The following is a 115,343-nucleotide window of genomic DNA, read 5'->3' on the forward strand; positions in this document are numbered from 1 at the left end:
GGGACTTAAGTTAAGGGTTTCTTGTTTGGAAATCATGGTCGCACCACCTTTAATTAGTAACTACTATTATACGTGACCGGGCGAGACCACATTTTAACCCATGAATAGTACAAGTTGATGGAGTGCAAGCGGCGACTTCTGCGGGAACAGCACGAGCGGAAGCATCCGGATTGAGCGAAGCGAGGGAGAAGGCTGGAGCCGTGCCCGCGAAAAGCGCCCGCCGGAACGGAATCAACGGCTACGAGGAAAAGCGAGGACAGGAACGAAATTCGTTCCTGTCCTCGCTTATCTGTGCATAAGTGGACTTTTTCAGTGCCCTCGGTGATGCTAGACTCTTTTTAACTTAATGCTTGTCCGTTATGTGCACAGTAAATACCTAGCATCATTGTAATTCGAATTTTGCATAAAAATAAGAAGCGATAGTAGTCAAGCACCGTAACTGCTGACTCAATTGCTTCTGTAAAATGATTTAATTATGAATGATTTAAGTGAATAATGCGTTGTTTTTCATGGATGGCATATTTTGATAAGTCTGTATCATTGCGAATTAAATAATCTTCTAAATAAATCATCCATTCGTCCACAGAACTCGACGTAATTTGCTCTTTTATTTCTTCCATATTCCAAAAACCCATCAATAATTCCTCAATGAATTGCTGCATATCCTTTGATAAATCCTTTTGTGCAAGAACAACCGCTTCCTCACAATCAAAATACGCTCGCCCTGTTCCCAATTTATTGACCGCATTAGACGATAATCGATCAACATCTTTTACAACCATAAATGCAGTCTTAATACCATCGCGTGTACCAATTAAATTAATGCCAAAACTATCAAGCGGGACGGTTAGTTTTACATTCGTAAATTTAAGATGTTGTAGTAATTTTGCATAATATAGCGTTAGTTCATATTCAGTCATAACTTCAACTGGCGTAACTGTTGTTTTTTGTTCTGAATATTTCTTATGTATTTTTTGCAAATAACTTTTTGCAACAACTAATCTATTTGACGCTTGGAAGCGATCAAGGGCAAAAGAAACATCCTTTTTCGTTAAAGAATTGAGTATTTTTTCTTGTGGCAGCTTTTTAATTTTAGTCATAGCATCCTTTACATTGTATGCACCAATTAAGATGAGTATAAGGGACATCATTATTAATAAACCATTTGACCACATCCACATATACGCTGTGCTCACTGCGACAAAATAGCCACCTAGCGATTCAATCTGAATAAACAGCGGTGCAAAAAGCCATGGTGTTACTTGAAGATAGAACGCTACTATTAATCCTAAAAGAAATTGGCTATAAAGAGACCTTTTTCTTTTTTTTAACTTACTATGGTCTATTTTCGTATTATCATAGTTTATTTGTTCTTCAAGTTGAATGATTTTTACTATATTTAATTTTGCACATTCAGGACAATAAAGGACAAGTTTATCGTCTTGCAAAACTTGATTCTGCTCACAATTATGTCGTTCGCAAATATAAGTTGTCATACGACTACTCCTTTAAACTATCCTATAATATTCTGGAACTTCTATCATTATAGTCAAATATAACAATTATCGCATGAGTTATTAATATCACATTATTGTTTTTTTTTATGCATCTAAATGAATAAAAAGAACCATAAAAAAAGAAGGATTTCTCCTTCTTTTGGAATGTATCCAATTTTCATTAGCTGTCAATCAATTTATTCTAGTTCAAAACGAATGTTTTCAATCACTTCTTTATAGATGGATTGACGACTATCCGGGTTATTAGGCATGCTCAACGTATACATTTTTTTCTTATTATTGAAGTTTTCAATCAATTTAGAATGATTCATACGGATAGCCATCACTTCTTGAATTAAATTCACCTGTTGTTTTTCTTCTAAATAACGAATAATATGTTCTTGCGCATGTACGAGCGAATCGAAAGCATGTAAGCGATTTTCGGCACTTACAAGACGCGTTATTCGGTAATCAGATGTCATGTAAACATCTAGAATTTGTTGTTCAAGCGCGATGAAAATACTTTGAATTTCTTTAAAAATAGTCGTTTTAGCCACTTCAAAAGAAGTGATTAAATCCTTGTAGCAAATTGCAATTTGTTGTTGAGCTAATAAATCATTTTGCAATTTATTTTTGCGCATATTGCGTACAGCCTCACTATAATGTTTATTACAAGTAATAAACTGTCGCGTCTGAGCGTTTAATTGTAAATTGTTTTTTTCTAAAAATTCTTGTAGTTGATAACCTGTTTCTAGAGCATTGTATTTATTTCTATATTCTGTAAACTGATGTTCTAATTTTTGAAGTTGCTGTTCTGTTCTTTTAGTAAATTCAATAAGTTGTTTTTCATTTTTTAACGCCTCTGATAAAATTTGATATGCTTCTAAATAAGGATCCCGATTCATTAGGTTCTTCATCTCTTGCATAAAGCGTTTAATCCACTGAATGACACGCTTATCAATTAACTCATCGTAGTCTTCCACATTTAGTGCGCTGCTTTCAAAAAACTTCAATAGCTCTGTAAAACCACTTTTTTCAAGAAGTTGTGCATCATTTACTTTTTGTGCCGCTCTAAGTTCATCAACTGACATGGGTAGTTTTTTAATCGTTGCGTATACAGCAGATTGTGAAAATATGTCTGGTAATACTTGATCTTTTTCCACAACAAACAGTAGTTTTTTACTTGTCGATTGAATATGATTTACGAGTGTTTGTTCAGACGGAAGTCCTCTAAAACGACTATTTGTCAACCAGACCGTTGCTTGACTTCTCTTGATAAAATTTTCTCGTATATACAATGACTTACGATAGGATGATGTATCAAACAATGACATTGTTTTTAACAATGGATGATTGATTCGAATGTCTAGATAATCAAGACCATCTCTCATAATTTGAGAACTAAATGTGTCTGATATCGCAAATAATTCAATTTGATCTACTGAAAAATTCGCTATTTGTCCATCTAAAAAATAAGCGACTAACTCTTCTTTTTCACCATAGCGTATGACCGAATTCACATACGAAATACCATGATATTGTAACGGCATTAAGTCACGATTTAATAATGCATTAATAAAAAATGATTTATTCGTATAGAGATCACCAATCAATAACACATTTAAAATATAGTCCGAATCATTGATTATTTCCAGTAGTTTTTTTGCTGTTTCTTTAACATTCGTATTTTTTTGTAAATGGGAATAAATCTTTTGCAGTTCTTTATCTGCGACTGAAATATTTTTCATAGGTACTTGTCCCCCCATTTGAATAAGTTGATCATATTTCGTGCTTGCCATATGAGATTTATTTTCCATGTAAGCTACAAACCCCTCTTCTACTTACTTAGTATACATGAAATAGCTGATAATTATCGTTATTAGTTCATACATTTATTCAACTTTAGCGGATTTTCATCTATTTATTCAGTATTTCAATCCAGTTTAAAATACCTAGTGTTTATTATTTTGTGACTGTAATTCAGCATAAAAACCATTTTGCATCATCAATTCACTATGCGTGCCTCGCTCAATAATTTGTCCTGCATCTAAAACGAGAATTTGATCTGCTGCCTCAATTGTTTTTAAGCGATGGGCAATAACAAAAGATGTTCTACCTTTCATCAACGCCTTTAAACCTTCTTGAATATATACTTCTGTGCGTGTATCTACTGACGAAGTTGCTTCATCTAATATTAGTAAATCAGCATCTTCTAATACGGCTCGAGCAATTGCAATAAGCTGTCGTTGACCTTGGCTTAAATTGCTACCACTTGACACAATCGGTGTATCATATTTTTGTGGTAAATAGGTAATAAATTTATGTGCACATGCCAATTTTGCTGCCGCAACCACTTCTTCATCTGTAGCTTCTGGTCGACCAAAACGAATATTATCTGCAACCGTACCTGAAAATAAGTAGGAATCTTGTAAAACAACACTAATTCGCTTGCGTACATCGCCAATTTTAAATGTCGTAATAGGTTGTCCATTAATAAGAATTTCACCACTATTCGATGTGTAAAAACGACTTAATATATTAATAATCGTCGTTTTACCAGAACCAGTTGTACCAACAATCGCAATCATTTCGCCTGCTTTTGCTTGTAATGAAATATGGTTTAATATTTGTTTTTGTCCATCATAACTAAAACTCACATCATTAAATTGAATAAAACCATCTATTTTTTCGAGCGGTTTTTTTTCTTGATCATCTAGGAATTCACTTTTTTCATCTAAAACTTCAAAGACACGTTCTGCTCCGGCAATTGCCGATTGAAGTGTGTTGAGTAAATTAGAAATTTGGTTGATTGGCCTAAAAAACTGTCTCGTATAAGTTGTAAAGGATGCTATAATACCAACTGTTGCTCCGCCTGACAAAGTTAAAATGGCACCAGCACCAATGACGAGTGCCAGACCAATATTATTCAAAAAGTTATTCGATGGGCCTAGCAAACCAGAAGTTATTTCTGCTTTTAATGCTGATTGCTTATACGTCTTGTTTAACTGATTAAAAGCTTCGACTTTATTCTGTTCTTGACCAAAAAGAGTAACGATCTCTGCCCCCGTAATATTTTCTTGTATATGGCCATTCATTGCACCTAAATCTTTTTGCCTTGCTGCATAGTTTTTTCCAGAACGTTTTATGATGGCCTTCGAAAAATAAAACATTGCCGGAATAATGATAAAACTGACAAGCGCTAATTTCCAAGAAATATAAAACATTGCGGCTGCTGTACCAATAATCGTCAAGAGGGATGAAATCATTTGCACAATACTTTGACTAAGTGCTGTATTCAAATTATCGACATCATTTGTAACACGACTCATAAGATCCCCTGTTGAATGCCGATTATAAAAAGACATCGGTAACACTTGAAAATGTTCAAATAAATCTTGACGTACTTTTTGAATTGTACGCATCGAAATTCGAATCATTAACAAAATTTGAAGCCATGTAAAAATACTTATCGCAATGAAGATGGCGCCTAAATAGAGAAGTTGTGTTATCGTGCCATCAAGGTCTCTCGGTATAATATAGTTATCGACAATTTGCCCTAAATAATAAGGTGCATAGACCGTTAATGCTGAGGAAGCAATTACTAAAAACATCACAATCCAGAGCGCAAGCTTGTATTTGCTAATATAGTGCCAAATTCGCTTAATCGTTGCTTTTTTATTTTTCGGTTTTTCTTGAGAAGCAGATATGCCTCCTCGTCCTCCGGGATGTCCTCCCATAGGTCTAGGTGCATTAGTCATGTAAAAAGCCCCCCATTCTGCTGTTGTAGTTCGAATGTTTCACGATACGCTACGCTACTTAGCAATAATTGTTCATGTGTACCGATTGCTATAATTTTACCGTCCTCGAAAACAGCAATTTGATCGGCATTTTGGATAGATGAAACTTTTGAAGATACGATAATGACTGTTTTATCAATAAAATCTTCCGCAATTTGTTGCTGAATTATTTTTTCCGAAATGGTATCAACAGCAGAAGTTGTATCATCTAAAATCAAAATATTTGCGTTGCGGATAAATGCCCTTGCCATCGCAATGCGTTGCTTTTGACCACCAGATAAATTACCGCCATTTTGTGTCAGTTTAAATTGTAATTGTTGATCGTATTGTGATACAAAATTCCAAGCACTTGCTTGATTTAAGGCTTTCACCATTTGAGCCTCTTTTGCCTGTTCATTACCAAATTTTAAGTTGGAAGCAATGGTCCCTGTGAAGAGCGTTGCTTTTTGAGGTGCAATAGCAATTTGAGAGCGCAAATAATTGACATCATATCGTTCAATTTTTTCACCATCAATTAAGATTTCACCCTGCTGAGCATCATATAAGCGTGGAATCAAATTTAATAAAGTTGATTTACCAGAACCCGTCATACCAATAAAACCGATTGTCTGCCCCTTTTTTATATGCAATGTAATATTTTCTAAAACATTTTCACCATGATCATGATAAGCAAAATTGATGTTTTTAAATTCAATATCCCCTTCAATTGGTTTGATGAGTCCCCCATTTTCTTTTAAATCGTCTTCTGTCAAAAGAACATCTTTAATTCGTGTGGCTGAAGGTAGGGCACGTGCAATTTGCATCAATACCATCATACTCATCATCAGACCACCCATAATAATATTCAAATAGTTAATAAATGCTAAAATAACACCAATTTGCATAGTACCAGTGTCTATTTTTATAGCACCTAACCATAGTGCCGCAATAATCCCCATATTAATAATAAACATCGATAATGGGCCTAAAAATCCAATTAATATATTAGCATTTTGATTATGTTTTGTTAATGTAGCATTCAACCCTGTAAATTGAATAATTTGTTCTTTTAATCGATGGAATGCTTTTATTACTTGTATACCTGCTAAGTTTTCAGATAGCTTCGTATTTACTGCATCCAAAGCTCTTTGAACTTTACCAAATATTTTCCCAGAGTACATAGTAAATAGTGCAATAAGAATGATTAGAATAGGGACAATAATTAATAAAATAGGAAACAGTTCTCTAGCCGTCAACCATACAATAATAATCGCTCCAATAAACATTAATGGCCCTCGAACAAATATACGTAAAGTCATCATTAACGCTCGTTGTACCATTTCAATATCACTCGTTAAAATTGTTACTAACTTACCTGTGCCTACTTCATTTCTTCTACGTGCAGAAAAATAACTCGATACTTCATATAAATCAGCACGAACATCTGTCGCTAAATTCAAACCGACTTTCGAACTTAAATAAATACAGCCTAAACCACCAATTAAACCAATTACGGCAACGCCAAGCATAAGAAATGTATAATTTAACACAGTGTTAAAATCATCATTTGCAATGCCATCATCAATGATATATTGCATGATTGTTGGCTGTAATAAATCTGTTATCACTTCCACAACCATTAAGAGTGGCGCTAATATTGTAATTACGATATATGGTTTTAAATATGTTAATAAATAGCGTACACCTGCCATCTATAGGCTCACCCTTTCTAATCCATAGAAACGCACCTATAGCTCTAGGTGCGTTGTCTTTACTGAAATTGTATATTAGAAATAATCAATAAAACTAGGAACATTATTTGGAATTAGTTCTTCAAATAACTCCACAACCTGATCATTTGGGGCCATGATTCGTTCAATACTATATAAATATTGTGGACGAATATAACCCAATAACATCGTTGTTAACGTTTGAATCGTCAGTTGGGGTACATTTTCTAGTAGTTCATCACTCCATTTTGTCGCTGTGACAATGCCCGCTTTACTGCTAATTTCAAACGTCCCATTATTCCACAATGCAATCTTGTCTTCAACGGCAATTTGAAGTGAGAAATCATCTAATCTGAATGGGAATTGTTCTACAAATGGAATCATATCTACGATTCGCGCCATGAAATATGGCGATAAATTCTGTTTAATCTCACTATCTTGCATAAGGAATGCTACCGCTTCCGTACCGCCTGTTTTACCGAAGACATGATATACCATCGATTTATGGGCATTTATAAAGTTCCATAACCCTTTTCTTGCTTCATTATTTAAGTAGATTAACTCATCGACATAGAAATTTTCTTCCATAATGCGATAGAAAATATAGCCGATGGGTTCATTTGTTTCTGGCTCATAATAAACGGCAGCTTGAAGTTGTGTATCACTCCCTTCAAACTTTTCTTCCCAATAACTCTCTTGAAATTTTTCATTCCACGCAATCGCATTACGCACCATAGAGCCATGTTTTTCACGGGCATATTGATCGTAAATACTAATAACATCGGCATGATCTTCTAAAACGCGTCTTACTTGCCCTTCTATATTGTCGTAATAAGGCATTTGCGTATCCTTCATTTGATATTCGACAATATCACTCATAATTTCAAAACCCTTATTGCGATAATAAGGAATCGAATACGGATATAAGTAAGAAATTGTTTGCCCTTCTTGTTTCATATTTTCAAGGCTGTTATAAATTAGTTTATGCATTAAACCATGTTTAGAATACTCTGGATACGTACCAACTGCTGTAATTCCACCCATATCATAAATTTTACCATGAATATTCACTTGAAATGGCAAATTCAAAATTTGTGATATTAGGTGATCACCATCAAACCAACCGATCGCTTTCCCTTCACGAAATTGTTTTGATTTTGCATTAATGAAGAGTCGATCTTTATGCATCGAGACATTAATTTGAAATACATAATTCAGTAACTTAATAAATTGATTCATTTCTTCGATTTTAATTTCTCTCATTGACAAATGTTGCTTGGTCATGGTTCCACTCCTTAGTATTGTTGACGCCTTAAATATTTTGAAATTTCTCCTATTGTTTAGATACTTTTTCTAACCACTCATTTGCCTCTTTTGGTGATTTCATCGCTAGATAGCATGTTTGCTTACTACAGATTTGGACTGAAAACGGCGCACCATTTGTGTATGTCCAACTATCAAATGGTCGATATTGTTGTTGTACAGCGCGTAGAAAATCCATATCCTGTGCAATAATATGAATTTCAGCACCTTGTGCTTGTTCCAGTAGCTCTACTTGTAAGAGCGAAAGTGTGGAAGAAGGGTAATTCATAATATCTTTTGAAAAAACCGTCAGCTGTTGCAACGCTTTTTGTTCGAATTTTTGATTGCCTATTATTTTAGCTAATCGATACCCTTCTACCGCCATTATGGCGTTACCTGGTGGCAAGGCACCATCTAAAATTGAACGCTGATTCACAATCAATTGTTCATGATTGCTAGAAGATAAAAGGTAACCACCATTGTCTCGATCACCAAAGTTTGCATTAATGTAGTTGAAAAGTTTTTTTGCTTGTTTCACATAGTAATCATCCGTTGTTAAAAGCGCTAATTCATTATATGCCCATAACAAATAACTATAGTCATCTAAAAAAGCTTCCCTATTGGACTCATTCGTACTGTATAATTTGCCCTCATTCATATGTCTGGTCTCTAAAATCTGCATTAGTTGTATCGCTAAATCTTTATACTGATCATCTTGTGTTGCCTGTGCTGCTTTAGAAAAGGCTACAACAACTAAAGCATTCCACCCAGATAATTTTTTCTTATCTACATGTGGATAGTGACGTTTTTGACGAAGTGCCAGCAATTGCTTACGTTGCACCTCAAATTGTTTTGCCATCTGTGGGAAATTATCATTTTCAATTAAATTGAGTACATATTTTCCATCTAGATGAGGGGCATCTTGCGCACCAAAAGCCGCCGCAAAATCTGCCGGCAACTCATCTTGTCGCCAGGTGTAATATTCTCCTTCTTTGCCTTCACTATCTGCATCAATAGCCGCATAAAAACTACCATCCTCATCTTGCATTTCTGCAATAAGAAAATCGATTGTTTCAGCTATAATCATTTTGTATAACGGATTCTTTGTTAGTTGGTACACTTCTGAGTAGGCGATTATCATCAATGCTTGATCATAGAGCATTTTTTCAAAATGTGGGACCAACCATTGTTGGTCGACTGAATAGCGACTAAAACCGCCGCCAAGATGATCATAAATTCCACCACGGTAGAGATGCGTTAAGGTTTTTTCGACTAGAAATAAGGCCTGCTGATCATCATATAATTTACTATATTTCATCAAAAATAATAGTTGACTCACCGATGGGAATTTTGGCGCAGTACCAAAGCCGCCATATAGCCCATCAAAATGATTAAATAATGTCTTGTATGCATCCTCGGCAATTGTCGGCGATATCATAACAGGTATCGAGAAACTTTGTTTTACTAGACCCTTTTGTAGACTTTGTCCTATTTGTTGCACGCGTGAATTTTCTTCCTTATATACTTTCGCAATATAAGCAATTAAATCCAGCATGCCTGGCTGCTGGCCAACGCTATATTTTGGAAAGTATGTGCCTGCGTAAAATGGAAGCTGTTGAGGCGTTAAAAAAACATGCAGTGGCCAACCACCAGAACCCGTCAACATTTGACAAACATTCAAATACAATTGGTCAATATCGGGTCGTTCTTCACGATCTACTTTAATATTGATGAAGTTAGCATTTAATAATGCTGCAACTTCTTGATCTTCAAAGCAGTCGTGTGCCATCCTATGACACCAATGGCATGTTGAATAACCAATGCTGACAAATATTGCCTTATTTTCTTTTTCAGCTCGATCAAAGGCTTCCTGTCCCCACGGATACCAATCGACAGGATTAGACGCATGCTGTAATAAATACGGTGATGTTTCATATTGCAACCGATTTTTATTAATCACCATTCTTTCGTCTCCTCTATTACTATCTATTTTTATATGGTAAATCTCCTTCTTTATTATACTCGAATTAGCTTATAAAGAACGCTTGAAAAGCTTTTACTTCACATAAATATAATATAAAATTTCTTTTTTTATACTTCACACTCTACTTATTTGAATTATCTGGTAATCCGTTACTGCTAGCAGTCTATTTTTGCCATCTAATTCACCATTTTGATTCCAGTTGATGCTGTCCATTCATATTGTTAGCCGAGGCTATTTACTATTCCGCTCAAATACGACGAAAATAATTTTCTTGCACGAATAAAATTCTGATTCTTTGATTTCCCATCATGACTAGCAGTGCATATTTGATGTAAAAAGGATTTTCTCTCATAATTTGTTCCTTTTTTAGTATATGTGCTTAGCTATTTATGAAGAGTTTAATGCATGAAATACATCTGAACAATTACTAGGAGTGCTATGCTTTGTTGCTGCCACTAGCTTACAGGAGAAAGGCATCAAGCATTTGAGGTAATATAAAAACCACCTCAGAAATATAAGGTGGTTAACACTCTCATCTACTTGGCGTTATTTTTTATTGAAGCGTCGCTTTTTCCCCAGTTTGTTGGACCTTCATCACCTGCAATAAATTTAGTCCAATATCCCCCAGAAACCTTACCAAAAATGATTATATTATTTTCGCTTGCAGGCACTAATTCATATCTCTATTTGTTGTTTTCATTCATCCGATTTGATGATTCATGGTCTAGAGATGATGCTAAAAATAAACCTACTATTGAAACAATAACTTTTTCAGAAAATAGCCAAAATAAAAAAACGAACAGTTTCGTTCGATTTTTTGGGTTCACTGTATAAATAATTCTATTTGAAAAATGACTACCCTTATTTTTTAAAATCTTTAGGTAATGTAAAACCACGACCCATAATATCCGATGCATTTAAAAAGATAACAAAGGATTCTGACTCATGACTTTGTAAGAGTTCCTTTAGATAAACAGCTTCTGCCTGTTCTAAAACACTAAATAATAAAGCTTTTCGTTCTCTCGAATAGCCACCTTCAGACCAAATTTTTGTAAAGCCACGATTGATTTCCTCGTGAATTAGCGTACGGATATCTTCTTCATGATCAGTAACAATCAATACGAGCTTAGATGATGAGGTACGTAGTTGCACAAGGTCAATTACCTTGCTCGTAATAAAAATCGCAATCATGGCATATAGTGCCAATTCCAGATTAAAAACAAACATTGCGGCAAATACGACAACCGCATCAATGATCAATTGTGCATAGCCACTCGATAATCTAAAATATTTTTTTAGTAACTGACCGATAATTGTCGTACCACCTGTCGAGCCATTCGCTCTAAATACTAAGCCTAGTCCAATACCTGTTAAAATACCACCATATATGGATGCAAGCATTGGATCATGGACTTCAAAAGGAAGCTTAGACGTTGCCAATATAAAGAGGGGGAGCATTATTGTTCCGACCAATGTTTTTGAACTAAAACTTTTACCTAGTAATGTATAACCTACTATAAATAATGGAATATTAATGGTTAATTGTACGACTGTTGGATTCCAACCATATAATTCGAAAAGTATCGTGCTTACACCGACAATACCACCTGCAGCAAGCTTAGCTGGTAATAAAAATGCATTAAATGCAATTCCTAAAATCAATGTCCCTACTACCATTAATAGATACGAACGAAGCTCTTTTACCATATTTTAAAATCCTCTCTTCACATGTTCTACAATCGATTTTACAGAGTGATATCTTGCAATACAATAGCAGGCCGATAAGTAGAGCTATTCAGTTTTATTAGGTCTTTTTGAAATTTTTACTAGTTATTGTATACGGTAAAAAAGGTATAGTTTTAATGGAGGTGTTTTTATGATTAATTGGCAGCGATTGACTATTTCCCTCATCACGCTCTTATTTGTCAGTTCGTTCATTTTCACTACCGTACAAGCAAAAAAGAGTCCTACTGAACGTACAACATCCCTTGGTACTGGCCTGCCTATTAAGGGCACAGCAACAACTACTGAAAAAAAAGCTAAAGATGACGAAGCTTCTGTAAAGGAAACAGCACAACCATGGTCAATGGCAACAACTGCAAATTCTTCACCTGAATCTGCAAACGACAGCGTTTTTGTTCAACAAGAATTACCACAAACGAGTAGCGCTTATTCTTTCTCGTCTCTTATAGGTTTTCTACTCATTCTATGTTCTCTATTCCTAATGAACAGGCAACAAAAAACGCCGGCATAATGTATGCTGGCGTTTTTTCCATCTTATATCATGCTAATTGAGAAACTTTGCAACACAACCCGTTTTTGGATTTTTAAAGGCTTATTTAGGTTTTACTCGATTTTCAGTTTGTGGCAACCAAAGATTCGAAAAAAATTGACTTTGCGTTAATAGCCACAATTTTACGAAGATCGGCAGCTGAAATCTACAAGCAGTACTTCATGCAAACAGGGAAATTGCCGAAGCAATTTCCCTGTTTGCATGAACGGAGACCACCCTTTGTCATAGCCCCTTCATCTTCTAAATTTCATCGTTATTTCCCTTCGTTTTCTTCATGCTCTGCCGCATATTTCGGGAAAATTAACACGGGGATTTTCGCTTTAGATTGTACGGTACGACTAACACTCGACACATACTCACGCAAGCCGGTAAATCCTCTATTGCCAATAACAATTAAATCTGAATGATGTTCATCAGCATGGTCTAAGACAGCACTTGCTGCTCCTTCATTATAAATAAAACCTTCCACTTTATTCGGTAAATCTCCGAATTTAGTTTTTGCTTTTAAAATAATTTGATCTGCATAACGCAACATTTCTGGAGCACCTACATCAAAATTTTTCTGCATTGGTGACAAGGCTTCCGGTGGTCCTTCATATGAGTAAATAATGTCCAGATCAATTTCATTACTAAGTTTAAGTATTTCTTTAACGTATTCTAACACGTCATTTGATAAATCGGTGTCATTATAGGCAACAACTATTTTTTTTGCAAACATACATATACCTCTTTTCAAACTTAGATTTACATGCTTTCTGTATACGTTCATTTTGCTACTAATTATCAAGGAAGTCCACTCAAAACAGTATTAAATAACTATTATTTTGAATTTTTTGCAATTTCATGAAAGTTTCTACCATCCGTTGTTGCTGTTACATAACCTGCTCGAATTGTAAAATCACCAAAATGTTCATCTTGTAGTCGGGTTTGTGCATAGTGCTTTATAATGGGTGTTAGTTCCATAATTATTTCTTCTTCAGCAATATTTTCTCGATAGATTTTGTTCAGTCGACTACCATTAAAAGCTGCCCCCAAATACATATTGTATTTCCCAGGTCCTTTGCCGATAAAACCAATCTCACCGATTGCTGCACGAGAACAACCATTTGGACAACCCGACATACGGATAGTTATTTCTGTTTCTGATAGATTATTCTGTTGTAATAATCTATCAATCTTGCTGATTAGTGATGGTAAATAACGTTCTGCTTCCGCCATGGCCAGTCCGCATGTTGGCATGGATACACAGGCAATAGAATTTCTCCGCAACGCTGAGTAATGGGCTCCATCTGTTAAATGATAGCTCTTAATGAGTTCATCGATTTTTTCTTTCTGTGCTGTCGTAACATCTGCAATGACTAAATTTTGATTCGGCGTCATGAAAAAGCGGCCTTGATGAATCTTAGCAATTTCACGAATCCCTGTCATTAATGGATAATCTTCGAAATCTTTAACGCGACCATTTTGAATGAATAATGTCATATGCCATTTTTCGTCAGTACCTTGCATCCAACCATAGCGATCACCCGTACGTTCAAAGTGAAACTCTCTGGCTGGCTGCAATTCAAAAGTTGTACGCTTATCAAATTCTGTTAAAAACCAGTCAATTCCATAGCGATCAATCGTATATTTAAAACGAGCATTTTTGCGTTCAATGCGATTACCGTAGTCGCGTTGAATTGTGACGATTTTTTCTGCTGCTTCTACTAATTGCGATGGCAGGACAAAACCAATTAAATGACCGAGTTGTGGATAGGTACCCTCATCACCATGTGTCATGCCCATACCACCTCCTACAGTTAGATTAAAACCGATGAGTTTATTTTTTTCTATAATCGCAATGATCCCAATATCTTGCGAATAAATATCGGTATCATTACTTGGTGGAATCGCCATACCAATTTTAAATTTTCTTGGTAAGTATAATTCACCATAAATTGGTTCTACTTCTTCAGTTTGTGGCGTATCTATTACCTTTTCACCATCCAGCCAAATTTCATGATACGCGCGGGTATGAGGCAATAAATGCTCACTTACTGTAACAGCCCACTGATAAACCTCCTCATGCACCGCTGACATAGATGGAATAACATTACACATTACATTGCGATTGACATCACCACAAGCAGCTAATGAATCCAGTAGGGCATTGTTCATTTCCTGCATATAGGCTTTCACATTCCATTTTAAGATGCCATGTAATTGAAAAGCCTGACGTGTTGTAATTTTCAATGTACCATTCCCATATTGATGTGCCATTTTATCCATCATAAGCCATTGCGCTCCTGTCGCAGCTCCACCAGGTGTACGCACACGAATCATAAATTGATAAGAAGGCTCTAATTTTTTCTGTTGCCTTTCATCCCGTTCATCTCGATTATCCTGCATATAACTACCATGAAATTTAATCAAATTTTGATCATCTGTCGGAATCGAGGCACTGAGTGGCTCGGCCATAGACTGTTGTAGTGTCCCTCGTAAATAATTGCTCGCTTTTTTGATTCCTTCATTTGGGGCTGTCTGACCTTCTTGTGGTGGTAACACAATTTTCCCTGTCATATCATTGTCCTCCTCTAATATACATCACGTAAATAACGTTTTTCTGCTAGTAAAGTCACTAAATAATGTTGTGCTTGCTGCTCCGTCAACTGTCCATATGTTGCAATTACTTCTAGAATCGCTGTTTCCACATCTTTTGCCATCTTTTTTTCATCACCACAAATATAAATAACCGCACCTTTTTCCAACCAATTATAAAATTCGGCACCTTTTTCGATAATGCGCTGCTGCACATAGATTTTATGTTGTTGATCACGTGAAAAAGCAACATCCATAGAGGTCAATACACCATCATTCAAATAGCGTAACCACTCGGTTTGATAAAGAAAGTCTGTCATAAAATGTTGGTCGCCAAAAAATAACCAAGCGCTTCCTGTCGCCTGTTGCTCCTCCCGTTGTTCCATGAAAGCACGGTAGGGTGCAATACCTGTACCCGCTCCAATCATAATAATCGGCTGATTGCTTGCTGGCAGCTTAAAATCCTCATTTCGCTGCACGAATATTTTTAGTTCATCGCCAATTTGTACTTCATTGGCTATGAAACCACTGCACACGCCATCATAATAATGATCATCAATCGCATATCGTAATTGACCTACTGTAATATGTACTTCTTCTTCATGAACAGCTAAGCTACTGGCGATAGAATAAAGTCGGGCAGGTAACTTCCGTAACTTGGACAATAATTGTGCGGCTGTAAGAGATGTGATTTTCGCGTACCGTAATAAATCGACAATATTCCGACCTTCTCTCCAGTTTTCATGCGGTAAATTTTCTACTTCAAATTTAGCGATTAAAGGTTTTGTTAATACAGTTATTTCATAATGATAAAGCAACGCTTCTGTCAACGTGATTTCTATCTGGTCAATCGTTACTAACTGCTGACCGTCCAGTGATAACTGCATTAATAATGCGGCTACAAGTTCTTCATTATTTTTAGCGTAAACGCCTAAACTGTCACCAGGTTCATACTCTATACCTGCGTTTTCTAAAGACAATTCAAGATGATATGTCGCCTTATCAGAACCTGTCATATTTAAATTGATTTTTTCTAATACTTTCGCAGAATATGGCTTTTTCTTACTATAATTTTCTGTAGAAACTACTTTTTTTAGCGGTGCGTCTACTTGATTAAGTTGACCACTTTGTGCCATCAGTTGCTGTTGTACGGCCGTAAACCAACATTCTGCTTCCTCTTCGTAATCCAAATCACAATCGACTCTCGGCACAAGTGACTGTGCTCCAAGTTCGATGAGACGTTTGTCAAAATCAATACCGGTTTGGCAAAAAAGATCATAGGATGTATCACCTAAAGCCAATACTGCATAATGGCTGTTTGCAAGTTTTGGCGCGCGCTCAGAATGGATGAAATCATAGAAGGTTTTACTATTGTCAGGTGCTTCTCCCTCTCCTTGCGTGCTTGTGATGATGAGTAGGTTTTCTATTTTTTTTAATTTATTCACTGGAAAATCAGCCATTGACTTAACCGTTGTAACAACTTGATTTTGTGCCAATTCTTCACCAAAGCGCTGCGCTAACCTTTTGGCATTACCTGTTTGAGAACCATAGAGTATTGTCGCGGTAACTGTTTTTATCAGTGAAGTGGTTTCTTCTACCACCATTTTGGAAGTGTTGTTTAGCGTTGCTGTTAAATAGCCATTGAGCCATATCTTTTGTTGCTGTGTTAGATTTGCCATTACATCATTTAATAATGTCGCTTGTTTTTCATTGAACGGACTATTGACTACTTCCAATAACATTGTGTATGCACCTCGACTATTTTTTTAGTAGTATTTCTTCAGATTTTTCAATTTGTACGACACGAGAATCTTGCACGATTATACGAATAGAGCCACTTTTAATAGTAGGCATTAGTTCAATTAGTTTTAAAACGACCGCTGATTCCTTGTTAACATAACCCATCAAATAACCTCCTTTAAAGACCAGTTTGCAATATTTTGTAGCACGGACTCTATAAATGCTTCTTTTGTATATTTCATTTTACCAAGTGGCTGTGCAATGCGAATCCTTTGTTTATCTGCCATTTGTATCGCCTCTAAATTTTTCATTAACAACCCACTAAAAAGTAAATAAGGAACAAAAATCACGTGATCATATGGCGTTTTTTGTAAGAGATCTGTTACATGCGGGCCTCTACCATACAAAAAAGCAATATTGACTTGACGATACATGGAGTGTAGTTTAAAACGGCTAGCAATCTCCGAAAAATCACGTTCAATATTTGGGTGTGAACTTCCTCTACCTACTAGAATAATTTGCGCTTGTTCGCAATTTCCCATCGGTGCAAGTTGTTCTGCAATTGCTAGAATCATTTTTCTCTTCAAACCGATTGGTTCCCCTATATGCATAGCAATATGAGGAGTCTTTCGACGGCAATTATCGACTAATTGCGGAATATCTGATCGTATATGTTGTGCTGAAAGTAACAATAATGGCAACACTAATATTTCTGTTGCGCCTCTTGTTATACAAGTCTGCATTCCCTCTTCAAGCGTCGGTGTGGCCAACTCTAAAAATGCTATTTCTTGAATCGCCATTGGAATAGCTCGTTGTACACTTTGAATAAATGCTTGTGCCTCTGCAATACCTTCTTGAAGCCTTGTACCGTGTGCAATATATAATATGGCTTTCATTTTGATCCCCCCTATTGTAAAACCGCTTGTTGTTCTTTAAACCAATTAATTTTATTGTGCATTTTAACCACTTCACCAATGATAATAATACTTGGATTACTAATATTTTTTTCTGTCACAATATTAACAATCGTCTCAAGTGTCCCTGTCACTGTGCGTTGTTTATCATATGTTCCCCAATGAATAAGAGCGATTGCGGTCTCCTTATCTTTGCCGTAGTGTATCAGTTGTTTAACAATATAAGGTAATTTTTGCACACCCATATAAATCGCAAGTGTATCGACGCCCTGTGCTAAATTTCGCCATTTTATCGCATCCTCCTTGCCTTCTTGCATATGCCCCGTAACGATGGCAAAACTCGAGGCTAAATCACGATGTGTCACGGGTATACCAGCATAGGCAGCTGCTGCAATACCCGATGTGACGCCCGGTATAATCTCAAAATCAATTCCATGTTCTGCTAGTACTTCTGCTTCCTCAGCTCCACGACCAAAGACGAATGGATCTCCTCCTTTTAAACGGACGACCATCTTCCCCAATGAGGCATAATAAACTAATTGTTCGTTGATGGTTTGCTGAATCATCGCATGCTGTCCTGGGAGCTTTCCGCAAAAAATCACTAACGCCTCTGGACGAGCATTTTTTAATAATTCATCATTCAGTAATCGATCATATAAAATAACGTCTGCCTGCTCAATAACACGCAAGGCTTTAACTGTTATTAACTCTGCATCCCCTGGGCCAGCCCCAACAATATATACTTTTGACATCTATTTTCCTCCTCTTAATAGACAAAAAGAGGCTCTCATCATTGCGGCTTGAATCACCGATGATTGAGAGCCTCTAGTCGTCTAGTCAGCTTCAGTTATTTAATGATTATTTTATTCGTTACTGTTTCAGGTTTATGCGAAAAGCGATGTTTTTCTAAGCGGTTAATCTGAACAATTTTGCCGTTTTGGATTGCTATTTGTACTTCTCCAAATTGAATATCCGCAATTGCTTTTTCGATAATATGTAGGTGACTGTCATTTAATGGTGAAGACAAGTGAACCACTCCTCTTTTAATCCTAAGTAAATCAATAGGAATTGTTTGTTGAATTAATATTAGTATTACAAACACATATTGTCAACATTATTTCCCAATTAAGTATAAATTACTTACTTTTCGCATTATTTTTTTGCGAAGTAGAGAAAATTACGGTACGATATAATAAATTTAGTAAGGGGGCTAAAAGATGAATTTAGAGCAAACTGCAGTTGTCGTAATAGATGTCCAAGGGAAATTAGCCACTTTAATGAATAATGCCGATCATACCGTGCGAAAAATAACACAATTAATTCAAGGTGCCAACGTCTTAGAACTACCTGTTTTATGGTTGGAACAGTACCCAAAAGGACTCGGACCAACTGTCGATACAGTAGCAGCTGAAATGATTGGCACGCCTATTGAAAAAATTACATTTAGCGCTTGGCGTACAGATGAGTTTAAAAAAGCTTTGATTGCTAGCGGTAAAAAACAGGTATTACTCTGTGGAATCGAAGCACATATTTGCGTCTTCCAAACAGCTAGAGATTTAAAAAATGCCGGTTTTATCGTTGAGGTCTTAGCCGATGCTACTGATTCTAGAACAGCTATTGATTATCAAATCGCTTTGACACGTCTACAACAGGAGCATATTTTACTCACTTCTGTTGAAATGGCATTATTTGATTTAGTAGAGGTCGCTTCAGGCGAACAATTTAAGAAAATTAGTAAAATTGTTAAATGAACGAATGAGGTACATATTATTTGTACCTCCTACGCTCTAATACCTACTAAATGCATAGGTTTAATACTTTATGGTATACTCGTTGTATTACAATTGGAGGTGCTAAACGATGGAAGAAATATTTTTAACGCGCGCAGCAAAAAATTATATAGAAGCATACGGTAATGATAAAATCTTTTCAATTGATGATGGGCAAGTTAGCGTAGACCGCCGCTTGCCTCAACAAAAAATGATTAACCTCTCCTCTATAGAAAAAACGTTAAATACACATTTTTTGGCACGTGATGGGGAAACTATACGAAGTCGTATTTACATCCCCAAACATGACGGACAAGAATTGCCAGTAATCGTTTATTTTCACGGAGGCGGTTGGGTTCTTGGCGACATTGATTATATGGATGGCGGCTGTCAATATTTAAGTCACTTTAGCAAGGCCATCGTCATCAGCATCGAATACCGTCTCGCTCCTGAGTACGCTTACCCAACTCCATTATACGACGCATATGATGGGCTATTGTGGGCTGTGAAAAACGATTTGCATCTCCCGATTAACTTTGCTGCGATAAGCGTTGCTGGGGATAGCGCTGGAGGTAATTTAGCTGCTGCAGTTTCTGCCCTGACTATCGAATTAAACGGCCCTAAACTGCTGAGTCAATTATTAATTTACCCCGCATTGGATGCGACAACTAAGCGTGCTAGCTACGATCATTACGGAGAGGGTTTTGGTTTAAATAAATATGAGATGAATGATTACTATGAACATTATATTCAGCAAAGACAAGATTTTCATCATTTCACAGTATCTCCTCTTTTATTTACTAATAAGAAATTGTTACCGCCAACAATCATTATTTCTGCACAATACGATGTATTAAATGATGAAGCGGCGCAGTATATAGCAGACTTACAGGCATATGACATTGTAACTGAGCATCATATACTCCCAGGCCTTATTCATAGTTATTTTAGTAAAATGGACTATTTTGAAGTTGAAACAGCGGATACAACCAAGCGATTAGCACGTTTTATGCTCACCCAATTAAATACTAAATAACAGTGGAATTTGAAGCTAAACAGATCATATGAACTGTTTAGCTTTTTTAGTAATGTCATTTTAATAACATAAAAAAGTATCGAGAACTGACAGTCACTCTCGATACCTTTTACTTATCATTAACTTGTTTGTAGCCTCAATGCTGTCATTTTTTCCAATTGTCTAATAGTTGGCGTTAAATTCACATAAAAATAGCCTTCTCTCAACTTGCGCGAACTGACACTTCCTGCGATGTAACCAGCGGAACCATTATGCAACATACTCGCTTGCGTTGCCTCCAATGTTGCGTATGCACTCTCCAACCTAAGATCAATAATATCCGCTAGCACAGGCTTGTTAATAATATGTTGCAACCTTTGTTGAAATAAACGTTCTTTTTCAAGAATATCACTTGCTTGTAGCGGCAAATATTGATTGCTACCATTTTGTTTCCCCTTCACTTTTTCAATACACTGTACCGTAGCGTTCATCACGCCTAGGCCTAGTGGAATTTGATAGGCAATAAAGTATGGCCGAATAATCGTACAAAAATGACGGGCATCATGAGCAAGAATATCATCATTTGATACGATAACATTCGTAAATTTACATGCGTATGTTGCACTACCGTTTAAACCGATAAAATGTGCTTTTTCCTTTAAGACAATGCGTGGGTCAGTCGTGTTAATGATGAACATTACTTCTGTTCCATCATCGACTTGTGCCAAAGCCCCAAACCAATGGTCATGTCCTAAATTGGATACTGATGGCAATATACCGTTGATCACATAACCCGTCTCGGTTCTTTCTGCCGTTAAATATAGTTTCTCTAAATCCGCATAAAATTTCATTGGATTTGATAATCCTGTTGCTCCCATCGCTAAACCAGTTTCAAGCGGTTCTAAAAGTTTCGCTTGTAACTTATGATTTGCTGTATGACGGATATACGTCAGTGCAGCAAGATGACACCATAAACAAAATGCCGTCGTCATACAGATTTTTGAAGTTTCATAAACGAGGGTACATCCATCCTCAACTATTTCCTCAGGTGTTTTATGCGTTGATTTAAGAAAACCACGCTTACCTAGTTGCACTAAATATTCCTTGGCATAATAAGCTTCTTCATCGACGTTTTTCACATAAGGTACTAGTTCATTGACGAGTAACTGCTGCAATGCATTTTTATCTATCGTCATCTTACTCTCTCCTTTAGTCTGCTAGTTCTGTTAATGATGAGATTGGTGTTTGAACTGCTTCACGAGCACGTTTTACAGCTGCTTCATCTGGTGCTTCGTAAAAACATAAGCATTTTGACATATCTTCACAAACATAGGTACGTGAAAAATGAACTTCTGGAACCTCTTCATAATGCACAGAATTTTTCTTCTTGCGCGCTAAGTACTGATCCATCGTAATTTCTGCTGGTATTTCCCATTCGACTAAATAATTTACTTCTTCTGGTTTACTTGCTTTTAATGCCTCTAACGCTTGTCCAATCAAACGAACTTGTTTTGAAAGATCCGCCGATAAATTAGCTGCGTTAAATGCATCAATTGCCAGTTGTTCTTCTGGCGCTTCAACAATGACATAGGCACGTGAAAAATCTTTTGCTACTTGCACGTCTAATACTGTAATAGCTTCGTTGTTATTGATTGCTTTTACTGCTTCCTCAAATTCTTCCTTTGTACGAATACCTGCAATGACTGATTCAACTAAATATAAATTCATAGTATTTCCCTCCGATTAATATGTTTTATGGTTATGTGAGTTATTTTATTATACTCACTCCTAAAAAGCAACTGAATTTTCAAAAAATTATTTTTTATGGTAAACTATGCTCAAAAGGAGTGAAAAAATTGAAAACAAAATATGATCTACCGTGTAATATTGCTCAAACACTAAATATACTAGGCGATCGTTGGACGCTCTTAATCTTGCATGAACTACTAGTTGGCGAAACAAATTTTAATACGATCAAAGAAAAACTTCCTGGTCTTTCGGCTAATTTATTATCACAGCGCTTAAAATCATTAGAAGATGAACAGATTGTAAAATCTGAACTCTACTCGAGTCACCCCCCTCGTTATGCCTATACACTCACAGCTAGTGGACTGGCCCTAGAGGATATTTTTAATAGCTTTATTTTATGGGGGAACCATTATGTAACACCTTGTTATAAAGAACTCGTCAGCGTAGAAGATGATGTGGCTGTCGAAATAGGTTATTATCGCAAAGATAACGGTCAACGTGTTGAGGCTATTCATGCGAAACCAATATCAACTAAGGTTTAAGCGTAGTTGATATTGGTTTTTTTATGCCGAAAAATACTTATGCACGACCCACTTTTCAGCAAAATGTATTATACGATCCAATATAAAGCCGATGATACCAATTGTTAAAATTGCCATCATCACCACATCTAAACTCAACGAATTACGTGCATCCACAATCAAATAACCCAATCCCGACTGCGCTCCTACCATTTCTCCAGCTACGAGAAAAACCCATGCGCTTCCCAAAGCTAAATGTAATCCTCCAGCAATGGCTGGAAATGCTGCTGGAAAGATAATTTTGCCAATTAGCTGAACATTGGATAACTCTAAATTTGCCGCCACTTTCAAATATAATGGATCAACACGTTTTACAGCTGTAATCGTCGATAAAAGTACTGGGAAAAATGCTGCTATAAAAATAATTACAATAGCCGGCATATTCCCAATACCAAACCACAAAACAATGAATGGAGACCAGGCAATCGGTGATACAGGTCGCAATAATTGTACAATCGGATCTAAAATTCCCCACAATAACGTCAGTCTCCCTAGTGCTAAACCGAGTAAAATCGCGAGTATAGCCGCTGCGCTATATCCAAGTACAAAACGATACATACTAATTCCAATATGGGAAATTAATAGACCATCACTACTATATTTTTCAAAGGCATAAAAGACATTTTTAGGTGATGGTAGTAATGCCTCTGGATAGTTTCCCACTGAAATAATTAGCTGCCAAATTGTTAAAAATAGTAGCGCACTTATTACTAATAATCCGCTTTTCCTCATCATGCTCACTCCTTTTTGGTTAATAATGTCGCATCCACAAACTCATCATAGCTCGGCGGTTCTTTTGCGAGCTTCATTTCCTGTAACCCGATACCTAATTTTTCATATTCCTGGCGAGAAATAGTCAAATGATCATACGAAATCCATTGCAGTGATTGCTCAATAATTTCTGGTTTCACTGGTGAATAAATATGAATTTGTTGCTGTAAAAATGCATCTTTTTTCTCCGCCACTTCACCAGCTTCAGCGTAATCTCCGACAAAATGCTGCGTAATCTTTTTATTATTTTTAATAAAATCACCGCGTAATACTAATCCACAATCAATTGAATTTTTCCAAATCTCATCTGATTTCATTAACACACTGCCTTTTTTCAAGGCTAATGCAACAGTGCCAAAAGGCTCCGCTACAATATAACCAGCAATACGTCCTTCACTTAGTGCAGCTGGCATCTCCGCTGGCATTAATTCCACGACGTTAACATCGCTATCCTGTAAACCATGCTGCTTTAACATCGTATGTAATAATAAATTATGTGTCGAATATTTATTTGGAATGGCAAACGTTTGACCTTTGAGCTGTTCAACCTTTGTAATTGTCGGTGTCGTTACAACAATATTCCCCTCTCGATGTCCTAGGGCGACTGCTTTTAAATCGATTCCTAGCTCTTTCGCTTTCATTGCGAGTTGGATTAGTACAGATGCCCCATCTATACGCCCTGTATTAAGTGCATCCATTAAATCTGGCCATGAACTGAATTTTACGAGTTCTAATTTATAGTGGGCATTCTTTTGTTGCAGTTTTTCTTGTACAAAAAGAGGTGCAGCATGGGTAATCGGTAAATAACCTATTTTTATCGTTGGTTTTCCCTCCTTTTGCACCTCGCTTGTTGAACAGCCTGTTAATATAGCAATTGCTAGCATGATCACGATCGATAATAATTTACGCATGCCCTTCCTCCTTAAATATTAAATTCAATCGTCTGTTGTTCCTGTGTAAACTGAAATTCTTTAAAAATAGCTTCTCTATAATATTGAAAATCTGCAGATGCTCGTTCTCTTGGTATGGATAATTTCACTTGAAATTCCTTTTGAATTTCACCGGAATTTTGATTTAAGATGATAATACGATCCGCCAAATAAATGGCTTCATCAATATCATGTGTCACGAGTACCATTGTTGTTTGCTCCTCATTTTTAATTTTTACCAATTCATCTTGTAAATAATAGCGCGTAAAGGTATCTAATGCTGCAAATGGCTCATCAAATAGTAATACCTGTGGTTTCATCACAAGAGCCCTTGCTAAAGCGACACGTTGTTGCATTCCACCAGATAAAGCATTTGGCATTGTTTTTTCATTTTCCGTCAAATTAACTAACCCTAAATAATAGTCTGTTCTTTCTTGCTGTTCTTTTTGTGCTAACTTTATACCTTCAAAAGCAAATTCAATATTTTTCCGGACATTTTTCCAAGGTAATAAACCATAGTTTTGCATGAGCATGACACATTGACGTGTTGGTTTGATAATCTCTTGCCCGTTAAACAATGCCTGCCCTTTTGTAACACATTCAAATCCACCTAAAATATTTAATAATGTACTTTTTCCACAACCACTTTTACCCACTAATGCAATCGTTTCTCCCTTCTTTATTTGCAAAGAAATATTATTAATAACTTGTTTTTTACCATCATAATTTTTAACAATATTTTTTAATTCTAGTATAATCTCGTTTGTCAAATCGCCACTCCTTTAATTCCTATTTGTTTTGTATGTTTTAAACAATATAATATAACTTAGTATAAAAAAGCAACTCATTATTTTCTAACTATTCAATTTTCAACAAAAAAATGAACTTGTATGTGATGATCACACTACAAGTTCATGCATAAATTATCGTTTTTGGTCTTTTAATATTCGTCGTAGCACTTTACCAGAATTCGTTTTAGGTAACGTCATTATAAATTCTACTTCCCTCGGATATTTATAAGCAGCCATTTTCTTTTTTGCCCATGAAATAATCATTTCTTCCGTTGGGTTAGCCCCTTCTTTTAAAACGATAAAAGCTTTTGAAGACTCGCCCCTAACCTTGTCCGGAATTCCTACAACAGCTACTTCTTTAATAAATTCATGTTGCTCAAGCATCTTCTCCACTTCTTCAGGATAAACATTGTATCCTGAGGATTTTATTAATTCTGTTGCTCTTCCTAAAAACACTAAAAAACCATCTTCATCAAATAATCCCATATCTCCCGTTACGAAAAAATCACCATAAAAGGAATGCGCTGTTTCTTGTTCTCTTCCCTTATACCCTTTAAATACACTGGGCCCCTTTAATAAAATCATCCCTCGCTTATTTGACGTAAGTTCTTTTGAAAAATCAGTAGCATCAACAATTTTAATTGTGGTTCCTTTCGTCGGTCTTCCATTGACACCGTATTTAATTTGATCCTTAGGTGTCATTGAATTAAGCGTATGTGTTTCAGTCATACCATAACCGGACTCCAGTAAAGGAAAACCTGCAATTTCTTGCCAATCATTTGAAATTTGCTCAGTTAATTGAATACCAAAACTTATTGCAATATTTTCTTTAATTGTTGAAAAATCGGTACTATTCATCAAGGGGTGCTCGAGCATACTTATATTCATTGGGACCGTTGTTGTTAAGAAATTGGGCTTATATGCTTCAATTGTTTGCAAATATTCTTGCGGGCTAAAACGCATCAATAATAGAGAGGTCGCGCCAGCGATAAAGGGTGTCATCATGCCTATTAATTTACCTGCAATATGAAAAATCGGCATGACATTTAGTAACTTATCTCCCACTGAGAAATCATTATACTTCGCTGTTACATAGGCTTGATATTCAGAGTTTTTATATGTTAACATAGCTCCCTTTGGTACGCCTGTTGTACCAGAAGTATAAATAATCATGGCAACATCCTCTGTCATATTTACCGCGACTCGTTCACACTCTCTTTGAAAAACCTCCTTATTAAAGATTTGTTGCCATAATGTTGTTCCCTTGAATTCAACGCTTTGTATTTTTTCAGGGAATGGAGGATATGGATTTTTGGGCAGATAATCTACATAGTCTATTAAAATAATTTCTTGTAGCATTGTTTCATCCTTTATATTATGAAGGATTGGATATAGATCCACAGACGTTACAATTAACTTTGCCTCTAAATCCTGTAGCTGATAACTTAATTCCCACTCTTTAAACATCGGATTACATGGACCAACAATCGCACCCACTCTTTGTGCTCCATAAAACGCAATAATATATTGTGGACAATTTTGTAAGTACAGTGCGACAACATCACCTTTTTTTATGCCAATAGATTGTAAATAGTTTGAGAAAATAATAACTAATTTGTTTAATTCGTAATATGTAATTTCTTTGCCATAAAAGTTTAATGCAACAGCTGAAGGAATTTCTAATGCATAATCCTCAATATACTGGTCCAATGGTTGATTTTTCATACCTTTTAACATAATTTTTCCTCATTTCTTTGTAAATTCCATTGTCCTTCTTTGAAAATTTCCACAACTAATTTCTTTGACGTTACCAACTATTTAATATAATGTCAATTAATTATTTGATTATTCTGATAATTTATAATAAAAAAGAATAAGCCATCAATATGCTTATCCTAAAGAACTTATTGTTTTTTAAAATCTACATCTAACTCTTGGTACATTTGTTGGAATTTGCCGCCATCTTTAACTGCAGAATGGTAAAGTGCTTTCAAGGCAAAGTTATTTTCTAACTGCATAGAAGACTTAATATCATTTAATTCTTTTTTTAATTGTGGTTCTTGGTTTACGAGCGTTTGCATTTGTTGTTGATGATATCTCATCATGTCAATCCCCTTTATATTTCAAGTATCTCTATTATACCACTTTTTTAGTAAAAGAAAAATTTTCGCAATTTATAGTATTCGTCTATCAGATTTGATATAGTTTAACTATATTTTCTTTTTTAGTCATATTTTTTCTACTTAATGGAGGGATATTGTTGCGTAAAAATCATTTGGGTATCATAATCGGGGCGATTTTATTTTTAGCGGTAGCAATGGGTATTGGACGCTTTTCATTTACGCCCATTCTACCTTTTTTACGCGAAGCTGAGGGACTCTCCGTGCAAGATGGTGGTTGGATTGCCTCTGGTAATTATTTTGGTTATTTAATCGGGGCTTTAGCTGCAGGTAAGGTCGTTAAAAAACAAAAATTAGTATTAATGATCAATGTTTGGGTTTGCGTACTATCTGTCCTCTTAATGGGTTTTACTTCAACCATAACATTATGGTTTGTCCTACGTCTCGTCAGCGGCATTTCAGGTGGCTTTGTATTCGTCATGACATCAGCTTTACTCATGGATTATTTAGCTGACTTCCGTTTAGGTAAATGGTCTGGTTATATATTTAGCGGCATTGGTTTAGGCATCGCTATTTCAGGACTTACCGTACCGTTAGTCGTTAGACAAAGCAATTGGATGGCAGCCTATTTCATATTGACACTCATCGCTATTATCTTTATCTTGATTACCTGCTATTTATGGCGTAATTTACACGCACAACCACATAAAATTGCAGTGAAAAAAGAGTCTGTTATGACCGGCTTCATGAAATGGTTAGCGCTAGCATATGGTTTAGAGGGTCTCGGTTATATCATTACAGGCACATTCCTTGTTGATATCGTCTATAGCATCCCTGAACTGCGTCCATATGCTGGGTTCAGTTGGGTAGTTGTAGGCATCGGGGCGATTCCTTCCGCACCTCTTTGGATGTGGCTGATGACAACATTTAGTTCCATTAAAGTTTTGTCCATGGCGTATGCGTTACAAGTTTTCGGTATATTATTACCAATTTTCTATACAAATATTTTTACTGTCATGCTCTCTGCATTACTATTTGGCTCTACCTTTGTTGGTCTTGTATCAATGACAACTGGTTATGGTCGATTACTATTCCCGACAAAAAGCGCTAGCGTCGTATCTGTCCTAACATCCTATTATGCTGTAGGACAAATAATTGGCCCAATTATAGCCGGTATACTCGTTGGTTATTATAATAATTATAATGCTGCTTTACTATTTGCCGGTAGCATTGTCGCATTGGCTCTCTTACTCTTGATTGTTGGACATTATACCAGTACAAAAAAACAAGTAGCTTTCGTACAAACAAAATAAATGAGCATTACACTCAGATTTTTGAGTGTTTTTTTATTCCCTTCCTTATACTTTTTTGGTTCTACGTTACATCACGCCACTTGTTCTATTTGTTCGTTTCGGACGAATGCTTTCCAGCAAGAGTCCTCGTCCCTTACTACACAACTCATTCACCCTAAATGCAAAGCCATTTCTTAACCCTCCCTATTTAATCAACTCTTCACTCGAAAATGAGCAAAGCCTTTTAGAGGGCACTGAAAAACTTACGTTTTTTATGACGAGTTGATTTTTTAGATAAAAATAAGGCACTTTCTGTTCGATTTGAACAGAAAGTGCCTTATTTTATTGTCTATTTCTTACTCTTTTTCATTTAGCAGTTTTAATATCCGCTTAAGATTGACAGCGAATATCGTTGTGGCACCTTGTATTTCCATGCGTGTCTCTTTACTTTTCTCTACAAGCTCTTGAAGATATTGACCATCACTTTTTTCACCCGTTGTCACAATTGCAGCTGTAATAATACGTTCATCACTCATCGCAATATGTGTTTTAAATCCAAAGAAAGCTGAGTCCGCAGATTTATGTCCTACGCGTGCGTCTGGATCACTTGAGTAACTCAGTTGTACTTCATAATCATCAATCACTTCTTTTAAAACATTTAACTTTTCTTTTACAGCCGGGATATGCGCTATCTTTGATTGAGTTTCCACAACTTCTACAACTTGACGACAGTAGTCCAATTCTTCTCCAACTTCATTTATCAACGAGTTCATTGATCTGGCGAAGCATATTATCTTTTGGAATGATTAAATCATATAGTGCCATATAGGGACTTAAGTTAAGGGTTTCTTGTTTGGAAATCATGGTCGCACCACCTTTAATTAGTAACTACTATTATACAGGATGGTCCGTGACCGGGCGAGACCACATTTTAACCCATGAATAGTACAAGTTGATGGAGTGCAGGCGGCGACTTCTGCGGGAACAGCACGAGCGGAAGCACCCGGACTGAGCGAAGCGAGGGAGAAGGCTGGAGCCGTGCCCGCGAAAAGCGTCCGCCGGAACGGAATCAACGGCTACGAGAAAAAGCGAGGACAGGAACGAATTTCGTTCCTGTCCTCGCTTATCTGTGCATAAGTGGACTTTTTCAGTGCCCTCGCCTTTTAGATGCTTTATTTTTGGAACCCGATCATCAGGTATGTTAGTTGTTTGATTTAAACAGGATGGACAAATAGGCGTTTTCTTAGGTAGTGCTATATAAAATGTAATAACATCATGTATTCTCCATCTTTAAATCTGATGCATGCCCTATTAACATTCATACGCACAACTCACTTTTTACTCCTTTTTCTCAGTAATTCAAGCATAAATCACTCTGTGGCGTTGTACTTTTTCACGTTACATACCATAAGCTCGCGTCTCCTGCGGAATTAGTTGAAGCGAGGCCCGCGGAAAGCGTCAAACAGAGGTGGTATTGTTTGAAAATCCCAACAAATAGTATAGAACTCTTTTTTAAAATAATAAAAGAGCCATGATCCGCGGACAAATAATAGCTCTTGATTATTGGTTATTTAAAGTTCATCGTAACGGCCCATAATTCAGAACGTGTCCCTATTCTCATAGGTGGTCCCCAAAAACCATAACCCGATGTCACAATATAGTCTGTACCATTAACTGATTTATGCCCATAATCGAGCGGATAAATCATCTTTGTCATTAAATTACCAGGCCAAATTTGACCTTTATGCGTGTGGCCTGATACATATAAATCAACTTCCGGATCTTTTAATGTTTCACTTGGCTGATGATCAAAAACAAGCCAAGGTTTATCCGTAGCAACATCTTCTTGGAGCTGTGCTAATTGTTTTCTGTCCTTATTTGTTGCATCATCACGACCCGTAATCGTAATGGCATCATCAATTACCGTTGATTGATCTTTTAACACCTTAATATTAGCTTCTTTTAACACTTTTTCTACCTCTTTTAATTCATCACCAATATATTCATGATTGCCTAAAACTGCATAAACACCATCTTTAGCCTGTAATTGCTTCATTGTATCACCCATTTTTTGTTCGATGAACCATTTCGGAATATCATCGACAATATCACCAGCTAAAATAACGATGTCCGGTTTTTGTTCATTGCTCAGCTTCACAAAATTTTCAAGATGTTTCTTATTTGATAGGATTCCAAGATGTAAATCGGAAGCAATAACTAATTTCACTTGTTTTTTTGTACTTTTTTCATGACTATTAATCGTTTGGTGAATAACAACCGGTGAAAATGCATTGTAAGTTCCCCAAACAAATAGTAGCATGATGATGCTAATTGCACTTAAGCCGATTACTTTTGTATAGCGATAACGTACTATAAAAGATACTAGATTAGCTACAATTGACATGATTAAACCATAGATTAAAAAGAACATCCAATATTGTCCTATAACATGTAGGGCGTCAATATGTATAAAACGAGCAAGAATAAATGAAAATGAAATGACATACAACACTATCCAATAGAATAGTGCAAATCTTTTTAGTCCGAATTGTAACAATAACTTTCGCAGATTCCAACCAATATAAAATGTTATGGCAGAATAAAGACAGATTGCAACAATCACTAGTACGATTGCTTTTAGCGACATGATTTAACTCCTTTTGTATATTTCTTTCATCGTATCGAATTCCGCCCGTTTTTGCGAGTATTTGACACAGGTTTTGAGTAAATAATTTTTTAGCTCATACTTAGAGTGGTGTATAGCGATTTTTCAATAGTGTAAAAATGATATGTTCGTACAGCCAATAGTAATCTTGGTTCTGTTACACTATTTAAAAAAGTAAATAAACTTTCTATTATTTTGTATTTTACAATGAAATGCCGACTCATTGCATATAAAAAACGCCTTCCGATCACCACTTATAAGGTGGCTTCTTCGCAAGGCGTCTATTCATATTTTTCATGGTAGCTATTACATCGCCCTATATCGATTATTACAGTGAATGGCTAGGTCAAATCTAGTAGCAAGATTCCTTAGTTCTCAACATATAGTATATTGAATTATTTTTTTGTTTTATCATTCGTGCGCAAGAAAATATAGTACAGTATGCACAATGTCAAAATGAGAATGATGATTTCAGATAGTTGAAAAGCGAAAATAGACATAATGAAGTAGCACCTCCTAGGAGTTTGGCAAATGCCTTATACTACCCTTTACCCTATTAATTTACGATGAAGCGATACGTGTGACATATTGGTTTTTCCAATCAAAGGCATCTAAATCTTGCACGATGAAACTTTGAGGGAAGATACACTGTGCATCACTTTGCAATAGAGCTAAGTCCTTCAACATGAAGCGCGCACTTATGTGATTCATCAGCAATAGTTGAGCTTGCGCTTCCTTTGCTACCATAGCTGCTTCTCTATTTGTTGAATGACCATAGGATGCTGCTAATTGTGCTGTATTTTTATCGAATGTTGCTTCATGAATAACAACATCAGCATTTTTGGACAATGTAATAGCATTTGCACAATATTTTGTATCGCCTAAAATCGATAAAATGAAGCCTTGTTGTGGTTCTGATAAAACGGCTGTACTTTCAATAAGTGTTCCATCTTGTAAGAGAATATCTTGGCCGTTTTTCAACTGACCTAATTGTGGTCCATTTGGTACACCTAGAAGATGTGCTTTTTCAATATCAAGTTTCCCAGCTAATGCTTTTTGTTGTACTCGGAAACCATAACATTCCACGACATGTTGAAGTTTTAATGTTTCGACAATGAAAGAGTCATTTTCAAAAATAAGACCTTCTGATAATTCAACAAAATGAATCGTATAGGTCAAATAAGTACCCGTTACTTTCAGCGAAGCTTCCACCCATTGCTGTAGGCCTGTCGGACCATAGATTGTTAAATCTTCATCCCCTCCTAAAAAAGAACGTGAACCCAGAAACCCTGGCAGACCATAAATATGATCACCATGTAAATGCGTAATGAAAATTTTCGTTATTTTTCGCGGTTTAATCGATGTTTTAATAATTTGATGCTGCGTCGCTTCTCCACAATCAAAAAGCCAACATTCCCCTATTTCTTCCATTAATTTCACAACAAGTGAACTTGTATTACGGAACTTAGAGGGCATTCCAGCACCTGTACCTAAAAATTGAATTTGCATATTAGTTCTCCTTACGATGGTCATCCAAAAAATCTTTACTAAAGCTCGTCGTTGATTCGAAATTCGATTTACGCTGCGTAAAGACACCTTTTTGGATACTATTTTCCCCAAATTTAGCTTTTATTTTATCCAGTAATTTTATGATTGGCTCATCTTTCACGTGCTCCTCATAATCAAATAAGGAAAGTTGCTGTGCTTCTTGACGACGGTCGTATACATGGCTAACCGTGATGCCCATTAAGCGTAACGGTTCATAGTGCCAATGTTTTGATACAAGTTTGTATGATTCTCTCACTAGATCATCATAGTGATAAATACCATTTTTAAAAGAAACCGAACGTGTGATATTTTTCCAATCAGCTGTACGCATTTGTAATTGTAACGTCGTTCCGACTAAATGCTTTGAACGTAAGCGACTCGCAACTTTTCCACAGAGTGCTTCGACCATTTTGTGCACCTCTTTAATATCAACTAAATCATCTGGTGCGGTCATCGAATTCCCTACTGACTTCGTATCATAAATAGAATCCGGATCGACCTGACGATCATCAATTCCCTGTGATTTCTGCCATAGTCTAACACCACTTTTTCCGAGTGCCAACTTCAGCTCATATTCACTTTTTCGAGCGATATCACCGATGGTATTTATACCTAATGCTTGCAATTTTTTGGCTGTACTCTCGCCAACACCATGCATATTAATCGTCGGTAATGGCCATAATACTTTTGGCACTTCTCGCTTGCGTAAAATCGTAATGCCCATTGGTTTCTTCATGTCTGATGCCGTTTTTGCCAAAAACTTATTTGGTGCGATACCGATGGATGAGGGTAAATCAAGTTCAGATTGTAATCGTTGTTGAATCGCTTGTGCAAGTTCAATTGCTTCTGCTCCGTCAACGATTTCTGTCACATCTATATACCCCTCATCAATAGATACGGGTTCGACTAAATGCGTGTACGTACGCAATACATCAAACATCGCTTTTGATGCTTCTCTGTACTTCTCAAAATTCGGCGGCAAAAGAATGAGTTCGGGGCATTGACGTTTCGCTTCCCAAACCGACATCGTCGTGTAAACACCTTGGGCACGCGCTTCATAAGAACAGGTCACGAGTATACCACGTCTTTCCTTGGGATTACCGGCAACAGCTACCGGCTTGTTTTTTAACGTCACATCCAATGCTTGCTCGACGGATGCATAAAAACAGTTCATATCGATATGGAAAATTATTTTCGCCTTTGAAGTCATCCTCTCACCTCCATTACAAACAGAATCATATGTTCTCATTATATCATATCGATTGCGTATTGAGCGATTTCTCGCTAGCTATGCTAGTTAAAAACATGGATAATTCATTTTTTCATGCGTGTTATTTATTACAATCACTGTGTATACCATGAAAAAAACACATGCCATTAACCGAAGCTAATGCATGCGTTTTATTCATAGATATTATGATTTATTTTGTTCTTCTTCCAATTCCTGTTGTTTCACTTTAATCATATATTGTTTAATTTCTTTTATTCCCTCTAAAGAATCCACTAAGATCGATGGTGATATAAATGTAATCATCCGTTGTTCTAAATTTGCTACAGCAGTGAAATAACGTGTTGCCGCATAATTTACTAAACCGACTTCGTTCACAAGGTCTTGTGGGATATCCAAAATTTCTTTTGCCTCCAATACCTTTAAACCGAATGTAAAATCATCTACTTGCAGTATTAATACCTTACTTTGCTCACCATTTGCGGCTTGATTGTATAGGATCTTATTTAAATCCATAATTGGTAATAAATTGCCTCGATTTTTAGTAAGGCCATCGACATAGTCTGGTAAATGTGGAATGCGATTAGTGAACTCCACTTTCTCAATTGATATTACATACTCGACTGAAATTGCATATTCTTCATGATTACAGCGAAATACGACCACTTTTGAGTTTGTCATATAGTAGCCTCCATCTTTAGTTTAGTTATTAGTAGTTTATACATCCTACTTCTAGTAATTTTATCGTCCAAAACTACCAAATAATAAGGGGTATTACTGCAATAATTTTCACCATTTTCAAAAAGAAAAAACTCGAAATCATCAACTGATTTCGAGTTTCTCTAGTCATTACTAGTGTGTTATTTAATCGTAGATGATACTTTTACAACTTCTACTAACAAATCGGCTAATTTTTCTAATTCAATTACAGGAATGCACTCTTTTGTCGTGTGAATATTTTCATAACCTACTGCTAAATTGACCGTTGGAATACCAAAACCAGCGATAATATTTGCATCGCTACCCCCACCAGATTGCATGATTTTTGGTTCACGATCAATATTTTTAGCCGCCTGTTGAGCAACTTTAACAACTAAATCGTTCTCAGAAAAACGGAAACCTGGGTACATGCGTTTCACTTCAATTTCCGCATCTCCACCCATTTCTTTCGCTGCTTCTTCAAACGCTGCAACCATATGTTGCTCTTGTGCTTCTAACTTTTCTTCGACCAATGAACGACACTCTGCTAAAATATGCGCTTCATCACAAACAATATTTGTCGCTTTTCCGCCTTCAAAACGACCAATATTTGCTGTTGTATCTCGATCGATTCGTCCAAGTTTCATTTTTGCAATCGCTTTTGCTGCAATAGTAATAGCTGAAATACCCTTCTCAGGTTCTACACCTGCATGGGCTGTTTTCCCTCTTAATGTTGCTACAATTTTTGTTTGGAAAGGTGCTGCTGTAACAATACCGCCTACTTTGCCATCAGAATCGACTGCGAAACCATATTTGGCAGTTACTTTTGCTGGATCAAGTTCTTTTGCACCAGCAAGACCGGATTCTTCACCCGCTGTTATAATATATTCGATTGTGCCATGTGCAATATTTTGTTCTTTGATCCGTAATGCAAGCTCTAATAAAGCTGCTACTCCTGCTTTATCATCCGCTCCTAAAATTGTTGTACCATCAGAATAAATATAACCGTCTTCTTTGATAATTGGTTTTATACCAATACCCGGGACTACCGTATCCATATGTGTTGTAAAATAAATTGTTTGTGCCTCTGTATTACCTGGTAATGTTGCAATAATATTACCTGATGCATGACCGTTGCGAGTATGTGCATCATCAACGAAAACATCAAAACCAAGATTTTTTAACTTCTCTTGTAATACCGGAGAAATTTTTTCCTCATGGAATGTTTCTGAATCAATTTGAACTAGCTCTAAAAATTCTTCTACTACGCGACTATTTGTCATCATCATTAGCTCCCTTATTATATAAATATATTTATATTTTAGCACAATTCTATCTGCGCAACTAGTTTCCAGCCATTAACTGATGTTCATAGTATGCTTTTTTAATGAGCATCGCCAAATCAATAAGCGTTGTTGGGTTCTCCGCACACTCTCTTTTATATGCTTTTACTAGTTGTTGTAAGCAAGAGCGTACTTTAGGACTGTCTGCATCGCTTGTAATGCCATACTCAAAACAATAGCTATCAAAAAACAAGGTGATAAATTGATTGTTAGCATAATATTTTTCCTTTGTTTGAGAAAAATATTTACTATTTTCACTCAGTAAATACTGTTCGACAGCTTTCACTGTTTTCACGAGTGACAATTGAGTGGACAACTCATGATTTAAGCCTTGCACAAGTATATTCTGAAAACGATAAACACGCATTTGTGCCATTACATAAACGATACTTTCATCATGAATTGGCAAGTATTTTAAACCAATGATTGGAATATAGCGTTCCATAGTAAGCAGTTCATCATTCATACCAATCAACTTATATATACTATCGTAACCAACGAATTCTTCGTGTTCATATTTGTACAAAAATGAACGAATATCTTCGTATGTATCATTAGCAATATCAACAAATTGTCGTTCTTCTGCCATCAATTGTGACTGAATATCATATTGAGGGATAAGCACCGTCATATTACGCATAAATCGCGTGGCATGCATCTCACAGCGATCTTCATGAAAGTAGAATGATCGTGCATGAGCATCGCGTATCTGTGTAACGGCTAAGTTTTCTTCTTGCACGGCATAATCGACGGATTCCATCATATTTTTTGCTACCTTTTCAAACACAAATTCTAACTGACTTGATTGAAAGGGATAATCTTTGTCATGCCAATGTTTATAATAAAAAAAGACGACTGTCTGATAAAATTCAAAAGCATTCCCAACATATACGCTCGTAAATCGACGAAAATAGTCAATTGCCCTTTCATTTCGTTCAATTAAGTCCTGTGACCAACGCGATGGTAATTCGTTGAAAAAATGAAGCATTTCAATGACATCAATATATAAACTCGGCGATTCGATATCAATATATTCACGGTCTGCCTTATACGCTGGCTCTAGACCTTCCATGTTAACTTCTTCATAAAAATTTTCGGCAGCAACCGATTCTTTTTCTTCTGTTGTAATGGTTGATTTTTTGCGTTTAAAGAGCATACTATGCGCCTCCTTCAAAATACTGCTGCCATATACTTGCTGGCACCATGCCTCCACCCGTCGCCCATATAATATGTGTTTTCGCCTTAGAACCTGTCATTTGTGGACCATTCAAGGCTGCTGCTGCAGATGGCTCCAATTTTATATTTTCTTCCATATAAAGCGCACGGAGTTGTTTAAAGAGCATCGTATCTTCTACTGTATAAATCCCTTCAAGTAGTGGCGTCATAAGCTGACCAACAAATTTTGATGCGCGACCGACTGCTAGGCCATCTGCGGCTGTTTTGTTTGATAGTCCGATATCATTTACCGATATATCATGGTGTTGTCCAGTCGACATACCGAGCAGCATACAAGGAGATTGTACTGGCTCTACAAAATAACATTCTACAGCATCCCCGTAAATAGTTTTCAAACCAAATGCTACACCACCAGGACCACCCCCGACACCACATGGTAAGTAGACAGCTAATTTATTGTCGATTGACACATCGATTGATTGTTGCTGTAGTTGGTGCTGAAGTCTTCTAGCCGCAACTGCATAGCCTGAAAAGAGCGCAATCGAGTTTTCATCATCAATAAAGAGGGCTCGTTCTTGCTCTTCTACTTCTTTTCTACCTCGTTTTACAGCTTCTCCATAATCTCCTCGATGCTCGATGACTATGGCTCCTTTTTGACGTAATAAATCTTTTTTCCATTGTTTAGCATCATTCGACATATGAATCACTACTTTAAAGCCTAATTGAGCACTCATAATACCTATGCTAAGCCCCAGATTACCTGTTGAACCAACAACAATCGTGTAACTCGACAAAAGTTCTTTAAACTTCAACTCTGCAAATTGACGATAGTCCTTTGTATCATCAATTAATCCATGTTTTCCAGCAATTTCTTCTGCTAGTGTTAACACTTCATAAATACCGCCCCTTGCCTTAATAGAACCTGAAATCGGTAGGATGTCATCACGTTTTATCAACAGTTTTTGATCGTTAGCGAATGGCGCATGATTAAATCGGTTTAACTGCTGCAGGGGTGACTCAATCAACCCTTGATTATGTGCTGTTTCTGGTGCTGTATGTAGAAAATACGGTGCGAAGCGCTGCAGTCTTTTTTCTGCATCATCAATAATTGTGTCATCAATTGACAGTTGTTCTTTTGCTTCTAGCCACTTTATTTTTTGTGGATTTTTCCAATAGATTGGTTGAGCTAGTGTGAGCAGATCGATTAATGTCATTTAATACCCCCCTTATCTGTCTATTCTATCATTATTTTACTTTATTCACCTACTAAGGGCTTGTATGACAAACAGATTTTCAAATAAAAAACCTCTCAAATAGCTTAATAACTAGCTAATGAGAGGTTCTATTACTTATAGATTGAACAATTCTTTTTGAAGCTTATTTACCCGATCTGTTGATTTTTTCCGTTTACTTTTAACTTTTTCTACTGCATGTAAAAGGTCTTTATTTTTTTTGTCTTTCGACAATTTTAAGCTTAATTTATACTGTTTCGTTAAGAGCGCTAATTCTTTTTTCTTTTCATCTTTAAAAGAAGTGAATACTTTTTTGTTATCTTTTTTGGCCATCATTTGTCACCACCTTTATTCAAATTGTATACATAATTACCATATATTACAACGGTTAAGGCGGATAATTCAAAATACCTAATTAGATTTGCTACTCTTTGTTCACAATTAGTTTTTTAGTAAAAAAATTCTCACGAAGCTTGCTATAAATTATCGTCCTATAGCAAATATTGCAGTAGCATAATTTTTTTCTTTCCACATCATACCACTTTTTCTATTTGCTCGTTTCGAATGAAGTACGTCACCCTCCATGCAGCGCGATTCTTTACACCTCCTCTTCAATAAAATATTTGAATAGCTAAAACAAAAGCTAGTTAACGTCTCTCTCTACCCTTTTCAGCATATGACTTGCTGATGCTCACATCACCTGTGAAATTAGTTGAAGCCGAACCCCATCGGAAAGTGCCGAGCAGACAGGACTTGTTTGAAACCCCGATTATATACGATCAGCCAAAAAAAAAATTCTTGTAGCGTAGACGTGAAATTGTCTATTCTACAAGAACTTAGCGTATGACTTGGATATACTTTATTCTATTATAAAGGAATATTGCCGTGTTTTTTCTTCGGACGATCCTCTTGTTTATTACGCAACATTTCTAAAGATTGAATAAGTTTAATACGTGTCTCTCTTGGGTCGATAATATCATCGACTAAACCATGTGAAGCTGCTACATAAGGATTGGCGAATTTCTCTTTATATTCTTCAATTTTTTGTGCGCGTGTTGCTTCTGGATCTGTTGATTTTGCGATTTCACCTGCGTGAATAATATTCGCCGCACCCGCAGCCCCCATCACAGCAATCTCTGCATTTGGCCAAGCATATACCATATCCGCTCCAATTGCTTTAGAGTTCAATGCTACATAAGCCCCGCCGTATGCTTTACGAAGAATAACCGTTATTTTTGGTACTGTAGCTTCTGAATATGCATAAAGTATTTTTGCACCGTGGCGAATAATACCACCATGTTCTTGTTTAACACCCGGGAAGAAACCAGTTACATCCTCAAATGTAATAACTGGTACATTAAATGAATCACATGTACGAACAAAACGCGCTAATTTATCTGAAGAATCAATATCCAACCCACCAGCTAATACTTTTGGTTGATTGCATACTAGACCCACTGATTCACCTTTAATACGTGCAAAACCAACTACGATATTTTTAGCGAAATCTTTTTGTACTTCCATGAATGAATCGGTATCAACAATTTGATCGACAACTTTACGAATATCGTATGATTTTGTTTGATCAATCGGTACAATATCGACTAAATCATCACGGTAATCATCTGCTTCATCGACATTAATAATCGGTGCTTTTTCTGTATTATTCTGTGGTAGATAACTTAATAACTGTTTGATTTGATTGATGGCTTCTTCTTCACCTGGAGCACGGAAATGCGCATTACCTGCAATGGCATTATGTACTTTTGCACCGCCAAGATTTTCAGCAGAAATTTTTTCGCCTGTTACCGTTTCAATAACTTTTGGTCCAGTAATGAACATTTGTGATGTTTTCTCGACCATTAAGATGAAGTCAGTAATTGCTGGTGAATAAACAGCTCCACCTGCACATGGCCCCATAATGACAGAGATTTGTGGAATTACGCCTGAGTAAATAGAGTTGCGATAGAAAATTTCACCATAACCATCCAGTGATAATACACCTTCTTGAATACGTGCACCACCCGAATCGTTAATACCAATAAATGGTGCACCTGTTTTTGCTGCAAGATCCATAACATTGGCAATTTTCATCGCATGGCTTTCACCAAGTGCGCCACCAAATACCGTGAAATCCTGTGAAAACAAGTAGATTGGGCGACCATTAACTTTACCATAACCAGTTACAACACCATCACCAGGGCCTTCTTTTGTCGCCATACCAAAATCAGTTGTACGATGTTTGACAAAAGGATTTACTTCTACAAAAGTCCCTTCATCAACAAGTAACGCAATACGTTCACGCGCTGTCAACTTCCCTTTTTCATGTTGTTTATCAATACGTTCGTCTCCGCCACCCAGCTCGATTTCACGTTTTTTATCAAATAGCTCATTAATTTTATCGTACATATCCATTTTGTAACGACCCCTTTTATTAGCTTCTATCTACTAGTTCATAAAGAACCCCGTAAGATGATTTCGGATGAACAAATGCCACTTTAGCGCCCCCAGCACCAATTTTTGGTTGCTCGTTTAATAAGCGAGCTCCCTCATTTTTCATGCGTGTCATTTCTTCTTCAATCCCTACTACTTGCAATGCGATATGGTGTATACCTTCACCGCGCTTTTCAAGATGTTTAAAGATAGCGCTTTCTTCAGTCATTGGTTCTAATAATTCAATATGTGTATTACCAGCATCAATGAAAGCAACACGAACTTGCTCAGACTCCACTTCCTCAATACTTAGAAGTTTCATACCTAATACATCCGTATAATATGTAATACGCTCATCTAAATTTTTGACGGCGATTCCGATGTGATCAACATTTTCCACGAGTCCCCAACTCCTTTTTGTTGTATAACACAATTGTAACTGATTTATTCGTAAAACACTACACGAATAATGATTTTTCGGTCATAAAAGCGGTTACTTTTCTGAACAATCAGCCTAGTCTAATAATATACCAAAAACCATTTAAATCAATGAAATACGGAATTTCGAGAATATTATCGTTTAAACGAATAAATATAAGTATTTTGTCGTTTTGTTTTATCCTTTAAAGAAAGAGGAAGGTAGTTTATTTAAAAATTAAATTTATTTTATTTCTTCGTGAAATAACTGTGTTATATAGTACAGTTATTTCCTTATCATTGTTATGTAAAAATAGAATTCTAAATAACCTTTGCTCGATAACAGACAATTTGTTAAAATGAATGTACTACGGTTAAGGAGCGAATTTTATGGGTAATAAAAAAGTACAAAAAATCATCGTTACAGCAATGATCGTTATCATGGTCGTTTCCACACTGATGTTCGGATTATCAATGATTGTATAAGACAAAATAAGAAAAGGGAAATTGCTTTGGCAATTTCCCTTTTCCTATTTTTAAGCTGACATTTTAAAAAATAGAATGTATTTTCCCTATCTATCATTGCACTACTATATTTCTGAACATTATGCTTTTTTATGATACAACTTTCCCTTTTTTAATCGTCAACCCCTCAAATCCATCTTTCACGGCGAAATACTGATCCATTTCTTCAATGAATGTATAGAGTGCAGACATTGCTAAAAATTCATCATGGGATTGCGGTAAGGGCATCTCTTCAAAATCATTCCTTACTTTCGCAAGCTTCTGACGATTTTCTTTGACCGTATTACCAGAATGAACATTTTCTGATAGCTCACCTATAAAGTCAGCAACTATTGTAGAATGTTCAACGGACGCCGGAAGATTTGTTATTTTAGGTAATACTCTTTCAATAATTTCTAATTGTTTTTCTCTAATATCAAAATAACGGTAATATAAATCTTCTTTACGTGCTAAATGATTTTCGATATCCATATATGCGAGTGCTTTACCTTTTTCTACACATTCATTTGCAATAATCAATTCTTTACCGTCCCAATCTGTGTCTCCCGTACGTAAATATTTTTCAATTTCCTGAAAAATACTGCTGTAAGAGTCTTCAATTTTAATACGGTATTTATTCAATCGCTTGCTAATATCAGGCATATAGAAATTGATTAGAAAACCAACGCCAAAACCAACAGCCATAATTAGTAATTCATTGATCAATAAGTCCAGTGTAAAGTACTGGGAGTTAAAAATATGTAAAAGAATGACGATACTCGATACAAAGCCAGGCGTTATTTTAAACATGACGAGTAACGGTAAAAATAATAATACAAGTAAACCTAGAGTAATTGGATTATAACCACCAATGAAAAAAAATACGAACGCCATTAACATGACAAGTAGCGATGCAAATACACGTGTGTAAATTGCATGTACAGATTTTCGTTTTGTGGTCTGTATACATAAAATCGTAAGTATACCTGCTGATGTGTAATACTCTAAATCTAATAAGCCCGCTAATGCAATAGAAATCGCAATACCAAAAGCTGTCTTAATTGTTCGATAACCAATGGAAAATTTTTTTAAATTCATTTGCTCCTCCTCTACTATTCATTGCTATCTAGTAAACATAGTTAGTATAGCATTATTATTTATTTTATTAAAAAATCTCACTTACTTTAATGCTTATAAACTATAAGGAATACAAAAAGCAAGTGGTGATCGAGTTGTGATTACTATAAAATATAGTTAGAAAACGAACAGTGCAGTATACATCATCCCCAAACTCGCCCATAAAAAATACATCTCCAAAGAATAATAGGTGTCTATACCGAATTCTTCGAAGATGCTTTTTTATCCAACTCATAAGGTTCAGTGAATCAGTTCATGTTCACCACTTGTCTTTTTAGTAATTTCCATACATTACATCTTGTACTGATAACTTTTTTCAACATTATAAATTATCAAAAAATATCCCCTTTACCCATCCTCATTAAGGACATAATACTCTTTTAATTTCTTTTTATCCGCATACATTCGTTCATCACAAATTTGATAAAGTATTTCATAATTGGCACCCTCTTCTTCAATAAAGGATATCCCGATACTCGGGACAATTTCAATTGTGATAGTATCTTGTTTATACCATTCGTTTTTAAAAATCGTTCTTACCTCTTTTATTTGTTGTAAAAATTGTTCCTTTGAAACAATTTGCTCAAAAAACATGACAAATTCATCGCCACCTAATCGCGCGAGAATATGTGGTTTTGGTAAATTTTCATGCCAACAGTTGGCAGTGAAAATCAACACATTGTCACCTGTAAAGTGGCCATATGTATCGTTGATTTCTTTAAAAAAGTTTAAATCACATACTATTAATGCCCCCGTTTTTTGGTCGGATAACGCTAATCTACGCTTAACTTCTTGTTCGAAATAGGCACGATTAAATATACCTGTCAACATATCATGATGCGCTAAATATTCATATTGTTTTGACTGTTGGCGTAAACTTTCTTCATATTTCAAAGATTTTGTACTATTGTGTAATATCAACATTTTTCCTGCTTGTTTATGATTGCTACCCGTTATGAATGAAAATTGTACATGGTAATAATCATCCTTCAGTTTCATCGATTGCGTTGCAGTTTCATTTTGGGTAGTTTGATGTTTCAAAAATTGCGCCAATAAGGGCAGATGAGCTAATACTTGTGGTGCTGTTTCACCGATTAATTTGCGATGGTGTATTTCTTCAAATAAGATAGCCGCTGAATTATTATAGCTTTTTAGCGTATCATCTAAATCAAAAAGAATGACGGCATCATGTACTGATTCAAAAATCTGCTTCATTGTCACTGGAGACATTTTCAACAAATTAAATTGATAAATCCCCCAAAGATAAAATAGACTTGAAAAAACTAAGCCAAATGGTGAAACATCAATTGGTATTTTAATTAAATGAAGGGAATGGATTAATGGAAAGCTAAATACAAGTACCGAGCCAATGATCATCAAAACAATATGTTTTTTTCTCTCTTTATTCGATTTACAATACATATGAACTAATAAAGAAATACCAATAAAATAATAACTATAGGCATATACAATATGACCATAAAAGAGAGGGCCTCTATCCAATGCGATGAGCGGAAATCCTTGAGAAGAATCGACTGCTATACTTTTATAAAAAAGTTGGTGCAAACTGTTAGTGAAATGCGCACTTAATGTGTGCACTGGTCCTAGTAATAATAAAGCGATATTTTTTTTCGTCAAAAACTGCTCATTATGTGTAAAGCGCAAAATCATAATTACCCACAAAAACGGCCCAAATGGAATGCCTAAATATTGGAAATGAATCCAAGTAAGCATTTGTTCTGACGTTGTACTTACAAGTTGAAATGCATAACCGAACGTATAAAAAGAAGCGACTACTACTCCTAAACCATAACTAATTGATATGGGGGTATCACGATTTTTCCAAGCAAAATAGAGTAACACCATAAAAACAAATGTAAAAATGATTAATATTGCTGCGAGTACAAAATTATAAGTTAGAATATGGGGTTCCTCCATTATTACCCGTTGGTAAGTATGATTACTTTAAAATAGGGTAATAGTTCTACTACCCTATTTGGATTTTAGGTAGAACTATTCAATTAGTATTTTATCATATCGCTTTTTATTTACAACAATATTTCCTTATTTTCAGTCTTTTATTTAGACAGTCATAAAAAAACCTCGAATCGCTTCACTTTACTTAAAGTGTTGGCAATTTGAGGTTTTGTTCTTTATATTTTTTATTTATACTTCTTCACAATACGCTTCAAAGTGAGCTTGTAAATTCGTAATAACCGACATCGGTTCATGTCCTTCAATTTCATGGCGTGGAACTTCTGCCACTGGTTGACCATCTTTCATTAAGATGAATGACGGTGATGATGGAATATGATCTTCGCCGAAGAACATACGAGCCATCGCAGTTGCTTCTTTATCTTGACCCGCAAATACCGTCACGAAATGATCTGGACGTTTCGGATAATTGACAGAATGTACGGCAGCTGGACGAGCGATGCCGCCTGCACAACCACAAACTGAATTCACCATAAATAAAGTAGTCCCCTGACGTTTAACCGCTTCGTCAACTTCCTCTGCTGTCTTTAATTCTTCATAGCCATTCCCCGACAATTCGCCGCGTGCTTGGCTTAACATATCTTGATAAAATAAATCATAATCGTTCATAGTTAGTTGCCCCTTTCAAATTCACTACTAATCATACCTCACAATGTACTGTTTTCAAAGCATCCGAACTTGATTTCCTTAATTAATTTTTCAAAGGATAGGTCAATCCTTTATTTTTCGTAAAATAAAGGAAAATCACATTATATTTTATAAAATTGAATGGAAACGTTTTACGAAACGGTAAATGATGTATATAATGAGGACAAGCTAATGATTAGCTAATTGAATAAAGAAGGGGTGTCAACCTATGCAAACACGTGTACAAGAAGTGAAAGATTTTGTAATAGCAGGTCTAGCTATTCATGAAACAAGAACGGACGATATTTCAGAGCAGTGGGAAGAACTTGCAGAAGTTCTAGAGGATTACGACGTGAACCATGATGTGTTATATGGTGTTTGTGTGAATTTAACAGAGGATGGCATCAATTATTTAGCCGGCATTAAAGATAATTATATGCCTGAAGGCGTTGCGAATGAAACAGTCGAAATTGCTGCAGGAAAATATCTCATCGGTGAATTAGATTCAATTGATGATATTGAGGACGCATATCGCGAACTAAATGCCAATCAAAATTATGAGCATAGACCAGGCATTAGCTTTGAAAAGTATAAAGGTAGGAACTTAGAAAATATCGAAGTATGGATTCCAATCAAATAAAACTATACTACACACCCGCAGAAGCAATTTTGCGGGTTTTTATTATTAAAAGATTTTACTTCAACTAGTAGGGTGGCATGATTTGAATTTTTCAAATCACGCTACCTTTTCTATTTTCTCGTTTCGGGCAAATGCTTTTCGGCAGGGGTCACCGTCCTTTACTACACAAACAAGTCTCCCTAAATGCAAACCCACTTTCTTGATCCTTCCTATTCAATAAAATCTTCACTCGAAAAATAGGCGTTTTCTTAGGTAGTGCTCTATAAAATGTAATAGCATCATTTATTTTTTCCCTCTTTGTGATGTTTACATCTTTCAATCTGATGAATGCCCTATTAACATTCATAGCGCACAACTCATCTTTCATTCCTTTTTCTCAGCAATTCACGTATACATGACTCGGTGGCGTGGTGCTTTTTTGCGTTACATACCACAAGCTCGTATCTCCCGTAGAATTAGTTGAAGCAAGACGCGCGGAAAACGTCGAGCAGAGATGGCATTGTTTGAAAACCTCAACAAATAGTATAGAACCATTAAAAAAAGTTCGCTTACACTAAAAGTAAGCGAACTTGACGAGACGCATCCAGCAGGTATTGCAATAATGCTTCAATTGTAGGTGTCCATTGCTCGATCATTGGTTGGTTATGAGTCATTGGTCACAAAGTAAACGGTAAGAGGTCATCGGTTGCAGGTTTCAGGGTAACTTTCAAACGTCTCGCCCTCGCCAAAGGAGTCTCACCTTTGACAAGTTTTAACCAAAGTATAGAGCATTATCGAAATCAATTTGGATTGTATAATTTTTAGCATTGATCGTATTCGACAATGTATGTGCTTTTTTATCCAACTCTATTGCACGCATACGGTATTCCTCTGGATCAAAAAGAGCAATCCGAATAATCGCTTCTGACTCTGAAGTCATTCCATACATATATTCTTCTACCTCTGCTGCTGAAAAGTCTTTACATACCTGCGCTTCTGCTCTTAACTGAATCGCATGTTCAATTGCTTCTACAATCGTTAATGTCATTGCGTCAAATTGTACATGATGATCAATATTAGCACGATAAATCAATGCATCTAACTTTTCAAAATCTCGGCGCACTTGTATTAAATCTTGCTCAACATCTTGTAAGGTACGTTTCGGACTTGGAATCTCTTGCCCTTTTGCGATTGTCGCAAAAGCTACGCGATGTCGTTCACTATTTAATTCCTCTATTTTCTTACGAATTATACTTTTTAGTTTTACTGCTTCGGCTAAATAAAGCATGTCACTCCTCCTTAATCTGTTATTCTTTAAATCAATTATACATCGCCATTCACCCAGGAACAAATAGAGGCAAAAATAGGCTTTTTATTGCTATAAATATGTCATATTTTATAACATTTTCTTTATCACTTTTATTTTGATAGAAAATATTACACCTCGATGTGAAAAACTAATGTCAGCAACTTTTAGCAAATAAAAAAGAGCCTGAGACAAACCTATTTTCAACAGAGAAAATCCCATATGATTTTTCGAAATCATATGGGATTATTCATTTCAATCAAATTTCGCTTCGAAAAACACTTTCCGCAGACATACATGGCTTCAAATTCCTCGTTACCACGTTCCTATGGGGTTTTCTGCGCGTTCAATTAATATTGGAGATATACTATTTTTGTTCTGTCCCAGGCTCTTTCTACTATCTTTTTTGTATCGTAATCGTCCACGTTGCATCGCCAACTTGTTCATAATTCGTCACTTCATGTCCTGCTTCTGCAGCCCAACGTGGGATGGATTCAGTACCTTGTGTACAGTCAAACTGTACTTCTAATTCATCACCGCTTTGTAATAATGCCATCGCTTCTTTTGCTTCAATTAAGGGAAACGGACAGACAAGCCCTTCCACTGCTAATATTCTTTTTACCATTGTCACTACCTCCTATTTATTGTGTCAACTGAGCTGTTGCATGAGCCGCTCTTGCTTTTTTCTGTGGGCGTACAAAGACAAAATAAGTTGCTGTCCAAGTACCCAATATCATAAAGACTAACGCTGTCCAACCAGACCAAGTCATCATCGCTGTCATAACTAAGCCATTTCCAATCGAACAACCTCCTGCTAATGATGCACCAAAGCCCATCAATAGACCACCTGTCGCACTGTTTAAAGCTGTTTTAACATTTGGCATACGGAAGCGGAATTCTCCACTCATTTTCGCACCAAATAAAGCACCTAAAAATACGCCAAGGACAAGGAAAACACCCCAATTAATAAAATTCATATCACCAGTCACTAAAAATTGCAAAATATTTGCGGATGGTGATGTAATACCTAATCCGAAAATTCTTCCTGTCGCACTTGATAAGGGCCATGCTAGCGTGGCAATCATACCGATTAATATAGCGGTTACAAATGGATTCCAACGTTTTTCAAATAAAATATGCATTAAACCCGTTTTTTTGGGTTTTAGGCTTGGGATTTTCACTTGCGGTTTTCTTAATTGGTTATAGACTAAAATAAGGACGATTATAACAAATGGAATGATGAGAACCCATGGACTCACATTAAAACTACTAGCCATCGAGTTGTCTTCAAATTGAACACCATAAAATTTCTCCGTTACCATTGCTAAAGGACCTGTACGCATCATTGCCGCCATGAGCATATACATAACAAGTGCAATCCAACTACCAATCAATCCTTCTCCAGCGCGATACCATGTACCTGTCGCACATCCTCCAGAAAGGATAATGCCAATACCAAAGATAAATGCGCCAATTATGACTGCAATAATAGGGAATGAACCTGCACTGTATTCAAAGACCCCCAAAGCAATCATTATGTAGACACCTACCGCCTGAATAGCAATAGCAATTAATAGTGCATAAAACATTCTATTGTCCTTTGTCAAATACATATCGCGAAAGCCGCCTGTTAAGCAAAAACGTCCACGTTGCATAACAAAACCAAGTAAGCCTCCACAAATTATTCCCGTCATAATCATACCAACCATATAGATCCTCCTTTTAATACCTAGTAATTCTATATGCATTATATAATACTATATACAAATTTTTCAAGAGTAAATAAACTATATCTTGGTTATTTTCTGAATTTTAAGTATAAACAACTAATTCTAAGTCGTTTACTAGGTTATATCGTCATATTTAATATATCTATCTTATAAGAAATTCCTTCTAAAAAGTATTTGGATAGGTAAAATAGAAGCGATCCAAGCATGCTACTTGCCCTTTGTTAGCGTATGGATTATTATTGTTGTATTTTTTCATGCGTAAAATACTACGTGCTCGCGTCTCCTGCGGAATCAGCCGAAACTAAAAATCCATTCTTTACGTTTAAATGCAAAGAATCAGTAAAACGAGATTCGTGGAAAACATCGAGCTGTGTTATTATTAAAAAATCCAACACATCGTCTAGAACAAAAAAATCAATGCCATCGAGTTATTTACTCGAGACATTGATTTTTTGTTATTTAGTGTCAAAAAGTGTTTCGACACCTTGAGAAACAGTTACTTCACCAGATAGTATACTTTGCTCTAATTCATTTACTTGTTTTTTACGTTGTGGGTCGCCATAAAAAGAGTCGATTAAATGATCTGTAATCATTGAACGGAACCAATCGCTCGTCTGTTCTTTTCTACGATTTTCCCATACATGGTTTTCAAGACCTTGCGTACGGAATTGTTCAATCGTCGTCCATATTTTATCAAGGCCTTTGTTGTCATACGAAGAGGCCGCCATGGATTTGGATGTCCACTGGGGTGTTGATGGCTGAAGCAAATGTAAAAATTGTCGATACTCTGCTACTGTTTTTTTTGCATTGCGAATATTATCACCATCCGCTTTATGGACGACAATCATATCGGCAAGCTCCATAATGCCTTTTTTCATACCTTGTAGTTCATCGCCCGCCCCTGTCAAGACAAGGAGTAAGAAGAAGTCTACCATACCCCTTACGATGGTTTCGCTCTGCCCCACGCCAACGGTTTCCACTAAAATAATATCATAGCCGGCCGCTTCACAAAGTAACATTGTTTCACGTGTTTTTTTATGCACGCCTCCAAGTGTTCCAGCAGCTGGTGAAGGGCGTATGAAAGCCTGTGGTTCTCTCGACAATAATTCCATACGTGTTTTGTCACCTAAAATACTGCCACCTGTAATAGAGGAGCTTGGATCAATAGCAAGAACTGCTACTTTATGCCCTTCATCAATTAGTTTTTTACCAAAGGTTTCGATAAATGTACTCTTCCCTGCTCCCGGCACACCGGTAATGCCGATACGAATGGATTTACCGGTATAAGGTAACAACTCTTTTAAAAGTGCTTGACCTTCTTTTTTATCTGCAAGATTTGCACTTTCAAGCAAGGTAATTGCCTTCGCTAAAAAACGTTTAGAACCACTCTTCACTTCGTTGGACAACTCTTCAATATTAATAGGCTGCCTTTTTTTTGTGAACTTTCTACGTTTTGTAGGCTGCATGCCATCATGGATTGCTTTGACACCTGGTTGTACAAATAGCGCCGATTTTTTCTCAGGCATTATTGTTCTTCTTCATAGCCTAATTGTTGATAGATTACTTCAATAATTTTTTGAGAAGCGATTGGCAATACGGTACCAGGGCCGAATATTGCTGCTGCGCCTGCTTCATATAAGAAATCATAATCCTGTGCTGGAATAACACCGCCAATAATAACGGTAATATCTTCGCGTCCTAATTTTTTCAATTCGGCAATTAGTTCCGGTAATAATGTTTTATGTCCGGCAGCTAACGAAGACATCCCTACAACATGAACATCATTTTCAACAGCCATTATAGCTGTTTCTTCTGGCGTCATAAATAATGGTGAAATATCAACGTCAAAGCCAAAATCAGCGTATGCGGTTGCCACTACTTTTGCACCACGATCATGACCATCTTGTCCCATTTTAGCGACTAATATACGCGGACGACGGCCTTCATTTTCTAAAAATTCATCCGTCATTGCTTTTACTTCTTTGATTGCATCTTGATCTGAATAATTCGACGCATACACCCCACTAATCGATCGGATAATTGCTTTATGACGGCTCGAAGATTCTTCGATTGCATCAGAAATTTCACCTAATGTTGCACGTGCTCTTGCAGCATCCACAGCAACAGCTAATAAATTTTCTTTGCCATCTTTAGCTGCGGCAGTTAAGCGTGCTAAATGTCGTGCCACTTCTGTATCATCACGTTCTTCTTTCATTTTATGAATACGGTCAATTTGAGATTGGCGTACTAATGTATTGTCGATATCTAAAATTTCAATTGGTTCTTCTTCGGCTAAACGGTATTTATTGACACCGATAATCGTTTCCGATTTCGAATCAATTTTTGCTTGGCGTTTTGCTGCTGCTTCTTCTACTTTCATTTTCGGAAGACCGGTTTCAATCGCTTTTGCCATTCCGCCTAATTCTTCAATCTCATCGATTAGTTTCCATGCTGCTTGTGTTAGTTCATCTGTTAATTTCTCAACATAGTATGAACCTCCCCATGGATCAATCGTTTTCGTCATTGTTGTTTCTTCTTGTAAAAATAATTGTGTATTACGCGCAATACGTGCTGAGAAATCAGTTGGCAATGCGATTGCTTCATCAAGAGCATTCGTATGCAATGACTGTGTGTGTCCCATCGTCGCTGCATTCGCTTCTACTAAAGTACGTGTCACATTATTGAAAGGATCTTGCTCTGTTAAAGACCACCCCGATGTTTGTGAATGCGTACGTAGCGCTAATGTTTTGGGATTTTTGGGATTAAAAGTAGACATCATTTGAGCCCAAATACGGCGTGCAGCACGCATTTTAGCAACTTCCATATAGTAGTTCATACCGATTGCCCAGAAAAAAGAAAGGCGTGGTGCAAACTTATCAATATCAATACCTGCTTTTAAGCCTGTGCGTACATATTCTAATCCATCTGCTAGCGTATAGGCTAACTCAATATCATTTGTAGCACCTGCTTCTTGAATATGATAGCCAGAAATTGAGATGGAATTGAATTTCGGCATGAATTTTGATGTGTATTCAAAAATATCTGCTATAATTTTCATCGACATTTCTGGCGGATAAATATATGTATTACGTACCATATATTCTTTTAAAATATCATTTTGAATCGTGCCGGCTAATTGGTCTGGTGACACGCCCTGTTCTTCTGCTGCAACGATATAAAAAGCGAGAATTGGTAAAACTGCACCGTTCATCGTCATTGAAACAGACATTTGATCTAATGGAATACGATCAAATAGAATTTTAGCATCTTCTACTGAATCGATAGCTACACCTGCCTTGCCGACATCACCTGTAACGCGTGGATGATCCGAATCATAACCACGATGCGTTGGGAGGTCAAACGCTACCGATAATCCTTTTTGCCCCATCGCTAAGTTGCGACGATAAAAGGCATTTGATTCTTCTGCAGTTGAAAAACCAGCATACTGGCGAATCGTCCACGGACGCCCTACATACATCGTCGGGTATGGTCCACGTGTATTCGGTGCAATACCTGCTGTATCATCTAAATGAGTAATCCCTTTATTATCTTCTGCCGTATAAAATGGTTTTACTTCTATGTCTTCATTGGACATAAAAGGTTCTTCTATTGTCGTGTAAGTAGATGTCACTAAAATCTGTTCTAAATCAACTTGCTTAAATGATGGCTTAGTCATTTTAGTACCTCCTTCGTGCTTGCGTGGACGGCTGATAATTTTTCAAAAACATTTATGCCTGCATATACATAGCCGTTCAAGCCTTTTGCTGTCCAATCCGTGTTAAATTTACCAGCAACATCAACGATTGTTTGTGGCGATTTCACCGCTATTAATTGCTCGACAATCATCATCGCATCTTCATCAGTTGCTACGATCACTACATAGTCAGCTGTCGTATTTTTCAAATAGTCTTTTGCCACTTCAATATCTGCCGTCGGTTCTGTTATTTCTGGTACAAGACCGGCTGTCGCTAACACACCGTTGACAAAATCTGTACGGGGTTTCGTTGACTTCAGCGTTCCAAAAGTTAAAATAGCTGTTGTCATTGGCTGCTCTTTAAATGCCGTACGTAAATTTTCAAAGCTAGTCGCTAGGCGATTCACATCGACAAATGATTCAGTTGGAACCTGCTCAGTTGCATCAGCATAATTATTCGTTCCTACTAACACTGTTTTACGTGTTTGAACATTTGATAACCGCTCAGCCCATGAAGCATCTAAATCTTTTTCGATTTTTGCTTGAGCAGCAAGATAACCACCCGCTTCTTCAATTTCTAAGAAGTACGCCCAAGCATTTTCTACAAGCTCATGTGTCAATGTTTCGATGAAATACGAACCACCAGCTGGATCCATCACTTTGGTAACATGTGATTCTTCTTTAATAACTAATGCTGTATTTCTTGCAATACGCACAGATTGATTTGTTGGTGCAGTAATTATATTATGTGGATGAACGGTTAGTACATCTGCTCCGCCAATTACAGCAGAAAATGCTTCGTTGCCAGCACGTAATAGATTGACGTAAACATCTAGTTTTGAATAAGAACGTAAAGATGTCTCCGCTACTATTTTGACTGGTAGTGGTGACGTGACTCCATATGCAGATGCAAACGCTTTCCATAACAATCTAAAGGCACGAATTTTAGCAACGGCCATGAAGAAATGCGTATCGATAGCAAAAGATGCAAAAAATTTATGTTCAAGCTCTTCAAAGCTGCTATTTTTTAACAAATCAGCAGTTTGTGCAAGAGCGATTGCTAATTCTTGTGTAGAAGTTGCTCCGCTATAATGCGCATCTAGCGTGTAAGCGTTTACTGTGCGAACATTCGGAAATTCGGGTAGAGAGATCATGTCAGATGATTGAATATACCCAAACTGATCTTTGTTTTCTACATAATCAAAAACACCAAGTACTGCTCGATCTGCCACATTGATACGGAATGGATGATCTGACAATAAAGTAGCTAATTGTTGTAAAGCATCCTTATCCCAAGCAAAGTTAACCTTGCCAATCGTCACAAATTCATTCCCTCTTAAGATAGCGTCTTTTGACTGTGCAACTACGTCTTCAATCGTATCGCCAAATGCTTCTTGTGCAACCCCAAATGCACCATCAGCCTTCATCGAACGAATCGTAGAAATCTGTTGTTCCAATTTACCGTCAACTTCATCGAGTAAGCTTTCACTTGTATACAGTGGTTGTAGCGTAATACCCTCGATAGTTTTCGTGAAAAGTGATTCAAATGGCTTTCCTTTTAAAGCAACAATCGCTGCTTCTTTCCAATCTTCAAAAGACGGTTTTTCAAAATTTACTTCTCTCATGTTTGTCATACGGACGCGTTGACGCTTCCCCCCTTCAATGATTCTATTGTCTATTTTACACAATATTCTTTAAACGTAAAAGGGAAAAAAAATCAGAAAACCGTAAAATCACGATTTTCTGATTATTGTCAATATACAGAAGTGCTTGAAAGTGACATATTTTCGAGCAATTCTTTTACTCTAGCGAGAAATTTACCACAAACAAGACCATCTAAAATTCTATGATCTAAGGATAAACATAAGTTCACCATATCACGTGCAGCGAACATATTATCCCCATAAATAACGGGTTTCTTCACAATTGATTCTACTTGTAAAATCGCTGCTTGTGGTGCATTTATAATACCTGCAGATGATACCGAGCCAAATGACCCCGTATTATTAACGGTAAATGTACCACCTGTCATATCAGCCATCGTTAATCGTTTTTTACGTCCTTTTTCTGCCAAAGAAGCAATTTGTCCTGCGATACCTGCAATTGATAACTGATCACAATTTTGAATAACTGGCACAAAAAGTTCGTCGTCAGACGCCACAGCAATCGACATATTCACTGCTTTTTTCTGGATGATTGTATCACCCTTCCAAACGGAGTTCAGCATTGGGAATTCTTTTAATGCTTGCGCTACTGCTTTAACGAAAAATGCGAAGAATGTTAAATTATAACCTTCTTGTTTTTTGAACTGCTCTTTATTAGCATTACGCAATTTCACCAATTCCGTCACATCGACTTCCACAACCATCCATGCATGTGGAATTTGTGTTACACTATCGACCATTCGTTTGGCAATTGTTTTACGAATAGACGATACTGGGATGATAATGTCGCCATTTTCTTCAGGTTCTACTTCTTTAATCGCCGCCGCTCGCGTAGTTGGTTGCTCACTAGGTGACAGCTGAGAAGACATAATACCCGATTCGATGGCGTTCATCACATCTTTTCTCGTGACGCGTCCACCAGCACCTGTTCCTTCTATTAAATCGATATTTAAATGATAGTCGTCAATAAGACGCCCTACAACTGGTGACACACGTTTTTTAGAACCATCTTGTACAGCGGAGCGTTTCACGTCCGATTTTTTATTGTGGCTTTTATCTGGTATCACTGACTCTTTTTCTGTCGAATGAGTCGTTGCTTTTGATGTCATACTACTACCTTCCACAGCAATCGAACAGACGATTGTTCCAACATCGACGGTGTCGCCCTCTTGGCTTATAATTTCTTGAATAATACCAGTGAATTGTGAAGGGAGATCAGCTGTCACCTTATCGGTAGTCAGCTCCGCTAATGAATCATATTGCTCCACATGATCACCTGGTTTAACTAACCAGCGATCAATCGTTCCCTCCGTTACACTTTCACCTAACTGAGGCATTTTAATATGTTCTAACATTTGATTCCCTCCTAAAATTCAGCTAATTTAATAATAGCTTCTTCAATTTGATCGGCTGTTACCATAAAATCTTTTTCCAATGATTGCGCATAAGGCATAGAAGGTGCATCCGGCGCTGCTAATCTCGCAATAGGAGCATCTAAATCAAATAGGCAATGTTCGGCAATAATCGCTGCCACTTCCCCGATAATACTACCTTCTTTATTATCTTCCGTTAGTAGTAAAACCTTGCCCGTATGTTGTGCCGCTTCAATAATCGACTGTTGATCAAGTGGATAGATGGTACGCAAATCTAATACATGTGTCGAAATACCATTTTCTTCCTGTAACTGTTGTGCTACTTTTAATGTTTCTTCTACCATTAAACCATAGGTAATGACCGTTAAATCATCACCTTGACGTTTAATATCTGCTTTGCCAATCGGCACGATATAATCATCAACTGGTACCTCACCTTTTAATAAACGATAGGCTTTTTTATGCTCGAAATACAACACGGGGTCTGGATCGCGAATTGCTGCTTTTAATAATCCTTTTGCATCAGCAGGGTTAGAAGGTATGACAATTTTCAAACCCGGTTGATTGGCAAATAGTGCTTCGACTGATTGTGAATGATATAACCCACCATGCACACCTCCACCAAATGGGGCACGAATGACTAGCGGACAGCTCCAATCATTATTTGAACGATAGCGCATCTTAGCCGCTTCAGAAACAATTTGATTGACTGCTGGCATTATAAAATCCGCAAATTGCATTTCAGCTACTGGTTTCATGCCATACATCGCCGCACCCACAGCAACACCGGCAATTGCCGATTCAGACAAGGGTGTATCTAATACACGCTGTTCACCAAACTCAGCATACAGACCATCTGTAGCTCTAAAAACGCCACCTTTTTTACCAACATCTTCGCCAAGAACAAAAACATTGTCATCCCGGCGCATTTCTTCTGTCAAGGCTTCATTGATCGCTTCAATATATGAAATTATTCTCATGACGTTTCCTCCTCAGCGTAAACGTAGCGTAAGTTGTGTTCCAGCGATGCATACGGTGCTTGGTCAGCATAATTCGTTGCTTCATTTATCTCTACCTTTAACTGTGCTTCCATCTCTTCAATCCGAGCATCTGTTAGTAATCCTTCATTGCGTAAATACAATTCATAATGGTGTAATCCATCTTTATCTTTATCACTTTGAAGTTCTTCACTCGAGCGATATACGCGATGATCATCATCCGATGAATGAGGTGTCAATCGACTACAAAGTGCTTCAATAAGTGCTGGTTTATTAGACAAACGTGCTTTTTTCACTTCGATATAAACAGCAAGGGGATCTGTACCGTCTACAACCACTCCTGGCATATTATAGCTGCCCGCACGTTGCGCAACCGTTGGACTTGCCACTTGACGATCATATGGTGTAGAAATAGCATACTGATTGTTTTCAACCATAGTAATTACCGGTAGCTGATGAACACCAATAAAGTTCAGTCCTTCATGGAAATCGCCTTGATTCGAAGAACCTTCACCTAATGTGACAAATGTGTAGAAGTTCTTTTGTGTCATTTTACCAGCTAATGCAACACCTGCCGCATGGACTACTTGTGTCGTTACCGGGGAAGAGCCTGAAAGTATACGCAGTTGTTTATGACTCCAGTGAGCCTGCATTTGACGTCCACCTGAGTTTGGGTCTTCTCCTTTTGCAAAAGCATTTAACATAATATCTTTAACCGACATACCTGCTTGCAGTACAAGACCTAAATCACGATAATAGGGCGCTATATAATCTTGTGTTAAATCAAGAGCAAATGCTGCACCGACTTGCGCCGCTTCTTGTCCCTGGCACGAGATGACAAAGGGAATTTTACCTGAGCGATTTAATAACCATAAACGCTCATCCACTCTTCTCGCGCGTAACATACTATAGTACATATCCGTCGCTAACTCGTCTGATATATTATGTTCTTTATGTGAAATTGTCATTGAAATCATCCCCCTAGTAATGAATTGCTTCGTCATGGATTGCTAATGCAACCTCTTGCATCACTTCGCTAACGCTCGGATGCGGATGAATGGTATGCCCAATCTCCCAAGCTGATGCATCAACTGTGAACGCTAAGCTAGATTCAGCAATTAACTCCGTCACCTGATCACCGATTAAGTGAACACCTACCACGTCATCCGTATCTGCATCAACAATCATTTTTACAAAACCAAAGTCTTCGCCATTTATAAGTGCTTTTGCATTGCCTTTGAATGGGAATTTTTTCACTGTGATTGCTGAAAATTGTTCTTTTGCTTGCGCCTCGTTTAATCCGATATGGGCTACTTCCGGATAGCTGTATATACAACTTGGAATATGTGTATTCATAGCTCCAGGGTTAAGCCCTGCCATATGTTCAACTGCATGGATAGCTTCATTGGATGCAGCATGTGCTAACTGTACACCGCCAATGACATCACCTGCTGCATAAATATGTGCTTCTTTTGTTTGACCATTTTTATTTACTTTTATCATGTCATGAACAACTTGAATATTCGTATTTTCAATACCAATCCCCTTAATCTGAGCTTGTCTACCAATTGCAACGAATACCTTTTCAAAGCTCTGCACGCTATGCTCAACCGTTATATCTACTGAATGTTCGTGAATTGCTACCGTATCAATCGTTGTATTTATATGGATTTTAATACCACGAGCCGTTAGATGTTTTGCCAATGCCGTAGAAATCTCTACATCTTCGCTCGGTACAATATGTTTCCCTGCTTCAATAATTGTGACGTCTACACCCATATCATGCAACATTGTTGCCCATTCTATACCGATTACGCCGCCTCCAATAATGGCTATGTTTTTCGGTAATTCCTCCATACTTACAATATGATCCGAAGAAATTATCGTCGTACCATTAAAAGGTAACAAAGACAGTTCACGCGGTTTAGAACCTGTACTAATTAATAAATTTTTCGGTACCAGCAAATCATTTTCATTGCCTTCACTATATTCAACAGATACTGTGCCAGGAAGTGGTGAGAAAATGGAAGGTCCTAAAATTCGGCCGAACCCCTCATAAACATCTATTTTGCCTTTTTTCATTAAACTGTGAATACCGGCCTCTAATTGTTCAATGACTGCATTCTTTCGTTGCTGGGCTTTAGCGAAATTAAACGTAAAATTTGTCGCCTCAATTCCAAAATTATCTGCATGCTGTAAATTCCGTAACTGCTCTGCACTTTTGAGCAATGCTTTTGTTGGAATACAGCCTTTATGTAAACATGTTCCGCCTAGCTTTTCCGCTTCTACAATTGCCACTTTCAATTTCAATTGCGCTGCTCGAATTGCTGCAACATACCCTGCTGGTCCGCCACCTACTATTACTAAGTCATATTCATTTGCCAAACTAGTCACTCCCCCAAGTTTTATGATACTATCTTAGAAATTAAAACGCTTTCTCGAAATAGTTATTTTCCGTAGAAATAGGCTCTTACTCTTTATACCACATGCACAATAAAACTTAACTTAACAGTTGTCATAACTCTATATATGACATTTATAACATATTTTCCAGAAAAGAGTCAGGTAAAATAAATTATCAGAATATTGTGTTTAAATACATATTTTTCTACTTTAAGTGAATATTTTCTACCTATTTTCAATATTAACTAAAATAGCGTCACTTGACAATTATTAGCTTTAGGTTAAAAATGGATATACTGTAAAAGGAAGTGAAAATATGGCTCGTTTTTTTGCATTTATCGTTTTATTAGTACCTATATTAATGACGGCTGGTGGTATCAAATTAATTCGTGATACGATTTTTTCCAGGATCGTTGAACCCTTCCCGTTTTTATGGTTACAATTTATCGTCGGCGTATTGTTGTTCCTTATAGGTTTTTTATTCTTGGCAGGCTTCTTGTTAAATCGCGATCGCAAGCAGGGTAAAGTCGCTCCCCGATTTATGAATCCTAAAGTTAAAGAGTAATTATGCTACAATTTATACGGCAAAAATAGATAACAGCTTTTCCGCCTAACTACGTTAAATAGCTCTTCTTAAATCAAAAAATGTTAGACCGATTGTATCTTGGTCTAACATTTTTTCTTTTTGTCCCCGTCCCGCTCCTTTTTGTTTGTACATTTATTTCCGCTTTGTGTAACACAAAAATAAGATATACAATAAACGCTTTCAGGAGAAAAAACAGCCAATAGTGATCGTAAAAGAAAAATAGGTACTGAAGCATTCTCCAGATTCTTGAAGCCTTATTTAGTTTTCACTCGATTTTCAGTTCCTTGGAAACCAAAGATTCGCAACGAAATTGGCCTTGCGTTAATGACCACAAACTTAAGAAATAAGCGATTAACAGCTAAAGTCTATTCGGCACTTCAAAAAACAAACAAAAAGAGAAATTACCGAAGCAATTTCCTTTTTGCATGAATGAAGACCACTATATATTCCAACTTCTTTTTTATTATCCTACTGTTTAGTGACACATTTTTTTATGGACGGCATTTGGATAGTCCGTAATCCATCCAATAACACTAGCATGTGGATTTTTCAAAAATGGTTCTTTCCCTGTAATGCCGTAAAAACGAAGTCCTATATTAGCATTGGATGCGAGCTGTAAATAACGTTCCTTATAATAAAAACGTTTGTTGGCATGTATAAGGTCCAACCACGGCATATTTCCTAGAGCCGTCCAATCAAATTTCCGAGTAGGAATTAATGCAACAATTGCCTGCGCATTGATTTTTTTGATATTTTGTAACACTTCCGCATGAAATGATGAAAAATGGCAATTTTTTAATGATTGGGTTTTTCTGACGATAATTTCTAAATCACCTATATTATTTTCAAAAGATTCTTTTAATTCGATATTCATCGGTATATTACAAGGAATTGCCCAAGCTAATAATTCATCAAATGTCAGTATTTTTTCCTTTGTTCCAGCAATTTTTTTCTTTTTAATAGCCGCTAATGTCATTTCTGTTGTCAGGACGGCTTTGCCAATTGTTTTTTTCATATTATAATCATGGGTCACAATAGCCACACGGTCTAGCGTCATTTGAAGATCAAATTCGATACCAGTGGCACTTGTTGCCATAGCTGCTTTAAAAGCAGCCATAGTATTTTCATGGGCATGGGTCGTCACCCCACGATGAGCAAATATATCTCGCCTAGACATTGAGATCACCACCTACAATTTTAAAAATCCCCTTCGTTTTATCTTTAATCATGGAAGATAGTTTACCAATTTTTATAATCGTACCCGGATGTGCTTCTCGAGTAATATTGATAAATTCGTTCCCTGCCTCACCTATTTGTTTTAGCATCGTTTGAATTTCTATATTAAATTGTATGACGGCTGATTTCTTTACTTCCAACTGATACTGTGTATCTTCAAAAAATTCATATTGTTTTGGTGTCATTTTTGAAACGATAGGTGCTAATTGGGCAATTTTCGAAGTTAAATCTTTTATTTCTACTTCAATTTCTTGAATTTTACTTGCTTTATGACGTACTTCACCCATCTTTTCACGCTTATCCAACGCATCAATGACCAACTCGGTTCGTCGTTCATGTTGATTCCCTGACATACCCGTTTGTATCGACACTTTTGCCTCCACATAACCACCAATAATTTTTCCTTTATGCTCATCTAATTTCACTTTTCTCGCATACATCGTTGAACCAATTGCGTATGCATCAATACAAATTTCTTCGTCAGCATAAAGATTTGCCTCATTGGCATGTTTTAGATATATATTTCTACCGGCTTTAATCGTAGTTTTAGCATGGCCAAAAACACCACCGCGGATAAAAACATCCCCGTTAATCGATTCGATATTTTTTGCACCTGACACACCATCTTTTGCTTCTATCGAAACATCACCAGTTGCTTTAATAGAATAACCCGGCAATACGGTACCGCTTACAGTAATGGAACCATCAAATTCTAAATCGCCTGTTTCGACACCAATATCTGTAGTAACCGATAAATGTTTCAAAATACTCACCATACCATTTTGATCATCTAACACACCGGATGTTTTCGCACGAATAATCGTTTTGCCATTCTCTTCGTTTTCATACACCGATTCTTTATTGTATTTGAGTATCAGGTTTTTTCCGGCCTTAGCTGGAATTTCTTTTCCTAATACATTTTTTCCGATCTTGCCATCGGTTGCTGGTATTCGCTCACCTAACCAAGCATCCTTCTCTACTTCAAAAATAAAGCTCATATCTGAAAAGTCCGCTCTACCATCTTCCCCAATCTTCGGTTTTTTCACTTGATTTTCTATATAGGTAACCTCAGCATCTCGTCCATGCTCTGCCGCTAAACCTTCCGCAATAACAATCTGTCGTTGCTTTTCTAATTCCGTCCATAAAATACGCTTCAAACCATATTTTATCCCCATCTTAGTAGCGACTAAATTTATTTTTTCATTCAACTCATCTTCAGATGTTACAATATTTTTTGGATCTTCATTAAATAGTACATTTGCCGTCATATAGTCTTTTGAAATTTGAATATCGATTTCTGGTAGGAGAATACCCACTTCAACAAAATCGGAATTCGGATGGTCAAATACTTTTTTTAACTCTAAGAAGCTGCTAATTCTAACTCGAGGATAGTTTTTTAAAATTATTTCAAAATTTTTCATGGAATTATCTTCTGTGAAACTTTTTAAATATATTTTATTATCTTCAGAAATTAGCTCAAAATGCTCATTTTTAAATATTTCCATGCGTCCCATCCTTTCAACGTAAGTTCCGTCAGTACTAGTATTATCGTTTGAAAATGTCGCTTATAAAGTCTTTTTTTTATAATGCTCCGATTCACATACAAGGTCTTTATATTTATATATGACTTCTAGTTTTATTAGCCTATTAAATAGGATGATTAAACATCCTCATTACAATTTAGGGACTTTTGCACCTTACTATTATTGTTTATCCTATCCTATATTTATGAATAATCTTCCATTATTATACTTTACCATTAATCTACAGAGAATAAAATGAATGTGGACTATTTAGTATTACCTATATAATGTCAATCTGTATAATTAGTAAGATATGTAATATTATTCACTCTATTCTAGTTACTAAACATTTTACTACTTACAACCTATTTTTATTATTTTAACAGGATGAAAATGATTGGATGTGTACTGTAAAAAGGAATGAAGCAAAATAGCTTTCTAGTGCTAGTTGCACTCATTTCATTGTGTGTTTTTAAATATATTATTGGAAAATTACCCCTTTCATCTAATCAAAGAAAGTTCTTATATTTTTTGGCATACGCATTCCCCGCAGCTATTTATAATCGTATGAACCTCATTGAACAAAAAGCAAAAACACCTCTTCAATGGTATAATTCCATCAAAAAAGTGCTTTCACTTTACTATTTCTTAAACATTAACTTCGACGCGTAATTTTTCAGCGACCATTGCAATAAATTCTGAATTCGTTGGTTTTTGTTTCATATGATGTGAAGTGTACCCAAATAAATTGGATACAGCTTCATGATTCCCCCTCGCCCAAGCTGTTTCAATAGCGTGGCGAATCGCGCGTTCAACACGCGTTGGTTTCGTTTCAAATTTAGTTGCAATCGCAGGATATAATGCTTTCGTAATCGAACCAAGTAATTCGACATCATTATAGACCATTGAAATGGCTTCTCTCATATATCCATAACCTTTAATATGGGCAGGCACACCAATTTCTTTAATGATAGCTGTGATTTTCATATCAATTGTTTGTTTTTCACCATAATTCGAAGCCATTTCGGCATTTTCAGATACACTATAAGAACGTTCAGTACCATGATCCATTGCTCTTTTTTCGCGTCTACCAGCACATTCAATAATTTTCGCTTCCAAGCGTGAAAATTCAAATGGCTTTAACATGAAATAGGCTGCCCCTAAATCGCTCGCTTGCTTCATAACGTCTTCTTGACCAAAAGCAGTTAACATAATAACTTCGATTTGTTTTAATCGATCATCGCGATGTATTTCTTCTAATACTGCTAAGCCGTCTAGATGAGGCATAATAATATCTAATATTAAAACATCTGGTATGGACTCCTCAAGCATGCTTAAACACTGTTTACCGTTTGAAGCGGTATGTATTACTTCAATGTTATCATTACGCGTTAAAAATGTTTCTAACGTCGCAACGAGTTCACGATTATCATCTGCAATCGCTACTTTAACTTGTGTCATTTCATTACCTCCCTCAATACAACTATAATAAATATTGTAAATACATCTTTACTTTGTTCTATTGTAACAAATATTACGATAAAAAAACATGCTATTTGTCGCAATGAAGGCGAAACAATTGTTTGAAAAATTATTAAAAAATGAAATTTTTAACTTAAAACAGTTTTTTGGGCTTTAAAAACCCAAACTTTTGTTTGGAAATTATTTGGAAATACATAAAAAAAGACATAATGAACAGTTTGTCTAACAACTATTCATTATATCATATTATTATTTTATATTTTTGGAATATAATAATTTTTGTTTATTCGCTAATTCTACTAATTCTTTTGCATGCTGGAATGTTTTTTCGGTAACAATTTGCCCTGACATCATACGACTTATTTCATCAATTCGATCATTATTAAGTAATTCCATTAATGAAGTAAATGTTCGATTGTCTTCCTCTTGCTTTTTAATATAGTAATGATGATCTGCCATCGCTGCAACCTGTGGTAAATGAGAGATACATAAGACTTGTGAACTAACAGAAATCATGGAAATTTTATCCGCAATCGCTTGTGCAACACGACCACTCACGCCCGTATCCACCTCATCAAAAATGATTGATGTGATACCCATTGTACTTGAAAAAATGGTCTTTAATGCAATCATTACGCGGGACATCTCTCCACCAGAAGCTATTTTCGTCAATGGTTTTGGTGGTTCTCCGATATTTGTAGAAATGTAGAATACCACTGTATCTTGACCATTTTGGTCGAAATTATCATTTGCTAATGGTTCAATATGAATTGAAAATTGCGCTCTTTCCATATACAATTCCTTCAATTGTATCATTATCTTCTCGCTTAATTGCACAGCCTTTTCTTTACGGATCATCGTGAGTTTTTTCGCTGTAACCGCTAATGATTTTGCTAATTCTTGTAGTTTTCGTTCATTGCGTTGAATATTTTCATCGCTATTTTCTAACGTTTCTAGTTCGCTTCCTATCTTCTCGCGATATGCTAAAATTTCTTCCACCGTATTTCCATATTTACGTTTTAACGTTTGAATAACGGCGAGTCTTTGTTCCACTTCATTTAAGCGTTCTGCATCAAATTCTAGTTCATCTAATCTATTTTTGACAGAAAATGCTGCCTCTTGTAAAGCGTAAAAAGCGTCAGTAACGGTCGTAGCATACTCTTTAAAATTTTCATCAACTGTTGAAATGTCATCAAGATCTGCCATCGCTTGTCCAATATTATCCAAGCCCTTTGACTCACCTAAAATGGCTTCATGCGCTTGAGAACCACCTTCAAATATTTTGTGAAAATTATTGAGGCGTAAGCGTTCTTCAGCTAATGTCATTTCTTCGTTTGGTTGCAACTTGCATTCATCGATTTCTTTTATTTGAAAAGAAAACAAATCGATTTTTTGTGCGATTTGTTGCTCCCCCAATGATAGGGCAGCAAGTTCGCTTTTTAGCTGCTTATATGATTCATATTGGTTTATGTATGCTTCTTTTTCTACGAATAACTCATCCGATGCAAACTGATCCAATAAATGAATATGATGCTTATCATCCATTAACTCCTGTGACTCATGTTGACCATGAATATCGATTAATGTAGCCCCTACTTCACGCAGCATCGCAATTGGCATTAACTTGCCATTTACACGGCAAACACTTTTACCATTATCATTAATATCGCGACGTAAAATAATCATACCTTCATCTACTTCAATACCCAATTCAGCACATTTTTCGTACGCTGGATGCGGACCTTCAGACAAAGTAAATAGACCCTCAAGCTCCGCCTTTTTCGTGCCATGACGGATAAATTCTTGAGAGCCTCTACCTCCTGCTAAAAGTTGAACTGCATCAATAATAATCGACTTACCTGCACCTGTTTCTCCCGTTAGTACAGTTAATCCGTCCTGAAATTCCACCGTTAATTCATCGATAATAGCGAAATTTTTAATTGATAATTCTTTTAACAAGATCTTCACCCCTAGTTTAAAGCATTTCTAATAATCTATTTTTGACTACTTCGCGCATTGATTCTTCGCGACATAAAATCATAATCGTATCATCGCCACAAATAGTTCCTAGAATTTCTGTCCAATCAAGATGGTCAAGTAATGAGCCGATTGCATGCGCATTACCCGGTAATGTTTTCATTACTAAGAAATGACTTGCACCGTCAATGGACACAAAAGCATCTGCTAAAGCACGGTGTAACTTTTGTATCGGATTGAAGCGTTGATCAGCTGGAAGACTATACTTATAACGACCATCTTGCAATGGTACTTTTATTAAATGTAACTCTTTTATATCGCGTGAAATAGTAGCTTGAGTCACATTATAACCAGCCTCTTTTAATAAATCGACCAATTCATCCTGTGTTTCAATTTCACGGTTGGCTATCATATCTCGAATACGGATATGTCTTTGACTTTTATTCATTTTTTCACCTCTATGCATAAGTATGCTATATCTACTTTACGTTATCATCATTTGTTGTAATTGACAAGAAAAAAAGAAATTAACATGCGATATTATACTCTTGACATTCGTTACTATCATTATTTTACACCGTCATTTATTATTGATTGAAAAAAACACTACAATATTTACCTAGTAAAAAAACTTGAAAATGCCTTCTTTGTTGAATAATCACGTCAGCATCCTATCTTCTATAGGGTGTATGAGAACATAATAATAGATCCATTCTTGCTTCCTTAGTAAACAGTTTCTTGAAGATAAAGAAAATGACTCTGGTCAGGGCAGTATGAGCTGCCAACACAATTTAACAAAGAATTCTTGTCCTAGACTTGTTGATTTTTCACCACTATTATTTTAACGTAAAATCAAAAAACGCCCCTTTATAAGGGCGTTTGTTATTTATTTTAGTTGAGCATGGGCATCTTTTACAATGTCAGCTAAATGACCAATACTTTCTACTTGTTCATCAGGCTGCGGATTGTATAAATGGAATAAAAATTCAATATTCCCTTCGCCACCTGTGATTGGGGAATAGGATGCTGCTTTTAAAACAAAACCTATCTCAGTAGCGAATGAAGCTACTTTTTCCAATACTTCTACATGTACTTTCGCATCGCGAATAACACCTTTTTTGCCGACTTTCTCTTTACCAGCTTCAAACTGGGGTTTTACAAGAGCAATCACATCGCCACCTGGCATTAAAACTGTTTTTAATACCGGTAATATAAGCTCTAACGAAATGAACGATACATCAATAGTCGTGAACTCAGGTAGACCTTCAGCAAGATCTGGTGCCGTTACATAACGGAAATTAGTTTTTTCCATAACGGTTACACGCTCATCCGAACGGATTTTCCAAGCGAGTTGATTGGAGCCAACATCAAGTGCATAACAATGTTTTGCACCATTTTGTAAAGCACAATCGGTGAAGCCACCGGTAGAAGAGCCAATGTCTAACATCAGTTTACCATCTACTGATACATCAAAAATTTCTAATGCTTTCTCCAACTTCAAACCACCGCGGCTAACATATTTTAACTGCTGTCCTTTAATCGATAATTCTTGATCTTCAGGAATTTTTTCACCCGCTTTATCCACACGTACTTCCATTGAATACACTTGACCAGCCATTATTAATCGTTTTGCTTTTTCACGTGTTTCGACCATACCTCGTTGTACGAGCAATAAATCGACACGTTCTTTTTGTACTTTACTTGTCATTATGCTTTTAGACCCGCTTGCTTCGTTTTTTTCTCAACGACCGCTTCTATACGTTTAATCGTTTCTTCTGTCGTTAAGTTAATATCATTTAATAATAAATCAACATCACCATGCTCTATAAATTCATCCGGTATCCCCATGCGGTTGACAAGAGATGTATCATAGCCATGAATGTTTGCAAATTCTAGAACTGCACTACCAAAGCCACCTTGTAACATCGCTTCTTCAATCGTCACAATCGGTGTTTTAGCAACGAATAATGCATGAAGCATATCTTCATCTAGTGGTTTGATGAAACGCGCGTTTACCACTTCTACTTCAACGCCCTTCACAGCCAATGCTGCAGCGGCTTCTTGTGCCATTGGAATTGTCGTACCAAAAGTAAGAATGGTTGCGTCCTTACCTTGTGATAATACTTCCCAAGTACCGATTTTAATCGGTGTTAACACTGAATCCATCGTTACACCTAAGCCGTTACCACGAGGGTATCGTAAGGCGATTGGGCCGTCATCATAATCAAATGCGGTCTTCACCATATGCTGTCCTTCATTCTCATCTTTTGGCATCATAATGACAATATTCGGCATCGAGCGTAAAAATGAGATATCAAAAACGCCTTGATGTGTTTCACCATCAGCACCTACTAAACCAGAACGATCAATACCGATTACAACATTTAGGTTCATGCGACAAATATCATGTAATACTTGGTCATACGCACGTTGTAAAAACGTTGAATAGATTGATAGGAATGGTTTAATCCCTTGTGTTGCCATACCAGCAGCCATTGTTGTAGCATGTTGTTCAGCAATACCTACATCAAAGAAGCGTTTTGGAAATTCTTTCGCGAAACTTTCTAGTTTTGAGCCGACTGGCATAGCAGGTGTAATTGCAACAATGCGATCATCTTCACGAGCGATAGTAGAAACCGTATCTGCGATAAGTTTAGACCATCCAGGTGCTTGATTTGAAGATTTTACGAAATCCCCTGTTTCCATCTTATAAGGGCCTGTTCCATGCCAAGTACCAATTTTATCATTTTCAGCAGGTGAGTAACCCTTGCCTTTTTTCGTGATGACATGAATAATGACTGGACCTTCTGTACGCTTAGCAATTTGTAAAGTCGATTCTAGCGCATCAAAATCATGACCATTAATTGGTCCTAAATAAGTGAAGCCAAGTTCTTCAAAAAACATACCCGGTACGACTAAATATTTTAAGCCATCTTTAAAACGTTCTGCCGTAGATGCTAAGCGATCACCAAATGCCGGAATTCGTTTTAATAAGCCTTCCACATCATCTTTTACTTTTGTATACGGTGTCGCAGTACGCATGCGAGTCAACATATTATGCATAGCACCAACATTGGGCGCTATTGACATTTCATTGTCATTTAAAATAACTGTCATATTCGTTTTTTCATGACCAATATGATTTAATGCTTCAAGAGCCATACCACCTGTTAACGCTCCATCACCGATGATTGGTATGACAAAGTTTTTTTTGTTTTGCACATCGCGAGCTGCGGCCATCCCCATTGCGCCCGATAGTGATGTTGAACTATGACCTGTTTCCCATACATCATGTTCACTTTCATTGCGTTTTGGAAAACCACATAGTCCTTTATATTGGCGTAAAGTATCAAATTGATCCGCACGACCCGTTAAAATTTTATGGACATATGCTTGATGTCCAACATCAAATAAAAACTTATCTTCGGGGCTATTAAATACACGATGTAGTGCAATTGTTAGCTCCACCACTCCTAAATTCGGACCAATATGTCCACCAGTACCAGAGCACTTTTCAATTAAAAATTCACGTATATCGGCAGCAAGTTCCTGCAATTGTTTTTTTGTTAAATTTTTAAGAAAGGATGGACTAGATATCGTATTTAAATCCACACCATCACACACCTTTTCATATCATTGATTAATTAATCATACGATGTTTTTTTCACTATTATAACAGTCGTTTCCTCTAACATAAAGCGTTAAGGTTCATTACTTGTTACGATTTACAATATAATCGGTTAGATCTTCTAAATATTTTTTATCGGAAGGAATTTGAGCTAAACAATGCAATGCTTTTGAAGCATGTTGTGCTAGTTTTTCTTTTGCACCTGCTAAAGTTAATAGCGAAGGATATGTACTCTTGTCGCTCGCTTCATCTTTACCAGCGGTTTTACCTAATTCTTCAGTTGTGCCTTCTATATCTAAAATATCGTCTTTTATTTGGAAAGCTAAGCCGATATGGTAAGCGTATTCTACTAGTAATTGGCGTTGTTGTTCGGTAGCACCTGCAAGAAGTGCACCTGCCTCGATACTGAAGCGTATAATAGCACCCGTTTTATTTTCATGAACGCGTATTAATTCTTCTAAAGTCAGCTGACGTTGTTCACCCTCGATATCAAGGACCTGCCCACCAACCATTCCTTCTGCTCCTGCTGTCTCGCTTAACAGGTTGATTAGTGCGAGTTTCACTTCTGCTGACACATGATCAAGACGCGCAATAATACCAAAAGGTAACGTGTTCAAAGCATCTCCCGCTAACGTAGCATGAGCTTCTCCGAACATTTTATGATTTGTCGGTTTGCCACGTCTGAAATCATCATTATCCATACTCGGTAAATCATCGTGAATTAACGAATAGGTATGAATCATCTCCACTGCTGCTCCAACCGCGTACCCTGCTTTTGCTTCTACTTGTAGATGTTCTAAAACAGCTAATACGAAAAGGGGTCTGACGCGCTTACCACCTGCTTTTAATGAGTAGAGCATTGCTTCTTTTAATGATTCTGGCGCTGCAATACTTTCGACTAAATCATACATTGTATTTTCCATCAAGGGAATTTCTGTGGCCATAAATTGCTGTAGGTTATCCGTCATGTCCTTTTACTCCTTTTCCATATCTGTAAATGGGTGTTCTTCGCCATGGTCATCCATAATAGTAACGAGTTGTTTCTCGGCATGTTCCAATTGTTCATGGCAATATTGTGACAATTTCATACCATCTTGATAAAGTTCAATTGCTGCTTCAAGAGGTACTTCCCCTTTTTCAAGTTTCATGACAATCTCTTCAAGCTGTGAAATTGAATCTGCAAAATTTTGCTTTTTAGTAGCCATTTTTTATTCCTCCTGTGCTTTGTCAATTGATTGCACCGCGACATTGGCTTGCCCATCATGAAAATGTAATCGCAGTGTTTGTCCAACCATCATTGAATCGACAGTTTTTATCACTTCTTGATCATCATAGGCAATTGCATAACCCCGCGACATAATCGCCAATGGATTGAGCGCTTCCAGCGTACGTATTGTCGACACAAAGCGGTTTTTTTGTTGTTGCAACAATTGTTGCATCGCATGGTGCAAGGCGTTGTTATGACGCTCAACTATTTTTAGTTCATATTGGATTTCTTTTAATGGACATTGATTTTGCAACCTATTTGCAAGTTGCTGCAAATGGCTCCTATTTTTCTGTAGCACATCGTTTGTGGCGCGAATAAGTCGGTCATCTAAACGTAATAATTCGTCGATGAACGGACGATAGAGTCGTTCTGGATACACCATTGGATAAGCTTGACGAATACGATTCAAGCGCGCTCTCTCGTGTTTGACTAATGCCTGTGTATTTTGGTGAATTCGCGCTTGCATAGACAGTATTTTTTGCATCAAATCCGTTTGATCTGGTACAGCCATTTTTGCTGCTGCTGTTGGTGTTGGCGCTCTCATATCGGCGACAAAATCGGCAATTGTTGTATCTGTTTCGTGACCAACCCCACTGATGATTGGCACGCGACTTTCAAATATCGCTTCTGCTACAAGCTCTTCGTTGAAAGCCCAAAGATCTTCAATTGAACCGCCACCACGACCGACAATTAATGTGTCAACCTCTCCATGGTCATTCGCCTGATGAATTGCTTGAACGATACTTGCTGCTGCATTTTTACCTTGTACAAGCGCCGGGAAAATAATGACTTTCGCTAGTGGATAGTGACTTTGTAATGTCGCTAAAATGTCTCGGATTGCCGCACCGGTTTGAGCTGTAACAACCCCAATACAACGCGGGTATTTTATGATTGGTTGCTTAAATTCCTCTTTAAATAAACCACGTGTTTGCAACTCTTTTTTTAATTGTTCAAACGCTAAATGCAAACTGCCAAGACCATCTGGTTGCATATCTTTCACATATAATTGATAGCGTCCCGCTGACTCATAGACATTCGTATCACCGCGTAGCAACACCTTCATACCACTTTCTGGCTTAAAGGGTAATGTGCTGGCGCTTGAGGCATACATAATCGCCTGAATTTGTGCACGGTCATCTTTTAAAGTAAAGAAAATATGACCGGAATTATGCACTTTGACATTCGATAATTCACCTTTTACATAGACATCACGAAGATGTGGATCCGCTTCAAATTTACGCTTTATATACTTCGTTAATGCTTGGACCGTTAAATAATTCGTTGACATATTTTCGTCTCCTTCTACTAACGAGAAACTGTGTCATTTTCTGAAGTAATTATTTTTACAATATAAAAGCTGTCTTTCCGTAGAAAAACAGCTTTCTATATTACTATTTTACCTTAAAAGCAGCTATTTGTCTTACGCTAGCTTTACTTTTGCTTTAGCAGATTGGAGTGTATTAACAAGCAACATCGTGATGGTCATTGGACCAACACCACCTGGCACAGGAGTTATTGCAGCTACTTTTTCAAACACATCATCAAAATCAACATCCCCACAAAGCTTGCCATTTTCATCGCGATTCATACCGACATCAATAACGACAGCACCTTCTTTAATATGCTCTGCCTTGATCATCTTCGCGCGACCTACAGCTACGACTAGAATATCAGCCTGCGTTGTCATTGCGGCAAGATCTGGTGTTTTAGAATGACAGTATGTTACCGTTGCGTCTTGTTGTAATAACAATTGACCCATTGGTACGCCTACGATATGACTTCTGCCAACTACCACCGCATGTTTGCCCGCAATTTCGACATTGGAGTATTGTAGTAATTTCATAACACCATGTGGCGTACATGGTAAAAATGTCGGTTGCCCTAATAACATTTTACCAACACTTACGGGATGGAAACCGTCAACATCCTTATGTGGTGAGATTGATTCAATTACATGTTGTTCATCAATATGTTTTGGCAATGGTAATTGTACTAAAATACCATCTATTTTCGCATCAGTATTTAATTTAGCGATATGCGCGAGCAATTCTACCTCAGTTGTTTCTTTTGGTAAACGAATAAGTTCAGAATAAATCCCTAATTGTGCACATGCTTTTTCTTTATTTGCAACATATGTATGTGATGCAGCATCATCGCCTACTAAAATGACCGCTAGGCCTGGCGTAATACCTTGGTCCACTAATTCCTTGACCTCTTTTTGAATTGTTAATCGGATTTGAGCTCCAATTTCTTTACCATTAATAAGTTTGTTTGACATATTCTCCACTCCCACATTAGCGTTAACGAAAATGTCACTGTAGCGCATTTGACATGCCACTACAGCTACACTAATCGCTTAGAATTTTGATAGTACTCCATTGACGAACTTACTTGATTTTTCATCACCGAAGATTTTACTAATTTCGATTGCTTCGTTGATTACTACATTTTTTGGTGTTTCTGGTGTGAAAAGAAGCTCATATGCAGATAAACGTAAAATCGTACGTTCTATTTTTGCTAAACGATCAAATGACCAGTTTTCAAGTTTTTCAGATAATGCTTCATCGATGGCAGGAAGGTTTTCAACTGTACCTAATACAAGTCCTTCGAAAAATTCATTGACATCTTCTTCGCCAATAGTATGTGAGATTGCTTCCTCAACAGTTAATTCAGTGTTTTCTAGTTGAAAAAGTGTTTGTAAGGCTTTTTCACGCGCTTCGCGTCTTTTCATTTTTTACTGCTCCTTTATACGATTACAAATACTCGAAAAGTCGAATGCTGTAAGCTGTATCAATTATTTTCATATGAAATTTATTCTATCATATTTTTCCCCATCATAATATGCTTTACCAGAACTTTTAAAAAGTCTGACAATAACGAGCAACTTCTGTCATTTTCAAACTTCTACTAAATGACTTTATAGGCAATAAAAGGGAATTGATTAGACCATATGACCATTAAAAAGATTTTTTAATCAATAGTTGAGAATGAAGACCAAAAGGCGGCGTCATTTACGCACAAATTATGCGCTAGATGAATGGACAAAGAGCCATAAAAAAAAGCTATCAAACAATAAAACATGATCAATCATGTTTTATTGTGATAGCTTTAATTTTGGGCATTAATCAGCTTTTGAAGTTGTCGCTTGATCAAATTGAATTCCCGTAATATGAACATTAACCTCTTTTGTTGCTAATTCAGTCATATTTTCGATTGATTCACGAATTTGACGTTGAACCTCTCTCGCTACATGAGATACCGCTACTCCATATTGCACGGTGCAGTATACATCGATGATTAGGCCTTCATCCGTCCATTCTGTTTTGATCCCTTTACCATGAACTTTTTTACCGAATTTTTCTGCTACGCCTGTTGCAAATGTACCTCTAGTACCCGAGATTCCCTCTACTTCAGTTGTCGCAATTCCAGCAATCACTTCAATTACTTCAGGTGCTACTTCAATATCGCCTAAAGCAGTTTTCCCGTTAGGAGTGCTTTGTGGTAGCGATTGAATTTCTTTTTCAGCCATTAATTTTGCCCCTCTCATTTTAAGAATTGATCACGTCATTTTCTTCTAGGAATTTCGTATTGAATTCACCAGACTTGAAGACATCGTTGTTCATTAATTTCTCATGGAAAGGAATTGTTGTATGAATACCAGGCCCCTCAACAACAAACTCACCTAGTGCACGTTTCATTTTTGCAATTGCTTCATCACGTGTATCTGCATGCACGATCAATTTAGCAACCATCGAATCATAGTAAGGTGGAATTGTATAGCCAGCATACATTGCGGAATCGACACGAACACCGATACCACCTGGAGCTAGATAATTTTCAATCTTACCTGCTGAAGGCATGAAGTTTTTGTATGGGTTTTCAGCGTTAATACGGCATTCAATTGCCCAACCATTCACTTTCACATCTTCTTGTTTATACACCAATTTTTCACCAGATGCAATTTTTAGCTGTTGTGCAACTAAATCAACACCCGTAATTTCTTCGGTAATTGTATGCTCCACTTGGATACGTGTATTCATTTCCATGAAGTAGAATTTATCTTCTTTATAATCATAGATGAATTCACATGTACCTGCACCGCGATAATTACAAGCTAGTGCAGCTTTCACTGCAGCCTCACCCATCTCCAGGCGACGTTCTTCTGAAAGTGCTGGTGATGGTGCTTCTTCCACTAACTTTTGCATACGGCGTTGGACTGTACAGTCACGTTCACCTAAGTGAATTGTGTTGCCATAGTTATCAGCTAATACTTGGATTTCACAGTGACGGAAATCTTCTATGAATTTCTCCATATAAACACCAGGGTTTCCGAATGCTGCTGCTGCTTCTTTTTGCGTAACTTGGATACCTTTAATTAAATCTGCTTCGTCACGCGCTACACGGATACCTTTACCGCCGCCGCCTGCTGTCGCTTTAATAATGACAGGATACCCAAGCTCTTTTGCTACGATTATCGCTTCATGCTCATCTGCAACTAAACCTTTTGATCCGGGTACAGTAGGAACACCCGCTGCAATCATCGTATCTTTTGCTACGTCTTTGATACCCATAATTTTGATTGAATCTGAAGTGGGTCCAATAAATGTGATCCCCGCATCTTCACACGCTTCAGCGAATCCAGCATTCTCAGCTAAAAATCCGTAACCAGGGTGAATACCATCACAGCCTGTTTTTTCTGCAACTGCTAAAATACGATCTATTTTTAAGTAACTATCTGCTGAAAATTTAGGTCCGATGCAATAAGCTTCGTCCGCTAACTGCACATGAAGTGCTTCGGCATCTGCTTGTGAATAAACAGCGACAGATTGAATACCTAATTCTTTACATGCTCGAATTACACGAACTGCTATCTCACCACGATTTGCTATTAATACTTTTTTCATGATTATATCCCCCTTACGCTTCTCTTACTAAGAATAGAGGTTGACCGTATTCAACTAACTCGCCATTTTCAACAAGAATTTCTACGATTTCTCCCGTAACTTCAGCTTCGATCTCATTGAAAAGTTTCATAGCTTCAACGATACAAACGATTGATTCTTCGCCTACCTTATCGCCTACTTGAACGAATACAGGTGATTCAGGGTTTGGTGAAGAATAGTAAGTACCGACCATTGGTGATGTGATTTTATGTAAATTTTCATCAGCAACTACTTCCGCTTTTGGTGCTTCAGGAGCTTTTGGTGCCTCAGGAGCTTTTGCTGCTACTGGAGCTGCTACCGGTGTTTCAATAGTTGGCGTCACCGCTACAGTTGATTGCGTTACGACAGTTTGTCCACTATTTTTTTTAAGTTTTAGTTTTGTGTTATCTTGCTCGAATACTAATTCATCTACTGAAGACGCATCCACCAATTTAATAATCTCACGAATTTCTTGAATTTTTAACATTTCAAACTCCCCTTATTGTGTGTATTATAATACAACTCTTATTTTATCGCTTTTTTCTAACTTTTGAAACTATTTATTAAAAAACAGATTTTTTAATACTATAAACAGCAAATTTACGCTTGAAGTACAAGCAAAATTTTCTGAAAAAAGAAAATATACAATTCGTTAACCAATCAAAAAACAGTGTAAACGATTACAGTTCAAGTACATATTAGCAATACCCCTTCTGTACTACTACAGAAGTTAATTAGCTACTACTATTAATTAATTTTATTAGTAGGTACTAACTTATATTAAAAGAAAAAGCCTCTCTATTATGAGAGGCCTTTACATTAAGCGCGTGAAACGTATGAACCTTCTTCAGTGTTAATGATCAGCTTATCGCCTTCGTTAACAAAGAATGGTACGTTTACAACTAGGCCAGTTTCCATTTTAGCTGGTTTAGAACCACCTGAAGCAGTATCACCTTTAATGCCAGGCTCTGTTTCAGCAACTGTTAATTCAACTGTATTTGGAAGTGTTACGCCAAGAATTTCACCTTCGTAAGACATCACTTGTACTTCCATGTTTTCAAGCAAGTATTTTAACTCATACTCAAGTTGGTTTTCGTTTAATTCAATTTGTTCATATGTTTCAGTATCCATGAATACATGGTTATCACCTGAAGCATATAAATATTGCATTTTTTTATTGTCAATTTGTGCTTTTTCAACTTTTTCGCCTGCGCGGAAAGTTTTTTCAGTTACGTTACCATTACGGATATTACGCAATTTCGAACGAACAAAAGCTGCGCCTTTACCTGGTTTTACGTGTTGAAACTCGATTACGCGGAAAAGGTTACCATCGACACCGATTGTTAAGCCTGTTTTAAAATCATTTACTGAAATCATACTGAATTTCCTCCAAATATTAAATTATAAAATAATTAACTCTTTCGTAGCATGTGTAAGAACTTCATTGCCGGTAGTCGTAATAAGAATATCATCTTCAATACGCACACCACCAATGCCTGGTAAATAAATTCCCGGTTCGCATGTTACTGCCATTCCCGGTTCTAATACATAGTTAGAACGATGTGACAATCCAGGACCCTCGTGAACCTCTAAACCAATACCATGTCCGGTAGAGTGACCAAATGCTTCACCATAGCCTTTATCTTTAATATAATCACGTACGATTGCATCCGCTTCAACACCAGTCATCCCTGGTTTGAATTCTTTCACACCAATGAGTTGGGCTTGCAGTACAATGTCGTAGATTTCCTTTAGCTTAGCAGAAGGCTCTCCAACTGCGACTGTACGTGTTGTATCAGAAATATAACCTTGGTAAAGTGCACCATAGTCTAAAGTAACAAAGTCACCTTTTTCTATCATTTTATCAGTTGCAACGCCATGTGGCAATGCCGAGCGTAAACCCGATGCAACAATTGTATCAAATGACGATTGTGTTGCACCTTGTTTTCTCATGAAAAATTCTAATTCATTCGAGACATCTAACTCGGTAATACCCGGTTTAATATAGTTAATAATATGTTCAAATGCTGCATCAGCTATTTCGCATGCTACTTTAATTATTTTAATTTCTTCTGGTGTCTTAATCAAGCGAATCTTCTCAATAATATCCGCAACCCCAATAAGTTCCACTTTTATGAATTTTTCGTATAGTAAGAATTGTGCATAAGTAATATTTTCTTTTTCAAATGCTAGTTTTGAAATGCCCATTTCTTTCACTTGCGTGGCAATTTCTTCTACCATTGTCGCCTTATGCTGCGCAATTCTAAATTGTGTTATTTCCTTGGCAGCTTGTTCCATATAACGGAAATCCGTAATAAAGACCGCATCATTTTTGCTGATGATTGCGACACCCGCAGTACCAGTAAAGCCAGTCATATAACGCAAATTATATGGGTTTGTAATTAATAAACCATCGATGTTTTGAGCGGATAATAACGTTCTTAATTTCGTCAACTTTTCCATTAATATAAGTCCCCTTTATGTGTTTTTAATAATGAACGGATCGCTGCTTCATAGCCAAAAATGCCTAAACCACTTATTTGTCCTACACAAACTGGTGCCAAAAATGAGTGATGGCGAAACGCTTCTCGTTTATGTATATTCGAAATATGCACTTCAATAACTGGTACATCAATACCTGCAATCGCATCACGCAAAGCAATACTTGTATGCGTATAGGCACCAGGATTGAAAATGATACCATCTATATCCCCGTCTTCCGCTTCATATAACCAATCGATTAATTGACCTTCGTAATTCGATTGTTTTAATTCAATCTCTGAATCATATACACGTAAAATATTCTCAAGCATTTCAGCAACATCTTGTAAAGTTTCGCTGCCATAAATTGCTGGTTCACGTTTTCCTAGACGATGCAAATTAGGACCGTTCAAGCATAGATATTTCAACTGACTCGCCTCCTTATTCATATTATTCCATTATTTTAACATATACTTCGGAATTCGTAACGTTTTCCCCTTGCCCTAGTTTATCAGTAGAGTTTCATTTCTTTTTTTAGTACAATTAAAGAAGTTTTTACTATACATAAGAGAGCGGTGTAAATTTGAGTAAACAATCACCATCACCGATTTACGGTGGTCAGGCATTAGTTGAAGGTGTCATGATGGGTGGCGGCGAGCATACGGTATCTGCTGTCCGTCGAAATGATGGCACAATCGAATACTATTATGCCAAACGGACGAAAAAGCCACTATATCAAAAAATGAAAAAAATCCCTATTTTGCGTGGTGTGATCGCTTTAATAGAATCTGCAGCGAACGGTTCAAAACATCTTCAGTTTGCTAGCGACCGCTATGATGTTACACCTGGCGAGGAAGTAATCGAAGAGAAAAAACCTGAAGGAAGCGGTAAATTATCACTCTGGTTAGGCGTTGCAGCCATTGGTGTATTATCATTTTTATTCGGTAAATTCCTCTTTACGATGATTCCGGTTTTTATCGCTCAACTTTTCTCTGGTATTTTCGAATCTAAAACGGAGCAAATTATTTTAGAGAGCTTTTTCAAGCTACTTTTATTACTTACCTATATTTACCTTGTGTCGCTGACACCACTCATTAAACGCGTCTTCCAATATCATGGTTCTGAGCATAAGGTAATCAATTGTTACGAAAATGGTGAAGAATTAACAATCGCAAATGTTCAAAAACAATCACGCTTACACTATCGTTGCGGCTCAAGTTTTATGCTCTTTACAGTAATTGTAGGAATGATTGTCTACTTCTTCGTACCCATCGATCCATTTTGGTTGCGAATCGTCGATAGATTACTACTTATTCCCGTAGTTCTTGGTCTATCATTTGAAGTACTACAAGCGACAAATGCTTGCCGTAATATTCCCGTACTTCGTTTTTTAGGCTACCCTGGTCTTTGGTTGCAGCTTTTAACAACAAAGGAACCATCAGACGACCAAGTCGAAGTGGCAATCGCTTCTTTTAACAAACTAAAAGAAGTAGAAACAAACCCAGAAGTTATTAAAGAAATGCATATATAAAAAGAGCCTGAGACAACCGTATTTTCAACAGAGAAAATCCCGTATGATTTTTCGAAATCATACGGGATTATTCATTTCAATCAATTGAACGCTTTCTGCGCGTTCAATTGATTTGATGATTCGTATGGGAGACAGACTATTTTTGTTCTGTCCCAGACTCTTTTTCTTGCGCGACTAATCTTAGATTTTGCCAAACTCTATTTTTTAATACTGCCTATAGATTATGCAGGATCTACTCGATATTATAGCGTGTATACGATACAATTATACATAGATTATTTTTGTAATTTTCTGAAAGGGGACTTGAGAAATATGAGAAAACTTTTATTTAATATACTATTATTCTGTGCAATTGGCATCATTTTATTTGCTACTAATTTAGTCAGTGGCAAACTAATTGCTTGGATTTTAGTACCTATTGTTAGTATTTTTATTTTTTTAACATTTATGCAAGTCAAAAAAGAATATAACAAGCTTCGTAGGCAACAAGATGAAAAAAGCCCCTATTAGATGACTTTTTCAAGCGACATCTTATAGGGTGCAGTTTAAAAAATAGGCGAACTCGTTCATTTTTATTTTTTCATACGGCGAATCATATAAGTAATCGCGTAACCTGCTGCAAAAATAGCTAAATAATAAACACCATACACTAAATTATCGGTGGGTAGCACAATCATGAATACGACGATAAATGCTATGGTTGAAATACCAATGGCCGGTAAAATGTGATAATGGTGAATAGCACAGGCTATACCTTGTATTAAAAATGTAAGTGGGAACACAATAATTAAACATAATACAAAAATGGATAAACTGGCTTTCGTATCCCCAAATGCGCCGGTCATTGACAAAGCCGTACCAGCTAGCATTGTAAACGCCGGTAAAAAGTAGGCAGCTAATTTATTTAAATTCATCTGTACACTCCTCTATCGCTCTCTTGCTCATTATTTTATAATACCATATGGCAAATTGAAAAACAGTAACACATTCTAAAATTCGATAGAAAACAACGGGATCATTTAGAAAGCATTCAAAAAGAACTATGCTATTTTCTGAAAATTTCCACATGGAAATTTTCACCTTTCACCCGCCTCCAACACATACTATATATCCTTCCTACGAACAATTGAATTAAACTCAAAATAAAAAGGCTCTGTGTCAAATGTTAGGGTGAATGAAATTGGATTTTCAATTTCATTCACCTTTTTCATTTAGCCCAGATGTAAACCAACTTCTTTATACTTTAATGTTAGTAAGATTTTCGCTCTAAATCAATCAAATCGTTTATAACCCTATGCATGTCGTTTCATTGATTCCTATCCATTACAATGATTTCTACTTGATCACCGAACCTTTGTAAGTACTATTTTATCGTATCTTTTCGATGATTTGGCAAGATAGCAATCGGTTCATGTGTTTTTGCATTGGCAATGATTAGTTGGAATTTACCGGCATTTGTATCTCCTTTATATGCATCAATTGCGATTGCTTTTGGTAGCGTGACACCTGACACTAATTGTTGTTCTGCGACTTGATCAAAACGACGAATAACAGTTGAACTAGCTGTCCCCATTTTCTCAGCAACTGATTGGAATGTAGGTGATTTAACGCATAGCATTTGAATTGCTTGATGCCATTCTTTTGAAAAGCGTTGATCACGTTCAATAAAAGAAATTTTTTCTGAAAAATGTTTTCCACAAGAACAGACATAGCACCGACGCTTATAATACAAAACCATAAGTCGTTCAAACCATTTTATGTGCTTTTTTCTGTCTATTTTTAGGTATGTTCATCATGATTAAAAGAAATAGCGAGGACTCCTGCCGAAAAACAAGTACTAAGCAATCCTTTATTTTCACCGTAGGTGAAAATAAATAGTGCGTTACTTGTCAGCGGAAAACTCTCGCTATTTCTAATTGTCTAAAACATGAATCATTTTAATACCCCAACATATAGAATAGAACCAATAAAAAACCCTCAGCAAATGCACTTGCTGAGGGTTTTCCATCACAACTACCGTTTAACTCCATGTGACATAGATACACTTAACGATCAATATTTATAATTCCATTCATCAGTTTTGTACTTTGTTAACGCTAAATTTTGAACAAAATCCTCCTGTTGTGCGGTTAAGTTATATTCTACTAATTCAATAGCTAATGCTTCTTGAAAGCCCGTGTGAAATGCTTCTATACACATGGCAACATCAATCATTTTTGTTGTTAGTGAGTTGATTGCTACCGCTTTTTCAGGTAATTTTTTCGCCATTCTCACTTTAGCTTCAGGCGATGCAAATTTAAATAATGATAATAATTTTTCTTGATCCAAATCAATTAAAATTGCACCATGTTGTAAAATCACACCTTCTTGTCGGGTTTGTGCACTGCCTGCTACTTTTTTACCTTCTACGACAAGTTCATACCAACTCGATGCATCAAAACATACTGCGCTCTTAGGTTTTGTCAAATCTTCTAATTGCTCCGTTGATTTTGGTACAGAAAAATAGGCTTCTAAACCGAGATTTTCAAAGCCTTTTAATAAGCCCTCACTCAATACACGATAGGCTTCTGTAACCGTCTTCGGCATATTTGGATAATGTTCTGATACAATTATACTATAGGTGAGCTCATGTTCATGTAAAACTGCGCGCCCCCCAGTCGGGCGGCGTACAAATCCGATGTTTTGCTTATGTATTTCATCAAAATTGATATCTCTAGAGGCTTTTTGAAAATAGCCGATGGATAAAGTGGCTGGCTGCCATTCGTAAAAACGGATGACGGGTGGAATAAGTCCTTTACCGTGCCAATGAAGTAATGCCTCATCCAATGCCATATTATACGCAGCATCGCATTTACCTGAATTTATAAAATACCATTTACTCGTCATGTGCAAATCTCTCCCCCCAAATATCAACGCTTCTATTTTAACAAACAGTGTAGACTATATCCACTTCTTCTTTTATAATAGTAGTATAAGATAGAAGGGGGAATATGATTGTGAGTAGTTGGATATATAGTGTTATCATTATCCTCGTTGTAATTATCGCATATGCTTTATTTAATGCATGGCGTGCAAAAAGAGCTGTAACGACTCTTTCAGAGGAAGAATTTAAAGCGGGTTACCGCAAAGCCCAGCTGATTGATGTTCGTGAAAAGAAAGAATTTGATGCAAGCCATATTTTAGGTGCGCGTAATCTTCCTTCAACTCAAATTCGTACTCGTCAAAAAGAATTACGTAAAGATACACCTATTTACTTATATTGCGATACTGGCGGACGTAGCTCTCGTGCAGCTCTATTCTTAAAAGGCAAAGGCTTTACTGAACTTTATCAACTACAAGGCGGCTTCAAAAAGTGGTCAGGTAAAACTAAATCAAACTATTAATTCTAGCTACATACTAGAAATTAAAGATGCGACAATTTCATTCAGTTGATTTTGCCGCATCTTTTTTATATGATTCTAACCATGTTACAATATAGACATAATCCATTTTGAGGAGGAAAAATTATTTCTAATTATCTATTTGGTTTTAAAGATGATTTATCAGACAGCCTACCTATTTATTCTGAATACGCTACTTTATTTAAAGAAATAATCCGAAAATTAACAGTCCATCATCCAGCAGATTGGAAAATTATTAATCTTGTCTTAAACAATAATCAATTCGCAGAACATTTAAAAGAACTCATGGCAAAAAAACTCATTCATTTTGAACTGATTTCATATGTTTACGAAGCAGAAGCAACGCATCGCCTACAGCCAATCGCTTGGGATCAAAAAACAGATGAACTCATAGAAGCAGTCGATTTTTCAAATCGAATTATTTTCTTCCCAGAATATGAGGTCGCTATGTCGGAGTCAAAAATTTTCTATGCTAGTGATTGGAATAATAATGATGAACTCGTCTACTTTGCGCCATCTGTTGATAAAATCACTTTATTCATCGACAGTGTAAATGACAAACTACGTTCTGTACTGATGAAACAAGTTAGCTATATGGTCGATACAGATGATGGTGTTAAACGTAGCAATATTGGCGCTAGTGATTTAATTACGCGAGAGGATGTCTTTTTAGAACCAACATTAAAACGTGATATTTTCCGCTCTATTGATGAATTTTTTAAAAAGGATAGTAATTTTTTCGAGTTTTATGGATTACCTTATAAACGTGGTATTTTACTGTACGGTGCACCTGGGAACGGTAAAACTACTTTAGTCAAATCGATTACGGGTACAGTTGATGCACCCGTAGTTTATTGGCAAATTACCGAGCATACGGATAGTGATTCGATTCAAGAAGTTTTCCGTCTCGTCAATTCACTGGCGCCTGCAGTACTTGTCATCGAAGATCTTGATTCAATGCCTGAGTATGCACGTTCTATCTTTTTAAATACATTGGATGGTTCACAATCTCGAAACGGTATTTTCATCATTGGCACGACGAACTATCCTGAACGTATTGATAGTGCTTTGATTAATCGTGCAGGACGCTTTGATCGCGCTTATGAAGTGAAAGCGCCTAAAAAAGACATGCGTTATGATTATTTAGTCCGACTTGATCAACAAAAAATATTTAATGAAGATATACTAACTATAATCGCCAAAAAAACACGTAATCTTTCGGTCTCTCAATTGAATGAACTTTATATGTCTGTCGCATTAAATTGGCATTATGATGGCGAATTACGTTACGAAGAAGTGATCGAAGATTTACAAAAACAACGGAAACATGCAGAGAAAAAAGATTGGGAAGATGAAGACTCATCAATTGGATTCTAAAAAAGATAAAACGCTAATCAGCTTGATTAGCGTTTTTGTTATTATTTAAATCATCTATGATTAAAGATGCCAGCTGTATCCCATTTTGTATTGCTTCAGTTGTCCCCATTGTGTGGCTCGTATTGGCCATTGTGAAATACAAACCACTAATTTCTTCACAGCGTATAGGTGGTCTGAAAAACGCCTGTGAAAACGAGGCAGCTATAATACCATGAATTGTTCCCCGATAAATATTAAACTGTTCAGATAACTGTAACGGCGTCCAAATTTGTTCTTCAATGATATGAGGTTGAATATCGTGTCCAAAACGTTTTAATTTTTCGACAATTATTTGTTTCAAAGAAGCTAATTCTGCTCTATACGATACATTATCTTCCTCCGAATATGGAGCATTTGCCATAATAATCAATGAATCACCATAAGGAAAACGTTCCGGCTCAGTTGCGGCAGCATTAAATATATAGATGGTCGGATCAATGGCTAAATGATTATTAGACATCGCTTCAATTTCTTCTTCAATATCATTGGAAAATAATAATGAATGATGATTAAGTGATGTTGCATAGTTTAAACCCACTAAAAAAGTATACGATGCCGGCGTATTAATTCGCTCATCAAACCACTTATTTTTTGGTTTCTCTGCTGAATCTCCAGCCAAAAGGTTCGGAAAATCTTTCAAAATTAATTGACTCATCAAAATAGCATCTGCCTCTAGGCTTATATCATCGTTGATTTGTACACCTTCAATATGACCATCTTTGACATGGATTTGCGTAATCTTTTTTTCTGTATATATTCGAACGCCAAGTTCTGTGGCAACTTTAGCTAATGCCAATGGAATTTGCTGATTTCCCCCTTTTACTGAATAGACACCTTTTGATAAATTGGGGTATAAATAACCAGCCAAAAAAGCCGGCTTTGTTTTCGAACTAATATTTCCTTCATTTGCATAACGAGATAGAGCTTGAATAATATGTTCATTACTAAAATACTTGCGTAAAAACTGATCTAAATTTTCAAATGGTCTTAATTTAAGTAAGACATTACGAATAGGCATAGATACCAATTTAGTCCAAGAAGTAATTTGAAAAGCCGAATAAATTTGAGAAACATCCAAATACAAACGTTCAATTTCTTCCATGAAACGATCATAATTTTCACAACCAAAAGGATCTAATTCTGCTAGTTGTTCTTTCATAAATTCAACATCATTTGACACATAAAAATAGCTACCATCTTCAAATGAAATTTTTGTATGTTTTCTCAAATGATTGATTTGAAGATAATCTTCACTCTTTTTACCTGCTATTTTAAATAGACTTTGCAATACTTCCGGCATCGTAAAATAAGATGGCCCAAAATCAAATTGATGTTGACCAATACGAACAGGTAATATATTACCTCCGACATGTTTTTGTCTTTCATAAATGGCTACTTCAATACCTTCAGATGCTAACATGATGGCAGCGGATAAACCACCGATTCCTCCACCTATAATTGCTACTTTTGTCATTGACTATTCTCTCTCCTTTCCTTCGACTTGGCGACAACTAAGATGCTCGAAGAGACAATAATAATGAGTACACTTGATGGCCAATGACCAACTTTGATCCCGATTAAGATAGGCAGGCTCACGACAATTATAAATACACTATACATTCGTCCTTGCCATAGTGAATCTATACGCGTTAATTTCGTGGTCTCAAATAACATTAAAATATCATGGTAAAGCCCGTAATAACCAAATAACCACTCAATTGAATAGCATAGAATAAGTATTCCGTATGACCGCGTTTGTAGTGCTCAAATAACGCCATAACCGGCATCATACAGTATTCAATAAAAAGGATCATCAAAAAAGTGAACATCGTGCGAAAAGCTATGCTCATATTTTGCGTTAAAGCTTTGGATAAAGCCATAACAACTACCCATAAACAAGCAATTGTAAAATAATAATAGTGACTAAACAAATCGTTTTCTCTAACGAAGGGCAGCAATCGAGCTGAACTGCAAAAAACATAACCTAATACAGCAATTATGAGCGTTAGACTGAGACCAACCTTTACCCCAAAACTTTTTACAAAATAAACTGTACTGACACTAGCAGCAAGATTTATTGTTACTAATACTAGCCACCAATACTTCTTTGGAGCCAAATCAAAAATGATCACTGCAAAACTACTCAATACGGCAACAAGCAAAATTATATAAAGCCATCGATTGGCATTTTTCGCCATATGCACTGCCCCTAACTAAGTACTATGAAATCATTAATTTTTTATTATTTAGTGGATTCCATAGAGCTTGAATACGTTCATCATGCACTTTAGATAATAGTAGTAATTCAGATACTTTAACTCTTCTGCCCGAGTCATTGCTGCGTGTTTTAATATTTTCAATGGTCATGTCTTTTAACCCTTCATTTAATGATTTACCAGTTAAACGACTATAAGCATTAGCAATATGCTCTTTTTCCAATAGTTCACATGATAATTGATTATAGATATCTTCTTTTGAGATTGTGTGCATCAGCAACTGCTTTTCCGTGCTATACAATTTTATATTTTCAATTAAAAAGCTTGTATTCGGTTCGTAATAACAAACAAAATGACGTTGTAGTGACTGCTCTAAGGAAAAATGGTCTTGTGCACAAATTTTACCTGCTTCGGATAGTGACACAATATCTTGAGTAGCTAAAATGATGCCATTTTTTGAAAGTCCTTGCACAATTGTCTCTAATTGTGTTTGTGGTAGACCGATAATATCTGAAAGCTCCTCATACTCTATTTTACTTGGGGCAATCGCTGCTAATAAATCAACAATCGCAGCCTCAAAAATACTTAATTGTTGGCGCGCACGTAATTCCACCTCTACATGATGTTCAATGATTGGCAAACTATAATCTGTTACTGTAGCAATCTTGTATTGTGCATCCAATTCTAACTTTTCCAAGAGCATATCAAGTTCTTCGACAGTCATTGTCATATAATCTCTCCTCTAACTTGAAATTTTCGTATCATTCGAATGAACTAAAAATGGTTGACTCACTGGTTTTTCGAATTTTTCAGCAAAGCTTGCAAATGGATTTTCAGCAATAGCTGCAAGCATTTTACTGCGCTGTTTAGCTGGAATATTATGCTGTATTAAATAATTAGTAAAGCCTTCTTCTTCTACTACAACGCGATTTTGCAAACTATCCGTTACGAAAACAAAAGTTTGTTGGGGCGTGAAATTTTGGACAATCTCAACCCAACTATATTGTTGATCTTCTATTAATACAACATTTTGTGACACGGCTAATTGTGGATTAAATTCCTTAGCTATTGTTAATTTGCTTGCATCAATAATTTCCTGCTTCCACTGCAATTGGTTCGTTAGATCATGAAGTTGCTCTTGCCAATTAAGCAATTGTTGACGTTTAATGACTGCCATCTCATGTTGTTTTTCTTTGTTCTCAATATTTTCGGAAATAGAGGTAATATTGGATACATATTCATTACCTTCTTCTGTATTGATTAATGTTTGTTTTTCCAAGTAATTTAGCTGTTGAACAATTAACTGATTAGCGCTTAGTAGTAGATCAATATTCTTTTTAGAATGAACGATGTCATGCTGCAAAACATCCATTTGCATATTCATTTCTTCTTTATCACTTTGGACTTCTTGTCCTTTTTCCTGACATTTATCCGTTAAAACAACAATATGCTTTTGTATGCTATCTAATGCTAAATCTTGTGATTCTAGCGATTCATATTTCAACATTAATTCTTCTTTAAATGATTTTCTAGTTGCTTCAATATCCGCCAAAGTACCATAACTTTCACTACGACCACTCGACTGTTTTTTTCCTATTTGAAGAACTGATTGCATGGCTGCTTTATCCGATTTTGCAGCATCTATAATATCGCTATATTCTTTATGATTGGTCGTTAAATTGTTTTGATGATAATCCATTGTTTTATTAATTGTTTTAATATCTGCTTCAAAATACGTCATTAGTTGTTCTGCATATTTTAATTGTGACATAAGTTTGATCTCTAAAATCCCTTTTTCACTATGCATGCTCAATAACACCTCATACATATCTTCTGCTGAAAGCACCAACTCATCTTTCCATCGTTTTTTCGCTTTATAGTTTACCCCTAAAGATAGCGGTCGACTATTAATCGCCTCGCTTACATGACTTAGCACATCTTCCGCTGTATAACGATCATAGCTACGCACTGTAGCTAGTGGCTTCTCAACTAGTAAGTGATGCTTTTCTAGTTCCTGTTCGAGCGCTGATATATCGGCTGAAAATCGATTTTCAATCGCTTCAATTTCAGCATATTTTGTTAAGTAGATATTTGTAAGTTCTGAATACGACGTTGCAAACTGTAAATCAACAGGCATATTTAAGTATTCTGCTGCATCTTTAACATGTTTAATGAGTAATTCAATTCGCTCAATTTGCTGATTTTCTTTGAAATGATTAAACTCATCTACCATTTTTGTCGTGTAGCTATGCCCAATTTGTTGATCTTTTTCAATATCTTTTATCTTGCTTTGACAATCATCGATAATTTCCTGTGATTTTTCAATATTTTTCAAAGAAGCAATACGTGCAGAATAGAGATGGCTTTCCTTATTAAAGAGCAACCAGTTATTTTCTAACTCATTATAATAAAGTTGATCCTCTTTTTTTTGCTGTGTGATGTGATGCAGTTTTTGCTGTTGTTCTTCAATAGCTAATTCAATATCTTCCTTTGCTTTAATCAGTTGATCATTTTGAAAAGCAAGCTGTTCTTGTTCATTTTCGTAGCTTGTAATGGCCTGTTTAAAGTCTTCTACTAAGCGATTATTATTAGATGTCTCTCCATCCAAATAATTTTTCACGTCAACAATTGCTTCAATTCTACGTTCAGTTAGATCAAATTTCGCCGTATTTTCAGCAATTGCCTGTTGTTGAATTTTATATTCTTCAATGCTTAAAATATTATCCAATTCCATTCGTTTAACTGTACTATCAACTATTATTGGTTGTTTATAATAGACTAAGGCTTCATCAAAATTACCCGATGAATCGATTGGCAATTTTTCAAGATGGTCAACTAGTAATTGCTGTTCTAATACTTCATCTGCTGTTACAACAAAAAGTTTATCGAATTTAGTGAATAGTTCTGCTGTTAACATTTCAAGAGCAGCCGCCTTGTCTGCTGTTTTAGCAGCAACACCAAAAAATTGGCCATTTGTATTTTTGGGGTAAAAAGGGTTTAACAAAGGGTGCTCAATAGAAGGTTGTTCCCTTTCTTTAGCTCGCATCATTGTCAATTCATGATAGGCCATCGCCAACTCTTGACGTTGTTGCGTATTATACACATGTATAATTTGTCCAGTTATCAACTGTTGATTCGCATGCAATTGTACCGTATAATTTACCCTTTCTTCATCATATTCTGTGATATGACCTAACTCAATTGAGTGAGCTGATTCCGCAGTATAAACAGTTAAATTTGATTTATTTTGCCAATTAATAGGCTCCAATAATTGAACCGTAATTTTATCATGCTCTTCACTATTTACTTGTTCAATCGTATAGGGAAAGTCCATTTTCGCCGTCAAAAATTCAATATAGTGTAGCCAACTATCCATTTTCAATAATAAATCAAGCTGCTTTTGATGGGGATCTAATTGAAAAAAATGATGATCAAAGTTATCTGAAAAAGTAAAATCACCCTCAGTAGTAAGCGTTAAATGTATTTTCATTAGCTGTTCCTCATCATCAATGGCAGCATCATTAACCATTTCTAAAATTGTTTGACTCGAACCACTACGAATAACAAGTAATTGTATAAATTGATGCGTATACTTATTTTTTACAAATAGACCCATATACTGTGAATCATCTACTATTTGAGGGTATTTCAATACGAATGCTTCTTCATTTAACGATTCAAAAAACACATCAGCAATTCTCTCTGTTTGATGTTCATTTTTATCAAACAAATCGTGCAATTGACTTCTGACATCAGGTGCTATTTTTGTCGTGATTTTTTCGGTAATCATCAAAGCATCTCTCCCTTTTCAACTTATCTGTTGAACATATACCCTTTCAAATGGAAAATTAACTAAAAATTAAAGTTATTACTGCGAAAACCAAATCTAGACAGACTTTTCATTGCGCTATCATTTGGAATTAGTTTGAAAGTTTTTTAAAAGGAAATAAGTGTATGTAAATAAAAAAATTACTTTTTATTTATGTGTTTTGGCTCATCTATAAACCTATTGAACAAGGAGGAATTTTATTGACAAACTATTTAAAGTATTTAGCCATTCCAGCGGTAGCATTAACAATTTTTTCAGTTGCGCCTACACAATCGCATGCAACAAATTCCACAGTGATCATCCAGCATGACACCACTTTATATGCTAGCCCATCCGTAAAAAGTAAAAAAATCCAACAACTTAGTAAGAATCAGCGACTCCTATTAGTAACCTACGGTAAAAAATGGTCGACTGTTAAGATAGGTCAAAGACGTGGCTATGTAACAACTTCGCAACTAAATTTAACAAACTATAAGAAAAATCTTCAAAAAAAATTAACGCAAGAAGAAAATAAATTAACTAAACTATCACAAGAGATGAATACACTCTTAAATAAAGGTCTTTATAGCCAAGCTCAAAAAACAAAGAGCCAACTACAAAAATCTTTAAATAGCTATACAAAACATGTTAAAACAACAGCTATTTTAACAGAAAAAGAAAAAAAGAAACGATTAGCCAACTATCATACAAAATTTTTAGCTGATATGAAAAAAACTGCTGAAATTAATCTCTATTTTAAACATATGTCGACTGAAAAAAAGAATATTACAACTAAATCTGCAAACGATTTTGCGACTAAAGTTAGTCTATTAAAAAAAGAGCAACTAAAAATGATTGCTCGATTGAATAAAACGACGACGGTGTCTCTTTCTGAAACGTTAAAAAAGAAATTATCAGATGAAATAATGATGATTGAAAAGACATGGCATAATACGACAAAAACAAAAACGACACGATACAAAACACAAATTCAAGATAATATTAAACCACTCTATGCCAAGTATGTAATGGCTATAAATGAGGGAACGATTTCTACTATTTTGACTGCGAGAGCACATGTTGTTCAAGCATTGCCTACTGCATTAAAATTCCAATCAGATGAACAACTATCCAATGCACAAAAACAACAATTAAATGCACTCATCACCCCAGTAATAAACCAAGTGGAAGCTTTGGCTAAAGAAAGTGACTTAAACCAGCAAATCGCTATTTTCAAAAAATCACTCCAAAATATGGATTATGCTGTTGCCTCAAAAAATTTGACGGATATACGATTAGCCTTAGACCAAGGGATCATCTATCGTAAAAACAATACAAATTATGCACTCCCAACTACTGTCACAAATGCATTAGAGCAACTCTATACACACTATAATTTATACTACTATAAAGAAATACCTGTAGACCATTCAACTGTATTAGATTACTATTCTGCTTCGTTAACAGTATCACCACTTGGTTTTACCGCAAATAAAACGGAAGATAAATCAGGTTATATTGCATTCAAAGTAAAACATAATGATAAAAAATTACACTATTCATATTTGCGTTATACAGTAAACATAACGGAGCAAGCAGTTAAGGAATTCGCTGCTAATCCAACAATCAATCAAAAAGTTTACACGTATGGTGCCAACTCAAATAGTAGCGATTATGACCATTTCCCTGAAGCTTTGAAATATATTACAAAATATTCATCAGAAAAACTGCCATTAACTATTGCTAGCTCAATAAATGCCTCTACGAATATTATGAGAAAGTTTGATGATAATGAAAAATACGTTATTTTTAAATTACCGTTAATTAAAGGAGTATATTATTCGAATATTCGATTAACCGTGGAATGATTTTATGTGAAGGTCAATATAATTGAATGTATGGAGATTTTAATGCTTTTCAAATGACACCCTATAACTTATTTGAAAGAATCAGATATAGTTTTTTATTATTCCACATTTAATTATCGTAATTTTGATAAGCTTAAATTTCCGATTCTAGGGCAAGTGTTGAAATGATTTGGTTTGACTCTTTTACGTCACGTCACTTTTTCTATTCATTTATTTTAGTATGAATCGCTGATATTGTACTTTTTATATGTTCGCGTCTCTTACAAAATCAGGTGAAACCAGCATGGCCATGAAAATGTCGAGTAGGCATAGTATTGTTTGAAAGCTCCGACAAATAATAGAAAGCCTAAAACAGGAACGATTTCCATCACTCCATCTATACAATAGAACTAAAAAACCTAGAAAATAAACGCATCGCGTTATTTTCTAGGTTTTTATCATTAATTATGCTTTTGTATAACGTAGAATTGGTGTACGAGCTGCACGCGTTTCATCTAGACGATTAATCACTGTCGTATGAGGTGCTTCTTGTACGATTTCTGGATTTGTTTCTACTTCACCTGCAATTTGAATCATGGCATCACAAAATTCATCCAATGTTTCTTTTGATTCTGTTTCAGTTGGCTCAATCATCAACGCTTCTTCCACGTTTAGTGGGAAGTAAGTAGTTGGTGGGTGATAGCCAAAGTCTAACAGACGTTTTGCAATATCAAGCGTACGAACGCCTAATTTTTTCTGACGGCTTCCGCTTAATACAAATTCATGCTTACAATGTTGTTTGTATGGCAGTTCAAAATATGGTTCTAAACGACGCATCATATAGTTGGCATTTAATACGGCAAATTCCGTAACAGCTTTTAGACCGTCTGGACCCATCGTACGAATATATGTGTAGGCACGAACATTAATACCAAAGTTACCATAATAAGGTTTTACGCGACCAATTGATTGTGGTCGATTATAATCGAAGTGGAAACCTTCTGCTGTTTTCACTAATACTGGTTTTGGCAGATACGGGATCAAGTCCGCTTTAACGCCTACAGGACCAGAACCTGGACCACCACCACCATGAGGGCCAGTGAATGTTTTATGCAAGTTTAAGTGTACACAGTCAAAGCCCATATCACCTGGACGTACTTTAGACATAACCGCGTTTAAGTTTGCACCATCGTAATAAACTTTACCGCCAACTGAGTGAATAATATCTGTAATTTCAAGAATATCTTCCTCAAATAAACCTAGTGTGTTTGGGTTCGTCAGCATTAAAGCAGCGGTATCTTCACCAACTTTTGTACGTAAATCTGCTAGATCAACTAAACCATTTTCTGCTGTTTTAATCGTTACTGTATCAAAGCCAGCAACTGTAGCTGAAGCAGGGTTCGTACCATGCGCACTATCTGGTACTAAAACCTTCGTACGTTGTACATCGCCATTTGCTTCATGGAATGCACGAATCATCATAAGTGCAGTCCACTCACCATGTGCACCTGCTGCTGGTTGAAGCGTTACTTCGTCCATACCAGTAATTTCTACTAAATGCTCTTGTAGATCATACATTAATTCCATTGCCCCTTGCACTGTTGACTCATCTTGTAGTGGATGAATATGAGCAAAACCAGGGAAACGTGCAACAGATTCATTAATCTTTGGATTGTATTTCATCGTACATGAACCAAGTGGATAAAAACCAGAATCCACGCCATGGTTACGATTCGAAAGTGCAGTATAATGACGCATCAAATCAAGCTCCGACAGTTCAGGTAGTTCTGCCTCTTCTTGACGAATGAATGCTGTAGGTAAAATATCCGTCAATGCTACTTCTGGAACATCAAGTGGTGTCAGACTATAACCTGTTCGACCTTCTTTTGTTAGTTCAAATACAAGTGGTTGATTATCTTTATGCATGATGAGCCCCCATTTCTTCAACAATTGCGCTTGTTGCAGTAATTAAAGCATCGATTTCTTCTTTTGAACGTTGCTCTGTAACACAAATTAATGAATGGTTTGCAAGATCCGCATTATAAGCAGCTAAATCAAGCCCACCAATCATACCTTGCTTGAATAATTCCTTATTCAATAAAGTAACATCAATCGTTGTATCGACAACAATTTCATTGAAATGACTTCCCTGATAGGTTACAGTATACCCCGCTTTTTCAAATGCTTGCTTTGCATAATGTGTTTTCATAATATTCTGAGTAGCCATTTCTTGTACGCCTTTTTTACCAAGTGCCGTCATTGCAACAGAAGCTGCCAATGCATTTAATGCTTGGTTTGAACAAATATTTGATGTCGCTTTTTCACGACGAATATGCTGTTCACGCGCTTGTAATGTTAAAACATACCCACGACGACCTTCTTGGTCCACTGTTTCACCGACAATACGACCTGGAATTTTACGCATCAATTTAGTAGTTGTCGCAAAGTAACCACAGTGTGGTCCACCAAATGCTTCAGAAATACCGAATGGTTGTGCGTCACCAACCGTAATATCTGCTCCTTGCTTACCTGGTGGTGTTAAAATTGCTAATGCCAGTGGATTGGAAGAGACAATTGATAAACCTTTTACTGCATGGACCATATCAGATATTTTAGCAACATCCTCAATTTGACCGTAGAAATTTGGGTATTGTACCATCACTGCTGCAGTATCTTCATCGATTAATGCTTGTAATGCCTCTAAGTCTGTCACGCCGTCTTTCATTGGCACTGAAATAACTTCGATTGATTGTCCATAAGCATACGTTGTAACAACATCTTTTGAAATAGGATGAACTGCTTCGGAAACCAATATTTTTTTGCGACGAGTATGACCTGCTGCAAGCATACCAGCTTCTGCTAATGCCGTCCCACCATCATACATAGATGAATTCGCTAAATCCATACCTGTTAGCTCTGCAATCATCGTTTGGTATTCAAAAATCGCTTGTAGTTCACCTTGTGAGATTTCAGGTTGGTACGGTGTATATGCCGTATAAAATTCTGAACGAGAAATAACATGATCGACTACAATCGGCTTATAATGATCATAGACACCTGCCCCTAAAAATGATGTATATTCATCATGATTAGCATTTTTCTTCGCTAAGGTCGATAATTCTTTTAACAATGCGGACTCTGATTTAGCTGCTTTGATCTGGTATTCACCTTTAAAGCGAACTTTCTCTGGAATATCAGCAAATAAATCATCAATTGATGAGACGCCGATTACGTCTAACATATCTTTTTGGTCTTGCTCCGTCATAGGTAAGTAACGATGCTTCATGTCGTAAAACCTCTCTTTTTGTTTTATTTTTGGCGTTTATAAAACGGTGTTTCTACAATGACTACTTTACTTCTGCGATTGCGTACTTCGATTTCAAGTTCCTTGCCAATCTCTGCATAATTTGCATCGATGAGCGCAAGCCCAATATTACGTTTCGTTGAAGGAATTTGTGTACCTGTAGTGACTTCTCCAATTTCAATATCACCAGCAAACACTTTGTAACCGTGACGAGGAATACCTTTATCAATCATTTCTATCCCAACACTTTTACGTGGTATACCCTGTTCTTTTTGTTGCATCAGCGCAGTTTTACCGATAAAGTTTTCATCTTTATTTAATTTTACTACGAAATTAATGCCAGCTTCTAATGGTGTAATCGTATCAGAAAGTTCTTGGCCATATAAAGGTAAGCACGCTTCAAAGCGTAGTGTATCACGTGCTCCAAGACCACATGGTATGACGCCTTCCTCTTTACCTGCTTCTAAAATAGCTTGCCATTGTGCAACAACTGCTTCTGGAGATGCATAAATTTCAAAGCCATCTTCACCTGTATAACCAGTGCGAGAAACGATTGATTGGAAGCCCGCAATATCGACTGCTGTTTGTAGACGAAACGGTTTAATCGCACTCAGATCAGTCTCTGTTAGCTTTTGTAAAATTTGTTGCGCAAGAGGCCCTTGTAAAGCTAGTAGACCAAAGTCATCTGATGCGTTGATCAATTCAACACCGTCTATATGATGTTCGGTCATCCAAGCAAAATCCTTGTCAATATTTGCAGCGTTTACAACGAGTAAATACACTTCTTCTTCAATACGATAGATTAATAAATCATCTACAACGCCACCATTGTCATAACACATTGTCGTATATTGTGTTTGGTTAATCGCAATTTTAGACACATCATTCGTTACAAGCTGTTGTAAATACGCCAAACTTTCTGAACCTTTCACATAAATCTCGCCCATATGTGAGACATCAAAAAGCCCTGCTTTAGTTCTCACTGCAGCGTGTTCATCTTTGATAGAAGAAAACTGTACTGGTAGATCCCATCCACCGAAATCAATTGTTTTGCCGCCATATTGAGCATATGTATCAAATAATGGCGTTTTCATTAAGTCATTTGTCATAACATTACTTACCCCCTTATTATCGTAAAAAAAAAGACAGAGAAACCCTATGATGAGGATTTCTCTGTCCTTGCACCTGAAAGTTTGACCATCGAAATGGCTGTCCCCTTTGGTGGCTGCACGAAGCAGCGCTCTCCAGAGTTGCGTCATGTACGAGTCTTTTTGCCTGAGAGATTCATAGCATACACTATTTGCTCCTTCGGCGACGTTCTCACGTTCTCTCCCCGTACAATCACCCGCTCGAGACGAATCTCGATTTGTATAAGTGTTGCAATGTATTATAACAGGCTTTCTTGCTTATATCCTAACATTAAAACCGTAATACTGCAATAACTTTATTCAAAAACTGAGAATAACGAATATTAATCATATTAAACATATAAATCATTCGCCTTTTAGGCGCATAACTTGATAACCGGCATATTCAACAATCTGTCTCAGTGTTCTATTTTCTGTACGAATTGTAATATGTGCAGCTTTTTTATATGATTTTCTTCTTTCATTGTATAGCTGTTCTAGCTCTTCCTTCGTTGAACGTTGTACAATCGGACGATTTCTATCTCGATGAATTCGTTTCCAAATATCTGCAAAAGTAGCGTCCATAAACAATACGAGGCCGGTTTCTCTCATAATCCGTCTGTTTTCCTCGCTAATTGCTACGCCTCCGCCTGTTGCGATAATACAATACTCATCACGGAAATTTTCTAGAAATTCTGTTTCAATTTTGCGAAAATACGCCTCTCCATGCTGCTCAAAGATTTCTGGTATTTTCATTTTTTCTCTTCTAACAATTTCTGTATCCATATCATAGTAGGGAAGCTTTAAGTAAAAGCTTAATCTTCTACCAATTGCACTTTTTCCACTCCCCATATAGCCAACTAAATAGATTTTCCGCATTTTCTCACCTTCTTCAGCAACGACTAGAACAATTATTCTTTCTGAACTAACGATAACTCATTTTTTTAATAGTAGCATGAACGACAGCCGATTCCAATAATACTTGTACGAGAATTGAAAACTATTTTCTAAATCCAACTATTATTGCCCTTCAGCATTGCCAAAATCACTATTTTAAGTCATTAAACATAATAAAAAACCCCATCTAACAAAGACTAGGGCTTCTCATTCATATCATCACTATTTTTTTATGTCTTTTTATGAATTAACATGTTATACAATGATTGTATTTCTTTTTCCATATATATTTCCATTTCATCATATAATTTAATATTCGTCTCATAGATACCAATTAAAAATAAGGTGTACATGGCAACAAACGACAAAAGGATCAGAGCAAACGGTAACACAAGCGCTCGTTCATTTGTCAATAAACGGTATGACAAGTTCCGTCATCTCCTTTCGATTCGAAGAAAATTCAACATAAATTTTTAAGTATGGTGCCTCATAACGAAAGCTAAATTTTTTCACACCGACTACTTTAATATCGGTACCACCTACTGTCGTAGATGTACTAATTATTTTCTGGTTAAAATAACGGTACTCTGCTAGCAATACTTTATTTTGTTCATTGCCTTTTTTTACGATGACAAGTATCGGATTGTTCCCGATTGGCGGCTTAATGGCTACAGCATGTTTGAGTTCTTTTCTGATATCATGAATGAACATGTCATACTGTGTCGCCTCATGTGCAAAGATTAACGTCTGTGTTTTACTGTACCAAGGAAATAAAAAAGGTGTAATGGTTACTAATAATAATAGAATAGCAAGTTGCAATAACATCTCCAAAACAGTGAAGCCATGCCTATTTTTCATTTTTTGAAAATAACGCATTTTTTTTGAACACCTATTTTATTTTCATAACTTGTACATACTTGTTGTTGGTTAATCGCCCAATGGTAACGTTGCCCTGAAATTATGAACATACCTGCACGCTGCTCCGGAACCTGTATGGATAAAGCCAATGCTTCATAATTTGATGTCATGGCATGCATAGCTTGTTGTCGATTATTCACTCCATCAAAAAGTTGAAACGTAAGCGGTAATAAAACGGCGAATATCATAGTGATAATGACAATACCTACTATTGTTTCCAATAAAGTGAAACCCGCTTCAGTCGATGACGAGTATTCTACCTGACCCCAAATAGACGTATACCTCCTTTTTTATCGTTCCAAAGTCAAAAATTAATTTTCCTGCATAAGAGGCATTACCTTTCTCATTAAAAGAAATTGTCGTTAAGGTAGACTTCACATCAATAGCCAATGCAGTCGGCATACTCTTTGAGAACAGAATCTTTTTTGATTGGCGTAAGCGACCAATATATCGCTGCTCCCCTACTATAAAAAAAATATCTACTTTGGCATTTTTTGTTTTTGCATAATTTTGGATATAATGAGCATCAATGACTAGTTGATCTAAAAAGCGATGAATTTCTTGCGACCTAATACCACGCTCTCCAAGCGACAGCCCCACGACTGCAATGATAAATATCATGGTTAAAACAATGAGCATTTCTACGAAGGTATAGCCATTTTTAGCGCTCATCTTTCACTTCTCCTTCTACAATCAATAGCGTACGGCCAGGACAACTTTTTTCGGATATCCCTTCTTTTAAATATTTTTCTTCTACCAACTGAGCAATTGATGTTGGATAACGTCCATTATCTATCTTGTATGCTTCTGTCTGACCTTGAACCATTTTCATATAGGCTTCACACCCTTTGTTGCCGATCGTTGTAAAATGACGCGTGACATTGGGGATAATAATCATGAGTAAAATTGCAATAATTAACAGAACAATCAGCATTTCTATCAAAGTAAAACCTTTTTGTGACCTCATATTTTTTCCTCCTATAGTAAATCAAGCATATTGTACATCGGTAACATAATGGCCAAATAGGCAGCTATTATACAAATTGCAATTAAGCTAAATAATAACGGCTGTAGAAGTGCTAATACTTTTTCAATTGAGTGTCCCATTCGTTCGCCTAAAAAACGACTGAGTAATTGTAATTCCTGCCCCAGGTTTCCACTTTGTTCACCATGTTGAATATAGCGTTGAAATTCATGTAGAAAGTAGCCATTATTCAAAGTTGCACAAGATAAAGATTCTCCAGCAACGACCTCATCCATTATTTGTTGTGCAATATAAGCAAGCATTTTTTGGTGTTTTTGCTGTATCAAAATATTCAAACTCACCTGAATTGATAAACCACTTAACAAGAGTGCTCCTAACTCAAAAGAAAATTGTCTGGTCAGTTGCAGCTGTACTGCTCGTTTTATAATCGGTATTTTAAAATAAATAATCAGTTGCTCTCCCGCATTTTTCCTCCGAATAAATTGAAAAAGTATTCCACCAACGATAAAAAAAATCGCACCTAAAATAACGAAGTAGTCTGGTAAGTGAAGGAGTAATTTTGTGAGCATCAACTCTAAATCAGCATCACTTCTACTTTCGGCTAGCATACTTGTCATAGTCGGCAAAAAAAATACTCTAAAACCAATAAACAACAAAATCATAAAAATAATAAGAACAATTGGATAGGTTAATAGTTTATACATTTGTGCTTTTTGTTGCTGACGTTGCTGAAGTTGTTGAGCTGCAATTGTTAATGCTTCCGTCAAGCGACAATGCTGCTCTGCCACATAAATAGACATAATGGTATATTTAGGTAAACCTAAATATAGTAAAATATCACTTAAACTCTGACCCTCTTTAAACTTCCTATGAATCACCTCTTCAACATTTTCAATATGAGCTAAATGATGAGGTGCCAACATATCAATGACTTCGTTGACGGCATAACCTTCCTCTATCAGAATCGCTAACATCTTAATAAAATCACCCTGTACTTTTGACGGTAATCGTTTTTTGCGGTCACGTAACAAGCGCATTGGGGAGTATTTCATGATTGTAAATCCCCCTCTTAATTTGGTTATGAATCGTTTTTTCTTCAGATAATGTATAATCACTACCGCTATCTAAAGCTTCGAAAGCATCTAAAAGGTCATCTTCCATCAACAACTCGAATACCGCTGCTAGATCCTCTACGTCATTTTTTAATGTCACTAATTTTTGCGTGGCTACGCCTAATACAGATTGCTTAAGTTCCGTACTTGAAACACCTAAATCCAATAGACGATGAAGGCAACCAAAACTATTTTTAGCATGTACGGTTGTCATCACTAAGTGACCCGTCAATGCTGCTTCAATAGCTATTTTTGCTGTTTCTTGATCGCGGATCTCGCCAATCATAATAACATCTGGTGAATGCCTTAAAATGGCTTTTAAACCTGCTGCATACGTTACACCTGCACGCTCATTTACTTGAATTTGCAGCAGGTTTTCTTGGTTATTTTCTACTGGGTCTTCCAATGAAATCACATGCTTAGCCAAACTTTCTGAGCAGTGTTGTAGTAAGGAGTACATTGTTGTCGATTTGCCACAACCCGTAGGTCCGCTAAAGATAATGAGACCATGAGAGTAATGAGCAAGGTTTTTTAAGATGGTTGCGTCTTTTGAATTAAAACATAGCTTCTCCAAGGGACTTGAAACATTTTGCAACATGAGGCGAATCACAACACTCTCACGCAAAAAAATGGAAGGTAAGGTGGATATTCGACAAGATACTACATTATTTTTTTCAGTTATTTGAAAAGCACCACTTTGCGGTTTTCGTTTTTCAGCAATATCCAATGTTGATTGATATTTAAAATGTGACACCATTTTGTCACCAAGTATTAAAGGGATTTTCCCAATCTCAATTCGTCGGTTATATTTTCTAAAATAAACGCTATATTCTTCATTTGTTGGCACAATTAAGATATCTGAAGCTTCAAATGATAGTGCTCTTCTGAGTAACACCGTACATTTTTTTTCGATTATATTGATATCCATTCGCTCTCCATCCCTTCTAATTACACCATTGTTACTGATATCTTCATTTTTCACAAAATACGGTTTACCAATAATCAATGATAAAATAACGCAATTTTCAGAGTATAAGCATTTTTACCCTCTTGTTTCTCGAAAACGCACAAAAAAAATACTCTATTTTATATAAATGGCTATTATTGTATTATTTGTTTGGCAAAAGGTAGATTTTTTTACTGAATATTACTAGCAATTGTTCTATAATAGGTGAGAAGCAATATGAAAGTGAGGTTATACAATGATCCATCCACTTAAAATTACAAGTACTCTTGCAGATGATACTCGCTTTTCTATTTATCAGTATATGCTCCAAGAAAAAGAAACATTCACAGTCCAAAAAATCGCGGATCAATTTGGTATTCATCCAAATGTCGCACGATTACATTTAACAAAACTTACTGAAATTGATGTAATCTCTTCTGAGTTCGAAAAAACAGGTAAAGGTGGGCGCCCTGGACGAATTTATCGTGCATCAGAGAACGGTGTTTCATTATCATTTCCAAAACGCAACTATGAGGAGTTGCTTGGTTTAGTTCTTGAGATATTAGTTGAGCTAGGACCGGATTCGATTGCTATGGGTAAAAAGGTTTGCTATCGTCGCGGACAGAGTGACATTCTATCAATAGTTCGCGACCATGGAACATCCGTGAATTCATTATCCTATGATGATAAAATCGCCATAATCACTGAAGCTTCCACACTAATTGGCTATGTACCCGTCGTTACTGATTTAGAAAATGGGCAACGTTCTATACATTTTGCTGTCTATAATTGTCCCTACCACAATGAAATTGCAGAATATGCAAACCTTGTTTGTTCATTACATGAATCCTATTTAAAAGGGCAGTTTGATTGCTTATTTAATGTAGATGATTTCATGCAAATTGAAAGTATGACAGATGGTTGTAAATACTGTTCATATAATGTTTCAACAAAATAATTACATACTTTTTTTTACATTTATATATTTAATTACACTTTTTTGACACAATATAGGAGAACTCTTAGTTTACTTTTCATCACTCCATCTTATATAATGTAGTTGTATATATTGTGCAGAAAAGGAGGGATTATCAAATGGACAAAATGTATAAAGTTATGGCCTTTTGGACTGGTATATTCTCAGTCATGTTTTATTTAGGTGATATGAAACAAGTTTCGCTATTATTCGTTGCCAATACTGGCTTTTTCCTTCTTTTAGGTTTCTTAAATCTTACAGAACGCATGTATTTGTATATTTTTGGAGCCTATTTGATGGTTTTCTTTGCAGGATTCACGTATTATACAACTTTTATACAAGTTCCCGGTATGGGACACTAGAAAGCTCCTTTTAGGAGCTTTTTCTTCTTCTTTACATCCATACTATATGTAGTCCTGTCACTCTATTACTTTAAACACTATTGACACAATGTTTATGCTACGTTAAACTTTTATTGTAGCTTGAGCTTTATCATTACCATTTAATTGGTGAGAAACAAAACAACCCCTAATGAAGGTAATGCCTTCGACTATTGAATTATAATAATTCAATAAAAAAGACCAAGGACAGTAGTATGCTGTCCTTGGTCTTTTTCGTATGTCTAAATTCTTCAAACTTTTTTTAAAATGGTTCTATTATATACATTGGGGTATCAAAACAATCCATGTTTTAGATCTGTAGAAATAGGCAGAAAGGTGAGCTATGCTGTACGAAGTTGATTATGAATATTTCAGGATCAAAAGATATTTAGTCACAAAAACCGAAGAAATGGCAAACAAGTATGCTCTTTTTATAGAGAGGATCAAGCGTTCACCTATTTGTCCAGCTCGTCAGTCAATTACCCTGAAAGCACATGATGATCGCATACAAAAAATGAACCATCTAAAATGGTTTGAACGACTTACTGTTCTGTAGTATAAGCGTCGAAACTATGTTTGTTCTTATGGAAAACATTTTTCAGAAAAGACTTCTTTTATTGGACGTGATCAACGCTTTTCTAAAGAATGGAATCAAGCGATTCTACTCTTATGAATATGAAAGTAGAAAGAAGTTAGTTTACATCTGGGCCACATAGGAAAAGGGGTTCTGTTGCAAGGTTTCTCAATTAACCTGATATCAGGTAGAATTATTCGAAGTTTCTGCCTAAAGAGCGAAACCTAATGGCAAATCGTTTGTTTATTTTAAACTTTGCAACAGAACCTTATTGTGATTTTATTTATACAAAAAAGACAACAGGTTATAACCTGCTGTCTTTTTCTTGTGCTTTTGGTATCATTGCACTTTGAACAAAACAATTAAGATGGGCAACAGAGAGAGGTAGAAAAGATGGCGAAAATAGGATATGCAAGAGTATCTTCAGTAGGACAAAATTTAGATAGGCAATTAGAAAAACTGACACATGTAGAAAAACTATTCACTGATAAATTATCAGGGGCAGAAAAAAATAATAGAACAGGTTTAAATCAGTTAGTAGATTTTATTAGGGAAGGAGATATTGTTGTTGTTACCGAATTAGACCGTTTAGGAAGAAATAATTCAGAGTTGACCCAAATTATGAATGATATACAGACGAAGGGAGCTACTTTAGAAGTTTTAAATCTTCCAACACTTTCAGGCGTTGAAGATGATAATTTGAGAAAATTAATCAATAATTTGATGATAGAACTTTATAAATATCAAGCTGAAGCTGAAAGAAATTCCATCAAAGAACGACAACGTCAAGGTATTGAAATTGCTAAGAATAAAGGTAGATAAAAGGGAGGTCAAGCAAAGTACAAGGAAAACGATCCTAAGATGGAATACGCTTTCAAATTATTCAAAGAAGGTGAAACTGAAGCTAGGATTGAAGAAATAACAGGAATAAACAGAAGAACATTCAAAAGATACCGAGAAAAATATAATATTCATAGAGAGTAACACTATATCTTTTAAATAGAGAATGGTTGTTAATAGGGTTCTGTTGCAAAGTTCGATTTCTACTTGAAATTCAGAAGAAAAACCATTTTCTTAAAAATGAAAAGCCTGTTACATCAACGTTTTCATTTTTAAAAATTAGAAGAATTAGCTGAAATTTGATGAGTTTTTCAACTTCGCAACAGAACCCATCAATCTAATGCCTGTGTTTTGTAAATACGAATTATAGTCTTTTTCACTGTCGAAAAATATTACGGAGCCATCAGGTTGATTAATAGAGTAAGGAGAGTCTACAGATAAATTCACATTTGACTCACCTACTTCAATACCTGCGGCAGAAGCTTTAGACGTTTCGGTAAAATAAGAAAACGAAAAAGTTAAAGTCACTATAAATCCAACTAAATAAGAAAATTTAAACCTTGTATTGATAATAGCCATAAATATACCCCCTCTTGTTTATAACTATAAATTACCATATAATCAATTATTAGGTAACTGTTAGTTTGGACAATAAAATAATTTACTAGGAGGATTTAAATGAATACTATAGCGGGGACAATTTCTTTATCTGTTTCTTTTGTTTTATTTATATATTTAAGTGGATTAAAAGTCACTTATTCAACTAAATATATTTCTGAATTTTGGGTTTTCCCAATATTATTACTATTACTTTCTATCATTCTCTTTGGACTTGAATTTAAAAAAACAAGAAAGAGCCTTTAATGGCTCTTTTCTTTTTTTCTAACCGTGTCAAATTTGATACGGTACTACATCTCCAAAACTATTGATATAACAATCTTTATTAAACTTTTAATAGGTCTTATTGGATAGGCTACACTAAGTTAGACAGATAAAATAAAGGCTTGTAAACGTAGACTATTAACTTAAGGGAGTGTGCTATTATGACACATCAACGTGTTCATTTTTAAAAATTAGAAGAATTAGCTGAAATTTGATGAGTTTTTCAACTTTGCAATAGAACCGGAAAAGGTGTATGACATTGAATATACAATGTCATACACCCCCATATTTTACATAGAGTCACAATAGATTGGTTAGTCTTACCATTTACTATCGTTTACTTTATAATCTACGCCCTGTTAGACTTTTATAGACTGGCTTATCCATCAGCCGTTCATAGCAGATTCTAATAAACGTTAAAAACCGTTTAAATAGGGGTTGGAGTCAATTTCTTCACCAACAGTTGTCGCGGCATCATGTCCAGGGTAGATAATCGTATCAGCAGCAAGTATCAGCAAATGATCGTGGATACTTTTAAGTAATAGGTTTTGATTGCCGCCAACTAAATCCGTGCGACCAATGCTTCCTTTGAACAATGTATCTCCAACAAATGCTAATCGATCTTCTTGAAAAATAAAACTTATACTACCCGGTGAGTGACCTGGTGTATAGGCTACATCAAATAGGAAGTTTCCTACTTCTACATTTTTGGCTGCTTGTAAATAATGATCTGCTTCTCGCATCGTATAATTTGGTAGTTGTGCATACTTTCCAGAACCATTGAGATCTGGATTACTAAGCCATTCTTTTTCTTTAATATGCATATAGACTGGAATATCAAATGCGTCTCTCACTACGTCCAGTGCACCAATATGGTCGAAATGAGCATGTGTCAGTAAAATTGCTTGTGGTTTTAATGATGCCTTTTTAATTTCTTTAATAATATCATTGCCTTGTTCACCCGGATCAATGATTAAGCATTCCTTTTGTTTATTTGAAATAATATAACAATTTGTTTGCACAGGTCCTAGTGCATATTTTCTAATATTCAACATTTTATTACCTCACTTTATTCATTACAAACTGTTCTTTACTTGAATAATAGTTTAACATATTGGGAAGCCGAACTCTATCCACGTTTGCCTCTTAAACATTTTTACATATTTAGTAACTATTTTACTTTTATTCAAAGTTTAGACACGTATAATTATCGACAAACCTAGATTTTACCATTATAATTAGAGAAGTACTATTGCTTTAGGCATTCATTTCCAATTTTCGAGAGGGGTGTCACAATGAACTTATTAATGGTTATTCTTGGCTTAGTGTCTATTTTAGGTTTGATCGGTACAATCCAATCAATACGAGAAAAAGCAGTGCTTGGCATTGTTTTTAACTTTGCAGCCTTTGCCGTATTTGGCTGGTTTGTCTTTATGACAATTTTAGATTCTGGTTTCCCACCTAGCTTACACTAAGAAAAAGAAAGAATGTCGCAAAATGACATTCTTTTTTCTTTGTGTAAAATGCCCTGTATAGCCTTTTACACAGTAGTAATAATGGCTCTGTATCAACTAGTGGGGTGGCGTGATGTGAATTTTTCACACATGCCCTTTTTTCTATTTGTTCGTTTCGGACGAATGCTTTCCGGCAGATGTCCTCGTCCTTTACTACACAACTCATTCACCCTAAATGCAAACCAATTTCTTCATCCTTCATATTCAATAAAATCTTCGTTCGAAAATGAGCAAAGCGTCTACATCCAAATGCATGGCGTTTGAAAACTTTTTTTATTGTTAATACCTTCTAAAAGCTATTTAAATTCTCTACTTGCCCGTTTTTAAGCGTACGAATCGGTCGCGTTGTGCTCTTTTACGCTACATACCACAAGCTCGCTTCTCCTACCGAATTAGTTGAAGCGAGGGCCGCGGAAAGTGTCGAGCAGAGATGATATTGTTTGAAAACCACAACAAATAGTATAGAACCCTAATAATTAGGTTTATTAATTACTATTGAAAAACCTCTCACAACATTTGACTGATGTGAGAGGCTTTTTTACTATTCGTTTACTGCACCTGTCTTATTATCATAAAATCGTAATAAATCACCATTGATAATTTTATCAGATACATCTAATTTTTCATTTGCACGTTGAATTAATGGTTCACATGCCGTTTTATCTTCTAGTTTTTCACCTGTTTTAGCATCATAACATGCTTCACCAGCATATACTACTTTATCCGTAATAAAACGACCATCACGGAATGTTATAAAGTTTTCATGATCTTTAGAGAATAAATCTTGACCAAATTGTAAATCCTTTGAAGTATCTACACCTAATAAATGAAGTACTGTTGGACGAATATCCATTTCACCTGAAACTTCATGCATTACTTCCCCTTTACCAGAGTCAGGAATGTGGATGAAGAACGGTACGGATTGTAATTTAGCTGAATCATAAGGTGTGATGCTTTCTTTATCAAGGTATTTAGCCATTGCATCATTGTGATTTTCGGAAATACCATAGTGATCACCATACATAACAATTATAGAATCATCATATAATCCTTCTTTTTTCAACTTATCAAATAATACTTTAACAGCTTTATCTGTATAGTTAACTGTTTGGAAGTAGCGATCAACGGTTTTATCTCCTGAATCATACGGTTCGATGAATTGATCTTCATCATCCGAAGTGAATGGGAAATGATTTGATAATGTGAGCATTCTTGTATAAAACGGTTGTGGCATTGTTTTCATAATATCAACGGATTGTTCCATAAACGGAATATCTTTTAAACCCCAGTTTGCAGAATTGTCATCTGTTACATCATACGATTCAACATCATAAAACGTGTCAATATTCAATGCTTTGTACATAATATCACGGTTCCAAAAACTTTTGTTATTCGAGTGCATAACTGAAGTTGCATAACCTTGATCATTTAAACGGTCTGACATCGATTCGAATTTATTGCCCGAGTTCGTAAAGAATACCGCACCTCGACCAGTACCGTACATCGAATTTTCTACGATGAATTCAGCATCCGAAGTTTTACCTAGACCGGTTTGATGATAAAAATTATCAAAATAAAATGTATCATCATCTTTTGCAAGTTTATTTAGGAAAGGTGTAATTGTTTGACCATTTACTTTGTTGTTAATAACAAAGTTTTGCATGGATTCAAGTGAGATAATAATGACATTACGTTTTTTAGCTAAACCATAAAATTCTTTGTTTGGCTCTGTTTGATTAGATTTGACATAGTTTGTCACATCAGTCAGTTCACTGCCATCAGCCATTGCACGTTGAGCATGTGATTTCGACTGCACAAATATATCATAAAGATGATAATCATATGTGCCTAAGTTTTTCACTAATAATTCACGATCAAAACTACGCGTTAGTAGTTGAGGTCGTTCTGTTTCAGCTAATCCTAAGTTCAAGAATAAAATTGCAAATGACAGAACAAAGTACGTACGACGCATATTCGGTCTAACAACGACCATTTGTTTTGCATTCGGTACAAATTTAATCGCTAAAATAATAATTACTAATCCAGTGAAGTAAAAAATATCTGAGAAGTTAATTAACGTCGTTACCGAGTTACCTAAATCACCGAAATTACTTGTTTGGAATAGTACAGGTAATGTTATAAAATCACTATAGAAGCGATAGAATACTACGTTACCGTATAATAATATTGATAAAAAGACACTAATCGATATTATAAAACGATTTCGAACTTTATATGACTTGAAGAATAGTGAGATACCAAAAACAAAAAGTAAAAATGCAATTGGGTTAATTAACAAAATAAATTGTTGCATCATATTTTCAATGTCAAGATCGAAACTTGTTTTATAAGTAAAGTACGTTTGTAGCCACATGACTACAATTGCTATGATTAGTATCGAATGTTTAGGCCATTTAAAAGACTTCATATCCTAACATCCTCCTAATTTTTTCTTTTTTATAAAAGCATTTTTTATTTTAATATAAAATGAACATAGAGTATCATAAGCTATTTATTGCTTTTTCGCAACATTTTCCAGTAGCTCAAAACCTATACACCTTTATATCATTCGTCGTTTCAACATAAAGACGAGTAAGCAAATACAAAGTTCCCTATTTTTCTAAAATAATAATTACGCTTTATTCGCTTCCAATTTTAAGCGTAATTCCTCCGTACGTAAAATATGTTTAGCTACTTGAAAATCTCTTAAATCTAACATACCACCTTGATAGAGGTCATTTAATTCACTTTCCATTAAATGTAGATCACCGATGCGGTCCCTCGTGTAAATATAAGTGCCAAAGGTTTTTAAGTATTGGCGAATATCATATACATTATTCATTAGTGCTACTCTTCCTTTCAAACATTATTACATGTAATAATTCGTTCTTCAGTTACAATTTTGCATATAGCTAAATCATACCCATCTGTCGGTATTTTATCAACTATCTGCACTTCAAACGCCATAGAAATTGTCGGTTTATCGAAATCAACTAAAAACCGATCATAATATCCGCCACCAAATCCTACTCGATAGCCAGCTAAATCAAACGCTATTCCTGGTGCGATCAACACATCAATCATTTCTTTTTCTATTTTAGTTGTCTGTTCAACAATCGGTTCTTGTAATTGTTTAAAAACTACTTCAAGTTCATCAAAACTAGTGAAAATATAAAAATCCATTTGTTTTGTCTCATGTTTACATTTTGGAATAGCGACATTTTTGCCTAGTTTCCAAAGTTGTTCAATAAGGTCGATTGTATCGACTTCTGGGTAGTGCGAAATTGTGATTGCAATCGTTTTGGCCTGTTTTACTTCGCTCATATTAAGCAACTTATTATGTATCATTTGTGAATGAATTGTATAGAGCTTTTGTGGGATTTTTGAGAGTTCATTTCGAACAAATTTCCGTAAATTTTTTTTATCCATTGAAATCACCCTTCCTTTTGAAAATGGAAAAGCCAAAACCTATTAAAAGGTTTTGGCAATGAGCATTACTTCGTTTCGCGATGAAGTGTCATCTTTTGTTCACGAGAGCAATATTTTTTCAGTTCAAGACGTTCTGGATTGTTACGTTTGTTTTTCTTTGAGATGTAGTTACGTTCGCTACATTCAGTGCAAGCTAATGTAATATTAACGCGCATTGTTACCCCTCCCACTCTATATAAAGAATAATATGTCTTAGTGAGCATGACTTATACGACTAACCTATTATAACACAATCTCATGAAAAATCTACTATCATTTCGCAATAGTTTTGCGTATGATGAAATAGATAGAAAAAACTACATATTTGGGAGGAATTAAGATGGATTTATCATTAATACTTATGATTTCAGGCATCATTATTATTCTTATTTCCTTTTTTGTCGGCCGTTCTAAAAAACAAACCGATCGAGAAATTGAAGAATTATCCTTATCATTTTATCAAGAAAATGATCAATTGAAACGTCGCATTAAAGTGATAGAAGAAGAATTGATGCTCAGTACGAATAAAACGCCAAATAAGAAAAAAACTTCTCTGAACTCTGCCTCTACCATCAATCAAATTTTTATCAGCCAAGTACTTACTTTGCATGAACAAGGTTATACGTTGAACGAAATTGCACAACGTTCCACATTATCAGCTGATCAAATTGCGACAATTATTCGCACAAGTCAGGTTGCTCCACACTAATGAAAGCTATTATGCGCTCATTTGGAATTGCTCTTTTCATTGCCGGTGCAGCAATGAGTGTGATACAAATGAATGAAGTCGAACCAAAAGAACCGATAAAAGAAGCTTTTGTCACTGCTGATGAATTAGCTAAAGTACAACAACAATTACAAGTACAACAACAAGTCAATGATAAACTCACAGCGCAACTCAAAAAACAATCACAAAAAAAAGCGAATCAACCTAAAATCGTACAGTACACATTGAATGTAAAATCTGGTATGGGTACATCAGAAGTTAGTACAGCGCTACAACAAGCTAAAATGATTGAAGATGCCAATGATTTTGAAGAACTCTTGATTAACGAAGGGCTTAGTTCAAAAATCCAACTTGGTAAAAGTAAATTGGATTCTACAATGTCCCAGAAAGAAATTGTCGCCGTTATTACAGCTAGAAAATAGAAAAAAACCGTCAAATAATTCATTTGACGGTTTTTTTATGTACAGAACAAAATGCATTAATGATTCAGTTCATAATGTTTACCTTTTAATAGGAAGAATAACGCTTCAGCAAGATTTGTTGCATGGTCCGCTGCTCGTTCAATATATTTACAAATAAAACTTAACTGTGTTACCTGTTCAATATTCGCGCCGTGTTCTTTAGCCGATTCAATAATTTCAACAATTGTTTCGCCGTATAATTTATCAATTTCATCGTCCCGTAGAGATACTTCTTTAGCATAGTGCAAATCTTCTTCTTGGAAAGCTTTTAACATATCCCGTAACATTTCGATTGCTAAACTGCGGAGTTCCTTTATCTTTTCAACGGAGTATTGAATATCCGTTTGACCAAGACGAATCGTCTCCTTCGCAATATTGACTGCGTAATCGCCGACACGCTCCATATTGCTTGCAGCGCTAATAATCATAATAAGTCTTCTTAAATCGGTTGCTACAGGTTGTTGCTTGGCAATGATTAAAATAACTTCATCTTGGATATGTTCTTCTAGACGATTAATAAAGCGATCCTGGTCTAAAATCATCAGAGCTTGATCGATATTTTTACTTAAAAAAGTATCAACCGATTTATCAAATGCTGCAATGGACATTTCGCAAATATCGACTAATAATCGTTGAACTGCCGCCAAATCCTGTTCGTATTTTTCTCTGACTACCATCATTCTCTTTACTCCCCCTATCCAAATCTTCCCGATACATAATCTTCTGTACGTTTATCTGATGGATTTGAAAAGATTTTATCTGTCGCAGCATACTCAATCACTTCACCATTTAAGAAAAAGGCTGTTTTATCGGAAATACGTGCTGCTTGCTGCATATTATGCGTCACGATAATAATCGAATAATTTTTCTTCAATTCTTGTACTAATTCTTCTACCTTTAGAGTAGAAATTGGATCTAATGCCGAAGTTGGCTCATCCATTAAAATAACATCTGGTTCAATTGCCAAACAACGTGCGATACAAATCCTCTGTTGTTGCCCTCCTGAAAGTCCATAAGCATTCTCATGAAGACGATCTTTTACCTCATCCCAAATAGCGGCGCCTCGTAAACTCTTTTCGACAATTTCATCTAAAATTCTACGATTTTTAATACCATGAATTCTTGGACCATAGGCAATATTATCATAGATAGATTTTGGGAACGGATTTGGTTTTTGAAAAACCATTCCTACCTTTGTTCTCAATTCTTCAACGGCATATTCCTTATCTAAAATATTGCGTTCGCGATAGAGAATTTCACCTGTTGTACGTACAGATGGTACAAGTTCTACCATACGATTCAGCGTTTTTAAATAGGTTGATTTACCACAACCAGATGGTCCAATAATCGCTGTCACTTCATTTTCATTTATATCTAATTGAATCCCTTTTAACGCATGGGTGTCACCGTACCACAAATCTAGATTCTGTGTTTGATATACGGTTTTTTTAGCTTCATTTGATACGATTTTTAAATTTGGTTGTTCATCTTCTTGAGAAAATTTATTGTTTATCGGGTTGTTTACCATCATCTATTCCTCCAATTTAGTAGCGCTTAGAAAATTTATTACGAATAATAATTGCAACTGAGTTCATAATGACAAGTACGATCATCAAGACAAGTATGCCCGCTGCTGCGACATATTGAAATTCTTCTTGTGGTCGTTTTGCCCAATCGAATATTTGCATCGGTAAGGCTGTAAATTCACTGAGTAAACCTTCAGGTAAGAAATGAATGATTACCGGTATACCTAGTACGACTAACGGTGCTGTTTCACCAATTGCTCTAGATAATGCGAGAATACCACCAGTTAAAATACCAGGAATTGCGGAAGGAAGAACAATTTTTACAATCGTTTGCCACTTTGTTGCACCCATCCCGTAAGAGGCTTCTCTTAAATCTTTTGGCACGGCTCTTATCGCTTCTTGTGACGCGACAATGATAACTGGTAGTATGAGTAAACTCATCGTAAAACCGGCTGCTAATACACTTTTTCCAAGACTTAACATTCGTACGAATATCGTCAAGCCCAATAGACCAAAAACAATGGATGGTACACCTGCTAAATTTGAAATATTCATTTGAATAAAGGTCGTTAATTTACTTTTCTTTGCATATTCTTCTAAATAAACGGCTGCGCCAACCCCAAATAACAGAGATACAGGTGCTACGACTGCCAACAACCATAAAGAACCAATTAAAGCAGCTTTAATACCGGCATTTTGTGGAAAACGTGATGAAAAATTCGTTAGAAAATCCCAGTTCAAGTAGGCGTGACCTTGGGAAATCATACGATACATTAAGATAGCAAGCACTACTAATGATAATAATGTGGCGCCTAAGAAAAAACTTTTTAATAGTTTATTTTTAATAAGACGTGAAGCCATTCTTTTTTTGACGCGATCTTCATGTAAATAATTCATCAGTATTCCTCCCTAAAGCGTTTCGATATAAAACCAGCGATTAGGTTCATCAATAATGTAAAGATGAATAATGTGAAACCAACTGCGTAAATCGAATAATAAATTGTCGTGCCATATCCTGCATCCCCTGTAGATACTTGTACGATATAAGCGGTCATTGTTTGGATGGAATCCGTTACTTGCCCATCAAATTTTGGTGTCGCACCACCAGCAAGTGATACAATCATCGTCTCTCCAATCGCACGAGAAATACCGAGAACTGCGGATGCTAAAATACCAGATAATGCTGCTGGTACGACGATTTTCAACGCTACTTCTAACTTTGTTGATCCAAGAGCAAGTGCCCCTTCGCGCATGGATTTGGGCACACTGGACATCGCGTCCTCTGACAGAGAAGCAATTGTCGGTAAAATCATAATACCGACGACAATCCCAGGGCTTAACGCATTGAATATTTTCAGTCCAGGAATGATTTCCTGCAATAAAGGTGTGACGAATGTTAAAGCGAAGAAGCCATAGACGATTGTGGGAACTCCCGCCAATACTTCCAATATTGGTTTGATCACTTTACGCACGCTTTCGCTAGCATATTCACTCAAATAAATAGCCGCAGCTAAACCTAGAGGAACTGCAACAGCCATCGCGATTGCTGTAACTTTTAAAGTTCCTACTATAAGTGGCAATATGCCATAGGTCGGATTCGTTCCGGAAAACGGCATCCACTCGGTTCCAAAAATATAATCGATGAATGGTACTCTTCTAAAAAATTCCACCGTTTCAAAAATGAGTGTAAATACAATTCCGACTGTCGCTAAAACGGACACTAATGCCGTGATAAATAGTAGCTTTGGCATCAATTTCTCAATGA

110 protein-coding genes, 2 pseudogenes and 1 riboswitch are annotated in these 115,343 nt (G+C 36.2%); of the genes and pseudogenes, 21 read left to right on the forward strand and 91 right to left on the reverse strand.

All coding sequences use genetic code 11. The features are described from left to right. Positions 1–473 precede the first annotated feature (473 nt). From DEX24_RS07505 to DEX24_RS07535, 7 genes are all read right to left on the reverse strand, one after another. The gene (locus DEX24_RS07505; RefSeq protein WP_109305805.1) at positions 474–1,496 is read right to left on the reverse strand and encodes a hypothetical protein; all 1,023 of its coding nucleotides are present in this window, start codon (positions 1,494–1,496) and stop codon (positions 474–476) included. Positions 1,497–1,693: 197 nt separating this feature from the next. Then, positions 1,694–3,313: a hypothetical protein gene (locus tag DEX24_RS07510; RefSeq protein WP_109305806.1), complete on the reverse strand. Its 1,620-nt coding sequence runs from the start codon at positions 3,311–3,313 to the stop codon at positions 1,694–1,696. 135 nt (positions 3,314–3,448) lie between these two features. Beyond that, on the reverse strand, positions 3,449–5,254 hold the full coding sequence (locus DEX24_RS07515) for an ABC transporter ATP-binding protein (protein WP_246131511.1): 1,806 nt from the start codon (positions 5,252–5,254) through the stop codon (positions 3,449–3,451). Then, positions 5,251–6,984, reverse strand: coding sequence for an ABC transporter ATP-binding protein (locus tag DEX24_RS07520; RefSeq protein WP_109305807.1), 1,734 nt, complete (start codon positions 6,982–6,984; stop codon positions 5,251–5,253). The genes DEX24_RS07515 and DEX24_RS07520 overlap by 4 nt, the downstream gene beginning before the upstream one ends. A gap of 75 nt (positions 6,985–7,059) precedes the next feature. Further along, positions 7,060–8,286 (reverse strand): GNAT family N-acetyltransferase, encoded by a 1,227-nt coding sequence (locus DEX24_RS07525; RefSeq protein ID WP_109305808.1) that lies wholly within the window; start codon positions 8,284–8,286, stop codon positions 7,060–7,062. Between the two features lie 49 nt (positions 8,287–8,335). Beyond that, positions 8,336–10,267 carry a thioredoxin domain-containing protein gene (locus DEX24_RS07530; protein WP_109305809.1) on the reverse strand — a complete coding sequence of 644 codons (1,932 nt, stop codon included), beginning with the start codon at positions 10,265–10,267 and terminating at the stop codon, positions 8,336–8,338. Between the two features lie 882 nt (positions 10,268–11,149). Further along, complete coding sequence (locus DEX24_RS07535) at positions 11,150–11,995, reverse strand: YitT family protein (protein ID WP_109305810.1); 846 nt, start codon at positions 11,993–11,995, stop codon at positions 11,150–11,152. A 169-nt stretch (positions 11,996–12,164) separates the two neighbouring features. On the opposite strand from DEX24_RS07535, the gene DEX24_RS07540 reads away from it, so the two are divergent. Beyond that, positions 12,165–12,542 carry a hypothetical protein gene (locus DEX24_RS07540; protein ID WP_109305811.1) on the forward strand — a complete coding sequence of 126 codons (378 nt, stop codon included), beginning with the start codon at positions 12,165–12,167 and terminating at the stop codon, positions 12,540–12,542. A 292-nt stretch (positions 12,543–12,834) separates the two neighbouring features. Here the strand turns inward: DEX24_RS07540 and DEX24_RS07545 are convergent, their stop codons facing one another. The 7 genes from DEX24_RS07545 to DEX24_RS07575 form a co-directional block, all read right to left on the reverse strand. Continuing rightward, on the reverse strand, positions 12,835–13,299 hold the full coding sequence (locus tag DEX24_RS07545) for a universal stress protein (protein WP_170112880.1): 465 nt from the start codon (positions 13,297–13,299) through the stop codon (positions 12,835–12,837). A 101-nt stretch (positions 13,300–13,400) separates the two neighbouring features. Then, a complete protein-coding gene (gene cysI / locus DEX24_RS07550) occupies positions 13,401–15,140 on the reverse strand; it encodes an assimilatory sulfite reductase (NADPH) hemoprotein subunit (protein ID WP_109305813.1) in 1,740 nt (579 codons plus the stop codon). A 14-nt stretch (positions 15,141–15,154) separates the two neighbouring features. Then, on the reverse strand, positions 15,155–16,900 hold the full coding sequence (locus DEX24_RS07555; RefSeq protein WP_109305814.1) for an assimilatory sulfite reductase (NADPH) flavoprotein subunit: 1,746 nt from the start codon (positions 16,898–16,900) through the stop codon (positions 15,155–15,157). A gap of 16 nt (positions 16,901–16,916) precedes the next feature. Beyond that, complete coding sequence (locus tag DEX24_RS07560; protein WP_109305815.1) at positions 16,917–17,063, reverse strand: DUF2292 domain-containing protein; 147 nt, start codon at positions 17,061–17,063, stop codon at positions 16,917–16,919. Further along, positions 17,063–17,794, reverse strand: coding sequence for a sirohydrochlorin chelatase (locus DEX24_RS07565; protein ID WP_109305816.1), 732 nt, complete (start codon positions 17,792–17,794; stop codon positions 17,063–17,065). The genes DEX24_RS07560 and DEX24_RS07565 overlap by 1 nt, the downstream gene beginning before the upstream one ends. A gap of 11 nt (positions 17,795–17,805) precedes the next feature. Continuing rightward, positions 17,806–18,564 (reverse strand): uroporphyrinogen-III C-methyltransferase, encoded by a 759-nt coding sequence (gene cobA, locus DEX24_RS07570; RefSeq protein WP_109305817.1) that lies wholly within the window; start codon positions 18,562–18,564, stop codon positions 17,806–17,808. A gap of 95 nt (positions 18,565–18,659) precedes the next feature. Beyond that, a complete protein-coding gene (locus tag DEX24_RS07575; RefSeq protein WP_109305818.1) occupies positions 18,660–18,839 on the reverse strand; it encodes a YezD family protein in 180 nt (59 codons plus the stop codon). Positions 18,840–19,029: 190 nt separating this feature from the next. Here DEX24_RS07575 and DEX24_RS07580 point away from each other — a divergent pair, with 190 nt between their 5' ends. Both DEX24_RS07580 and DEX24_RS07585 read left to right on the forward strand, forming a co-directional pair. After that, the gene (locus DEX24_RS07580; RefSeq protein WP_109305819.1) at positions 19,030–19,563 is read left to right on the forward strand and encodes an isochorismatase family protein; all 534 of its coding nucleotides are present in this window, start codon (positions 19,030–19,032) and stop codon (positions 19,561–19,563) included. 109 nt (positions 19,564–19,672) lie between these two features. Then, on the forward strand, positions 19,673–20,617 hold the full coding sequence (locus DEX24_RS07585) for an alpha/beta hydrolase (protein ID WP_109305820.1): 945 nt from the start codon (positions 19,673–19,675) through the stop codon (positions 20,615–20,617). 119 nt (positions 20,618–20,736) lie between these two features. Here DEX24_RS07585 and DEX24_RS07590 read toward each other — a convergent pair whose 3' ends face one another. Next, the gene (locus DEX24_RS07590) at positions 20,737–21,792 is read right to left on the reverse strand and encodes an acyl-CoA dehydrogenase family protein (protein ID WP_109305821.1); all 1,056 of its coding nucleotides are present in this window, start codon (positions 21,790–21,792) and stop codon (positions 20,737–20,739) included. 13 nt (positions 21,793–21,805) lie between these two features. Continuing rightward, complete coding sequence (locus DEX24_RS07595; RefSeq protein WP_109305822.1) at positions 21,806–22,324, reverse strand: DUF4242 domain-containing protein; 519 nt, start codon at positions 22,322–22,324, stop codon at positions 21,806–21,808. A 119-nt stretch (positions 22,325–22,443) separates the two neighbouring features. Between DEX24_RS07595 and DEX24_RS07600 the strand changes: the two genes are divergently transcribed. After that, complete coding sequence (locus tag DEX24_RS07600) at positions 22,444–22,887, forward strand: winged helix-turn-helix transcriptional regulator (RefSeq protein WP_373863594.1); 444 nt, start codon at positions 22,444–22,446, stop codon at positions 22,885–22,887. A gap of 21 nt (positions 22,888–22,908) precedes the next feature. Here the strand turns inward: DEX24_RS07600 and DEX24_RS07605 are convergent, their stop codons facing one another. The 5 genes from DEX24_RS07605 to DEX24_RS07625 all read right to left on the reverse strand — a co-directional run bounded on the left by DEX24_RS07605 (position 22,909) and on the right by DEX24_RS07625 (position 27,519). After that, on the reverse strand, positions 22,909–23,667 hold the full coding sequence (locus tag DEX24_RS07605; protein WP_109305824.1) for an ABC transporter permease: 759 nt from the start codon (positions 23,665–23,667) through the stop codon (positions 22,909–22,911). After that, on the reverse strand, positions 23,664–24,608 hold the full coding sequence (locus tag DEX24_RS07610) for an ABC transporter substrate-binding protein (RefSeq protein ID WP_109305825.1): 945 nt from the start codon (positions 24,606–24,608) through the stop codon (positions 23,664–23,666). The genes DEX24_RS07605 and DEX24_RS07610 overlap by 4 nt, the downstream gene beginning before the upstream one ends. 11 nt (positions 24,609–24,619) lie before the next feature. Further along, on the reverse strand, positions 24,620–25,396 hold the full coding sequence (locus DEX24_RS07615) for an ABC transporter ATP-binding protein (RefSeq protein WP_109305826.1): 777 nt from the start codon (positions 25,394–25,396) through the stop codon (positions 24,620–24,622). Positions 25,397–25,549: 153 nt separating this feature from the next. After that, positions 25,550–27,154, reverse strand: coding sequence for a class I adenylate-forming enzyme family protein (locus DEX24_RS07620; RefSeq protein ID WP_109305827.1), 1,605 nt, complete (start codon positions 27,152–27,154; stop codon positions 25,550–25,552). 167 nt (positions 27,155–27,321) lie between these two features. Continuing rightward, complete coding sequence (locus tag DEX24_RS07625; protein ID WP_109305828.1) at positions 27,322–27,519, reverse strand: hypothetical protein; 198 nt, start codon at positions 27,517–27,519, stop codon at positions 27,322–27,324. A 158-nt stretch (positions 27,520–27,677) separates the two neighbouring features. On the opposite strand from DEX24_RS07625, the gene DEX24_RS07630 reads away from it, so the two are divergent. Continuing rightward, complete coding sequence (locus DEX24_RS07630; RefSeq protein ID WP_109305829.1) at positions 27,678–28,850, forward strand: YbfB/YjiJ family MFS transporter; 1,173 nt, start codon at positions 27,678–27,680, stop codon at positions 28,848–28,850. Between the two features lie 422 nt (positions 28,851–29,272). On the opposite strand, the pseudogene DEX24_RS17815 reads toward DEX24_RS07630, so the two are convergent. From DEX24_RS17815 to mce, 11 genes and pseudogenes are all read right to left on the reverse strand, one after another. Then, positions 29,273–29,440: pseudogene (locus DEX24_RS17815) on the reverse strand (transposase); the annotation flags it as partial. A 956-nt stretch (positions 29,441–30,396) separates the two neighbouring features. Continuing rightward, positions 30,397–31,476 carry a metallophosphoesterase gene (locus DEX24_RS07645; protein ID WP_109305830.1) on the reverse strand — a complete coding sequence of 360 codons (1,080 nt, stop codon included), beginning with the start codon at positions 31,474–31,476 and terminating at the stop codon, positions 30,397–30,399. A gap of 579 nt (positions 31,477–32,055) precedes the next feature. Beyond that, the gene (gene rnz, locus DEX24_RS07650) at positions 32,056–33,003 is read right to left on the reverse strand and encodes a ribonuclease Z (RefSeq protein ID WP_109305831.1); all 948 of its coding nucleotides are present in this window, start codon (positions 33,001–33,003) and stop codon (positions 32,056–32,058) included. A gap of 1 nt (position 33,004) precedes the next feature. Next, the gene (locus DEX24_RS07655) at positions 33,005–34,252 is read right to left on the reverse strand and encodes a DNA polymerase IV (protein ID WP_109305832.1); all 1,248 of its coding nucleotides are present in this window, start codon (positions 34,250–34,252) and stop codon (positions 33,005–33,007) included. Between the two features lie 204 nt (positions 34,253–34,456). Continuing rightward, a complete protein-coding gene (locus tag DEX24_RS07660; protein ID WP_109305833.1) occupies positions 34,457–34,951 on the reverse strand; it encodes a chemotaxis protein CheW in 495 nt (164 codons plus the stop codon). A gap of 179 nt (positions 34,952–35,130) precedes the next feature. Further along, a complete protein-coding gene (locus tag DEX24_RS07665; protein WP_109305834.1) occupies positions 35,131–36,252 on the reverse strand; it encodes a M20/M25/M40 family metallo-hydrolase in 1,122 nt (373 codons plus the stop codon). Between the two features lie 61 nt (positions 36,253–36,313). Then, positions 36,314–37,468, reverse strand: coding sequence for a hypothetical protein (locus DEX24_RS07670; RefSeq protein ID WP_109305835.1), 1,155 nt, complete (start codon positions 37,466–37,468; stop codon positions 36,314–36,316). A gap of 1 nt (position 37,469) precedes the next feature. Beyond that, complete coding sequence (gene dsdA / locus DEX24_RS07675) at positions 37,470–38,702, reverse strand: D-serine ammonia-lyase (RefSeq protein ID WP_109305836.1); 1,233 nt, start codon at positions 38,700–38,702, stop codon at positions 37,470–37,472. Between the two features lie 135 nt (positions 38,703–38,837). After that, positions 38,838–39,053 (reverse strand): hypothetical protein, encoded by a 216-nt coding sequence (locus tag DEX24_RS07680; protein ID WP_146192973.1) that lies wholly within the window; start codon positions 39,051–39,053, stop codon positions 38,838–38,840. Positions 39,054–39,587: 534 nt separating this feature from the next. After that, on the reverse strand, positions 39,588–41,135 hold the full coding sequence (locus DEX24_RS07685) for an acyl-CoA carboxylase subunit beta (RefSeq protein ID WP_109305838.1): 1,548 nt from the start codon (positions 41,133–41,135) through the stop codon (positions 39,588–39,590). Positions 41,136–41,154: 19 nt separating this feature from the next. Beyond that, the gene (gene mce, locus DEX24_RS07690; protein ID WP_109305839.1) at positions 41,155–41,553 is read right to left on the reverse strand and encodes a methylmalonyl-CoA epimerase; all 399 of its coding nucleotides are present in this window, start codon (positions 41,551–41,553) and stop codon (positions 41,155–41,157) included. A gap of 407 nt (positions 41,554–41,960) precedes the next feature. Here mce and prli42 point away from each other — a divergent pair, with 407 nt between their 5' ends. Next, complete coding sequence (prli42, locus tag DEX24_RS17165) at positions 41,961–42,056, forward strand: stressosome-associated protein Prli42 (RefSeq protein WP_170112881.1); 96 nt, start codon at positions 41,961–41,963, stop codon at positions 42,054–42,056. Positions 42,057–42,185: 129 nt separating this feature from the next. Here prli42 and DEX24_RS07695 read toward each other — a convergent pair whose 3' ends face one another. The 3 genes from DEX24_RS07695 to DEX24_RS07705 form a co-directional block, all read right to left on the reverse strand. Further along, on the reverse strand, positions 42,186–43,172 hold the full coding sequence (locus DEX24_RS07695; protein WP_109305840.1) for an aromatic acid exporter family protein: 987 nt from the start codon (positions 43,170–43,172) through the stop codon (positions 42,186–42,188). Positions 43,173–43,559: 387 nt separating this feature from the next. Continuing rightward, entirely contained in the window at positions 43,560–45,149 is a 1,590-nt protein-coding gene (locus DEX24_RS07700; RefSeq protein WP_109305841.1) for a histidine kinase N-terminal 7TM domain-containing diguanylate cyclase, read from the reverse strand. A 228-nt stretch (positions 45,150–45,377) separates the two neighbouring features. Next, the gene (locus DEX24_RS07705) at positions 45,378–45,815 is read right to left on the reverse strand and encodes a BrxA/BrxB family bacilliredoxin (protein WP_109305842.1); all 438 of its coding nucleotides are present in this window, start codon (positions 45,813–45,815) and stop codon (positions 45,378–45,380) included. A 247-nt stretch (positions 45,816–46,062) separates the two neighbouring features. Between DEX24_RS07705 and DEX24_RS07710 the strand changes: the two genes are divergently transcribed. Continuing rightward, positions 46,063–46,473 carry a GyrI-like domain-containing protein gene (locus DEX24_RS07710; protein ID WP_109305843.1) on the forward strand — a complete coding sequence of 137 codons (411 nt, stop codon included), beginning with the start codon at positions 46,063–46,065 and terminating at the stop codon, positions 46,471–46,473. A 751-nt stretch (positions 46,474–47,224) separates the two neighbouring features. Here DEX24_RS07710 and DEX24_RS07720 read toward each other — a convergent pair. The 10 genes from DEX24_RS07720 to lpdA form a co-directional block, all read right to left on the reverse strand. Next, positions 47,225–47,740, reverse strand: coding sequence for a hypothetical protein (locus DEX24_RS07720; RefSeq protein ID WP_109305845.1), 516 nt, complete (start codon positions 47,738–47,740; stop codon positions 47,225–47,227). 415 nt (positions 47,741–48,155) lie between these two features. Next, on the reverse strand, positions 48,156–48,383 hold the full coding sequence (locus DEX24_RS07725) for a sulfurtransferase TusA family protein (protein ID WP_109305846.1): 228 nt from the start codon (positions 48,381–48,383) through the stop codon (positions 48,156–48,158). Between the two features lie 16 nt (positions 48,384–48,399). Further along, a complete protein-coding gene (locus DEX24_RS07730; RefSeq protein ID WP_109305847.1) occupies positions 48,400–49,467 on the reverse strand; it encodes a YeeE/YedE family protein in 1,068 nt (355 codons plus the stop codon). A 476-nt stretch (positions 49,468–49,943) separates the two neighbouring features. Next, on the reverse strand, positions 49,944–51,014 hold the full coding sequence (gene meaB, locus DEX24_RS07735; protein WP_109305848.1) for a methylmalonyl Co-A mutase-associated GTPase MeaB: 1,071 nt from the start codon (positions 51,012–51,014) through the stop codon (positions 49,944–49,946). Next, positions 51,014–53,164, reverse strand: a complete 2,151-nt coding sequence (gene scpA, locus DEX24_RS07740; RefSeq protein ID WP_109305849.1) for a methylmalonyl-CoA mutase — start codon at positions 53,162–53,164, stop codon at positions 51,014–51,016. The genes meaB and scpA overlap by 1 nt, the downstream gene beginning before the upstream one ends. Continuing rightward, a complete protein-coding gene (locus DEX24_RS07745; RefSeq protein WP_109305850.1) occupies positions 53,161–54,816 on the reverse strand; it encodes a methylmalonyl-CoA mutase family protein in 1,656 nt (551 codons plus the stop codon). Before DEX24_RS07745 ends, scpA begins: the two co-directional genes overlap by 4 nt. A gap of 119 nt (positions 54,817–54,935) precedes the next feature. Further along, complete coding sequence (locus DEX24_RS07750; RefSeq protein ID WP_109305851.1) at positions 54,936–56,201, reverse strand: dihydrolipoamide acetyltransferase family protein; 1,266 nt, start codon at positions 56,199–56,201, stop codon at positions 54,936–54,938. 11 nt (positions 56,202–56,212) lie between these two features. Continuing rightward, a complete protein-coding gene (locus tag DEX24_RS07755; RefSeq protein ID WP_109305852.1) occupies positions 56,213–57,199 on the reverse strand; it encodes an alpha-ketoacid dehydrogenase subunit beta in 987 nt (328 codons plus the stop codon). Continuing rightward, the gene (locus DEX24_RS07760) at positions 57,196–58,185 is read right to left on the reverse strand and encodes a thiamine pyrophosphate-dependent dehydrogenase E1 component subunit alpha (RefSeq protein WP_246131405.1); all 990 of its coding nucleotides are present in this window, start codon (positions 58,183–58,185) and stop codon (positions 57,196–57,198) included. The genes DEX24_RS07755 and DEX24_RS07760 overlap by 4 nt, the downstream gene beginning before the upstream one ends. A 13-nt stretch (positions 58,186–58,198) precedes the next feature. Further along, positions 58,199–59,602: a dihydrolipoyl dehydrogenase gene (gene lpdA / locus DEX24_RS07765; RefSeq protein WP_109305854.1), complete on the reverse strand. Its 1,404-nt coding sequence runs from the start codon at positions 59,600–59,602 to the stop codon at positions 58,199–58,201. Positions 59,603–59,936: 334 nt separating this feature from the next. Between lpdA and DEX24_RS07770 the strand changes: the two genes are divergently transcribed. Then, positions 59,937–60,185: a DUF2627 domain-containing protein gene (locus DEX24_RS07770; protein ID WP_109305855.1), complete on the forward strand. Its 249-nt coding sequence runs from the start codon at positions 59,937–59,939 to the stop codon at positions 60,183–60,185. A gap of 496 nt (positions 60,186–60,681) precedes the next feature. Here the strand turns inward: DEX24_RS07770 and DEX24_RS07775 are convergent, their stop codons facing one another. From DEX24_RS07775 to aroQ, 18 genes are all read right to left on the reverse strand, one after another. Then, on the reverse strand, positions 60,682–61,383 hold the full coding sequence (locus DEX24_RS07775; protein ID WP_109305856.1) for a glycerophosphodiester phosphodiesterase: 702 nt from the start codon (positions 61,381–61,383) through the stop codon (positions 60,682–60,684). Continuing rightward, on the reverse strand, positions 61,376–62,947 hold the full coding sequence (locus DEX24_RS07780; protein WP_170112882.1) for a flagellar assembly protein A: 1,572 nt from the start codon (positions 62,945–62,947) through the stop codon (positions 61,376–61,378). The genes DEX24_RS07775 and DEX24_RS07780 overlap by 8 nt, the downstream gene beginning before the upstream one ends. 666 nt (positions 62,948–63,613) lie before the next feature. After that, entirely contained in the window at positions 63,614–64,426 is an 813-nt protein-coding gene (spo0A, locus tag DEX24_RS07785) for a sporulation transcription factor Spo0A (protein WP_109305858.1), read from the reverse strand. 270 nt (positions 64,427–64,696) lie between these two features. Continuing rightward, positions 64,697–66,406 carry a DNA repair protein RecN gene (gene recN / locus DEX24_RS07790; RefSeq protein WP_109305859.1) on the reverse strand — a complete coding sequence of 570 codons (1,710 nt, stop codon included), beginning with the start codon at positions 66,404–66,406 and terminating at the stop codon, positions 64,697–64,699. A 16-nt stretch (positions 66,407–66,422) separates the two neighbouring features. Then, positions 66,423–66,872: a transcriptional regulator AhrC/ArgR gene (ahrC, locus tag DEX24_RS07795; RefSeq protein WP_109305860.1), complete on the reverse strand. Its 450-nt coding sequence runs from the start codon at positions 66,870–66,872 to the stop codon at positions 66,423–66,425. 438 nt (positions 66,873–67,310) lie between these two features. Further along, on the reverse strand, positions 67,311–68,132 hold the full coding sequence (locus DEX24_RS07800) for a TlyA family RNA methyltransferase (RefSeq protein WP_109305861.1): 822 nt from the start codon (positions 68,130–68,132) through the stop codon (positions 67,311–67,313). Further along, the gene (gene dxs, locus DEX24_RS07805) at positions 68,132–70,036 is read right to left on the reverse strand and encodes a 1-deoxy-D-xylulose-5-phosphate synthase (RefSeq protein WP_109305862.1); all 1,905 of its coding nucleotides are present in this window, start codon (positions 70,034–70,036) and stop codon (positions 68,132–68,134) included. The genes DEX24_RS07800 and dxs overlap by 1 nt, the downstream gene beginning before the upstream one ends. Before the next feature lie 99 nt (positions 70,037–70,135). Beyond that, positions 70,136–71,020 carry a polyprenyl synthetase family protein gene (locus DEX24_RS07810; RefSeq protein WP_109305863.1) on the reverse strand — a complete coding sequence of 295 codons (885 nt, stop codon included), beginning with the start codon at positions 71,018–71,020 and terminating at the stop codon, positions 70,136–70,138. A 6-nt stretch (positions 71,021–71,026) separates the two neighbouring features. Further along, on the reverse strand, positions 71,027–71,257 hold the full coding sequence (locus DEX24_RS07815) for an exodeoxyribonuclease VII small subunit (protein ID WP_109305864.1): 231 nt from the start codon (positions 71,255–71,257) through the stop codon (positions 71,027–71,029). A 3-nt stretch (positions 71,258–71,260) separates the two neighbouring features. Then, complete coding sequence (gene xseA, locus DEX24_RS07820) at positions 71,261–72,607, reverse strand: exodeoxyribonuclease VII large subunit (RefSeq protein WP_109305865.1); 1,347 nt, start codon at positions 72,605–72,607, stop codon at positions 71,261–71,263. A gap of 132 nt (positions 72,608–72,739) precedes the next feature. Further along, positions 72,740–73,597 (reverse strand): bifunctional methylenetetrahydrofolate dehydrogenase/methenyltetrahydrofolate cyclohydrolase FolD, encoded by an 858-nt coding sequence (gene folD, locus DEX24_RS07825; RefSeq protein ID WP_109305866.1) that lies wholly within the window; start codon positions 73,595–73,597, stop codon positions 72,740–72,742. A 78-nt stretch (positions 73,598–73,675) separates the two neighbouring features. Then, positions 73,676–74,050: a transcription antitermination factor NusB gene (nusB, locus tag DEX24_RS07830; protein WP_109305867.1), complete on the reverse strand. Its 375-nt coding sequence runs from the start codon at positions 74,048–74,050 to the stop codon at positions 73,676–73,678. Between the two features lie 390 nt (positions 74,051–74,440). Next, positions 74,441–74,848, reverse strand: a complete 408-nt coding sequence (locus DEX24_RS07835) for an Asp23/Gls24 family envelope stress response protein (protein ID WP_109305868.1) — start codon at positions 74,846–74,848, stop codon at positions 74,441–74,443. A gap of 19 nt (positions 74,849–74,867) precedes the next feature. Then, positions 74,868–76,223, reverse strand: a complete 1,356-nt coding sequence (gene accC, locus DEX24_RS07840; protein WP_109305869.1) for an acetyl-CoA carboxylase biotin carboxylase subunit — start codon at positions 76,221–76,223, stop codon at positions 74,868–74,870. Between the two features lie 13 nt (positions 76,224–76,236). Beyond that, the gene (gene accB / locus DEX24_RS07845; RefSeq protein ID WP_109305870.1) at positions 76,237–76,728 is read right to left on the reverse strand and encodes an acetyl-CoA carboxylase biotin carboxyl carrier protein; all 492 of its coding nucleotides are present in this window, start codon (positions 76,726–76,728) and stop codon (positions 76,237–76,239) included. A 332-nt stretch (positions 76,729–77,060) separates the two neighbouring features. Next, positions 77,061–77,618, reverse strand: coding sequence for an elongation factor P (efp, locus tag DEX24_RS07850; RefSeq protein WP_109305871.1), 558 nt, complete (start codon positions 77,616–77,618; stop codon positions 77,061–77,063). 24 nt (positions 77,619–77,642) lie between these two features. Further along, positions 77,643–78,704, reverse strand: coding sequence for a M24 family metallopeptidase (locus DEX24_RS07855; protein ID WP_109305872.1), 1,062 nt, complete (start codon positions 78,702–78,704; stop codon positions 77,643–77,645). Continuing rightward, positions 78,704–79,150, reverse strand: a complete 447-nt coding sequence (aroQ, locus tag DEX24_RS07860; protein ID WP_109305873.1) for a type II 3-dehydroquinate dehydratase — start codon at positions 79,148–79,150, stop codon at positions 78,704–78,706. The genes DEX24_RS07855 and aroQ overlap by 1 nt, the downstream gene beginning before the upstream one ends. 155 nt (positions 79,151–79,305) lie before the next feature. Here aroQ and DEX24_RS07865 point away from each other — a divergent pair, with 155 nt between their 5' ends. Together DEX24_RS07865 and DEX24_RS07870 are read left to right on the forward strand one after the other, a co-directional pair. Next, entirely contained in the window at positions 79,306–80,253 is a 948-nt protein-coding gene (locus DEX24_RS07865) for a DUF1385 domain-containing protein (RefSeq protein ID WP_186819610.1), read from the forward strand. A 312-nt stretch (positions 80,254–80,565) separates the two neighbouring features. Further along, positions 80,566–80,763, forward strand: a complete 198-nt coding sequence (locus DEX24_RS07870) for a hypothetical protein (RefSeq protein WP_109305874.1) — start codon at positions 80,566–80,568, stop codon at positions 80,761–80,763. Between the two features lie 62 nt (positions 80,764–80,825). Here DEX24_RS07870 and DEX24_RS07875 read toward each other — a convergent pair whose 3' ends face one another. The 3 genes from DEX24_RS07875 to DEX24_RS07890 all read right to left on the reverse strand — a co-directional run bounded on the left by DEX24_RS07875 (position 80,826) and on the right by DEX24_RS07890 (position 83,139). Further along, positions 80,826–81,167 (reverse strand): hypothetical protein, encoded by a 342-nt coding sequence (locus DEX24_RS07875; protein ID WP_109305875.1) that lies wholly within the window; start codon positions 81,165–81,167, stop codon positions 80,826–80,828. Positions 81,168–81,616: 449 nt separating this feature from the next. Further along, positions 81,617–81,991 carry a helix-turn-helix domain-containing protein gene (locus DEX24_RS07885; protein ID WP_109305877.1) on the reverse strand — a complete coding sequence of 125 codons (375 nt, stop codon included), beginning with the start codon at positions 81,989–81,991 and terminating at the stop codon, positions 81,617–81,619. A 314-nt stretch (positions 81,992–82,305) separates the two neighbouring features. Then, positions 82,306–83,139, reverse strand: a complete 834-nt coding sequence (locus tag DEX24_RS07890) for a lipoate--protein ligase family protein (protein ID WP_109305878.1) — start codon at positions 83,137–83,139, stop codon at positions 82,306–82,308. A 104-nt stretch (positions 83,140–83,243) separates the two neighbouring features. Here DEX24_RS07890 and DEX24_RS07895 point away from each other — a divergent pair, with 104 nt between their 5' ends. Both DEX24_RS07895 and DEX24_RS07900 read left to right on the forward strand, forming a co-directional pair. Continuing rightward, the gene (locus DEX24_RS07895) at positions 83,244–83,636 is read left to right on the forward strand and encodes a rhodanese-like domain-containing protein (protein WP_109305879.1); all 393 of its coding nucleotides are present in this window, start codon (positions 83,244–83,246) and stop codon (positions 83,634–83,636) included. Positions 83,637–83,939: 303 nt separating this feature from the next. After that, entirely contained in the window at positions 83,940–85,031 is a 1,092-nt protein-coding gene (locus DEX24_RS07900; RefSeq protein ID WP_246131401.1) for an ATP-binding protein, read from the forward strand. A 13-nt stretch (positions 85,032–85,044) separates the two neighbouring features. On the opposite strand, the gene DEX24_RS07905 is transcribed toward DEX24_RS07900, so the two are convergent. The 4 genes from DEX24_RS07905 to DEX24_RS07920 form a co-directional block, all read right to left on the reverse strand. Next, positions 85,045–86,544, reverse strand: coding sequence for a phytoene desaturase family protein (locus tag DEX24_RS07905; RefSeq protein ID WP_109305881.1), 1,500 nt, complete (start codon positions 86,542–86,544; stop codon positions 85,045–85,047). A gap of 199 nt (positions 86,545–86,743) precedes the next feature. Beyond that, positions 86,744–87,268, reverse strand: a complete 525-nt coding sequence (locus DEX24_RS07910; protein ID WP_109305882.1) for a hypothetical protein — start codon at positions 87,266–87,268, stop codon at positions 86,744–86,746. A 22-nt stretch (positions 87,269–87,290) separates the two neighbouring features. After that, positions 87,291–88,016: a hypothetical protein gene (locus DEX24_RS07915; protein ID WP_109305883.1), complete on the reverse strand. Its 726-nt coding sequence runs from the start codon at positions 88,014–88,016 to the stop codon at positions 87,291–87,293. Between the two features lie 12 nt (positions 88,017–88,028). Continuing rightward, on the reverse strand, positions 88,029–91,076 hold the full coding sequence (locus tag DEX24_RS07920; RefSeq protein ID WP_109305884.1) for a hypothetical protein: 3,048 nt from the start codon (positions 91,074–91,076) through the stop codon (positions 88,029–88,031). Between the two features lie 239 nt (positions 91,077–91,315). Here DEX24_RS07920 and DEX24_RS07925 point away from each other — a divergent pair, with 239 nt between their 5' ends. Then, positions 91,316–92,962 carry a hypothetical protein gene (locus DEX24_RS07925; RefSeq protein ID WP_109305885.1) on the forward strand — a complete coding sequence of 549 codons (1,647 nt, stop codon included), beginning with the start codon at positions 91,316–91,318 and terminating at the stop codon, positions 92,960–92,962. A 444-nt stretch (positions 92,963–93,406) separates the two neighbouring features. On the opposite strand, the gene gcvPB is transcribed toward DEX24_RS07925, so the two are convergent. The 11 genes from gcvPB to comGA all read right to left on the reverse strand — a co-directional run bounded on the left by gcvPB (position 93,407) and on the right by comGA (position 102,212). After that, entirely contained in the window at positions 93,407–94,867 is a 1,461-nt protein-coding gene (gene gcvPB, locus DEX24_RS07930) for an aminomethyl-transferring glycine dehydrogenase subunit GcvPB (RefSeq protein WP_109305886.1), read from the reverse strand. Then, positions 94,860–96,227, reverse strand: coding sequence for an aminomethyl-transferring glycine dehydrogenase subunit GcvPA (gene gcvPA, locus DEX24_RS07935; RefSeq protein ID WP_109305887.1), 1,368 nt, complete (start codon positions 96,225–96,227; stop codon positions 94,860–94,862). The genes gcvPB and gcvPA overlap by 8 nt, the downstream gene beginning before the upstream one ends. A gap of 23 nt (positions 96,228–96,250) precedes the next feature. After that, positions 96,251–97,354: a glycine cleavage system aminomethyltransferase GcvT gene (gcvT, locus tag DEX24_RS07940; RefSeq protein ID WP_109305888.1), complete on the reverse strand. Its 1,104-nt coding sequence runs from the start codon at positions 97,352–97,354 to the stop codon at positions 96,251–96,253. Positions 97,355–97,498: 144 nt separating this feature from the next. Further along, positions 97,499–97,590: riboswitch (glycine riboswitch) on the reverse strand. Between the two features lie 148 nt (positions 97,591–97,738). Beyond that, positions 97,739–98,251 carry a shikimate kinase gene (locus tag DEX24_RS07945; RefSeq protein WP_109305889.1) on the reverse strand — a complete coding sequence of 171 codons (513 nt, stop codon included), beginning with the start codon at positions 98,249–98,251 and terminating at the stop codon, positions 97,739–97,741. Between the two features lie 248 nt (positions 98,252–98,499). Then, positions 98,500–98,697 (reverse strand): hypothetical protein, encoded by a 198-nt coding sequence (locus tag DEX24_RS07950; protein WP_109305890.1) that lies wholly within the window; start codon positions 98,695–98,697, stop codon positions 98,500–98,502. Further along, positions 98,672–99,145 carry a ComGF family competence protein gene (locus DEX24_RS07955; RefSeq protein WP_109305891.1) on the reverse strand — a complete coding sequence of 158 codons (474 nt, stop codon included), beginning with the start codon at positions 99,143–99,145 and terminating at the stop codon, positions 98,672–98,674. The genes DEX24_RS07950 and DEX24_RS07955 overlap by 26 nt, the downstream gene beginning before the upstream one ends. After that, positions 99,124–99,408: a hypothetical protein gene (locus DEX24_RS07960; protein ID WP_109305892.1), complete on the reverse strand. Its 285-nt coding sequence runs from the start codon at positions 99,406–99,408 to the stop codon at positions 99,124–99,126. The genes DEX24_RS07955 and DEX24_RS07960 overlap by 22 nt, the downstream gene beginning before the upstream one ends. A 16-nt stretch (positions 99,409–99,424) precedes the next feature. Then, a complete protein-coding gene (locus DEX24_RS07965) occupies positions 99,425–99,859 on the reverse strand; it encodes a type II secretion system protein (RefSeq protein ID WP_109305893.1) in 435 nt (144 codons plus the stop codon). Next, complete coding sequence (comGC, locus tag DEX24_RS07970) at positions 99,849–100,154, reverse strand: competence type IV pilus major pilin ComGC (RefSeq protein ID WP_109305894.1); 306 nt, start codon at positions 100,152–100,154, stop codon at positions 99,849–99,851. The genes DEX24_RS07965 and comGC overlap by 11 nt, the downstream gene beginning before the upstream one ends. An 11-nt stretch (positions 100,155–100,165) precedes the next feature. Next, positions 100,166–101,224 (reverse strand): competence type IV pilus assembly protein ComGB, encoded by a 1,059-nt coding sequence (gene comGB, locus DEX24_RS07975; protein ID WP_109305895.1) that lies wholly within the window; start codon positions 101,222–101,224, stop codon positions 100,166–100,168. After that, positions 101,193–102,212 (reverse strand): competence type IV pilus ATPase ComGA, encoded by a 1,020-nt coding sequence (gene comGA / locus DEX24_RS07980; RefSeq protein ID WP_109305896.1) that lies wholly within the window; start codon positions 102,210–102,212, stop codon positions 101,193–101,195. The genes comGB and comGA overlap by 32 nt, the downstream gene beginning before the upstream one ends. Positions 102,213–102,486: 274 nt before the next feature. Here comGA and DEX24_RS07985 point away from each other — a divergent pair, with 274 nt between their 5' ends. The 4 genes and pseudogenes from DEX24_RS07985 (at position 102,487) to DEX24_RS08000 (ending at position 105,144) form a co-directional block, all read left to right on the forward strand. Further along, entirely contained in the window at positions 102,487–103,188 is a 702-nt protein-coding gene (locus DEX24_RS07985; RefSeq protein ID WP_109305897.1) for a helix-turn-helix transcriptional regulator, read from the forward strand. Positions 103,189–103,325: 137 nt separating this feature from the next. Continuing rightward, on the forward strand, positions 103,326–103,568 hold the full coding sequence (locus DEX24_RS07990; protein WP_109305898.1) for a DUF2626 family protein: 243 nt from the start codon (positions 103,326–103,328) through the stop codon (positions 103,566–103,568). 819 nt (positions 103,569–104,387) lie between these two features. Continuing rightward, positions 104,388–104,513, forward strand: coding sequence for a hypothetical protein (locus DEX24_RS17680; RefSeq protein ID WP_281288181.1), 126 nt, complete (start codon positions 104,388–104,390; stop codon positions 104,511–104,513). 40 nt (positions 104,514–104,553) lie between these two features. Next, positions 104,554–105,144: pseudogene (locus tag DEX24_RS08000) on the forward strand (recombinase family protein). Between the two features lie 144 nt (positions 105,145–105,288). Here DEX24_RS08000 and DEX24_RS08005 read toward each other — a convergent pair. Then, complete coding sequence (locus tag DEX24_RS08005) at positions 105,289–105,579, reverse strand: hypothetical protein (RefSeq protein ID WP_109305900.1); 291 nt, start codon at positions 105,577–105,579, stop codon at positions 105,289–105,291. A 99-nt stretch (positions 105,580–105,678) separates the two neighbouring features. Here DEX24_RS08005 and DEX24_RS08010 point away from each other — a divergent pair, with 99 nt between their 5' ends. Next, positions 105,679–105,864 carry a hypothetical protein gene (locus DEX24_RS08010; protein WP_109305901.1) on the forward strand — a complete coding sequence of 62 codons (186 nt, stop codon included), beginning with the start codon at positions 105,679–105,681 and terminating at the stop codon, positions 105,862–105,864. Positions 105,865–106,298: 434 nt separating this feature from the next. On the opposite strand, the gene DEX24_RS08015 is transcribed toward DEX24_RS08010, so the two are convergent. Further along, positions 106,299–106,937 carry an MBL fold metallo-hydrolase gene (locus tag DEX24_RS08015; RefSeq protein ID WP_109305902.1) on the reverse strand — a complete coding sequence of 213 codons (639 nt, stop codon included), beginning with the start codon at positions 106,935–106,937 and terminating at the stop codon, positions 106,299–106,301. 240 nt (positions 106,938–107,177) lie between these two features. On the opposite strand from DEX24_RS08015, the gene DEX24_RS08020 reads away from it, so the two are divergent. Then, the gene (locus DEX24_RS08020; RefSeq protein ID WP_109305903.1) at positions 107,178–107,357 is read left to right on the forward strand and encodes a DUF2759 domain-containing protein; all 180 of its coding nucleotides are present in this window, start codon (positions 107,178–107,180) and stop codon (positions 107,355–107,357) included. 580 nt (positions 107,358–107,937) lie between these two features. On the opposite strand, the gene DEX24_RS08025 is transcribed toward DEX24_RS08020, so the two are convergent. From DEX24_RS08025 to rpmG, 4 genes are all read right to left on the reverse strand, one after another. Next, the gene (locus DEX24_RS08025) at positions 107,938–109,824 is read right to left on the reverse strand and encodes an LTA synthase family protein (protein ID WP_109305904.1); all 1,887 of its coding nucleotides are present in this window, start codon (positions 109,822–109,824) and stop codon (positions 107,938–107,940) included. Positions 109,825–110,028: 204 nt separating this feature from the next. Then, positions 110,029–110,238 carry a YqgQ family protein gene (locus DEX24_RS08030; RefSeq protein WP_109305905.1) on the reverse strand — a complete coding sequence of 70 codons (210 nt, stop codon included), beginning with the start codon at positions 110,236–110,238 and terminating at the stop codon, positions 110,029–110,031. A 17-nt stretch (positions 110,239–110,255) separates the two neighbouring features. Further along, entirely contained in the window at positions 110,256–110,825 is a 570-nt protein-coding gene (locus DEX24_RS08035; RefSeq protein ID WP_109305906.1) for a 5-formyltetrahydrofolate cyclo-ligase, read from the reverse strand. Positions 110,826–110,890: 65 nt separating this feature from the next. Continuing rightward, positions 110,891–111,040 (reverse strand): 50S ribosomal protein L33, encoded by a 150-nt coding sequence (gene rpmG / locus DEX24_RS08040; protein WP_109305907.1) that lies wholly within the window; start codon positions 111,038–111,040, stop codon positions 110,891–110,893. Positions 111,041–111,204: 164 nt separating this feature from the next. Here rpmG and DEX24_RS08045 point away from each other — a divergent pair, with 164 nt between their 5' ends. Both DEX24_RS08045 and DEX24_RS08050 read left to right on the forward strand, forming a co-directional pair. Continuing rightward, positions 111,205–111,573 carry a hypothetical protein gene (locus tag DEX24_RS08045; RefSeq protein ID WP_109305908.1) on the forward strand — a complete coding sequence of 123 codons (369 nt, stop codon included), beginning with the start codon at positions 111,205–111,207 and terminating at the stop codon, positions 111,571–111,573. Continuing rightward, on the forward strand, positions 111,573–112,013 hold the full coding sequence (locus tag DEX24_RS08050; RefSeq protein WP_109305909.1) for a hypothetical protein: 441 nt from the start codon (positions 111,573–111,575) through the stop codon (positions 112,011–112,013). The genes DEX24_RS08045 and DEX24_RS08050 overlap by 1 nt, the downstream gene beginning before the upstream one ends. 56 nt (positions 112,014–112,069) lie before the next feature. On the opposite strand, the gene phoU is transcribed toward DEX24_RS08050, so the two are convergent. From phoU to pstC, 4 genes are read right to left on the reverse strand one after another with little or no spacing between them, the layout of a single operon-like run. After that, complete coding sequence (gene phoU, locus DEX24_RS08055) at positions 112,070–112,732, reverse strand: phosphate signaling complex protein PhoU (protein ID WP_307725577.1); 663 nt, start codon at positions 112,730–112,732, stop codon at positions 112,070–112,072. A 14-nt stretch (positions 112,733–112,746) separates the two neighbouring features. Then, positions 112,747–113,580, reverse strand: coding sequence for a phosphate ABC transporter ATP-binding protein PstB (gene pstB, locus DEX24_RS08060; protein ID WP_109305910.1), 834 nt, complete (start codon positions 113,578–113,580; stop codon positions 112,747–112,749). 16 nt (positions 113,581–113,596) lie between these two features. After that, positions 113,597–114,475: a phosphate ABC transporter permease PstA gene (gene pstA, locus DEX24_RS08065; protein WP_109305911.1), complete on the reverse strand. Its 879-nt coding sequence runs from the start codon at positions 114,473–114,475 to the stop codon at positions 113,597–113,599. Continuing rightward, positions 114,475–115,329 carry a phosphate ABC transporter permease subunit PstC gene (pstC, locus tag DEX24_RS08070; protein WP_109305947.1) on the reverse strand — a complete coding sequence of 285 codons (855 nt, stop codon included), beginning with the start codon at positions 115,327–115,329 and terminating at the stop codon, positions 114,475–114,477. Before pstC ends, pstA begins: the two co-directional genes overlap by 1 nt. Positions 115,330–115,343 lie beyond the last annotated feature (14 nt).

Origin of the sequence: Kurthia sibirica, assembly GCF_003143975.1 — a bacterium.
GTDB lineage: Bacteria > Bacillota > Bacilli > Bacillales_A > Planococcaceae > Kurthia > Kurthia sibirica.

What these genes read in the sequence shown, in the direction of transcription:
- nusB (WP_109305867.1), bottom strand. Translation starts at nt 74,050, where the DNA reads ATGAAAAGACGCGAAGCGCGTGAAAAAGCCTTACAAACACTTTTTCAA.
- DEX24_RS07885 (WP_109305877.1), bottom strand. Translation starts at nt 81,991, where the DNA reads ATGGTTTTGTATTATAAGCGTCGGTGCTATGTCTGTTCTTGTGGAAAA.
- DEX24_RS07815 (WP_109305864.1), bottom strand. Translation starts at nt 71,257, where the DNA reads ATGGCTACTAAAAAGCAAAATTTTGCAGATTCAATTTCACAGCTTGAA.
- DEX24_RS17680 (WP_281288181.1), top strand. Translation starts at nt 104,388, where the DNA reads ATGGCAAATCGTTTGTTTATTTTAAACTTTGCAACAGAACCTTATTGT.
- DEX24_RS07710 (WP_109305843.1), top strand. Translation starts at nt 46,063, where the DNA reads ATGCAAACACGTGTACAAGAAGTGAAAGATTTTGTAATAGCAGGTCTA.
- cysI (WP_109305813.1), bottom strand. Translation starts at nt 15,140, where the DNA reads ATGACAGGGAAAATTGTGTTACCACCACAAGAAGGTCAGACAGCCCCA.
- DEX24_RS07985 (WP_109305897.1), top strand. Translation starts at nt 102,487, where the DNA reads ATGATCCATCCACTTAAAATTACAAGTACTCTTGCAGATGATACTCGC.
- meaB (WP_109305848.1), bottom strand. Translation starts at nt 51,014, where the DNA reads ATGCCTGAGAAAAAATCGGCGCTATTTGTACAACCAGGTGTCAAAGCA.
- DEX24_RS07955 (WP_109305891.1), bottom strand. Translation starts at nt 99,145, where the DNA reads ATGCGTTATTTTCAAAAAATGAAAAATAGGCATGGCTTCACTGTTTTG.
- DEX24_RS07610 (WP_109305825.1), bottom strand. Translation starts at nt 24,608, where the DNA reads ATGCGTAAATTATTATCGATCGTGATCATGCTAGCAATTGCTATATTA.
- comGB (WP_109305895.1), bottom strand. Translation starts at nt 101,224, where the DNA reads ATGAAATACTCCCCAATGCGCTTGTTACGTGACCGCAAAAAACGATTA.
- DEX24_RS08025 (WP_109305904.1), bottom strand. Translation starts at nt 109,824, where the DNA reads ATGAAGTCTTTTAAATGGCCTAAACATTCGATACTAATCATAGCAATT.
- DEX24_RS08050 (WP_109305909.1), top strand. Translation starts at nt 111,573, where the DNA reads ATGAAAGCTATTATGCGCTCATTTGGAATTGCTCTTTTCATTGCCGGT.
- accC (WP_109305869.1), bottom strand. Translation starts at nt 76,223, where the DNA reads ATGAAAAAAGTATTAATAGCAAATCGTGGTGAGATAGCAGTTCGTGTA.
- DEX24_RS07905 (WP_109305881.1), bottom strand. Translation starts at nt 86,544, where the DNA reads ATGACAAAAGTAGCAATTATAGGTGGAGGAATCGGTGGTTTATCCGCT.
- DEX24_RS08045 (WP_109305908.1), top strand. Translation starts at nt 111,205, where the DNA reads ATGGATTTATCATTAATACTTATGATTTCAGGCATCATTATTATTCTT.
- DEX24_RS08015 (WP_109305902.1), bottom strand. Translation starts at nt 106,937, where the DNA reads ATGTTGAATATTAGAAAATATGCACTAGGACCTGTGCAAACAAATTGT.
- DEX24_RS07965 (WP_109305893.1), bottom strand. Translation starts at nt 99,859, where the DNA reads ATGAGCGCTAAAAATGGCTATACCTTCGTAGAAATGCTCATTGTTTTA.
- DEX24_RS07505 (WP_109305805.1), bottom strand. Translation starts at nt 1,496, where the DNA reads ATGACAACTTATATTTGCGAACGACATAATTGTGAGCAGAATCAAGTT.
- DEX24_RS07585 (WP_109305820.1), top strand. Translation starts at nt 19,673, where the DNA reads ATGGAAGAAATATTTTTAACGCGCGCAGCAAAAAATTATATAGAAGCA.
- DEX24_RS07565 (WP_109305816.1), bottom strand. Translation starts at nt 17,794, where the DNA reads ATGAAAGCCATATTATATATTGCACACGGTACAAGGCTTCAAGAAGGT.
- DEX24_RS07900 (WP_246131401.1), top strand. Translation starts at nt 83,940, where the DNA reads ATGGCAAAAAAACTCATTCATTTTGAACTGATTTCATATGTTTACGAA.
- comGC (WP_109305894.1), bottom strand. Translation starts at nt 100,154, where the DNA reads ATGAGGTCACAAAAAGGTTTTACTTTGATAGAAATGCTGATTGTTCTG.
- DEX24_RS07555 (WP_109305814.1), bottom strand. Translation starts at nt 16,900, where the DNA reads ATGTTATTGGAAGTAGTCAATAGTCCGTTCAATGAAAAACAAGCGACA.
- DEX24_RS07920 (WP_109305884.1), bottom strand. Translation starts at nt 91,076, where the DNA reads ATGATTACCGAAAAAATCACGACAAAAATAGCACCTGATGTCAGAAGT.
- DEX24_RS07645 (WP_109305830.1), bottom strand. Translation starts at nt 31,476, where the DNA reads ATGTCGCTAAAAGCAATCGTACTAGTGATTGTTGCAATCTGTCTTTAT.
- DEX24_RS07725 (WP_109305846.1), bottom strand. Translation starts at nt 48,383, where the DNA reads ATGGTAAAAAGAATATTAGCAGTGGAAGGGCTTGTCTGTCCGTTTCCC.
- DEX24_RS07770 (WP_109305855.1), top strand. Translation starts at nt 59,937, where the DNA reads ATGGCTCGTTTTTTTGCATTTATCGTTTTATTAGTACCTATATTAATG.
- DEX24_RS07750 (WP_109305851.1), bottom strand. Translation starts at nt 56,201, where the DNA reads ATGTTAGAACATATTAAAATGCCTCAGTTAGGTGAAAGTGTAACGGAG.
- DEX24_RS08010 (WP_109305901.1), top strand. Translation starts at nt 105,679, where the DNA reads ATGAATACTATAGCGGGGACAATTTCTTTATCTGTTTCTTTTGTTTTA.
- accB (WP_109305870.1), bottom strand. Translation starts at nt 76,728, where the DNA reads ATGTTAAAAATTCAAGAAATTCGTGAGATTATTAAATTGGTGGATGCG.
- dsdA (WP_109305836.1), bottom strand. Translation starts at nt 38,702, where the DNA reads ATGACATTAATCGATCTGCTCACACTAGCTCAACCAATCTATTGGAAA.
- DEX24_RS07665 (WP_109305834.1), bottom strand. Translation starts at nt 36,252, where the DNA reads ATGACAAATAGTCGCGTAGTAGAAGAATTTTTAGAGCTAGTTCAAATT.
- DEX24_RS07560 (WP_109305815.1), bottom strand. Translation starts at nt 17,063, where the DNA reads ATGGGTTATGTTAACAAGGAATCAGCGGTCGTTTTAAAACTAATTGAA.
- DEX24_RS07745 (WP_109305850.1), bottom strand. Translation starts at nt 54,816, where the DNA reads ATGACAAACATGAGAGAAGTAAATTTTGAAAAACCGTCTTTTGAAGAT.
- DEX24_RS07855 (WP_109305872.1), bottom strand. Translation starts at nt 78,704, where the DNA reads ATGGAAAAGTTGACGAAATTAAGAACGTTATTATCCGCTCAAAACATC.
- pstA (WP_109305911.1), bottom strand. Translation starts at nt 114,475, where the DNA reads ATGAATTATTTACATGAAGATCGCGTCAAAAAAAGAATGGCTTCACGT.
- DEX24_RS07700 (WP_109305841.1), bottom strand. Translation starts at nt 45,149, where the DNA reads ATGGAGGAACCCCATATTCTAACTTATAATTTTGTACTCGCAGCAATA.
- DEX24_RS07680 (WP_146192973.1), bottom strand. Translation starts at nt 39,053, where the DNA reads ATGGCCAAAAAAGATAACAAAAAAGTATTCACTTCTTTTAAAGATGAA.
- DEX24_RS07945 (WP_109305889.1), bottom strand. Translation starts at nt 98,251, where the DNA reads ATGCGGAAAATCTATTTAGTTGGCTATATGGGGAGTGGAAAAAGTGCA.
- DEX24_RS07890 (WP_109305878.1), bottom strand. Translation starts at nt 83,139, where the DNA reads ATGACGAGTAAATGGTATTTTATAAATTCAGGTAAATGCGATGCTGCG.
- DEX24_RS08030 (WP_109305905.1), bottom strand. Translation starts at nt 110,238, where the DNA reads ATGAATAATGTATATGATATTCGCCAATACTTAAAAACCTTTGGCACT.
- DEX24_RS07625 (WP_109305828.1), bottom strand. Translation starts at nt 27,519, where the DNA reads ATGAGATATCATCAACAACAAATGCAAACGCTCGTAAACCAAGAACCA.
- DEX24_RS07775 (WP_109305856.1), bottom strand. Translation starts at nt 61,383, where the DNA reads ATGTCTAGGCGAGATATATTTGCTCATCGTGGGGTGACGACCCATGCC.
- DEX24_RS07520 (WP_109305807.1), bottom strand. Translation starts at nt 6,984, where the DNA reads ATGGCAGGTGTACGCTATTTATTAACATATTTAAAACCATATATCGTA.
- DEX24_RS07670 (WP_109305835.1), bottom strand. Translation starts at nt 37,468, where the DNA reads ATGCTCTTTAAACGCAAAAAATCAACCATTACAACAGAAGAAAAAGAA.
- DEX24_RS07705 (WP_109305842.1), bottom strand. Translation starts at nt 45,815, where the DNA reads ATGAACGATTATGATTTATTTTATCAAGATATGTTAAGCCAAGCACGC.
- scpA (WP_109305849.1), bottom strand. Translation starts at nt 53,164, where the DNA reads ATGACTAAGCCATCATTTAAGCAAGTTGATTTAGAACAGATTTTAGTG.
- phoU (WP_307725577.1), bottom strand. Translation starts at nt 112,732, where the DNA reads ATGATGGTAGTCAGAGAAAAATACGAACAGGATTTGGCGGCAGTTCAA.
- DEX24_RS07810 (WP_109305863.1), bottom strand. Translation starts at nt 71,020, where the DNA reads ATGACGGATAACCTACAGCAATTTATGGCCACAGAAATTCCCTTGATG.
- spo0A (WP_109305858.1), bottom strand. Translation starts at nt 64,426, where the DNA reads ATGACACAAGTTAAAGTAGCGATTGCAGATGATAATCGTGAACTCGTT.
- DEX24_RS07595 (WP_109305822.1), bottom strand. Translation starts at nt 22,324, where the DNA reads ATGAATTTATATTTAGTTGAATCAGTCATTGCAGGTATTCGTACAAAG.
- xseA (WP_109305865.1), bottom strand. Translation starts at nt 72,607, where the DNA reads ATGTCAACGAATTATTTAACGGTCCAAGCATTAACGAAGTATATAAAG.
- comGA (WP_109305896.1), bottom strand. Translation starts at nt 102,212, where the DNA reads ATGGATATCAATATAATCGAAAAAAAATGTACGGTGTTACTCAGAAGA.
- DEX24_RS07915 (WP_109305883.1), bottom strand. Translation starts at nt 88,016, where the DNA reads ATGACAATGACTGTCGAAGAACTTGATATGCTCTTGGAAAAGTTAGAA.
- rpmG (WP_109305907.1), bottom strand. Translation starts at nt 111,040, where the DNA reads ATGCGCGTTAATATTACATTAGCTTGCACTGAATGTAGCGAACGTAAC.
- DEX24_RS07535 (WP_109305810.1), bottom strand. Translation starts at nt 11,995, where the DNA reads ATGGTAAAAGAGCTTCGTTCGTATCTATTAATGGTAGTAGGGACATTG.
- DEX24_RS07870 (WP_109305874.1), top strand. Translation starts at nt 80,566, where the DNA reads ATGAGAAAACTTTTATTTAATATACTATTATTCTGTGCAATTGGCATC.
- DEX24_RS07990 (WP_109305898.1), top strand. Translation starts at nt 103,326, where the DNA reads ATGGACAAAATGTATAAAGTTATGGCCTTTTGGACTGGTATATTCTCA.
- DEX24_RS07760 (WP_246131405.1), bottom strand. Translation starts at nt 58,185, where the DNA reads ATGACAATTTCACATAAAGAACATAATATATCAGACGAGTTAGCGACG.
- gcvPB (WP_109305886.1), bottom strand. Translation starts at nt 94,867, where the DNA reads ATGCATAAAGATAATCAACCACTTGTATTTGAACTAACAAAAGAAGGT.
- efp (WP_109305871.1), bottom strand. Translation starts at nt 77,618, where the DNA reads ATGATTTCAGTAAATGATTTTAAAACAGGCTTAACAATCGGTGTCGAT.
- pstC (WP_109305947.1), bottom strand. Translation starts at nt 115,329, where the DNA reads ATGCCAAAGCTACTATTTATCACGGCATTAGTGTCCGTTTTAGCGACA.
- DEX24_RS08020 (WP_109305903.1), top strand. Translation starts at nt 107,178, where the DNA reads ATGAACTTATTAATGGTTATTCTTGGCTTAGTGTCTATTTTAGGTTTG.
- DEX24_RS07895 (WP_109305879.1), top strand. Translation starts at nt 83,244, where the DNA reads ATGATTGTGAGTAGTTGGATATATAGTGTTATCATTATCCTCGTTGTA.
- DEX24_RS07580 (WP_109305819.1), top strand. Translation starts at nt 19,030, where the DNA reads ATGAATTTAGAGCAAACTGCAGTTGTCGTAATAGATGTCCAAGGGAAA.
- pstB (WP_109305910.1), bottom strand. Translation starts at nt 113,580, where the DNA reads ATGGTAAACAACCCGATAAACAATAAATTTTCTCAAGAAGATGAACAA.
- DEX24_RS07730 (WP_109305847.1), bottom strand. Translation starts at nt 49,467, where the DNA reads ATGGTTGGTATGATTATGACGGGAATAATTTGTGGAGGCTTACTTGGT.
- folD (WP_109305866.1), bottom strand. Translation starts at nt 73,597, where the DNA reads ATGTCAAACAAACTTATTAATGGTAAAGAAATTGGAGCTCAAATCCGA.
- cobA (WP_109305817.1), bottom strand. Translation starts at nt 18,564, where the DNA reads ATGTCAAAAGTATATATTGTTGGGGCTGGCCCAGGGGATGCAGAGTTA.
- DEX24_RS08035 (WP_109305906.1), bottom strand. Translation starts at nt 110,825, where the DNA reads ATGGATAAAAAAAATTTACGGAAATTTGTTCGAAATGAACTCTCAAAA.
- gcvT (WP_109305888.1), bottom strand. Translation starts at nt 97,354, where the DNA reads ATGACAAATGACTTAATGAAAACGCCATTATTTGATACATATGCTCAA.
- DEX24_RS07780 (WP_170112882.1), bottom strand. Translation starts at nt 62,947, where the DNA reads ATGGAAATATTTAAAAATGAGCATTTTGAGCTAATTTCTGAAGATAAT.
- DEX24_RS07515 (WP_246131511.1), bottom strand. Translation starts at nt 5,254, where the DNA reads ATGACTAATGCACCTAGACCTATGGGAGGACATCCCGGAGGACGAGGA.
- DEX24_RS08005 (WP_109305900.1), bottom strand. Translation starts at nt 105,579, where the DNA reads ATGGCTATTATCAATACAAGGTTTAAATTTTCTTATTTAGTTGGATTT.
- DEX24_RS07835 (WP_109305868.1), bottom strand. Translation starts at nt 74,848, where the DNA reads ATGGCTGAAAAAGAAATTCAATCGCTACCACAAAGCACTCCTAACGGG.
- DEX24_RS07540 (WP_109305811.1), top strand. Translation starts at nt 12,165, where the DNA reads ATGATTAATTGGCAGCGATTGACTATTTCCCTCATCACGCTCTTATTT.
- DEX24_RS07660 (WP_109305833.1), bottom strand. Translation starts at nt 34,951, where the DNA reads ATGACAAACTCAAAAGTGGTCGTATTTCGCTGTAATCATGAAGAATAT.
- DEX24_RS07695 (WP_109305840.1), bottom strand. Translation starts at nt 43,172, where the DNA reads ATGAATTTAAAAAAATTTTCCATTGGTTATCGAACAATTAAGACAGCT.
- DEX24_RS07525 (WP_109305808.1), bottom strand. Translation starts at nt 8,286, where the DNA reads ATGACCAAGCAACATTTGTCAATGAGAGAAATTAAAATCGAAGAAATG.
- DEX24_RS07755 (WP_109305852.1), bottom strand. Translation starts at nt 57,199, where the DNA reads ATGAGAATAATTTCATATATTGAAGCGATCAATGAAGCCTTGACAGAA.
- DEX24_RS07720 (WP_109305845.1), bottom strand. Translation starts at nt 47,740, where the DNA reads ATGCTTTATTTAGCCGAAGCAGTAAAACTAAAAAGTATAATTCGTAAG.
- rnz (WP_109305831.1), bottom strand. Translation starts at nt 33,003, where the DNA reads ATGCAAATTCAATTTTTAGGTACAGGTGCTGGAATGCCCTCTAAGTTC.
- DEX24_RS07510 (WP_109305806.1), bottom strand. Translation starts at nt 3,313, where the DNA reads ATGGAAAATAAATCTCATATGGCAAGCACGAAATATGATCAACTTATT.
- ahrC (WP_109305860.1), bottom strand. Translation starts at nt 66,872, where the DNA reads ATGAATAAAAGTCAAAGACATATCCGTATTCGAGATATGATAGCCAAC.
- DEX24_RS07545 (WP_170112880.1), bottom strand. Translation starts at nt 13,299, where the DNA reads ATGTTTGCAAAAAAAATAGTTGTTGCCTATAATGACACCGATTTATCA.
- gcvPA (WP_109305887.1), bottom strand. Translation starts at nt 96,227, where the DNA reads ATGAAGCATCGTTACTTACCTATGACGGAGCAAGACCAAAAAGATATG.
- DEX24_RS07655 (WP_109305832.1), bottom strand. Translation starts at nt 34,252, where the DNA reads ATGACTTCAAAGGCGAAAATAATTTTCCATATCGATATGAACTGTTTT.
- DEX24_RS07530 (WP_109305809.1), bottom strand. Translation starts at nt 10,267, where the DNA reads ATGGTGATTAATAAAAATCGGTTGCAATATGAAACATCACCGTATTTA.
- prli42 (WP_170112881.1), top strand. Translation starts at nt 41,961, where the DNA reads ATGGGTAATAAAAAAGTACAAAAAATCATCGTTACAGCAATGATCGTT.
- DEX24_RS07685 (WP_109305838.1), bottom strand. Translation starts at nt 41,135, where the DNA reads ATGGATATGTACGATAAAATTAATGAGCTATTTGATAAAAAACGTGAA.
- DEX24_RS07590 (WP_109305821.1), bottom strand. Translation starts at nt 21,792, where the DNA reads ATGACGATAGATAAAAATGCATTGCAGCAGTTACTCGTCAATGAACTA.
- DEX24_RS07910 (WP_109305882.1), bottom strand. Translation starts at nt 87,268, where the DNA reads ATGGCGAAAAATGCCAATCGATGGCTTTATATAATTTTGCTTGTTGCC.
- DEX24_RS07620 (WP_109305827.1), bottom strand. Translation starts at nt 27,154, where the DNA reads ATGTTAAAAGGTATGAAAAATCAACCATTGGACCAGTATATTGAGGAT.
- DEX24_RS07875 (WP_109305875.1), bottom strand. Translation starts at nt 81,167, where the DNA reads ATGAATTTAAATAAATTAGCTGCCTACTTTTTACCGGCGTTTACAATG.
- DEX24_RS07800 (WP_109305861.1), bottom strand. Translation starts at nt 68,132, where the DNA reads ATGACAAGTAAAGTACAAAAAGAACGTGTCGATTTATTGCTCGTACAA.